Annotated in this window: 123 protein-coding genes and 4 tRNA genes (1 of these 127 only partly in view); 78 read left to right on the top strand and 49 right to left on the bottom strand. The window is 68.6% G+C overall.

The window, feature by feature from the left end; translation table 11 throughout:
* The 3 genes from ACWESM_RS26000 to ACWESM_RS25990 all read right to left on the bottom strand — a co-directional run.
* Positions 1-1,228 carry the 5' portion of a saccharopine dehydrogenase family protein gene (locus ACWESM_RS26000; RefSeq protein ID WP_397279658.1) on the bottom strand. It extends 23 nt beyond the left edge of the window, so 1,228 of the gene's 1,251 nt are visible here — the first part of the coding sequence; its start codon is at positions 1,226-1,228; its stop codon lies beyond the left edge, outside the window.
* Positions 1,229-1,264: 36 nt separating this feature from the next.
* On the bottom strand, positions 1,265-2,677 hold the full coding sequence (locus ACWESM_RS25995) for an ABC1 kinase family protein (protein WP_355071875.1): 1,413 nt from the start codon (positions 2,675-2,677) through the stop codon (positions 1,265-1,267).
* Between the two features lie 213 nt (positions 2,678-2,890).
* On the bottom strand, positions 2,891-3,559 hold the full coding sequence (locus ACWESM_RS25990) for a TetR/AcrR family transcriptional regulator (RefSeq protein ID WP_355071877.1): 669 nt from the start codon (positions 3,557-3,559) through the stop codon (positions 2,891-2,893).
* A gap of 249 nt (positions 3,560-3,808) precedes the next feature.
* Between ACWESM_RS25990 and ACWESM_RS25985 the strand changes: the two genes are divergently transcribed.
* From ACWESM_RS25985 to ACWESM_RS25965, 5 genes are all read left to right on the top strand, one after another.
* Positions 3,809-5,152 (top strand): DUF445 domain-containing protein, encoded by a 1,344-nt coding sequence (locus tag ACWESM_RS25985; protein ID WP_355071879.1) that lies wholly within the window; start codon positions 3,809-3,811, stop codon positions 5,150-5,152.
* A gap of 104 nt (positions 5,153-5,256) precedes the next feature.
* Positions 5,257-5,763 (top strand): helix-turn-helix domain-containing protein, encoded by a 507-nt coding sequence (locus ACWESM_RS25980; RefSeq protein ID WP_355071881.1) that lies wholly within the window; start codon positions 5,257-5,259, stop codon positions 5,761-5,763.
* Positions 5,760-6,434 (top strand): heparin-binding hemagglutinin, encoded by a 675-nt coding sequence (locus tag ACWESM_RS25975; RefSeq protein WP_355071883.1) that lies wholly within the window; start codon positions 5,760-5,762, stop codon positions 6,432-6,434. The genes ACWESM_RS25980 and ACWESM_RS25975 overlap by 4 nt, the downstream gene beginning before the upstream one ends.
* A gap of 82 nt (positions 6,435-6,516) precedes the next feature.
* On the top strand, positions 6,517-6,807 hold the full coding sequence (locus ACWESM_RS25970; protein ID WP_040870424.1) for a DUF2516 family protein: 291 nt from the start codon (positions 6,517-6,519) through the stop codon (positions 6,805-6,807).
* Positions 6,808-6,899: 92 nt separating this feature from the next.
* Entirely contained in the window at positions 6,900-7,943 is a 1,044-nt protein-coding gene (locus ACWESM_RS25965; RefSeq protein WP_364424353.1) for an alpha/beta fold hydrolase, read from the top strand.
* Between the two features lie 22 nt (positions 7,944-7,965).
* Here ACWESM_RS25965 and purU read toward each other — a convergent pair whose 3' ends face one another.
* Complete coding sequence (gene purU, locus ACWESM_RS25960; RefSeq protein WP_355071886.1) at positions 7,966-8,856, bottom strand: formyltetrahydrofolate deformylase; 891 nt, start codon at positions 8,854-8,856, stop codon at positions 7,966-7,968.
* Between the two features lie 149 nt (positions 8,857-9,005).
* Between purU and ACWESM_RS25955 the strand changes: the two genes are divergently transcribed.
* Positions 9,006-9,257, top strand: a complete 252-nt coding sequence (locus tag ACWESM_RS25955; RefSeq protein WP_364424350.1) for a FitA-like ribbon-helix-helix domain-containing protein — start codon at positions 9,006-9,008, stop codon at positions 9,255-9,257.
* Positions 9,254-9,670 carry a type II toxin-antitoxin system VapC family toxin gene (locus ACWESM_RS25950; RefSeq protein WP_364424348.1) on the top strand — a complete coding sequence of 139 codons (417 nt, stop codon included), beginning with the start codon at positions 9,254-9,256 and terminating at the stop codon, positions 9,668-9,670. The genes ACWESM_RS25955 and ACWESM_RS25950 overlap by 4 nt, the downstream gene beginning before the upstream one ends.
* 63 nt (positions 9,671-9,733) lie before the next feature.
* On the opposite strand, the gene ACWESM_RS25945 is transcribed toward ACWESM_RS25950, so the two are convergent.
* Positions 9,734-10,276, bottom strand: a complete 543-nt coding sequence (locus tag ACWESM_RS25945; RefSeq protein WP_364424346.1) for a GNAT family N-acetyltransferase — start codon at positions 10,274-10,276, stop codon at positions 9,734-9,736.
* 154 nt (positions 10,277-10,430) lie between these two features.
* Here ACWESM_RS25945 and deoC point away from each other — a divergent pair, with 154 nt between their 5' ends.
* On the top strand, positions 10,431-11,099 hold the full coding sequence (gene deoC / locus ACWESM_RS25940) for a deoxyribose-phosphate aldolase (RefSeq protein WP_397279664.1): 669 nt from the start codon (positions 10,431-10,433) through the stop codon (positions 11,097-11,099).
* A gap of 42 nt (positions 11,100-11,141) precedes the next feature.
* Here the strand turns inward: deoC and ACWESM_RS25935 are convergent, their stop codons facing one another.
* Positions 11,142-11,864: an LmeA family phospholipid-binding protein gene (locus tag ACWESM_RS25935; protein ID WP_355071890.1), complete on the bottom strand. Its 723-nt coding sequence runs from the start codon at positions 11,862-11,864 to the stop codon at positions 11,142-11,144.
* 99 nt (positions 11,865-11,963) lie between these two features.
* On the opposite strand from ACWESM_RS25935, the gene ACWESM_RS25930 reads away from it, so the two are divergent.
* Positions 11,964-12,572, top strand: coding sequence for a hypothetical protein (locus ACWESM_RS25930; RefSeq protein WP_355071891.1), 609 nt, complete (start codon positions 11,964-11,966; stop codon positions 12,570-12,572).
* Positions 12,573-12,582: 10 nt separating this feature from the next.
* Here the strand turns inward: ACWESM_RS25930 and ACWESM_RS25925 are convergent, their stop codons facing one another.
* From ACWESM_RS25925 to ACWESM_RS25915, 3 genes are all read right to left on the bottom strand, one after another.
* On the bottom strand, positions 12,583-13,389 hold the full coding sequence (locus tag ACWESM_RS25925; protein WP_364424343.1) for a class I SAM-dependent methyltransferase: 807 nt from the start codon (positions 13,387-13,389) through the stop codon (positions 12,583-12,585).
* Positions 13,359-13,880 (bottom strand): DUF2505 domain-containing protein, encoded by a 522-nt coding sequence (locus tag ACWESM_RS25920; protein ID WP_355071895.1) that lies wholly within the window; start codon positions 13,878-13,880, stop codon positions 13,359-13,361. The genes ACWESM_RS25925 and ACWESM_RS25920 overlap by 31 nt, the downstream gene beginning before the upstream one ends.
* A 121-nt stretch (positions 13,881-14,001) precedes the next feature.
* Positions 14,002-14,487, bottom strand: a complete 486-nt coding sequence (locus ACWESM_RS25915; protein WP_364424340.1) for a DUF2505 domain-containing protein — start codon at positions 14,485-14,487, stop codon at positions 14,002-14,004.
* Positions 14,488-14,688: 201 nt separating this feature from the next.
* Between ACWESM_RS25915 and ACWESM_RS25910 the strand changes: the two genes are divergently transcribed.
* Positions 14,689-15,783 (top strand): UDP-N-acetylmuramate dehydrogenase, encoded by a 1,095-nt coding sequence (locus tag ACWESM_RS25910; RefSeq protein ID WP_397279667.1) that lies wholly within the window; start codon positions 14,689-14,691, stop codon positions 15,781-15,783.
* An 83-nt stretch (positions 15,784-15,866) separates the two neighbouring features.
* Positions 15,867-17,090 carry a L,D-transpeptidase gene (locus ACWESM_RS25905; protein WP_452494026.1) on the top strand — a complete coding sequence of 408 codons (1,224 nt, stop codon included), beginning with the start codon at positions 15,867-15,869 and terminating at the stop codon, positions 17,088-17,090.
* A gap of 6 nt (positions 17,091-17,096) precedes the next feature.
* Here ACWESM_RS25905 and mscL read toward each other — a convergent pair whose 3' ends face one another.
* Both mscL and ACWESM_RS25895 read right to left on the bottom strand, forming a co-directional pair.
* Positions 17,097-17,585, bottom strand: a complete 489-nt coding sequence (gene mscL / locus ACWESM_RS25900; RefSeq protein ID WP_355071897.1) for a large conductance mechanosensitive channel protein MscL — start codon at positions 17,583-17,585, stop codon at positions 17,097-17,099.
* 110 nt (positions 17,586-17,695) lie between these two features.
* Positions 17,696-18,433, bottom strand: a complete 738-nt coding sequence (locus tag ACWESM_RS25895; RefSeq protein ID WP_355071899.1) for an SDR family NAD(P)-dependent oxidoreductase — start codon at positions 18,431-18,433, stop codon at positions 17,696-17,698.
* A gap of 70 nt (positions 18,434-18,503) precedes the next feature.
* Here ACWESM_RS25895 and ACWESM_RS25890 point away from each other — a divergent pair, with 70 nt between their 5' ends.
* The 6 genes from ACWESM_RS25890 to ACWESM_RS25865 all read left to right on the top strand — a co-directional run bounded on the left by ACWESM_RS25890 (position 18,504) and on the right by ACWESM_RS25865 (position 25,403).
* Positions 18,504-19,325, top strand: coding sequence for an alpha/beta fold hydrolase (locus ACWESM_RS25890; RefSeq protein WP_355071900.1), 822 nt, complete (start codon positions 18,504-18,506; stop codon positions 19,323-19,325).
* Between the two features lie 77 nt (positions 19,326-19,402).
* Positions 19,403-20,848 carry a D-inositol-3-phosphate glycosyltransferase gene (gene mshA, locus ACWESM_RS25885; RefSeq protein WP_379254021.1) on the top strand — a complete coding sequence of 482 codons (1,446 nt, stop codon included), beginning with the start codon at positions 19,403-19,405 and terminating at the stop codon, positions 20,846-20,848.
* A complete protein-coding gene (locus ACWESM_RS25880) occupies positions 20,845-21,348 on the top strand; it encodes a type III secretion system chaperone family protein (protein WP_355071902.1) in 504 nt (167 codons plus the stop codon). Before mshA ends, ACWESM_RS25880 begins: the two co-directional genes overlap by 4 nt.
* 67 nt (positions 21,349-21,415) lie before the next feature.
* Positions 21,416-22,318: an ROK family protein gene (locus tag ACWESM_RS25875; protein ID WP_355072134.1), complete on the top strand. Its 903-nt coding sequence runs from the start codon at positions 21,416-21,418 to the stop codon at positions 22,316-22,318.
* An 82-nt stretch (positions 22,319-22,400) separates the two neighbouring features.
* On the top strand, positions 22,401-23,138 hold the full coding sequence (locus ACWESM_RS25870) for a phosphoglyceromutase (RefSeq protein ID WP_379254020.1): 738 nt from the start codon (positions 22,401-22,403) through the stop codon (positions 23,136-23,138).
* 207 nt (positions 23,139-23,345) lie between these two features.
* Complete coding sequence (locus ACWESM_RS25865) at positions 23,346-25,403, top strand: CocE/NonD family hydrolase (protein WP_452493972.1); 2,058 nt, start codon at positions 23,346-23,348, stop codon at positions 25,401-25,403.
* Positions 25,404-25,490: 87 nt separating this feature from the next.
* On the opposite strand, the gene ACWESM_RS25860 is transcribed toward ACWESM_RS25865, so the two are convergent.
* Positions 25,491-26,150 carry an NADPH-dependent F420 reductase gene (locus tag ACWESM_RS25860; RefSeq protein WP_452493970.1) on the bottom strand — a complete coding sequence of 220 codons (660 nt, stop codon included), beginning with the start codon at positions 26,148-26,150 and terminating at the stop codon, positions 25,491-25,493.
* 91 nt (positions 26,151-26,241) lie between these two features.
* On the opposite strand from ACWESM_RS25860, the gene ACWESM_RS25855 reads away from it, so the two are divergent.
* The 3 genes from ACWESM_RS25855 (at position 26,242) to ACWESM_RS25845 (ending at position 28,712) form a co-directional block, all read left to right on the top strand.
* A complete protein-coding gene (locus ACWESM_RS25855; RefSeq protein ID WP_355071910.1) occupies positions 26,242-26,679 on the top strand; it encodes a winged helix-turn-helix transcriptional regulator in 438 nt (145 codons plus the stop codon).
* Positions 26,680-26,790: 111 nt separating this feature from the next.
* Positions 26,791-28,026 carry a sensor histidine kinase gene (locus ACWESM_RS25850; protein ID WP_355071911.1) on the top strand — a complete coding sequence of 412 codons (1,236 nt, stop codon included), beginning with the start codon at positions 26,791-26,793 and terminating at the stop codon, positions 28,024-28,026.
* Positions 28,023-28,712, top strand: a complete 690-nt coding sequence (locus ACWESM_RS25845) for a response regulator transcription factor (RefSeq protein WP_355071912.1) — start codon at positions 28,023-28,025, stop codon at positions 28,710-28,712. The genes ACWESM_RS25850 and ACWESM_RS25845 overlap by 4 nt, the downstream gene beginning before the upstream one ends.
* 73 nt (positions 28,713-28,785) lie before the next feature.
* Here the strand turns inward: ACWESM_RS25845 and ACWESM_RS25840 are convergent, their stop codons facing one another.
* Entirely contained in the window at positions 28,786-29,115 is a 330-nt protein-coding gene (locus tag ACWESM_RS25840) for a hypothetical protein (RefSeq protein ID WP_355071913.1), read from the bottom strand.
* A 109-nt stretch (positions 29,116-29,224) separates the two neighbouring features.
* Positions 29,225-30,097 (bottom strand): hypothetical protein, encoded by an 873-nt coding sequence (locus ACWESM_RS25835; RefSeq protein WP_452493967.1) that lies wholly within the window; start codon positions 30,095-30,097, stop codon positions 29,225-29,227.
* A 65-nt stretch (positions 30,098-30,162) separates the two neighbouring features.
* On the opposite strand from ACWESM_RS25835, the gene ACWESM_RS25830 reads away from it, so the two are divergent.
* The 9 genes from ACWESM_RS25830 to ACWESM_RS25790 all read left to right on the top strand — a co-directional run bounded on the left by ACWESM_RS25830 (position 30,163) and on the right by ACWESM_RS25790 (position 38,725).
* A complete protein-coding gene (locus tag ACWESM_RS25830) occupies positions 30,163-31,194 on the top strand; it encodes a Ppx/GppA phosphatase family protein (RefSeq protein ID WP_355071917.1) in 1,032 nt (343 codons plus the stop codon).
* Complete coding sequence (locus tag ACWESM_RS25825) at positions 31,191-32,795, top strand: ABC transporter permease (protein WP_412804829.1); 1,605 nt, start codon at positions 31,191-31,193, stop codon at positions 32,793-32,795. Before ACWESM_RS25830 ends, ACWESM_RS25825 begins: the two co-directional genes overlap by 4 nt.
* Positions 32,796-32,905: 110 nt before the next feature.
* Positions 32,906-33,784 (top strand): sugar phosphate isomerase/epimerase family protein, encoded by an 879-nt coding sequence (locus ACWESM_RS25820; RefSeq protein ID WP_355071920.1) that lies wholly within the window; start codon positions 32,906-32,908, stop codon positions 33,782-33,784.
* A gap of 139 nt (positions 33,785-33,923) precedes the next feature.
* On the top strand, positions 33,924-34,811 hold the full coding sequence (locus ACWESM_RS25815) for a thioesterase family protein (protein WP_355071921.1): 888 nt from the start codon (positions 33,924-33,926) through the stop codon (positions 34,809-34,811).
* A 32-nt stretch (positions 34,812-34,843) separates the two neighbouring features.
* On the top strand, positions 34,844-35,662 hold the full coding sequence (gene proC / locus ACWESM_RS25810) for a pyrroline-5-carboxylate reductase (protein WP_364424320.1): 819 nt from the start codon (positions 34,844-34,846) through the stop codon (positions 35,660-35,662).
* A 145-nt stretch (positions 35,663-35,807) separates the two neighbouring features.
* Positions 35,808-36,110 carry a helix-turn-helix domain-containing protein gene (locus tag ACWESM_RS25805; RefSeq protein WP_379254012.1) on the top strand — a complete coding sequence of 101 codons (303 nt, stop codon included), beginning with the start codon at positions 35,808-35,810 and terminating at the stop codon, positions 36,108-36,110.
* Between the two features lie 226 nt (positions 36,111-36,336).
* Positions 36,337-36,438 carry a 30S ribosomal protein bS22 gene (locus tag ACWESM_RS25800; protein WP_003402602.1) on the top strand — a complete coding sequence of 34 codons (102 nt, stop codon included), beginning with the start codon at positions 36,337-36,339 and terminating at the stop codon, positions 36,436-36,438.
* A gap of 209 nt (positions 36,439-36,647) precedes the next feature.
* Positions 36,648-37,721 carry an NAD-dependent epimerase/dehydratase family protein gene (locus ACWESM_RS25795; protein WP_355071925.1) on the top strand — a complete coding sequence of 358 codons (1,074 nt, stop codon included), beginning with the start codon at positions 36,648-36,650 and terminating at the stop codon, positions 37,719-37,721.
* A complete protein-coding gene (locus tag ACWESM_RS25790; RefSeq protein WP_355071927.1) occupies positions 37,718-38,725 on the top strand; it encodes a lysophospholipid acyltransferase family protein in 1,008 nt (335 codons plus the stop codon). The genes ACWESM_RS25795 and ACWESM_RS25790 overlap by 4 nt, the downstream gene beginning before the upstream one ends.
* Positions 38,726-38,733: 8 nt before the next feature.
* Here the strand turns inward: ACWESM_RS25790 and ACWESM_RS25785 are convergent, their stop codons facing one another.
* A complete protein-coding gene (locus tag ACWESM_RS25785) occupies positions 38,734-39,681 on the bottom strand; it encodes an HAD family hydrolase (RefSeq protein ID WP_355072136.1) in 948 nt (315 codons plus the stop codon).
* Between the two features lie 223 nt (positions 39,682-39,904).
* On the opposite strand from ACWESM_RS25785, the gene ACWESM_RS25780 reads away from it, so the two are divergent.
* The 5 genes from ACWESM_RS25780 (at position 39,905) to ACWESM_RS25760 (ending at position 45,422) form a co-directional block, all read left to right on the top strand.
* A complete protein-coding gene (locus tag ACWESM_RS25780; protein WP_355071929.1) occupies positions 39,905-40,165 on the top strand; it encodes a glutaredoxin family protein in 261 nt (86 codons plus the stop codon).
* Between the two features lie 240 nt (positions 40,166-40,405).
* On the top strand, positions 40,406-41,233 hold the full coding sequence (locus ACWESM_RS25775; protein ID WP_355071931.1) for a redox-sensing transcriptional repressor Rex: 828 nt from the start codon (positions 40,406-40,408) through the stop codon (positions 41,231-41,233).
* 70 nt (positions 41,234-41,303) lie between these two features.
* Complete coding sequence (locus ACWESM_RS25770; RefSeq protein ID WP_355071933.1) at positions 41,304-42,746, top strand: glutamyl-tRNA reductase; 1,443 nt, start codon at positions 41,304-41,306, stop codon at positions 42,744-42,746.
* Positions 42,743-43,798 carry a hydroxymethylbilane synthase gene (gene hemC, locus ACWESM_RS25765; RefSeq protein ID WP_452493962.1) on the top strand — a complete coding sequence of 352 codons (1,056 nt, stop codon included), beginning with the start codon at positions 42,743-42,745 and terminating at the stop codon, positions 43,796-43,798. Before ACWESM_RS25770 ends, hemC begins: the two co-directional genes overlap by 4 nt.
* A 61-nt stretch (positions 43,799-43,859) precedes the next feature.
* Positions 43,860-45,422: a bifunctional uroporphyrinogen-III C-methyltransferase/uroporphyrinogen-III synthase gene (locus tag ACWESM_RS25760; RefSeq protein WP_355071937.1), complete on the top strand. Its 1,563-nt coding sequence runs from the start codon at positions 43,860-43,862 to the stop codon at positions 45,420-45,422.
* A 169-nt stretch (positions 45,423-45,591) separates the two neighbouring features.
* On the opposite strand, the gene ACWESM_RS25755 is transcribed toward ACWESM_RS25760, so the two are convergent.
* From ACWESM_RS25755 to ACWESM_RS25745, 3 genes are all read right to left on the bottom strand, one after another.
* A complete protein-coding gene (locus ACWESM_RS25755) occupies positions 45,592-45,864 on the bottom strand; it encodes a hypothetical protein (RefSeq protein ID WP_355071939.1) in 273 nt (90 codons plus the stop codon).
* A gap of 116 nt (positions 45,865-45,980) precedes the next feature.
* Positions 45,981-46,790: a tetratricopeptide repeat protein gene (locus ACWESM_RS25750; RefSeq protein ID WP_364424311.1), complete on the bottom strand. Its 810-nt coding sequence runs from the start codon at positions 46,788-46,790 to the stop codon at positions 45,981-45,983.
* 36 nt (positions 46,791-46,826) lie between these two features.
* Positions 46,827-47,612: a hypothetical protein gene (locus ACWESM_RS25745; RefSeq protein ID WP_356962583.1), complete on the bottom strand. Its 786-nt coding sequence runs from the start codon at positions 47,610-47,612 to the stop codon at positions 46,827-46,829.
* Between the two features lie 206 nt (positions 47,613-47,818).
* On the opposite strand from ACWESM_RS25745, the gene hemB reads away from it, so the two are divergent.
* The 6 genes from hemB to ACWESM_RS25715 all read left to right on the top strand — a co-directional run bounded on the left by hemB (position 47,819) and on the right by ACWESM_RS25715 (position 51,057).
* Entirely contained in the window at positions 47,819-48,796 is a 978-nt protein-coding gene (hemB, locus tag ACWESM_RS25740) for a porphobilinogen synthase (protein WP_364424309.1), read from the top strand.
* Positions 48,797-48,801: 5 nt separating this feature from the next.
* Positions 48,802-49,317, top strand: a complete 516-nt coding sequence (locus ACWESM_RS25735; protein ID WP_355071947.1) for a hypothetical protein — start codon at positions 48,802-48,804, stop codon at positions 49,315-49,317.
* 321 nt (positions 49,318-49,638) lie between these two features.
* On the top strand, positions 49,639-50,121 hold the full coding sequence (locus ACWESM_RS25730) for a hypothetical protein (RefSeq protein WP_355071949.1): 483 nt from the start codon (positions 49,639-49,641) through the stop codon (positions 50,119-50,121).
* A complete protein-coding gene (locus tag ACWESM_RS25725) occupies positions 50,118-50,378 on the top strand; it encodes a hypothetical protein (RefSeq protein WP_355071951.1) in 261 nt (86 codons plus the stop codon). The genes ACWESM_RS25730 and ACWESM_RS25725 overlap by 4 nt, the downstream gene beginning before the upstream one ends.
* Positions 50,379-50,435: 57 nt before the next feature.
* On the top strand, positions 50,436-50,666 hold the full coding sequence (locus tag ACWESM_RS25720) for a hypothetical protein (protein WP_355071952.1): 231 nt from the start codon (positions 50,436-50,438) through the stop codon (positions 50,664-50,666).
* Between the two features lie 169 nt (positions 50,667-50,835).
* The gene (locus tag ACWESM_RS25715) at positions 50,836-51,057 is read left to right on the top strand and encodes a hypothetical protein (protein ID WP_355071954.1); all 222 of its coding nucleotides are present in this window, start codon (positions 50,836-50,838) and stop codon (positions 51,055-51,057) included.
* A gap of 21 nt (positions 51,058-51,078) precedes the next feature.
* On the opposite strand, the gene ACWESM_RS25710 is transcribed toward ACWESM_RS25715, so the two are convergent.
* On the bottom strand, positions 51,079-51,465 hold the full coding sequence (locus tag ACWESM_RS25710; RefSeq protein WP_355071956.1) for a hypothetical protein: 387 nt from the start codon (positions 51,463-51,465) through the stop codon (positions 51,079-51,081).
* 192 nt (positions 51,466-51,657) lie between these two features.
* On the opposite strand from ACWESM_RS25710, the gene hemL reads away from it, so the two are divergent.
* From hemL to ACWESM_RS25670, 8 genes are all read left to right on the top strand, one after another.
* Positions 51,658-52,977 (top strand): glutamate-1-semialdehyde 2,1-aminomutase, encoded by a 1,320-nt coding sequence (gene hemL / locus ACWESM_RS25705; protein ID WP_397282087.1) that lies wholly within the window; start codon positions 51,658-51,660, stop codon positions 52,975-52,977.
* A 359-nt stretch (positions 52,978-53,336) separates the two neighbouring features.
* Complete coding sequence (locus ACWESM_RS25700; protein ID WP_355072138.1) at positions 53,337-53,987, top strand: histidine phosphatase family protein; 651 nt, start codon at positions 53,337-53,339, stop codon at positions 53,985-53,987.
* Positions 53,984-54,625, top strand: coding sequence for a TlpA disulfide reductase family protein (locus ACWESM_RS25695; protein ID WP_452493958.1), 642 nt, complete (start codon positions 53,984-53,986; stop codon positions 54,623-54,625). Before ACWESM_RS25700 ends, ACWESM_RS25695 begins: the two co-directional genes overlap by 4 nt.
* Entirely contained in the window at positions 54,622-54,876 is a 255-nt protein-coding gene (locus ACWESM_RS25690) for a hypothetical protein (protein ID WP_364424300.1), read from the top strand. Before ACWESM_RS25695 ends, ACWESM_RS25690 begins: the two co-directional genes overlap by 4 nt.
* Positions 54,877-54,916: 40 nt before the next feature.
* Entirely contained in the window at positions 54,917-55,744 is an 828-nt protein-coding gene (locus ACWESM_RS25685) for a cytochrome c biogenesis CcdA family protein (protein ID WP_397080062.1), read from the top strand.
* Entirely contained in the window at positions 55,741-57,387 is a 1,647-nt protein-coding gene (gene resB, locus ACWESM_RS25680; RefSeq protein ID WP_452493955.1) for a cytochrome c biogenesis protein ResB, read from the top strand. The genes ACWESM_RS25685 and resB overlap by 4 nt, the downstream gene beginning before the upstream one ends.
* A gap of 2 nt (positions 57,388-57,389) precedes the next feature.
* The gene (ccsB, locus tag ACWESM_RS25675) at positions 57,390-58,355 is read left to right on the top strand and encodes a c-type cytochrome biogenesis protein CcsB (RefSeq protein WP_364424294.1); all 966 of its coding nucleotides are present in this window, start codon (positions 57,390-57,392) and stop codon (positions 58,353-58,355) included.
* A gap of 40 nt (positions 58,356-58,395) precedes the next feature.
* Complete coding sequence (locus ACWESM_RS25670; RefSeq protein ID WP_364424292.1) at positions 58,396-59,049, top strand: Uma2 family endonuclease; 654 nt, start codon at positions 58,396-58,398, stop codon at positions 59,047-59,049.
* A 231-nt stretch (positions 59,050-59,280) separates the two neighbouring features.
* On the opposite strand, the gene ACWESM_RS25665 is transcribed toward ACWESM_RS25670, so the two are convergent.
* The 7 genes from ACWESM_RS25665 to ACWESM_RS25635 form a co-directional block, all read right to left on the bottom strand.
* Complete coding sequence (locus ACWESM_RS25665) at positions 59,281-60,000, bottom strand: hypothetical protein (protein WP_364424290.1); 720 nt, start codon at positions 59,998-60,000, stop codon at positions 59,281-59,283.
* A 380-nt stretch (positions 60,001-60,380) separates the two neighbouring features.
* On the bottom strand, positions 60,381-60,734 hold the full coding sequence (locus tag ACWESM_RS25660) for a hypothetical protein (RefSeq protein WP_355071971.1): 354 nt from the start codon (positions 60,732-60,734) through the stop codon (positions 60,381-60,383).
* Positions 60,721-61,188: a hypothetical protein gene (locus tag ACWESM_RS25655; RefSeq protein WP_452493953.1), complete on the bottom strand. Its 468-nt coding sequence runs from the start codon at positions 61,186-61,188 to the stop codon at positions 60,721-60,723. The genes ACWESM_RS25660 and ACWESM_RS25655 overlap by 14 nt, the downstream gene beginning before the upstream one ends.
* Positions 61,189-61,438: 250 nt before the next feature.
* Positions 61,439-61,705, bottom strand: a complete 267-nt coding sequence (locus ACWESM_RS25650) for a hypothetical protein (RefSeq protein ID WP_364424286.1) — start codon at positions 61,703-61,705, stop codon at positions 61,439-61,441.
* Positions 61,702-62,190 (bottom strand): DNA-directed RNA polymerase subunit beta, encoded by a 489-nt coding sequence (locus ACWESM_RS25645; protein WP_452493951.1) that lies wholly within the window; start codon positions 62,188-62,190, stop codon positions 61,702-61,704. The genes ACWESM_RS25650 and ACWESM_RS25645 overlap by 4 nt, the downstream gene beginning before the upstream one ends.
* Positions 62,187-62,648 carry a hypothetical protein gene (locus ACWESM_RS25640; RefSeq protein WP_452493949.1) on the bottom strand — a complete coding sequence of 154 codons (462 nt, stop codon included), beginning with the start codon at positions 62,646-62,648 and terminating at the stop codon, positions 62,187-62,189. Before ACWESM_RS25640 ends, ACWESM_RS25645 begins: the two co-directional genes overlap by 4 nt.
* A 213-nt stretch (positions 62,649-62,861) precedes the next feature.
* Positions 62,862-64,022 carry a helix-turn-helix domain-containing protein gene (locus tag ACWESM_RS25635; protein WP_452493948.1) on the bottom strand — a complete coding sequence of 387 codons (1,161 nt, stop codon included), beginning with the start codon at positions 64,020-64,022 and terminating at the stop codon, positions 62,862-62,864.
* Positions 64,023-64,123: 101 nt separating this feature from the next.
* Between ACWESM_RS25635 and ACWESM_RS25630 the strand changes: the two genes are divergently transcribed.
* On the top strand, positions 64,124-65,221 hold the full coding sequence (locus ACWESM_RS25630) for a GNAT family N-acetyltransferase (RefSeq protein WP_452493946.1): 1,098 nt from the start codon (positions 64,124-64,126) through the stop codon (positions 65,219-65,221).
* A 292-nt stretch (positions 65,222-65,513) separates the two neighbouring features.
* Here ACWESM_RS25630 and lppU read toward each other — a convergent pair whose 3' ends face one another.
* A complete protein-coding gene (gene lppU, locus ACWESM_RS25625; protein WP_355071981.1) occupies positions 65,514-66,164 on the bottom strand; it encodes an LppU family putative lipoprotein in 651 nt (216 codons plus the stop codon).
* Positions 66,165-66,473: 309 nt separating this feature from the next.
* Here lppU and ACWESM_RS25620 point away from each other — a divergent pair, with 309 nt between their 5' ends.
* Positions 66,474-67,082 (top strand): hypothetical protein, encoded by a 609-nt coding sequence (locus tag ACWESM_RS25620; protein WP_356962556.1) that lies wholly within the window; start codon positions 66,474-66,476, stop codon positions 67,080-67,082.
* 192 nt (positions 67,083-67,274) lie between these two features.
* Here ACWESM_RS25620 and ACWESM_RS25615 read toward each other — a convergent pair whose 3' ends face one another.
* On the bottom strand, positions 67,275-67,481 hold the full coding sequence (locus tag ACWESM_RS25615) for a hypothetical protein (protein WP_355071985.1): 207 nt from the start codon (positions 67,479-67,481) through the stop codon (positions 67,275-67,277).
* A gap of 117 nt (positions 67,482-67,598) precedes the next feature.
* On the bottom strand, positions 67,599-67,811 hold the full coding sequence (locus tag ACWESM_RS25610; RefSeq protein ID WP_039802103.1) for a BldC family transcriptional regulator: 213 nt from the start codon (positions 67,809-67,811) through the stop codon (positions 67,599-67,601).
* Positions 67,812-67,996: 185 nt separating this feature from the next.
* Between ACWESM_RS25610 and ACWESM_RS25605 the strand changes: the two genes are divergently transcribed.
* From ACWESM_RS25605 to ACWESM_RS25585, 5 genes are all read left to right on the top strand, one after another.
* On the top strand, positions 67,997-68,359 hold the full coding sequence (locus tag ACWESM_RS25605; RefSeq protein WP_379253994.1) for a DUF4229 domain-containing protein: 363 nt from the start codon (positions 67,997-67,999) through the stop codon (positions 68,357-68,359).
* Positions 68,356-69,441: an L-cysteine desulfhydrase Cds1 gene (locus ACWESM_RS25600; RefSeq protein ID WP_355071987.1), complete on the top strand. Its 1,086-nt coding sequence runs from the start codon at positions 68,356-68,358 to the stop codon at positions 69,439-69,441. The genes ACWESM_RS25605 and ACWESM_RS25600 overlap by 4 nt, the downstream gene beginning before the upstream one ends.
* Before the next feature lie 116 nt (positions 69,442-69,557).
* Complete coding sequence (locus ACWESM_RS25595; protein ID WP_039802098.1) at positions 69,558-69,779, top strand: helix-turn-helix domain-containing protein; 222 nt, start codon at positions 69,558-69,560, stop codon at positions 69,777-69,779.
* Positions 69,779-70,360 carry a Clp protease N-terminal domain-containing protein gene (locus tag ACWESM_RS25590; protein ID WP_355071991.1) on the top strand — a complete coding sequence of 194 codons (582 nt, stop codon included), beginning with the start codon at positions 69,779-69,781 and terminating at the stop codon, positions 70,358-70,360. The genes ACWESM_RS25595 and ACWESM_RS25590 overlap by 1 nt, the downstream gene beginning before the upstream one ends.
* 74 nt (positions 70,361-70,434) lie before the next feature.
* Entirely contained in the window at positions 70,435-70,818 is a 384-nt protein-coding gene (locus ACWESM_RS25585; RefSeq protein ID WP_355071993.1) for a phage holin family protein, read from the top strand.
* An 89-nt stretch (positions 70,819-70,907) separates the two neighbouring features.
* On the opposite strand, the gene ACWESM_RS25580 is transcribed toward ACWESM_RS25585, so the two are convergent.
* Positions 70,908-71,777, bottom strand: a complete 870-nt coding sequence (locus tag ACWESM_RS25580; RefSeq protein WP_356962547.1) for a 1,4-dihydroxy-2-naphthoate polyprenyltransferase — start codon at positions 71,775-71,777, stop codon at positions 70,908-70,910.
* 126 nt (positions 71,778-71,903) lie between these two features.
* On the bottom strand, positions 71,904-72,368 hold the full coding sequence (locus ACWESM_RS25575; RefSeq protein ID WP_355071996.1) for an SRPBCC family protein: 465 nt from the start codon (positions 72,366-72,368) through the stop codon (positions 71,904-71,906).
* 132 nt (positions 72,369-72,500) lie between these two features.
* Here ACWESM_RS25575 and ACWESM_RS25570 point away from each other — a divergent pair, with 132 nt between their 5' ends.
* A complete protein-coding gene (locus tag ACWESM_RS25570; protein ID WP_452493942.1) occupies positions 72,501-75,839 on the top strand; it encodes an AfsR/SARP family transcriptional regulator in 3,339 nt (1,112 codons plus the stop codon).
* Positions 75,840-75,953: 114 nt separating this feature from the next.
* Here the strand turns inward: ACWESM_RS25570 and ACWESM_RS25565 are convergent, their stop codons facing one another.
* A complete protein-coding gene (locus tag ACWESM_RS25565; RefSeq protein WP_355071999.1) occupies positions 75,954-76,787 on the bottom strand; it encodes an ABC transporter permease in 834 nt (277 codons plus the stop codon).
* Between the two features lie 70 nt (positions 76,788-76,857).
* The gene (locus tag ACWESM_RS25560; protein WP_355072000.1) at positions 76,858-77,850 is read right to left on the bottom strand and encodes an ATP-binding cassette domain-containing protein; all 993 of its coding nucleotides are present in this window, start codon (positions 77,848-77,850) and stop codon (positions 76,858-76,860) included.
* 77 nt (positions 77,851-77,927) lie between these two features.
* Here ACWESM_RS25560 and ACWESM_RS25555 point away from each other — a divergent pair, with 77 nt between their 5' ends.
* Positions 77,928-78,212: a nuclear transport factor 2 family protein gene (locus ACWESM_RS25555; RefSeq protein WP_397282071.1), complete on the top strand. Its 285-nt coding sequence runs from the start codon at positions 77,928-77,930 to the stop codon at positions 78,210-78,212.
* An 80-nt stretch (positions 78,213-78,292) separates the two neighbouring features.
* Here the strand turns inward: ACWESM_RS25555 and menE are convergent, their stop codons facing one another.
* The 3 genes from menE to ACWESM_RS25540 form a co-directional block, all read right to left on the bottom strand.
* On the bottom strand, positions 78,293-79,453 hold the full coding sequence (gene menE / locus ACWESM_RS25550; RefSeq protein WP_355072003.1) for an o-succinylbenzoate--CoA ligase: 1,161 nt from the start codon (positions 79,451-79,453) through the stop codon (positions 78,293-78,295).
* Positions 79,454-79,790: 337 nt separating this feature from the next.
* Positions 79,791-80,183: a VOC family protein gene (locus ACWESM_RS25545; RefSeq protein ID WP_364424271.1), complete on the bottom strand. Its 393-nt coding sequence runs from the start codon at positions 80,181-80,183 to the stop codon at positions 79,791-79,793.
* A 1-nt stretch (position 80,184) separates the two neighbouring features.
* A complete protein-coding gene (locus ACWESM_RS25540; protein ID WP_159841692.1) occupies positions 80,185-81,078 on the bottom strand; it encodes a 1,4-dihydroxy-2-naphthoyl-CoA synthase in 894 nt (297 codons plus the stop codon).
* A 187-nt stretch (positions 81,079-81,265) separates the two neighbouring features.
* Here ACWESM_RS25540 and ACWESM_RS25535 point away from each other — a divergent pair, with 187 nt between their 5' ends.
* The 3 genes from ACWESM_RS25535 to menD all read left to right on the top strand — a co-directional run bounded on the left by ACWESM_RS25535 (position 81,266) and on the right by menD (position 84,249).
* Positions 81,266-81,922 (top strand): PaaI family thioesterase, encoded by a 657-nt coding sequence (locus tag ACWESM_RS25535; protein ID WP_355072005.1) that lies wholly within the window; start codon positions 81,266-81,268, stop codon positions 81,920-81,922.
* Between the two features lie 74 nt (positions 81,923-81,996).
* Positions 81,997-82,443: a DUF6918 family protein gene (locus tag ACWESM_RS25530; RefSeq protein WP_355072006.1), complete on the top strand. Its 447-nt coding sequence runs from the start codon at positions 81,997-81,999 to the stop codon at positions 82,441-82,443.
* Between the two features lie 162 nt (positions 82,444-82,605).
* On the top strand, positions 82,606-84,249 hold the full coding sequence (menD, locus tag ACWESM_RS25525; protein ID WP_356962537.1) for a 2-succinyl-5-enolpyruvyl-6-hydroxy-3-cyclohexene-1-carboxylic-acid synthase: 1,644 nt from the start codon (positions 82,606-82,608) through the stop codon (positions 84,247-84,249).
* Between the two features lie 5 nt (positions 84,250-84,254).
* On the opposite strand, the gene ACWESM_RS25520 is transcribed toward menD, so the two are convergent.
* Entirely contained in the window at positions 84,255-84,479 is a 225-nt protein-coding gene (locus tag ACWESM_RS25520) for a hypothetical protein (RefSeq protein ID WP_355072009.1), read from the bottom strand.
* A 129-nt stretch (positions 84,480-84,608) separates the two neighbouring features.
* Positions 84,609-84,857 carry a hypothetical protein gene (locus tag ACWESM_RS25515; RefSeq protein ID WP_356962536.1) on the bottom strand — a complete coding sequence of 83 codons (249 nt, stop codon included), beginning with the start codon at positions 84,855-84,857 and terminating at the stop codon, positions 84,609-84,611.
* A gap of 126 nt (positions 84,858-84,983) precedes the next feature.
* Here ACWESM_RS25515 and ACWESM_RS25510 point away from each other — a divergent pair, with 126 nt between their 5' ends.
* A complete protein-coding gene (locus ACWESM_RS25510) occupies positions 84,984-85,586 on the top strand; it encodes a TIGR03086 family metal-binding protein (protein WP_452493939.1) in 603 nt (200 codons plus the stop codon).
* Here the strand turns inward: ACWESM_RS25510 and ACWESM_RS25505 are convergent.
* Positions 85,583-86,197: a TetR/AcrR family transcriptional regulator gene (locus ACWESM_RS25505; protein ID WP_364424266.1), complete on the bottom strand. Its 615-nt coding sequence runs from the start codon at positions 86,195-86,197 to the stop codon at positions 85,583-85,585. The two genes, ACWESM_RS25510 and ACWESM_RS25505, sit on opposite strands and share 4 nt — an antisense overlap.
* Positions 86,198-86,316: 119 nt before the next feature.
* Between ACWESM_RS25505 and ACWESM_RS25500 the strand changes: the two genes are divergently transcribed.
* Positions 86,317-87,351 (top strand): aldo/keto reductase, encoded by a 1,035-nt coding sequence (locus tag ACWESM_RS25500; protein WP_452494023.1) that lies wholly within the window; start codon positions 86,317-86,319, stop codon positions 87,349-87,351.
* Positions 87,352-87,373: 22 nt separating this feature from the next.
* Here the strand turns inward: ACWESM_RS25500 and ACWESM_RS25495 are convergent, their stop codons facing one another.
* The 5 genes from ACWESM_RS25495 to ACWESM_RS25475 form a co-directional block, all read right to left on the bottom strand.
* Positions 87,374-87,724 (bottom strand): hypothetical protein, encoded by a 351-nt coding sequence (locus tag ACWESM_RS25495; protein ID WP_452493937.1) that lies wholly within the window; start codon positions 87,722-87,724, stop codon positions 87,374-87,376.
* A gap of 136 nt (positions 87,725-87,860) precedes the next feature.
* Positions 87,861-92,030 carry a bifunctional nitrate reductase/sulfite reductase flavoprotein subunit alpha gene (locus ACWESM_RS25490; protein WP_364424262.1) on the bottom strand — a complete coding sequence of 1,390 codons (4,170 nt, stop codon included), beginning with the start codon at positions 92,028-92,030 and terminating at the stop codon, positions 87,861-87,863.
* A 114-nt stretch (positions 92,031-92,144) separates the two neighbouring features.
* On the bottom strand, positions 92,145-92,849 hold the full coding sequence (locus ACWESM_RS25485) for a demethylmenaquinone methyltransferase (protein WP_355072019.1): 705 nt from the start codon (positions 92,847-92,849) through the stop codon (positions 92,145-92,147).
* 74 nt (positions 92,850-92,923) lie between these two features.
* Positions 92,924-94,066, bottom strand: coding sequence for a glycosyltransferase family 4 protein (locus ACWESM_RS25480; RefSeq protein ID WP_355072021.1), 1,143 nt, complete (start codon positions 94,064-94,066; stop codon positions 92,924-92,926).
* Between the two features lie 109 nt (positions 94,067-94,175).
* Positions 94,176-94,649: a DUF3592 domain-containing protein gene (locus ACWESM_RS25475; RefSeq protein WP_355072023.1), complete on the bottom strand. Its 474-nt coding sequence runs from the start codon at positions 94,647-94,649 to the stop codon at positions 94,176-94,178.
* 39 nt (positions 94,650-94,688) lie between these two features.
* Between ACWESM_RS25475 and ACWESM_RS25470 the strand changes: the two genes are divergently transcribed.
* Positions 94,689-95,195, top strand: coding sequence for a DUF2505 domain-containing protein (locus ACWESM_RS25470; protein ID WP_355072025.1), 507 nt, complete (start codon positions 94,689-94,691; stop codon positions 95,193-95,195).
* A gap of 43 nt (positions 95,196-95,238) precedes the next feature.
* Here the strand turns inward: ACWESM_RS25470 and ACWESM_RS25465 are convergent, their stop codons facing one another.
* The 3 genes from ACWESM_RS25465 to ACWESM_RS25455 are packed head-to-tail and all read right to left on the bottom strand — an operon-like array spanning position 95,239 to position 97,448.
* Positions 95,239-95,676 carry a VOC family protein gene (locus ACWESM_RS25465; RefSeq protein WP_067810448.1) on the bottom strand — a complete coding sequence of 146 codons (438 nt, stop codon included), beginning with the start codon at positions 95,674-95,676 and terminating at the stop codon, positions 95,239-95,241.
* A gap of 58 nt (positions 95,677-95,734) precedes the next feature.
* On the bottom strand, positions 95,735-96,163 hold the full coding sequence (locus ACWESM_RS25460) for an AraC family transcriptional regulator (RefSeq protein ID WP_364424258.1): 429 nt from the start codon (positions 96,161-96,163) through the stop codon (positions 95,735-95,737).
* 16 nt (positions 96,164-96,179) lie between these two features.
* Positions 96,180-97,448 (bottom strand): geranylgeranyl reductase family protein, encoded by a 1,269-nt coding sequence (locus ACWESM_RS25455; protein WP_356962520.1) that lies wholly within the window; start codon positions 97,446-97,448, stop codon positions 96,180-96,182.
* A 223-nt stretch (positions 97,449-97,671) separates the two neighbouring features.
* On the opposite strand from ACWESM_RS25455, the gene ACWESM_RS25450 reads away from it, so the two are divergent.
* Positions 97,672-98,712: a polyprenyl synthetase family protein gene (locus ACWESM_RS25450; protein ID WP_355072144.1), complete on the top strand. Its 1,041-nt coding sequence runs from the start codon at positions 97,672-97,674 to the stop codon at positions 98,710-98,712.
* A 158-nt stretch (positions 98,713-98,870) separates the two neighbouring features.
* Positions 98,871-99,752 carry a zinc metalloprotease HtpX gene (gene htpX / locus ACWESM_RS25445; RefSeq protein ID WP_355072031.1) on the top strand — a complete coding sequence of 294 codons (882 nt, stop codon included), beginning with the start codon at positions 98,871-98,873 and terminating at the stop codon, positions 99,750-99,752.
* A gap of 11 nt (positions 99,753-99,763) precedes the next feature.
* Here the strand turns inward: htpX and ACWESM_RS25440 are convergent, their stop codons facing one another.
* Both ACWESM_RS25440 and ACWESM_RS25435 read right to left on the bottom strand, forming a co-directional pair.
* On the bottom strand, positions 99,764-100,228 hold the full coding sequence (locus tag ACWESM_RS25440) for a MarR family winged helix-turn-helix transcriptional regulator (protein ID WP_364424254.1): 465 nt from the start codon (positions 100,226-100,228) through the stop codon (positions 99,764-99,766).
* Positions 100,229-100,297: 69 nt separating this feature from the next.
* On the bottom strand, positions 100,298-100,789 hold the full coding sequence (locus ACWESM_RS25435; protein ID WP_039802015.1) for a YajQ family cyclic di-GMP-binding protein: 492 nt from the start codon (positions 100,787-100,789) through the stop codon (positions 100,298-100,300).
* Positions 100,790-100,963: 174 nt separating this feature from the next.
* Here ACWESM_RS25435 and ACWESM_RS25430 point away from each other — a divergent pair.
* From ACWESM_RS25430 to rplL, 13 genes are all read left to right on the top strand, one after another.
* Positions 100,964-101,046 (top strand) — tRNA-Tyr (locus ACWESM_RS25430).
* Between the two features lie 490 nt (positions 101,047-101,536).
* A tRNA-Thr gene (locus tag ACWESM_RS25425) sits at positions 101,537-101,609 on the top strand.
* A gap of 77 nt (positions 101,610-101,686) precedes the next feature.
* Positions 101,687-101,762, top strand: a tRNA-Met gene (locus tag ACWESM_RS25420).
* Positions 101,763-101,803: 41 nt separating this feature from the next.
* The gene (gene rpmG, locus ACWESM_RS25415; protein WP_011211653.1) at positions 101,804-101,974 is read left to right on the top strand and encodes a 50S ribosomal protein L33; all 171 of its coding nucleotides are present in this window, start codon (positions 101,804-101,806) and stop codon (positions 101,972-101,974) included.
* A gap of 181 nt (positions 101,975-102,155) precedes the next feature.
* Positions 102,156-103,220 (top strand): fused (3R)-hydroxyacyl-ACP dehydratase subunits HadA/HadB, encoded by a 1,065-nt coding sequence (locus ACWESM_RS25410; protein WP_356963462.1) that lies wholly within the window; start codon positions 102,156-102,158, stop codon positions 103,218-103,220.
* A gap of 222 nt (positions 103,221-103,442) precedes the next feature.
* Positions 103,443-103,515 (top strand) — tRNA-Trp (locus ACWESM_RS25405).
* A 108-nt stretch (positions 103,516-103,623) separates the two neighbouring features.
* Entirely contained in the window at positions 103,624-104,022 is a 399-nt protein-coding gene (secE, locus tag ACWESM_RS25400) for a preprotein translocase subunit SecE (protein WP_364424251.1), read from the top strand.
* 90 nt (positions 104,023-104,112) lie between these two features.
* The gene (gene nusG, locus ACWESM_RS25395) at positions 104,113-104,928 is read left to right on the top strand and encodes a transcription termination/antitermination protein NusG (protein WP_355072038.1); all 816 of its coding nucleotides are present in this window, start codon (positions 104,113-104,115) and stop codon (positions 104,926-104,928) included.
* A 97-nt stretch (positions 104,929-105,025) separates the two neighbouring features.
* Positions 105,026-105,460 carry a 50S ribosomal protein L11 gene (gene rplK, locus ACWESM_RS25390; protein WP_063051596.1) on the top strand — a complete coding sequence of 145 codons (435 nt, stop codon included), beginning with the start codon at positions 105,026-105,028 and terminating at the stop codon, positions 105,458-105,460.
* A gap of 79 nt (positions 105,461-105,539) precedes the next feature.
* Complete coding sequence (rplA, locus tag ACWESM_RS25385; protein WP_067810457.1) at positions 105,540-106,253, top strand: 50S ribosomal protein L1; 714 nt, start codon at positions 105,540-105,542, stop codon at positions 106,251-106,253.
* 96 nt (positions 106,254-106,349) lie between these two features.
* A complete protein-coding gene (locus tag ACWESM_RS25380; RefSeq protein WP_364424247.1) occupies positions 106,350-106,889 on the top strand; it encodes an NADPH-dependent FMN reductase in 540 nt (179 codons plus the stop codon).
* 434 nt (positions 106,890-107,323) lie between these two features.
* Complete coding sequence (gene rplJ, locus ACWESM_RS25375) at positions 107,324-107,863, top strand: 50S ribosomal protein L10 (protein WP_452493931.1); 540 nt, start codon at positions 107,324-107,326, stop codon at positions 107,861-107,863.
* Between the two features lie 58 nt (positions 107,864-107,921).
* A complete protein-coding gene (rplL, locus tag ACWESM_RS25370) occupies positions 107,922-108,302 on the top strand; it encodes a 50S ribosomal protein L7/L12 (RefSeq protein ID WP_043698929.1) in 381 nt (126 codons plus the stop codon).
* Positions 108,303-108,573: the final 271 nt, after the last annotated feature.

Below are 108,573 nucleotides of genomic sequence, written 5' to 3'. Positions count from 1 at the left end.
TCATGCCCGCCGCGCGCAGTCGCTCGGTGAGGGCGTCGCCCATCGCCGCGGCCGGGGTGAGAATGCCCGCGAGTTCGGGTTGCTTCTCCGTGTCGAACGCCAGGCACAGACCGCTCTCGCCGAGCAGTACGGCGGTGGCCTGGTATCCCGGGTCGCCGGTGCCGGAGAAGGTGGCCACGTACTTCGCGCCCGAGGTGGTGTGCGCGAACGTCTTCATGCTGAACCAGCCGCTCTTGCGGGCCTGCTCGCTCGGTCCGGTGCCCGGCTTGGGCAGCACGCGATCGAGCAGCTTGCGACCCGCCGATGCCCGCGACAACAGCGCCCCCGCGGTCATGCCCGCCACGATGCCGCCCGCCATGCCCGCCGCTACCAGCGGCGCCACCCGGGACTTCCCCGCGCTCATCACTTCGCGGTAGCGGAAGTTCTTGCCGTACACCCAGCCGAGCAGGCCGTTGCTGCGGCGCACGATCTTGGTGTTGTGCGCGGCCATGACGAACGTGCTGACCCATCCGTCCAGGCTGGGGTCGATCGAGCTCGCCCGCGACAGCGCCTGATCGGACTGGCGGCCGACGTCGGGATCCATCGACCTGTCCGGGCTCAGCGAGTACGGGTGCGACATCACCTTGCCCTTGGCCGGGTCGGCGGCGATCGCCTCCATCATGGCGCGGCCGGAATCGATGGTGCCGCCGCTGACGCCGCCCTTGAGCGAAGCCACCAGCGTGACGTCGACGAGCTCACCGGTGTTGTCCTCGACCGTGCGGCGGTAGAGCTGATACACGCTCAGATCGGACGGAATCGAGTCGTAGCCGCAGGAATTCACGATCTTCGCGCCCGTGGCGACGGCCTGTTCGTGATAGTTGTCGATGGCGTCGCGGATGAACAGCGGCTCGCCGGTGAGGTCGGCGTAATGGGTTCCTGCCTTCGCGCACGCCGCCACCAGCGGCATCCCGTAGCGCAGGTACGGGCCGACGGTGGTGACCACGACTTTGGTGCGCGCCGCCAGCTCGTCGAGCGCGCTCTGGTCTGTCGAGTCGGCCACCACCAGACCCCAGTTCGCGGCCGTCGAGCCGAGGTCGTCGCGTACGGCGGTCAACTTGTCCAGCGATCGTCCCGCCAGCGCGATGCGCGCGGATTCCGGCGCGGCCTCGGTGAGATATTCCGCGGTCAGCTTGCCGACGAAACCCGTCGCGCCGAAGAGCACTAGGTCGAATTCCCGTGTGTCTGCCATGGTCTTCCGTTCTGCGGTCGTGCCGCCGTTCGGCGGCTACTTGGTGGTCTTCTTGCGCGGCCGTTGCGGCGCGGCGCGCGGGCGGTCGGCGAGCCAGGCGTGATGGGCCCGGCCGAGCTCGGTGACCGGTGGTTCGTCGTAGAGCCATTCCCTGGAGATGCGATGCCAGTTCGCGGTGCAGCCGAGGTGACCGAGCATGCCGAAGGTCAGGAAGTCGGCGCGGCGGGAGAAGAGGTGCTCCGGCGGCAGATTCTGCTGCTTCATACCGGTGAACTCGCTGGCCCTCGGATCGACCGCGAGCAGGAAGGCGCCGCTGGCGAGCTCGGGAGTGATGGTCAGTTCCTCGTCGATCAGACACCATTCCGAGGCGGCCAGTACGTATTCCAGGCACTCCTCGGCGCCGATCTCCTGCGGCGAATCGATGACGCCGCGTTGGATCATCAACTCGCGCAGGTCTTCCGCGCGATCTTCTGCCGCGGCACGCAGACAGACCAGCTCGAATTGCACGTGCTCGGCGTCCATGCGGTTGAACAATCCGAAATCCAGGAAGCCGACCCGGCCGTCGTCGGCCAGCAGCACGTTGCCCGGATGCGGGTCGCCGCAGAATTCGTTGAAGGTGAACAGCGATCCCACGTAGAACCGGTAGATGATCTCGCCGATCCGGTTGCGCTCCGCTTGGGGCAGCTGCCGGATCTCTTCGAAGCCCTTGCCCTCCACGTATTCGGTGACCAGCACCCGCGTGGTGGAGAACTCCGGCAGCGAGCGCGGGACAATGACGAACGGATGGCCGGCGTACAACTCGGCGATCTGCAACTGGGTGGCCGCTTCGGCCCGGTAGTCCAGCTCGGCCTCCATGTTCAGCCGCAGCTCGTCCAGCACCGCGGGCGTCACCCACGGCATCGCGGACTGGAGCACGCGCCGGAACATCGCGAGATTCTTCAGATCCGCGCGCACCGCGGCATCGATGCCCGGATACTGCACCTTCACCGCGACCTGGCGGCCGTCGTGTAGTCGCGCCCGGTACACCTGGCCGATCGAGGCGGCGGCGACGGGCTCGGCGTCGAACTCGGCGAAGACCGCGTCGAGCGGCTTTCCGAAATCGTCCTCGATCACCTGGCGCATGGCCGCGAAGGAGACCGTCGGGGCCGCGTTGCGCAGCACGGCCAGGCGTTTCTGGAACCGCTCCCGATGGTCCTCTGGCACCAGATCCAGATCGAGCACCGACATCATCTGGCCGAGCTTCATGGCGACGCCCTTCATGGTGCCCAGCACCGTGACCACCTGCTCGGTGGTGCGGATCATCGATTCCTCGGCCATCTTCGCCCGGACGGCCTCGGATCTGCCCCGCATGGTCAACCGCGCGCGCTGGGTGCGAAGCACCGAACTGGCTGCCACCGCGCCCAGCTTCGTGCCACGAGCAAGCCGAGAGGTCGGTACTTGCTTCGCCATCGAGGTACCTCCGTTGGTGCCGCGGTCGGAGCGACGGACGCGGGCGGCAGCGTGCGGGACACCCGCACGGACCGCCGTCGAGTACGGCGCCTGCGGTGACGCAACGCACTCGGCGCACCGCTCGGGTTCAGACTAGCCAAGGATTCGGCAAAGTCGAGAGTGCTGGTGAACTTTTGCAAGCGCTCCAGCTAGCACCAGGGCCGATGGCTCGATTCAGTCTTGCGCCGGCGTCTCGGGGGCGGGCAGCACATGCTGCTGCGCGTTGAACGCGGCGGGCGAACCGCCCGCGCGGGCCATGCCCTCGATGGCGCTCCAGGCGAGCATGGTGAGGTAATCGATCACGTCCTCGCGGGACAGCGACTTGTTGGTGGTCCACCAGTGCGTGGCCAGCTGGATGCCACCGACCAGCACGTACGACGCCAGCGCGGCGCCCTCGGTCGCCACGCCCCGGTCCTTGGCGCGATCGGTGATCACCGCGCACACCACCTCGGCGAAGAGCTTCTCGAACTCCGCGAGCGAGGACTGGTCGGCCGAGCCGTTGCCCATGATGAAGCGGTAGACCTCGGGGTCCTCGTCGACCGTGCCGACGTACTCGGCCAGGGCCGAGCGCACCAGCTGGTACTCGTCCGCGTCCAGGCTGATCGCGCCGTACACCCGCGGCATCAGCGTGGTCTCGATGAACCGCTGCATGGTCGCGTGGACGAGGTCGTTCTTGTCGGAGAAGTAGCGGTAGAGCACGGTCTTGGAGACGCCGATCTCCGCGGCGATCTCGTCCATGCCCGCGTTGCTACCGCGCGCGCGCACGGCGGCGAGAGTGCCGTCGACGAGTTCCTCCCTGCGGTCGATCTTGTGTTGCCGCCACCGGCGCTTGCGGCCGTCCATCCGGCCGCCGCGCACCGCCGACGGTCGCTCGCCGACATCGACAAGGTCTTCGGTGGACAGCGTGGGCTCCCTCGTTCGTAAGTGCTCCGGTAGCTACCAGCTTAGGTCCCCGATACCCGTGATATGCGCTTTTGAGCCCGGATGCGGTAGGAACCACAGTCCGGGCGTGTCCGGCGCCCGGCCCGTCCGGTTTGTGCGCAGGCACTCACCCCGCTCGCTCACTTCGCCGCGCACAGCAGAATGGGAGGCATGGAGAAAGCTCCCGGCAACACCGCGGTGCTGAACGCCCGGGGCGACCGCGCCGGAGACGCCGCCGCGCCCCTCGGCTTCGCCGCCGTGCTCGACGAGGCGGCCAAGCGTCGTGACCTCTGGCGGATGAAGGCGTTCGCCACCGGGCTGCTCGCCTTGGCCACCGCGATCTATCTGTTCTGCCGCTGGACCGAATCGCGCGGGGCGGGCGGCGACTGGGTCGGCTACCTGCGGGCGGCCTCGGAGGCGGGCATGGTCGGCGCGCTGGCGGACTGGTTCGCGGTGACCGCCCTGTTCCGTCATCCACTCGGCCTGCCCATCCCGCACACGGCGATCATCCGGCGGAAGAAAGACCAGCTCGGCGCCAGTCTCGGTACGTTCGTGGGCACGAACTTCCTGGCGCCCGAGGTGGTGTCGGCCAAGGTGAACTCGGCGCAGATCTCCTGGCGGGTCGGGCGCTGGATGGCCGATCCGGGTCATGCCGCGCGCGTGGCGCAGGAGAGCTCGACCATCCTGCGCGCCGTCGTCGGCGTACTGCGCGACGAGGACGTGGAGCAGGTCATCGACAACACCATCGTCAAGCGGATCGCCGAGCCGCTGTGGGGTCCGCCGATCGGACGGGTGCTGGCGGAACTGCTCGCCGACAACCGGCAGTTGGCGTTGCTGGATCTGCTCGCCGAGCGCGCGCACCAGTGGGCGCTCGGATCCCAGGAGACGATCGATCGGATCGTGTTGCGGGACGCGCCGCAGTGGGCGCCGAAATTCGTCAACATCTTGCTTTCCGAACGGATCTACCGGGAACTGGTCGAGTTCACCTGGAAAGTCCGCTCCAATCCGGAGCACGAGGTCCGTCTCGCCGCGAACCGGTTCCTGGAGGAATTCGCCGAGGACCTGCAATTCGATGACGCCATGATCAAAAAAGCGGAGCGGATCAAGGCGCAGATCATGGGCCGGGAGGAGATCACCGGACTCGCGTCGGCCACCTGGCGCGCGGCGAAGCGGCTGATCCTGGAGTCCGCCGACGATCCGAGCAGCACGCTGCGGCGCAAGGTCGCCGAGAACGTGCAGCAGCTCGGCGAGCGCTTGCGCGACGACGCGGACATGCGGGCCAAGGTCGACAACTGGATCGATCGCGGCGCGCGCTACTTGGTGGAAAACTATGCCGGTGAGATCAGCACCCTGGTCACCGACACGGTTGCCCGGTGGGATGCCGAGGAAGCCAGCAAGAAGATCGAATTGCAGGTCGGCCGGGATCTGCAATTCATCCGCATCAACGGAACCGTCGTCGGTTCGCTTGCCGGACTGACGATCTACACGATTTCCCACTTGATGTTCGGCGGTTGATCCGCGGCGTGCGGAACGTTTGCCGAAACGCTGCTAGCAGACTGCTTGCAATAGCTAGCACCCTGACCTAGAATCGAATTCGTACAACCGCCAGAAGGTGAGTGATGGCTGACCAGCCCGAGGTTTCCGCCGAGTACACCGAGAGATCGGACGAGCATTCGTCCGGCATCGGCGAACGAGGGGGTCGCGTCGTCAGTGCGGCGCACGACATCGGAGGCTTCATCAGGGCGCAGCGGGAAGCCGCGCAAGTCTCGTTGCGTCAACTCGCCCAGCTGGCGGGGGTGAGCAATCCGTATCTCAGCCAGATCGAGCGCGGACTGCGAAATCCGTCCGCCGAAGTGCTCACGCAGATCGCGAAAGCGCTGCGGGTCTCCTCGGAGGTCTTGTACGTACGGGCTGGCTATCTCGAGCAGCGGCCGCACAGTCCGGTCCGGGACGCACTGCTCGCCGACACGTTCATCAGTGAGCGGCAGAAGCAGGTGCTGCTGGACATCTATGAATCGTTTCGCCGGGAAAACGGAGGAAACGAGGTAGGGGGGGACGTATGGGACAGCGACGTTCCGCGCACGACAACCGAAACTCCGCCACGCCAGGAGAACGAAACACCATGACCGAGAAGAACGCCACCGTCACCAAGCCCCTGCTCGCCACCGTCGGCGCGGGTGACGCCCTCTACGCCGCCGTCAACGACGTTTTCGCGCAGGTGCGCGAGCGTGCGGCCGCCACCGAGGTGCAGGCCCGGGTGGAGGAGGCGCGCGAGCGCTTCGCCAACGTTCCCGCCGACGTCCAGGACCGGTTCGAGTCGCTGCGTGAGCGGCTGTCCGGCCTGCCGTCGGAGCTGCCGGACGACCTCGCCGAACTGCGCGAGCGGTTCACCGCCGAGGAGCTGCGGGCGCTGGCCGAGAAGTACTACCGGCAGGCGCTGGACATCTACGCCGACCTCGCCGTCCGCGGTGAGGAGACGATCGAGCGGCTGCGCGCCAACCAGGTCGTCGACGAGCGGATCGGCAAGGTCGAGACGCTGTACGGCGACGCGGTCAGCCGCGCCGAGGACGTGCTCGGGCGCGTCAACGGACTGATCGGCCGCCCGGCGAAGGAGGCCGAGCTCGCGGCCGACGAAGAGATCGACCCGGCGCCGGTCGTCGAGGCCGAGGTCGTCGAGGTGACCACCGAGGCCACCCCGGCTCCGGTCGTGAACGGTGAGGCCAAGAAGGCTCCGGCCAAGAAGGCCCCCGCGGCCAAGAAGGCTCCGGCCAAGAAGGCCGCTCCCAAGAAGCCCTGAACGGCCCGCGGCTGAAGCGATTCGACGCCCTCGCGCACCCCTGGTGTGCGAGGGCGTTGCTTCTATGATGGGTGAGGTGAATATGGTGCACGGATTGACCGGGATGATCCTGCTGGTGCTGTGGCTGGCGGCGCTCGGTGCGACGATTTTCGCGCTGATCCACGCCGTGCGTCAGCGTCCGGACGCGTTCACCGCGGTGGACAAACTGACCAAGCCGATCTGGCTGGCGATTCTCGGGGCGGCTGTGCTCGTGCTCCTGCTCTCCCCCGCGGGTCTGGGCCTGCTCTCCTTCGCGGCGATCATCGCCACGGGCGTCTACTTGGCCGACGTCCGGCCCAAGGTGGACGAGGTGCAGCGGGGTCCGCGCTGGTGAGGGTGGAGTTCGCCGACAGGTAAGGGTGCTTGCACTAGCAAGCGGCGCAAATCGGGGTTACTGTATCTAGCAGTAACACAAAGGAGTGTCCGATGCGTGCCATGCTGCCGACCGCGTTGACGAGCTTCCGGGGCCTGCTCCGGAGCTGGCGCGACGCGCACAGCGCCGACTTGCGGTCGCGTACCTACCAGACCGCCGCGTTCAACCCGCCGACCGCGCCTCGCGAGGTGATTCCGGTCCAGACCGGTGACGGCGTCCGGCTGCGCGTACACGCCTACGGCCCGTCGGATGCCCCCGTCATCGTGCTCGTCCACGGGTGGACCTGCTGCCTGGAATACTGGAATCCGCAGATCAACGCGTTCGCCGGTGACTATCGGGTGATCGCTTACGACCAGCGCGGTCACGGCGAGAGCGAATACGGGTCGAGCGAGCTGACCATGGAGCTGCTGGCCGACGACTTGGCCGCCGTGCTCGACGCCGCGCTCGCACCCGGGCAGCGGGCCGTGCTCGTCGGCCACAGCCTCGGCGGCATGACACTGCAGGCCTGGGCGGGACGCTATCCCGAGCGGGTCGCGCATCAGGCGCTCGCGGTGCTGCTGACCAATACCGCGGCGGACCGGTTGATCCTGGAGACGACGGTCGTGCCGCTGCTGAACCGTCCGCTGCGGCTGCTGCAGTTGAAGGTGCCGCTGCCGTTCCTGTTCGGCAGGCTCGGGCTCGGCGCCCCGATGGTCTTCCCGCCCATCGCGCCGGTGCGCTGGCTGTTCGCGCGTCAGATCCTCAGCACCGCGGCCAAAGGCGAGCTGTTGGATTTCAGCATGGCCATCGTGCGGTCGTGTCCCGCGCGGGTGCGCGCCAAGTTCGGATTCCTGCTGGCCACGATGGATGTCGGGGAGTCGGCCCGGAATCTGGTGGTCCCCACGACGGTGATCTCGGGGCAGTTCGACGACATGACGCCGCCGGTGCACTCCGAGCGGATCGTCGAAATGCTCCGGCAGACCGGCAGTCTCGCGCGCTATCAGGTGCTGCCCACGGGGCATCTCGGCAACGCCGAGGCCTACGTGCGGTTCAACGAGGAACTCGCGCGCGTCCTCGCCGCCACGCGCAAGTCCAGCCGCGCCGACCTCGCGGGCTGACGCGCCCAGGCGGTCGCGCCGGTCAGGAGAAGACGACCGTCCGGCGGCCGTGCACCAGGACGCGGCCCTCCAGATGCCAGCGCAGCCCGCGCGCCAGAACCACCCGCTCGATGTCGCGACCTTGGCGGACCATGTCGCGCACTTCGTCCGCGTGGTCGATGCGGATGACGTCCTGCTCGATGATCGGGCCCGCGTCCAGTTCCGGGGTCACGTAGTGGCAGGTTGCTCCGATCAGCTTCACGCCACGGGCGAAAGCCTGGTGGTACGGGCGAGCGCCGACGAACGAGGGCAGGAAGCTGTGATGGATGTTGATCGCCTTGCCCGCCCAGTGTTCGCACAACTCGGCCGGCAGCACCTGCATGAACCGCGCCAGCACCACCGCGTGCGGATCGTGCGCGTCCACCAGGGCGCGGACCTCTTCGAACGCGGGACCGCGCTCGGCCGGGTCCTTCGGGAACGGCACGTGATGGAACTTCACCCCGTGCGCCTCGGTCATCGCCGCCAGATCCGGGTGGTTGCCGATCACCGCCTCGATGGTGGCGGGCAGTTCACCGCTTGCGGCGCGTCCGAGCAAATCGTGCAGACAATGGCCGTCCTTGCTGACCAGCAGTACCGCGCGACGGCGCGCGCCGGAGTCCAGCAGTTGCCATTCGCTCTCCGGCCCCAGTTCCGCCGCCACTCCGGCGAACCGGTCACGCAGCTCCGCGATGCCGAACGGCACCGTCGCGGCCCTGATCGCCTGACGCGTGAAGAACCAGCCGGTATCCGCGTCGGAGTGATACCCCGCCTCCACGATCGAGCCGCCGAACTCGGCGATGAACGACGTGATCCGGGCGATGATGCCCGGCCGATCCGGGCAGCCGAGAGTCAGCACGTAGCGGCGTTCGTCCGAGACGGGTGGAGCGGAACTCATGGGGTTCATCCTCCCAGGTGCACCGCCGGGCATTTGCCGCGCCTTCGCCGAGCGCTCGACAAGGTGTCCCCAAGTGCGATCGCCGTCTATGATTGACGGCAATGAAGGCAATGACGCTATTGCCGTCGACTCGGAGTGGGTGAGTGGATATGGCCAGGCTGACCGTTCGTGATCTACCCGACGAGGTACGCGAGGCACTGCGTGTGCGCGCGGCCCAGCATGGACGCAGTACCGAGGCGGAAGTCCGCGCGATCCTCATCGAAGCCGTCACGCCTGTGGCACAGGTCGAACTCGGGTCGTTGTTGGCGGAGATCGGTCGTGAGATCGAACTCACCGATGACGAGTTCGACGCCCTGAACGCCCGTGACCGACGGCCGATCCCTCCCATGGAGTTCGAGTGATCGTTCTCGACACCAACGTCATCTCCGAACCGCTGCGCAAGGCTCCGGACTCGCGTGTAGTCGCTTGGATCAATGCTCAACCTCTGCGCACTTTGTACCTGTCAGCTGTCACTGTGGCCGAACTCCGGTTCGGAATTGCCGCGATGCCTGCGGGCAGGCGGCGAGACACACTGCGCGACAGGTTCGAAACACGCGTGTTGCCTCTGTTCGCCGAGCGAATACTCGCTTTCGACCTGACCACCTCTGCGGTGTACGCCGAACTCATGGCGGCTGCGCGCGCCACCGGTGCGGCGATCGGGACTGCCGACGGCTATATCGCCGCGACGGCCAGCGCCGCTCGAATGGCCGTCGCCACTCGCGATACCGCGCCGTTCCGAGCTGCCGGGGTGCCCGTCATCGACCCGTGGGCCTAGCGCCCGGGCCGTTCGTCTGCGGCGCAGGTCGCCTGTCCCGTATGCGTCCGAGTCGAGTGGTGCTCAGAGGTTGTAAAACGGTTCGGCGTAGTGGAATTCGCCGGCGATCTGGGAGTCGTAGGCCGAGAGGGAGCGGACCTGGAAGTGGCTGATCCACGACGGGTCGTCGGGGGTGATGCCGAGGCGGGCGGCGGGGACGAAACCGAAGCGCGGGTAGAACTCCAGGCTGCCGAGCAGGCCGATCAGTGGTTCGTCGAGGGCGTCCGCGGCGCCGAGCGCCGCGTGCATGAGGGCGGAGCCGACTCCGGCGCCCTGATGGTCGGCGAGAACGCCGATCGGGCCGAGCGCCAGCACGGGGAACGGGCCGACGGCGGCTCTGGTCAAGCACAGGTGGCCGACCACGCTGTCGTGCTCGATCGCCACCAGCGAGAGCGTCGGGATCCAACCCTCGTCACTGCGCAGCTGGGCGACCAGGTCGACCTCGGGCGGGTCGGCGCCGGGGCGGCCACCGGACGCGGCGGCGGGGGCATAGCGCGGTGCGAATGCGCTGCGATGCACCGCCGCGATGGCAGCGGCGTCGTCGACGCGTTCGCGACGGATCAGCACGGTCGTCTCCTCCCGAACGAAGTAGGGCCCATCCGCACACGTTAGTCAGCGACCGTGGCGTCACGTTGTCCGATGCGCCATCAGCTACGAGTGTGCGCGAACTGCCGCCAGGCGCGCAACGGAATTCGATTCCGGTGTGCCAGACTCTCACCCCATGGCAAGTTCCACGTCGCTGACCAGGGCCGAAGTGGCCGCCATGATCGATCACACGCTGCTCGCTCCGGAGGCGACGCCCGCGCAGGTCGGCGTGTTGATCGAAGACGCACGGGCGCTTGGCGTCCTGGCGATCTGTGTGTCGCCGTCCATGTTGCCGGTGCGCGCGCCCGGACTGGTGGTCGCGACGGTCGCCGGATTCCCTTCGGGGAAGCATCATTCGCTGGTCAAAGGCGCCGAGGCGCGGCTCGCGGTGGATCAGGGCGCCGCCGAGGTGGACATGGTCATCGATGTCGGTGCGGCTCGCGCGGGTGATTTCACGGCGGTGCTGTCCGACATCGTCACGGTCCGCGAGGCGATCGGGGATCGGGCGCTGTTGAAAGTGATCATCGAGTCCGCCGCGCTGCCGGACGAAGCGATCGTGCAGGTGTGCCGGGTCGCCGAACGCGCGGGCGCCGATTTCGTGAAGACCTCCACGGGATTTCACCCCGCGGGCGGCGCGAGCGCGCACGCGGTGCGGTTGATGGCCGAGACGGTCGGCGACAGGCTCGGCGTCAAGGCCAGTGGCGGCATCCGGACCGCCGAGGCGGCCGCGGAGCTGATCGCGGCGGGCGCGACCCGGCTCGGGCTGTCGAAATCGCGTGAAGTGCTCGATGGTTTCCCGAGCTGACCGTCAAAGCGCAAGGCCCGGAGGCCGTGCGGCGGTGCGCGTTCAGCAGCGCGTGTCGGAGCCGTTGCCCGCCTGCTCGAGCTGGGTACGCCCGCCGGAGAGGTGGACGTCGACGCCGGAGTCGGTGACCTTCAGGTCGGTCGCCGCCATGCCGAGCGGGTAGCTCTGCAGGCTCTTGGTGAACAGGTCGACGATGCTCTGCACCAGGTCGGAGGGCAGGCCGATGCCGAGCAACTCCGCCGACATCGTCTCCACCTTGACCATGCCGTTCACGATCTGCGGCTTCAACTGGAGTTCGGCGAAGCCGCCGAGCACCGACAGGGTGAGCATGCCGGTACTGGCCGAGGAACTCACCCCGCTGACCATGCCGCCGAGGGTCTCTTTGATCCCCTCGTTGCTCCAGGTGACGTCGGCCGAGGAACTGCCGATCTCGCTGCCGTTCTGGTCGGCGACGTCGACGTCGCGGAAGACGGCGTGCACCACCATCCCGACGGCGGGACCGAACTTGGTGTCGGCACTGTTCACCTTGACCGTCGGCACCTTGCCGTCGATCCAGGTGAGCAGCATCGGCTTGGGCCCGAAGCTCACGTCGATCTTCGACCCCATCTCCTTCTCGAACTGCGAGCTGATGCAGTTCGACACCGTGTGCCTGGCGTAGGCCTCGCCGCCGACCAAGACCGTGGCGAGCAGAATCGCTACCACGGTCAGGGCGATCAGCAGGGTCCGCCGGTTGATCGTCGAGGGCGAGGTTGCGTTCGTACTCATGGCCAAAATTCTTCCCGACCTTTCTGTGCCGTCTCTGAGGAGGTCGTGAGGGGTTCGAATGTGACATGAAGCACAAAAATCGAGCGTAGCCTGATGCCCATGGCCGGCGATGAGGCAAGCCGCGCGATCGGATCCGCGGAACAAGGATGGCGTGTTCTGCGCCGCTGGGCCGGTCGGCACGCCGGTTTCTTCACGACTCGCCAGGTGCTGCGCACCGGGTGCGGAGCGCGGGTGCGAGCAGCCCTTGGTGATGGTTCGGTGACGAGGGCCGGAGTCGGCATGCTCCGGTTGGCCGGGTGGCCGGACGGCCCGCTCGACGAGTACGCGATGTGGGCGGCCTGGTTCGACGGCGCCGCGGTCGTCTCCCATCAGAGTGCGGCGGAGTTGCACGGGCTCGGCAGCCTGTGCCCGCGGTTCCTGCACCTGTCGGCGCGTGCGGGACGTCCGCCGGTGACGCCGCGGCTGGTGGTCGTGCGCCGAACGCTGGCAGGCGCCGACGTGGAATCGGCGGGTGCGTTCCTGGTGACGACGCCGGTCCGCACGGTGCTCGACTTGGCCGAGGCCGATATCGGGCAGTCCGCCTTGAACGAGGTGGTGGCCGACGCGGTCGCGATCCACCGGTGCGCGGGCGAGGAGATCACCGACGCGGGTGCGCGCTTGTCGCCGCGCGCCGCGCGACGGGTATATCAGGCGCTTGCCGTAGCGTGACGAAACCGCGCTAGCTCGTACCGAGCGGCGCGACCGCCGACCACGGCACCGAGAGCACGCTGTCGCGCAGGCGGCGGCGGTAGTGGCGGATCGGGAAGCCTTCCGCGTGCAGCGCCCGCGCCGCCGCGCGCCAGCGGACCCGGGGGCCATATGGTGCCATCGGCGCGGCGTGGGCCCACGCGCGATCGGCGGCGGTCAGCAGCGCGTGAATCGGTTCACCGGGAACGTTGCGGTGGATCAACGCCTTCGGCAAGCGTTCGGCGAGGTCGGAGGGACGCTCGACGGTGAAAGGATCCCAGGCCAGCGTGAGCGAGCGCGGCCCGTCCCGGTCGAGCAGGATCCATGCGCAGCGTCTGCCCAATTCGTCGCAGGTGCCGTCGACCAGCACCCCGTCCGGCGCCAGCCCGGCCAGCACCGTCGACCATGCCTCGCCGACCGCCGCTTCCGGGTACTGCCGCAGGACGTTGAAGGCGCGCACCAGAACCGGCCGCAGCCCGGCCAATTCGAATCCGCCCCGTGCGAAGGTGACGCCGTCGCGGCCGGGCACCACGCGCTGCGGGTCGATCTCCAATCCGACCACGCGCACGTCGGCGCGGATCGTGCGCAGCCGAGCGGCCAGCTCGAACGTGGTCCACGGGCTCGCGCCGTACCCGAGATCGACGACCAGCGGATCGGGCGCACCGCGCAACCGGTCGGCGACGAATTCGTCGTTGATCAGCCAGCGGTCGCTGCGGCGGAGACGATTGACGGCGGTGGTGCCACGAGTGATATTGCCGACCGGTTTGGTCAGCGAGTGGGGTGTTGTTCTTCCAGCCACTGAACCGTGAACTCGGCCTCGCCACGGAACAGGTCGACCAGGTTCACCAGCATCAGCTGTTCCAGGCGCGGACCCACCATGGGGATGAAAACTTTCGCCTCCGACGAGAAGCGCATGGTGCAGCCGGTGTCGGTGGGGAACAGGCGGATGGTGCCGCCGAGGCTGCCGGGGCCTGCGGGAATGGACGCCGAGTACTTGCCGGTGGTCTCCTCCGCAGCGTACGGACTGTAGAACTCCTTGCGAGTGATCACCATGTCCTTGCGCATCACCGTCTGCGCGATTTCCGGCAGCATGTCGCGGGGGAGGACGTGGTGCAGCTCGACCGTGATCCCGTCGTCGCCCGCCTCCAGCCGGACCACCTCGTTGCCGGGGGTGTACTTCCGCATCTCGCCCATCCGCGCGTCCCAGTAATCGCGGTTCGACAGCGCCGCGTACAGCTCTTTTGTGGTGTGCAGCGGATAGCGGGCGGAGTAGTCCAATCGGCGTGCCATGGGCTCACACGTTACTGGGTCCGGCGGCGCCGACCTCGATGGGCGGGTGGAGTGCGGAACTGACACGAAGGCCGGGACCGCACGATGTGACGTCGAACAGTGACCGTGATCTCGAGACCGGTCAGTGCGCCGTGAGCCACTTGCCGGTGAACTCCGCCTCGTTCTTCAGCAGTTCGGTGAGGTGCTCGGCGATCGCCTTCTCGATCTTGCTGCCGAACAGCGGAATCTTCACCTCGATGGTGCCGTCGACCGTGGTGACGGCGCCGGAGCCGTCGGCGGCCAACGCGATGGCGCCGCGGACCTCGGCGGGCGCGCCTTCGACGCGGGCCTCGAAGGTGGCCTGGTCCCCGGTCCAGTGCTCGACGCGCGGGATGATCAGATCGCCGGGCCGCACCGCGGTGATCGCGGCGGGGAGCTGTTCGGCGGGGATGGCCTGCACCATCTCGACGCGCACCTCGTCACCGCTGATGGTGACCGACTCCAGCCGGGCATTGGGGCCGCCGACCTCCGCGATGCGATCCTTCCAGTACTGGTCGTTCGCAAACGCCGCGCGCACCGCGGCGGTCGGATGGGTGTAGCGGGCCGTGTACGCCAGCGGTGTAGCCATGGGTCCACACGCTACCGTGTGGCGCTCGAGTCACACGAGTCATGCTGTCGGATCTGCTCGCGGGCGGAGAATGCCAGCATGTAGCTGTCAGCGCACCCGCTGCTGTTCGGCATTCGAGCTGCCCGAGCGGTGCTATCCGATCCGCTCGCGGGCTGATACACCAGCGTGTAGTTGTCGGCGCGCACGCTACCGTTTAGCATCGTGCGAACTTCACGAGTGGTGCCGTCGGACCTCCTCGCCGATACCGGCGCGCGGCTATGCGCCGACGTGCGGTTGGCGGAGCTGACCACGCTGCGAGTGGGTGGACCCGCCCAGGTCGCCGAATGCGCGACGACCGAAGCGTTGGTCGCGACGGTCCGTGCGCTGGACGCGGCGGGTGTCCCGGTGCTGCTGCTCGCGGGTGGCTCGAATCTGCTGATCGGCGACGACGGCTTCGACGGCGTCGTGGTGCGGATCGCCACCGGCGGCGTCGAGATCGGCGACGGCGGCGTGGTCGCCGAGGCGGGCGCGGACTGGGACGCCGTGGTGCGGGCGACGGTCGAGGCGGGTCTCGGAGGATTGGAGTGTCTGTCCGGCATTCCCGGTTCGGCGGGTGCGACGCCCGTGCAGAACGTCGGCGCCTACGGCGCGGAGGTGGCGAATCTGCTGCGCCGGGTACGCCTGCTGGATCGCGCCAGCGGTGAGATCCGGTGGGTGGAGCCCGCGGAACTCGGTTTCGGTTACCGCACCAGCGTGCTCAAGCACCGTGACGACGCCGTCGTGCTCGCGGTCGATTTCGCGCTGCGCGCAGACGGTTCCAGCGTGCCACTGCGTTACGGCGAGCTGGCCTCGGCGCTTGGCGCCGCGGACGGCGAGTCCCGCCCCGCGGCCGAGGTGCGGGAAGCGGTGCTGCGGTTGCGTGCGGGCAAGGGCATGGTCCTCGATCCGGCCGACCACGACACCTGGAGCGCGGGTTCGTTTTTCACCAATCCGGTGGTCGCGCCGGAGCGGGTGGCCCAGGTGCGCGCCGCGATCGCCGCTCATCTGGGCGACGTCGCGGTCCCGACCTATCCGGCGCCGGACGGAGTCAAGTTCTCCGCGGGCTGGCTCATCGAGCGGGCCGGTTTCGCCAAGGGCTTCCCCGGCGACGGTGCGCCCGCCCGACTGTCGACGAAACACACACTGGCGCTGACCAATCGCGGCGGCGCCAGTGCGGCCGATGTGGTGGCGCTGGCCAGGACGGTCCGCGACGGGGTGGCCGAGCGTTTCGGGATCCGGCTGGAACCCGAACCGGTCACGGTGGGTCTCACCCTCTGACCCGTTGAGGCCGACACCACACGCTGCGTCGACGGGTCGGCGCGCGCGCCGCGCGTAGATTCGACGAAGTGAACCACCGCACGATGATCCGCCGATCGGTTGCCGTGGTGTCGGCCCTCCTGCTCGTGGTCGTCGCTCTGGTGGCCGGTTGCACGATAGACCGCGGCTCCGGAAAGCCGCGTCCCGCTGCCGGTCCGATCGCCAAAGCGACGTTGACCCCCGCCGCCGACGCCACGAACGTCAACCCGACAACGCCGGTCTCGGTGACGATCAGCGACGGCACGATCGATCAGGTCGCGCTGACCAACGTCGCGGGCAAGCAGGTCCGCGGCGAACTCGCGCCGGACCGGCGCGCTTACACCATCACCGAGCCGCTCGGCTACGACGCCACCTACGCCTGGTCCGGCACCGCCGTCGGCGCCGACGGCAAGCCGATCCCGATCGACGGCTCGTTCCACACCCTGAAGCCCAAGAGCACCGTCCCCGCGACCCTGAACATCGGCGACAACCAGGAGGTCGGCATCGCGGCGCCGATCATCCTGCAGTTCAAGTCGTCCGTCACGAACAAGGCGGCGGTGGAGAAGGCGCTCACGATCACCACCGACCCGCCCAACGAGGGCGCGTGGGCCTGGTTCCCGGACGACGGCGGCTCCCGCCTGCACTGGCGTCCGAAGAACTACTGGACACCGGGGACCGCCGTGCACGTCTCGGCCCGCCTCTACGGCCTCGACCTCGGTGGCGGCAACTACGGCGATTCCGATCTGACCACCGATTTCCGCATCGGCCGCAGCCAGATCGTCAAGGCGAGCGCCCCGAGTCACCGCATGCAGGTGGTCCGCGACGGACGGACGGTCTTCGATTTCGCCGTCAGTTACGGCGAGGGCAACGAGGCGCGCAACGTGACTCGTTCCGGTGTCCACGTGGTCACCGAGAAGTACGAAGACTTCATGATGTCGAACCCGCCGTTCTACACCAATGTTCGCGAACGCTGGGCGGTACGCATCTCCAACAACGGCGAATTCATCCACGCCAACCCGGAATCGCTGTCGGCGCAAGGGTCGGCGAACGTCACCAACGGCTGCATCAATCTGTCGCCCGGTGATGCCCAGGCGTATTTCCCCACGTCCCTGTACGGCGATCCGGTCGAGGTGACCGGAACCTCGATCCCGCTCTCGGCCGCCGACGGCGACCTCTACGACTGGACCATCGACTGGGACACCTGGAAAACCATGTCGGCGTTGCGGGGCGCGCCGTCCGCCGTGGTCTCCGCCACACCCCTGCCCCCGCAGCCCGCGGGGGCGCGCTGACCGGGTCTAGCGCACCTTCACGTTCTGTTCTTCGGTCGCGTCGTCGGCGTGTTCCTCTTCGACCTCTCGGTCGGCCTGGCGTTGGGCGCGGACCGCCTCGTGCCGCTCGGCGAGCAGGTCGCGAATCTCGGTCAGCAGTTCGATCTGGGTGGGCTCGGCCGCCTTCGGCGTGCCGAAGCGATTCTTGATCGTCTTCATGGGCAGGATCAGCACGAAGTACAGCACCGCGGCGACCATGAAGAAATCGATGGCGGCCGTGATGATCGGGCCGACGGCGATGAAGGTGGCGGGCTTGGAGGGGATCAGCTGCACGCCGAGGCCCAGCTGGTTGGTGCTGCCGAACACCGCGAGCAGCGGATTGACGACACCTTTCGTCACCGAGGTCACCACGGAGGTGAACGCGGTGCCCATGACGACGGCGACCGCGAGATCGATGACGTTCCCGCGCATCAGGAACTCTTTGAAGCCCTTGAACATGAGCCGAATCACTCCCATCCGATGTCCTTACGCGTGCGGCTTCTCGGATGTTAACGGCTACGGGCGAACAGCGAAGGCCCAGCGATTCGCGGCCGGGCCGGCGCTGCCGAACGAGTAATGCGCTTCAGCTATGAAGTGCGGCGGGCGAACCGGCCCGCGTCGGCCTGGTCGCGCGGCTTGATGATGATCTGGTCCAGATCGACGTGCGCCGGTCGCGACGCGACGAACCCGATGACCTCCGCGATGTCCTGGGCGACCAGCGGATCGATGCCCTCGTACACCTTGGCCGCGCGTTCGGCGTCGCCGCCGAAACGCACCAGCGAGAACTCGGTCTCCACCGCGCCGGGCGCGATCTCGGTGAGACGCACCGGCTGCCCGAGCAGCTCTCCGCGCAGCGTGCGGTGCAGCACGGCTTGCGCGTGCTTGGCGGAGGTGTACCCGGCGCCGTTGTCGTAGGCGGTGAACGCGGCCACCGACGTGACGGTGACGATCAGCCCGTCACCGGAGGCGATCAGCTTCGGCAGCAGCGCCTTGGTGACGCGCAGTGTGCCGAGCACGTTGGTCTCCCACATCCAGCGCCAGTCGTCCAGGTCGGCCTCGGCCACCGGAGCCAGGCCCTTCGCGCCGCCCGCGTTGTTGACCAGCACGTCGACGCGCTCGACCGCTTCGGTGAACGCCCGCACCGACTCGTCCGAGGTGACGTCGAGTTCCAGTGCGGTGCCGCCGATCTCGTCGGCGAGGCGGCCAAGGCGATCGAGCCTGCGCGCACCGACGTAGACGTGATAGCCCTGCTCGGCCAGCTCACGGGCGGTGGCCTCCCCGATCCCCGAGCTGGCTCCGGTCACGACGGCGGTGCGAGTGCTCATGCGAACAGATCCTAGGTGCGCGAGGTTTGCCGGGTCCTGGCGGTCCCGCGAGCACGGTTAGCCTCGGTGCATGGCTATTCGGGACGTGGTGAGCGCGGACGGAACCAACATCGTCTACCGGGTGAGCGGCCCGGCGCACGGCAGGCCGCTGGTGCTGCTGCACGGCTGGTCGGCGAATCTGCGCTGCTGGGGTGGAGCCGCCGACGACCTCGCCGCGCACATGCGGGTGGTCGCCGTCGACCTGCGTGGCCACGGTTACTCCGACGCGCCCGCGGCGGGCTACGACGATCCGAAGAACTGGGCGGCCGACGTCGCGGCGGTGCTGGCGGCCGAGGGCATCGCGTCCGGGGCGGTGCTGCTCGGCTGGTCCTACGGCGGGATCGTGCTGACCGACTACTTGACCGCCTATGGCACCGGCGCCGTGGCGGGCGTCGTCTACACCGGCTCGATGGCGAATATCGGCCCCGGTGTGCCCGGCGCGGCGACCGGCAGCATGATGCGGGAGGCGATTCCGGGCGTCTTCGAGGAGAGCGCGGGGCGGGCGGTGCGCGCCTTCGGTGTGTTCGGCAATGCGAACACCGGACCGGGCGCGGACAAGGGGCCGGACGCGCAGCGCTTGTTCGGGGCCAGTCTCGCCACCCCGCCCGCGGTGCGCAAAGCGCTGTTCTACCGGACCGTCGACAACACCGAGACCCTGCGCACACTGGACGTTCCGGTGCTCGTCCTGCACGGGACCGCCGACCGGGTCGTTCCCGTCGACAACGGCCGCTACATCGCCGAGGCCGTGCCGGACGCGCGTGTGTCGTTCTGGGAGGACGCCCAGCACGGCCTGTTCATCGAGGACCGTTCCCGGTTCGTCGCCGAGGTGCGCGCGTTCATCGAGAGTCTGTGATCGGATTCATGTCTGCTCTGTGATAGCTCTCACTTGCCGCGGATAGCGTGTCTGGGCCGGGGAACGCAACGTGCACTATGGATAGTGTGAGTCAGCGCCTGGACCTACGGCCGAACCGTATCGCCGTGTTATCGGTGCACACCTCACCACTCGCTCAGCCGGGCACCGGCGACGCGGGCGGCATGAACGTCTACGTCCTGCAAACGGCCGTCGAGCTGGCCCGGCGCGGCACCGAGGTGGAGATCTTCACCCGGGCCACCGCGTCGAACGTCCCGCCGGTGCAGGAGGCCGCGCCCGGCGTGCTGGTGCGCACCGTGGTGGCAGGCCCGTTCGAGGGGCTGGACAAGCACGATCTGCCCACCCAGCTGTGCCCCTTCACCGCGGAGGTGCTGCGTCAGGAGGCCAGGCACCTGCCCGGCCACTACGACCTGGTGCACTCGCACTACTGGTTGTCCGGCCAGGTCGGCTGGCTGACCAGGGACCGGTGGCGGGTGCCGCTGGTGCACACCGCGCACACCCTGGCGGCGGTGAAGAACGCCGCGCTGGCCGAGGGCGACTGTCCCGAACCGGCGACCCGCGAGATCGGCGAGAAGCAGGTGATCGCCGAATCCGACCGCCTGGTCGCCAACACCGCTGAGGAAGCCCGCCAGCTGGTGGAACTCTATGGCGCCGACCCCGAGCGCATCGATGTCGTCCCGCCGGGTGCCGACTTGACCTGCTATCGCCCCGGTGACAAGGCCGCCGCCCGCGCCGCGCTCGGGCTGGCCGCCGACGAGCGGATCGTCGCGTTCGTCGGCCGGATCCAGCCGCTGAAGGCGCCCGATGTGCTGGTGCGCGCCGCGGCCGAGGTCTTGCGCGCCGACCCGGAGCGCAAACTGCGCGTGCTGATCGTGGGCGGCCCGTCCGGCAGCGGGCTGGAGCGGCCGGACGCGCTGATCGATCTGGCCGCCGAACTCGGCATCGCCGAGCGGGTCAGTTTCCTGCCCCCGCAGCCGCCGCAACGGCTGGTGCTGGTCTACCGCGCCGCCGATCTGGTCGCGGTGCCGAGCTACAACGAGTCCTTCGGCCTGGTCGCGATCGAGGCGCAGGCCAGTGGCACCCCGGTGCTCGCCGCCGACGTGGGCGGTCTCGGCACGGCCGTACGGCACGAGGTGTCCGGCCTGCTCGTCCCCGGCCACCGCACCGTGGACTGGGCGAACGCGCTGCGCCACCTGCTGGACGACCCGGACCGGCTGCACCGGATGGGCGAGCAGGCCGTCGCGCACGCGGCCAACTTCTCCTGGGCGCACACGGCCGACGGGCTGCTCGCCAGCTACGCCGCGGCCATGGCCGGTTTCCGGGACGAGCGGGCGGCTTTCGGCGGACGCGGCCTGGCGCACAGCGCTGTGCGGGAGGATGCCTACGACCGGGTGTCCGACGACCACACCGGTCTCGCCGCGGAGCGGACGGCCGCCCTGCTCGGCGAGAACAGTCAGGCGAGATCGCGGGCGCTGTGGCGGCGCCGGATGGGAGTGCGCCGGTGAACGAGGTACAGACGACCGCGCGGCTCATCGATGAGACGCTGCGGGACAGGGAGATCGAATACACCCGGCCGGGGGAGGAGACCTTCGTCGTCGTCCTGCCCGGTGAGCGCAAACTGAAGACCACGGTGATGGTCACGGTGGGCAAGCACGGGGTCCGCTTCGAAGCGTTCGTCTGCCGCAAGCCCGACGAGAACTTCGAAGGCGTGTACAAGTTCCTGCTGCGCCGCAACCGCAGGCTCTACGCCGTCGCGTACACCCTCGACCGGGTCGGCGACATCTATCTGGTGGGCCGGATGTCCGCGCACGCCGTCACCGCCGACGAACTGGACCGGGTGTTCGGCCAGATTCTCGAGGCCGTCGACGCCGACTTCAACGTGCTGCTGGAACTCGGCTTCGCCGAATCCATTCGGCGGGAATGGAAGTGGCGCGTCTCGCGCGGCGAGTCGCTGCAGAACCTGCGCGCCTTCGAGCATCTGGTCGATTCCGCCGACAAGCCGTAGCCGGTCGTCGCCCCGTCCGGTTCCCGGGTGACAATCGCAGGTGGCTCGGATCGGAGAAGGGACGGCATTGGCGATTCTCGCTCTGGACATCGGCGCGACGAAGTTCGCGGCCGGGGTGGTCGGCCCCGGTGCCGAGGTGCGCGACGTGCGCCGGGTGGACGTGCCGGACGCGGGTGTGTGGGACGTCTGTCGCGAACTGCTGCGCACGGTCGCGGGGCCGGAACGCGTCAGCGCCGTAGGTATCGGTGCGGCCGGGCCGGTGGATGTGCGCACCGGCGTCACGGGTCCGTTGAACATCCCGGAGTGGAAGACGGGATTCCCGATCGTCGCCGCCGTGCGGGAACTCTTTCCCGCCGCCACGATTCGTTTCGCCATCGACGGCGCTTGTCTCGCGCTGGCCGAACATCGCCTCGGCGCGCTGCGCGGGGTGCCCGACGCGCTGGCCATGACGGTGTCGTCGGGCATCGGCGGCGGGATCGTCGCGGGCGGCAAGGTGCTGCTCGGGCGCACCGGCAACGCCGGGCACGTGGGTCACATCGTCGTGCCCGGGTGGGACACGCCCTGCGGCTGCGGCGGCCGCGGCTGCGTCGAGGCGGTCGCGAGTGGCATGTCGTCGGTGCGCTGGGCGCGCGAGCAGGGTTGGCCCGGCGCCACGGGGGTGCGGCTGGCCGCGGACGCGCACGCGGGCGACGAGATCGCCGTCGCCGCGCTGCACCGGGCGGGCACCGCGCTCGGCGCGGCGGTCGCCTCGGCCGCCGCCCTGCTCGACGTCGACCGGGTGGTGATCGGCGGCGGGTTCGCGCAATCCGGTGCGCCGCTGTGGGATCCGTTGCGGGCCGCGGTGGACGCGCACGCCGGACTGAAATTCCTGCGCGGACTGCGCGTGGAACTCTCCGAGATCACCCACGGGGCCACCCTGGCGGGCGCGGGCGTGCTCGCCGCGGAGCACACCGCCGACGAACCGGTCTGACATCGCGCTTTCGCGCCTGGACCGGGGCGGCGGAGGCGGGAACCGATGCGACCCGGCGCAGCGCGCATGGGAGGATGGCCGCATGACGTACACCCTCGTGCTGCTGCGCCACGGCGAAAGCGAATGGAACGCCCTGAACCTGTTCACCGGCTGGGTGGACGTGCACCTGACCGACAAGGGCATCGCCGAGGGCAAGCGTGCCGGGGAACTGCTGGCCGAGCACGGCATCCTGCCGGACGTCGTCTACACCTCGCTGCTGCGTCGCGCGATCTCCACCGCGAACATCGCGCTGGACGCCGCCGACCGGCACTGGATCCCCGTGATCCGGGACTGGCGGCTCAACGAGCGCCACTACGGTGAGCTGCAAGGCAAGAACAAGGCGCAGGTCAGGGAGAAGTACGGCGACGAGCAGTTCATGCTGTGGCGCCGCAGCTACGACACCCCGCCGCCGCCGATCGACCCGGCCAACGAGTACAGCCAAGAGGGCGACGCGCGCTACGCGGGCATCGATGTCCCGAAGACCGAATGCCTGCTCGACGTGGTCAACCGGATGGTGCCGTACTGGGAGTCGACCATCTCCAAGGACCTGCTGTCCGGCAAGACCGTGCTGGTCGCCGCGCACGGCAACTCGCTGCGCGCGCTGGTCAAGCACCTCGACCGGATCTCCGACGAGGACATCGCGGGCCTGAACATCCCCACCGGCATCCCGCTGCGGTACGAGCTGGACGAGAACCTGCGCCCGGTGCGCCCGCACGAGTACCTCGACCCGGAGGCGGCCGCCGCGGGCGCCGCCGCCGTCGCCGGTCAGGGCGGCAAGTAACCCGCATACCGAGCACTCTCGACGCGCTGTCACCCGCCCGGGTGGCAGCGCGTCGTCGTTTCGATGAGGTGTTGCCGTGCGACACGCCGGAGGGATGCCGGTCGATCCGCGGCGCTATGTCGGCGATTTAAGTTACCCACTATTTCTACCGGCAAGTAAGTAGGTACACTCTGGTCGTTCGACCAGCCGAGAGGTGGATCACGTCCGATGAAGAACGCGCTGCGGGCCACGGTGGCGGCGGTTGCCGTCACGATGCTCGTCCCCTTGCTCGCCGCCGGCGCCGATGCCGTCGCGCCGCCCACCGGCCCGGACGGCGGCGCTGCCGGAGCGGCTTGGACTGCCACCCAAGATGATCCGCAGCAGTACCCGAACATCAACATCCAGTGGGACGTCCCCATCACGATGAGTGACGGAACGGTCCTGAAGGGCAACGTCTACCGGCCCGCGGACGCCTCCGGCCGCCCCGTCGACACCCCTACGCCGACGATCGTCAATCTCACGCCGTACACCAAGCTGGTGTCGAATCTGGCCGATCACGCGCAGTCGATCCCCGGCCTGTCCGACGCGCTGATCGAATTCTTCCGGCAGATCGACATGAGCGGCACGCCGCTGTCCGGCGTCACCGACCTGACGAAGGCGTTCGGCGGGGGCGAACTGCGCAACTTCACCGTCGACCGGCAACTGATCAAGAGCGGCTACTCGCAGGTGGTCGTCGACGTGCGCGGCACCGGTTTCTCTCAGGGCGTCTGGGACATGCTGCGCGGACGCGAACAACAGGACACGCTCGAGGTGATCGACTGGGCGTCCCGGCAGCCGTGGTCCAACGGACGCGTCGGCATGAACGGCATCTCCTATTCCGGGATCAATCAGGTGCAGGTCGCGCAGAAGCGCCCGCCCGCCTTGCAGGCGATCTTCCCGGTCGTGCCGGGCAGCGACCTGGTCAACGACGTGCTCGCACCCGGCGGCGGCTTCGGCTTCAACTTCATCCCGCTGTGGCTCACCGCGGTCAACGGGCTCAAGCTGATTCCCGATCTCGCCTCGGTGCTCAACGGGCAACTGGACACCACGTGGCTGGCCGACCGCGCCCGCGATCCGTTGACCTTCATGGACGTCCTGCTCAACGTCTACACCACCGCGCGCATCGAGGATCTCGACCCGCGCGCCAAGGAACTGCTGACCGACGGCTCCGGCCCGCGCCAGGACTGGCTCGGTGATCCCAGCGGTATCCGGACGCCGACCTTCGTCACCGGCGGCTGGCACGACCTGTTCACCTACTCGGAATCCAAGATCTACAACGAGATTCCGCTGCCGCCGGGCCAGAAGCAGCTGCTGATGGGCAACACCTATCACCTCAACTCGGGCAACGAGTACGGCAAGCCGGGCCTGCCGCCGCGGCTGGATGTGTTGCAGCGCGCGTGGTTCGACCGGTGGCTCAAAGACATCGACAACGGCATCGAGCAGTACGGCCCGATCACCCTGCGTCAGCAGGGCGGTGGCTGGATCACCACCGACTCGTTCGCCGCGTCGACCGCCGCCGCGAATCCGGGGCAGGCGGTGCATCGCAGGATGTACCTGTCCGCCGCCGCCAGCGGCACCGCGAACAGCCGCTACGACGGTTCGCTCGATGCCACGGGCACCGGCGAGCCCGCGCGTCTGACCGTGGCGCCCGGCCTGACCAGCCTGTGTTCCAACGACGCCGCCCAGGGCAGTGCCGGTGTGCTTTCGGTCATCGACGGCTGTGCGAAGGACTCCAGGGTCGAGGAACTCAACGGGCTGACCTTCACCAGCGCCCCGGTCGGCGAGCCGACCACGATTTCGGGGCGGATCGCGATGCGGCTCAACACCGTTCAAGATGCCGCCGATGGGTACTGGGTGGTCACGGTGAACGATGTCGCGCCGGACGGGCAGTCCAGCGTGCTGTCGTCCGGTCAGCTCATGGCTTCGCTGCGGGCGATCGATGAGGCGAACAGCAGCAAGTCGGCCAACGGCGACTACACCGATCCGCGGCCGTACACCTCGCTGGAGCAGCGGCAGCCCACGGTCCCCGGCGAGGTGACCACGCTGGACATCGCGCTGCCCGCCACCGAGGCGATCCTGCAACCCGGTCACCGCCTGCGCGTCGACGTCTACGCGGGCAACTTCCCCAAGGGCTTGCCGATCCTGCCGATGCTGATCGACACCGGCTTGCGGCCTCAGCATCTGGAGCTGGACCCCGGCCGTCCGAGCTTCGTCAACATCCCGGTCAGCGGCAATCCGGGCTGGTAGATCCGGGGCGGGTCCGGGCGTGCATCCCGCGCATCGACGTCGCGGGGTATGGGCGAGGGTGCACGCTCCGGCCTCATCGTCGTGCGGTCAGTCTGCGACGGCGAACGCGGCCTCCAAGGGCGGGAACATCGCGCGGGCGTCGTGCCCGGCGAACCAGAGACCGACGGTGAACACCGACATCGCCTCCAGGTACCGGGCCCGGTGCAGCCCGCCCGCCGGGAGCGCCCGCGATCCCAGGTCTTCCGCCAGCCCCGCGACCACCCGCAGCGCGGCCTCGTCGTCACCGCACAGCGGCACCGCCAGGCGGCGCTCGTCGAAGACGCGCGCCTTCGCCTGCCACACCTCGGCGGCGCACAGGTTGAAGGCCTTCACCACGTGCGCTCCCGGCGCCAGCGCAGCGACCCGTTCCGCGACAGCGTCTTCCGCCAGGACGAAGGCGGTGGCTCCTTCCGGCGCCGTCGCATCCGGGGCGAAGGCGTTGGTGCAGTCGACCACCGTGCGTCCGGCCAGCAGCTCTCCGGTCGCGTGCAGCACCTCCGACAGCGCGGGCACGGGTAACGCGAGCAGCGCGACGTCGCCGAACGTCGCCGCGTCGGTGATGCTCCCGGCGCGCCCGCCGATCGAGGCCGCCGATTCCGCCGCGGCGGCGGCGGTGCGGGCGCCGATGAGTACTTCGTGCCCCGCCGCGCTCCAGCCGCCGCCGAGCGCCCGCGCCATCGCGCCCGCGCCGATGATTCCGATTCGCATTCGAACTCCTGACTCGAAATGTGTTCGACGACGACGCTAGGAAATCCGAAAGGCACCCGGAGGTGCGCAACGGCGCTGGCAAGCTGGAGCCGTGAACGCAGCACCGATCGACCCGGTCAGCGCCGAGCGGGTGGAATACGCGCCCTACGGCGACTTCGAATCCGACTGCCCGGCCCGGATGGGTGTGGACATCTTCGGCAACTCCTGGCTACCGGTGCTCGTCTACCTGCTGCGCGAGGGGCCGATGCGTCCGGGCGAGCTGCGCGCGGCCATCGGCGGCATCAGTCAGAAGATGCTGACGCAGACGCTGCGCCGGATGGAACAGATGACGCTGGTGCGCAGGCACCGCTACGCCGAGGCCCCGCCGCGGGTCGAATACGAGCTGACCGAGGCGGGCGTGGACCTGTTGACCCCGATCTACGCCCTGGGCGAGTGGGTGGACAAGCACGGTGCGTCGGTGAACGCGGCCCAGGCCGAGGCCGACGACGAAGAAAACCGGCCGCTCGGTGAATACGAGGCGGATACGTGACGTCGAACAGCGCGTAAACATGCGGCTAACGGGGCCGGAAGGGCCTATGACCTGCGCGAAACTTCGTGTACCCCGCGTTGGCCGACCGGTCGGCGACCGTACGATTCAAGTGTGAGTGTTCCCCAGGCCGTGCTGCTGGCCATCTTGGCGGCTGTCGTCGGCCTGGCAGTCGGCGGGCTACTGATCCCGTATGTGAATGCCAGGCAGGCCGCGCGCAGGCAGGCCGACTCCGGTCTCACCATGTCCCAGGTTCTCGACCTGATCGTGCTCGCCTCCGAGAGCGGGATCGCGGTCGTCGACGAATACCGCGACGTAGTGCTGGTCAATCCGCGCGCGGAGGAACTCGGCCTGGTCCGCAATCGCCTGCTCGACGAGCGGGCCTGGGCCGCGGTGGAGAAGGTGCTGGCCACCGGCGAATCCGCGGAGTTCGACCTCACCGCCAAGAATCCGGTCCCCGGCCGCGGCCGCATCGCGGTGCGCGGCGTCGCCAGGCAACTGTCGCGCGAGGAGACGACCTTCACCGTGCTGTTCGCCGACGACGATTCCGAACAGGCGCGCATGGAGGCCACCCGCCGCGACTTCGTGGCCAACGTCAGTCATGAACTCAAGACCCCGGTCGGCGCCATGAGCCTGCTGGCCGAAGCTTTGCTGGAATCCGCCGAAGACCCCGACGCCGTGCGACACTTCGGTCAGCGCGTGCTCGGTGAATCCCGCCGCCTCGGCAAGATGGTGACCGAGCTCATCGCGCTCTCCCGCCTGCAAGGCGCGGAGAAACTGCCCGAACTCGAGGTGGTGGACGTGGACACCGTGGTGATGCAGGCGGTCGACCGTTCCCGCACCGCCGCCGAAGCCGCCGGGATCACGGTCAGCACCGACCGCCCGAGCGGGCTCGAGGTGCTCGGCGACGAAACCCTGCTGGTCACCGCCCTGTCCAACCTGGTGGAGAACGCGATCGCCTACTCGCCGGCCGGTTCCCACGTGTCGGTGAGCCGCTCACTGCGCGGCGATCACGTGGCGATGGCGGTCACCGACCGCGGCATCGGCATCGCCAAAGAGGACCAGGAGCGGGTGTTCGAGCGATTCTTCCGGTCCGACAAGGCGCGTTCGCGCCAGACGGGCGGCACCGGTCTAGGCCTGGCTATCGTCAAACACGTGGCCGCCAACCACAACGGGGAAATCACCCTGTGGAGCAAGTTGGGCACCGGATCGACGTTCACCTTGCGCATACCCGCCCATCACGAAGCAGGCGCCGACGACGACCACGACGACGCCGTGGTTGGCACGAATGAAACAAGCCCGCGTCCTCCGGGACCGGGCCGACCGAATGGTGTGGAGGCACGCAGATGACGAGTGTTCTGATCGTCGAGGATGAGGAGTCGCTGGCCGATCCGCTCGCGTTCCTGCTGCGCAAGGAGGGTTTCGAGGTCACCGTCGTCGGTGACGGGCCGTCCGCGCTCGCCGAGTTCGACCGGTCCGGTGCGGACATCGTCCTGCTCGACCTGATGCTGCCCGGCATGAGCGGCACCGACGTGTGCAAGCAGTTGCGCACCCGCAGCGGCGTCCCGGTGATCATGGTCACCGCGCGCGACAGCGAGATCGACAAGGTGGTCGGCTTGGAGCTGGGCGCCGACGACTATGTCACCAAACCGTATTCCGCCCGCGAGCTCATCGCGCGCATCCGCGCCGTACTGCGCCGAGGCGCCGGCGACGAGCTGGAGGGCTCCAACGAGAGCGGCGTGCTGGAAGCGGGTCCGGTCCGGATGGACGTCGACCGGCACACCGTGATGGTGAACGGTAAGCCGGTCACCTTGCCGCTCAAGGAGTTCGACCTGCTCGAATACCTGCTGCGCAACTCCGGGCGGGTGCTCACCCGCGGCCAGCTGATCGACCGCGTGTGGGGCGCCGACTACGTCGGCGACACCAAGACCCTCGACGTGCACGTCAAGCGGCTGCGCTCGAAGATCGAGACGGATCCGGCCAAGCCGGAACACCTGGTCACCGTGCGCGGCTTGGGCTACAAACTGGAGGCGTGAGCGCTCCGCGCGGCGAGAACCCGAAACGGCCGAGAGCACTGCGGTGCTCTCGGCCGTTGCGTTCAGCGGTGTGTCAGGGGACGTAGATCCACGTGGTGCCGAGGGGGGTCTCGGTCTTCTGCAGGGTGATCCAGCCCAGATCGTCTTCCTGCATGCAGTCGTAGAGATCGACGGTGTTGGTACCGCGGCAGGCGATGGTGTGGGAGGTGCCGTACGGGCTCGCGATCAGGAGCTTGCCCGCGGCCTTGGCGTTGACCGCGGCCGGATCGGTGGCCGACACGAACTCCGTGGTGAAGTCGAAGAACTTGTGCGGGTCGCCGTTCGGCTCGGCGTGGGCTACTCCGGTCAGCGAGAGGGCGGCGCCCAGGGCGATGGTGGCCGCGGTGAGAACTTTCTTGGACATAACGGCACATCAAACCCGATCCGGGTAAAGCTCGCATGGCGACGGGGTGAACCGCCCGGCGAATCGGTCCGCCGACCGCGGCCGACCGAGCGCCCGACCGGCAAACTGGTCAGGCGAACGGATCCGTGGATTCGCGCATCCGCTCGGCGTGCACCGTCGCCGGGTGGACGGCGATCAGGCCGAGGCCCTCGCGGCGCTTGCAGTGCCTGGCCAGCTCCGCGTAGGCGGGCGCGCCGATCAGTTCGGTCAGCTCCGGTGCGTAGGACTGCCACACCGGCTTGCTGCCGACATGGGCGTCGGGAGAGCCGGAGCAGTACCAGTCCAGATCGGCGCCGCCCGGCCCCCAGCCGCGGCGGTCGTATTCGGTGATCACGGTGCGCAGGATCTGCACGCCGTCGGGCCGGTCCACCCAGTCCTGGGTGCGGCGGATCGGCAGCTGCCAGCACACGTCCGGCTTCACCTCCAGCGGCTCGATGCCGCGCCGCAGCGCCATGGAGTGCAGGGCGCAGCCGATGCCTCCCGCGAAGCCGGGACGGTTGAGGAAGATGCACGCGCCGTCGAACCGGCGCGTGCGCAGCGCGGGCTCGTCGTCCAGTTCGTCGAGTTCCAGGTAGCCGCTCTTGGTGACTTTGCCCTGCGCGTTGGTCGCCTCGTCCCGCAGCTGCCAGTCCTCGGGTGTGAGCATCTTCACAGCGCGGCTCAGTCGTTTGCGGTCGTCCTCGTCGGAGAGGAACGCGCCGTGCGAGCAGCAGCCGTCGTCCGGCCGGTCGGCCAGGATGCCCTGACAGGCCGGGGTGCCGAACACGCACGTCCACCGCGACAGCAACCAAGTCAGATCCGCGACGATCAGATGCTCGTCATTTGCCGGATCTACGAACTCGATCCACTCACGGGGAAAGTCCGGATCGGCTTCCGGGGCCGGGTCGATCTTCCCCGCTGGTCGGGGCCGGGTCGGGCTGCTCGGTGATGCGCCTACCGTCACGAAATAGGACGCTAACAGTTCAGTCGCCTGGGCTGAAGTGCCACACCACCCAGTACCGTGTTCATGTGCGGCTTGGGGTACTCGATGTCGGAAGCAATACCGTTCACCTGCTCGTGGTGGACGCGCATCGTGGCGGTCACCCCCTGCCGATGAGCTCGACGAAAGCCACCTTGCGGCTCGCGGAGAACATCGACGTCGCCGGTCGAATCACCGAGGCGGGCGCGCAGCGGCTGATCGACACCGTGGCCGAATTCGCCAGCATCGCCGAGACGTCCAGATGCGTCGAACTGATGCCGTTCGCCACCTCGGCGCTGCGGGAGGCGGCCAATTCCGAGGAGGTACTCGGTCGCGTGCGCGAGTCGACCGGAGTCGACCTGCGGGTGCTGTCCGGCGTCGACGAGGCGCGGCTGACCTTCCTCGCGGTGCGCCGCTGGTACGGCTGGAGCGCCGGGCGCATTCTCAACCTGGACATCGGCGGCGGATCGCTCGAGATGACCAACGGCGGCGACGAGGAACCCGACGTCGCGCTGTCCTTGCAGCTGGGTGCGGGCCGGTTGACCAGGGAGTGGCTGCGCGAGGACCCGCCGGGCAAGCGCCGGGTCGCCGTGCTGCGGGACTGGCTCGACGCCGAGCTGGTGGTACCGGCGAAGAAGCTGCTCGAGCCGGGCAAGCCCGATCTCGCCGTTGGCACCTCGAAGACCTTCCGGTCGCTGGCACGGCTCACCGGAGCGGCACCCTCCGCGGCGGGTCCGCGGGTGCGTCGTACACTCACGAGCTCGGGTCTGCGCCAACTGATTGCGTTCATCTCGCGGATGACGGCGGCGGACCGTGCAGAATTGGAAGGCGTAAGTTCCGATCGGTCACAGCAATTGGTGGCCGGCGCACTGGTCGCGGAGGCGAGTATGCGGGCACTTTCGCTCGATACTTTGGAGATTTGCCCGTGGGCGCTGCGTGAAGGGCTGATCCTGCGCAAACTGGATACCGATATGAATGGTGGACCCGAAGCAACGTACTCAGCGGGCACGGCGACCGGTGACGGTCGGCCCGCGCCCGGCGGCGCGCCTTCGCCGGGCTCGATCGGGACGGTGTCGTCATGAGCGAGGATTCCAAACAGCTGTCGGTCGCGGAACTGCTGGCGCGTAACGGCCAGCAGAGCGGAGGCTCGTCCGGCGGTGGCAGACGTCGCCGCAGTGGCCGTGGCATCTCCGTCGCCGAACTGACCGGCGACCTGCCGGTCATCCGGGACGGCGGTGGCCACTCCGCGCACGCGGCGCCGGATTCCGACGCGGAGGAGCCCGCCTACGCGCCCCCCTCGTTCGATCCGCCCGCGCCGGAACCGGTTTCCTACTCACCCGAGCCGCAGCCCGATCCGTCGTCGTATTCGCCCATGTCGGGCCCGATTTCGATGTACGACCCGCTGGCCGGTTACGCGCAGCCGGACCCGCCGCAGGCCGATCCGCCGCCCGGGCGATCCAACCGGGTCATGCCCGGCCGGGAGATGCCCTCTTCGCGGCACGGCACGTCCTTCGATCCGCTGTCGCCGGATACTCCGGTGTCCGATCTGTTCTCGGTCGCGCCCGGTCCGTACGCCCCCGACCCACTGGCGGGTGTGCCCGAGACGCCCCCGCGCTCGGGGCGCAGGCGCAGGCGGGAGGAACCCGAAGAAGAGGCCACCCAGGTACGGTCCTGGCACGAGGCCCCGCACGAGCCGTTCGGCCGGGACGCGCTGTCCGACCGCGGGGTCGGTGAACCGGGCCGCAACGGCCACGGAGAGCGGGACGCACCCGGCTTCGGCCGTTCGCCGCTGCCCGAACGCAACGGCGCCAGGGGCGGGCGCGCGGCCAGGCGCAGAGCGGCGGAGGCCGCGGAAGCCGCCGAGGATCTCGGTCCGTCCACCGCGGCCTGGTCCCCGTCCACCGGCGGTTTCGCCCCGGAATCGGAACCGCTGCCCCTTCCGCCGCCGCCCGATCCGAGACCGAAGCCGACCAGGCCCGCTCCGCCCGAGCCGCAGCAGGAGGCACATCGAAGATCAGCCCGCCGCGAGGGCGTCGGCGAGAACGGACTACCGGCCTGGTCGGCCCGCCGGCACAAGCCGCAGGCCGATTCCGCGCCGGAATCCGTCGGCATCCCGACCGCCGCGTGGTCGCTGGCCAGCCAGGATCAGCAGTTGCTCTCCGGCCAGACGGTCGCGGGCGACCTGCTGCGCGACGGCGTCGACCGGGCCGAACGCGGCGCGGCGGCGCGCAACGGCAGAGGCGGTCGCGGTAGGCGTGCCGCGGCCGAGGCCGCGGAACTGGACGGCGTCACCGACGTATACGAGCCGATCGCGCTGGACGAGGACGAAGACGACGAGGACGACATCGTCGACGAACCTCGCGTCACCAGCCGGGCCACCTCGCGTCGGTCCCGGGCCGTCAAGAAGGCGGAGGACGACGAGAACCGGCGCCAGTGGATGATCCTCGGCGGCCAGAGCACCGGCGCCGCCGTCGCGGGCATGCTGCTGTTCAAGGGCTTCGAGCGGATGTGGGAGATGCTGCCCTGGGTCGCGCTGGCCCTGGCGATGATCGTGATTCTCGGCCTGGTGGCCCTCGTGCGGATCCTGCGCAGGACCGACGACATCCTCAGCACGGTGATCGCCGTCGTCGTGGGCATCTTCGTCACCCTGGGGCCGCTGGCCTTTCTTCTCAGCACGAACTGAGCATGGAGCAAGTCGTGGCGAATATCGGGCAGGCGAACGAGACCGGGTCGCGTACGGGCGAGGGATCGCCAGGAGATACCGGGGGCGCATCCCGGCCGAGGGAGATCCGGGTGGGGCTCTCGACCGCCTCGGTGTACCCGCAGAACACGGAGGCCGCGTTCCGTTACGCCGCCGAACTCGGCTACGACGGCGTCGAGCTGATGGTCTGGGCCGAGCCCGCCAGCCAGAGCATCGCCACCGTGCAGGCGTATTCGCGCAGATACGGCGTTCCGGTGCTCGCGTTGCACGCTCCGTGCCTGCTGATCTCGCAGCGGGTATGGGGTTCGGATCCGGTGGCCAAGCTCGAGCGCAGCGTGCACACCGCCCAGGCGCTCGGCGCGGGCACTGTTGTCGTGCACCCGCCGTTCCGCTGGCAGCGCCGCTATGCGGCCGGGTTCGCGGCGCAGGTGGCCGAGCTCGAGGAGAGCAGCCCGGTGATCGTGGCAGTGGAGAACATGTTCCCGATGCGGGCGGACACGCTGTTCGGCCGACGCGAAGGCGCGGTGCGCCGACTGGAGCGCCGTGGTGGCCCGGGTCCGGCGCTCACCGCCTTCAGCCCCTCCTACGACCCGACCGACACCGGGTTCCGCCACTACACCCTGGACCTGTCCCATACCGCCACCGCGGGAGCCGACCCATTGGCGCTGGCGGCCCGCATGGGCGCGGGTCTGGTCCATCTGCACCTTGCCGACGGCCGAGGCGCCGCGCACGACGAACATCTCGTTCCGGGCGATGGCACCCAGCCGTGCGTGGAAGTGTGCGCGAGCATGGTCCGCAGCGGTTTCACCGGCCAGGTCGTCGCCGAGATCAACACGCAGAACGCGCGCACGACCAAGGAGCGGGCCGAGATGTTGCATCGCACGCTGGCCTTCGCCCGCAAGCATCTGACCGAGGCCGCCGCGCCCACTCCCGCCGGCGCGCGGCACAGCTCGCCCGAACCGCCGATGTGACGCTCGTCGCTACTCCGGTATGTGGCCATGGGGTTGGTCGCCGGTTGCGTTGTACGTTGTACGAACCCGTTGCCGACAGTGTGGTCGCGAGGCCGCGAACGACGCCATCGGGTGCGGTCGACGCAGGACAGGAGTGAGGATGACGACGGAGCTGACGGCCGAATTCGGCCCGGCGGCCACGACCGACGCACCGTTCAGCCAGGTGTGCGCGCTGGAACCGGCGCCGCCGCGGACGCCGGACACCGGCCGCTACCTGGGCTTCATCGACGACATCTGGACCATCGGCCCGAAGGTGCACGGCGGGACGATGGTCGCGGGCAGCGCGGCCGCGGCGACGAATTGGCTGCGCGCCGCCGATCCAGCGCTGGTCGGGATGGCGCCGGTCGCCGCGAGTTCCGATTTCCTCGGCGCGCCGAACCCCGGCGAGGTCGAATACGAGGTGCGCCTGCGGAAGATCGGTCGCCAGATCTGCCTGGCCGACGCCGACCTCGTCCAGAACGGCCGCGTCCTGGTGCGCACGGCGCTGACGTTCAGCCGCCTCGACGACGCGAACCCGATCTACGCGCCCGAGCACTCCGACATGCCCACGGAGCCGCCCGCCGATGCCATCGGCTACGAGCCCGGCTCCCAGATGGGCGACATCGTGCACGTCGGCCGAGGCGCCGACATCTATCTCGACCGCGACTGGGCCCGCTTCCTCGCGGGCGCGAAGGGCGAGCCGCGCCTGCGGCTGTGGATTCGTCCGCGACCGGGCGACGAGCAGGACCCGGACGTCGCGATGTACTTCGCCATGATGAGCGCCGACATGAGCCCGCCGGTCCCGATGAACCTCGGCCACTTCGGCTGGGCGCCCACCGTGCAGATGACCACCTACCTGCGTCGTAGGCCCGCGCCGGGCTGGCTGCGGATCGTCGCCACCACGCACGAGGTGGGCGAGCGCATGTTCGACGAAGATCAGCTGGTGCTGGACTCGACCGGCGCGGTCGTCGCGCAGAGTCGTCAGCTGGCGCTCGTTCCCCAGCGCTGAGCCGCCGCGCGCGCCGTCTAGCCTTGAGGCCCATGACGAGAATTGCGGTGATCGGTGGCGGGCGCATCGGGGAGGCGTTGGTCGCCGGGTTGCTGGAGTCCGGGCGGCTGACCAAGGATTTGGTCGTCGTGGAGACGCATCGGGAACGGGCCCATCAGCTCGCCGACCGCTTCGGCGTCCGGGTCACCGACGACCTCGCCGATGCAGCGGTCGGCGCGGATCTGCTGGTGATCGCGGTGAAACCGGGCGATGTGGACGCCGTGCTCGCGCCGCTGGGCAAGGCGGAGATCGGCAGCGACCGCGATCAGGTGCTGGTGTCGCTTGCGGCCGGTGTGCCGACCGCTCGACTGGAGGGCAAAATGCCCGCCGGGTTCCCCGTGGTGCGGGTGATGGCGAATACGCCGATGCTGGTGGGGCAGGGGATGAGCGTCATCGCGCCGGGGCGCTATGCGCGCGAGCGGCATCTGGAACTGGTGACCGAGATGCTCGGCGCGGTCGGCAAGGTGGTCACCGTGGCGGAGAGCCAGATGGACGCCGTCACCGCGGTGTCCGGATCCGGGCCCGCCTACTTCTTCCTGGTCGTCGAGGCCTTGGTGGACGCGGGCGTCGGCCTCGGGCTCACCAGGGATGTGGCCACCCAGCTCGTCGTGCAGACCATGGTCGGCTCGGCCGCCCTGCTGGACAGTTCGACCCAGACCGCGGCGGAGTTGCGCGCCGCGGTGACCTCGCCCGCGGGCACCACCGCGGCCGCGATCCGCGAACTCGAGCGCGGAGGACTACGCTCGGCATTCTGGGAAGCCCTCTTCGCATCGAAGGAACGGTCGGTCGAACAGGGCGCATCAGCGGAGTGACCGGTCTGTTCGAAATCGGAAAACCCGATTTCTCACACCCGTCGCAGTAACACCACTGGTCCCGCTAAGCTTCAAGGAGCACGTGCGTGTCTGTTCCGCCGGTGGGGAAGCCGGCGGCGCGGACGTGCCGGAGGTCAATGGTGCAATGATGTCTGCGAACAAGATGTCTGCGAATTCCGGAGCGTCCGGCGGCTCCGGTCCCGCAGCAGGTCGGGGGAATTCCCGCGCACAGCGTGAGGCCGCGACACAGGGGCAACCTGTACTCGGCGGCGGCACCCAGTTTCTCACCGTCGCCGAAGTGGCGAGTCTGATGCGGGTGTCCAAGATGACGGTCTACCGGCTCGTGCACTCGGGCGAGTTGCCCGCCGTGCGCGTCGGACGATCGTTCCGGGTGCACGCCAAGGCGGTGCACGACTATCTGGAAACGTCCTATTTCGACGCCGGATGAGGCGGTTTCGGTACCGCTGGGGCGTGACGGTACGATAGCTCCTCGGTTCGTGTTCGCCCGCCGGTGGCATCGTTGTTCGTTGCCCCGTGGTATCCGGCGGCGCGAACACGGGGCGTGAGGCTTGCCGAGTGACCCCGGCCCGTCGGCCGGGGCGCGGCAGACGGGCGTCCGGCAATCGCGCACGGGCAGCGTGCGCGCCGAGTAGAGAGAACGCGAGGACAACCCTATGGGTTCTGTGATCAAGAAGCGCCGCAAGCGCATGTCGAAGAAGAAGCACCGCAAGCTGCTTCGCCGCACGCGTGTTCAGCGGCGCAAACTCGGCAAGTAGGCATCGCTGCGTGGTAGCTGCGCGAGCCCGTCACCAATAGGTGACGGGCTCTTTTATTTGAAACTTGAAATTTTGGAATCACCGTTTGTATCACGTGACTGAAGTCATCGTTAGATCCTGGTTAATACTCTCGGTGCGCGGGTAGGTAACCGCTACGCTGGGCACTGGGAATAATCACAAGGGCGGCTGGCAAGGGAAAGCGGGTGCCGGTGAGTTCTGAGGGTCGGGAAGTGTACGCGCCGAAGGTCGTGCTGGTCACCGGGGCCAGCCGGTTCTTCGGCGGCACGGTCGTCGCCCGCCTCGCCCAGCAACCCGCGATCGAGCGGATCCTCGCCGTCGACACGATGACGCCGAGCCGAGAGTTGCAGCGGCGCATGGGCCGCGCGGAATTCGTCCGGGCGGACATTCGAAATCCGTTGATCCGTAAGGTGATCGATGGTGGCGAGGTGGATACCGTGGTGCACACCGCGCTGCTGACGCGCCCGCCCGCGGGCGGCGGTCGCGCGGTGATGAAGGATTACAACGTCCTCGGCGCGATGCAGCTGTTCGCGGTGTGCCAGAAGGTGGCTTCGGTGCGCCGGGTGGTGCTGCGCTCCTCGTCGGCGGTTTACGGTTGCAGCGCCAAGGATCCCGCGAAATTCACCGAGGAAATGAGCGCGCGTACACCGCCGCGCGGTGGCTTCGCGCGGGACATGATCGATATAGAGGGTTATGTTCGCGGGCTGGCCCGGCGGCGCCCCGATATCGCCACGTCAATTCTGCGATTCGCCCCCATCGTCGGCCCGCGGCTGGCCGCCCGCGGCGCGCAATATCTGCGTTCGCCGGTGACCCCGACCGTATTCGGCCGGGACGCCAGAATGCAGCTGCTGCACGAGGAGGACGCGGTGGCCGCGTTGACCCACGCGGCGCGCGGCGCGGCAGGTGGCACGTACAACATCGCGGGCGACGGCGCGCTCTCGCTGTCGCAGGCGGTCCGGCGGGCGGGCCGGATCGAGTTGCCCGTTCCCTTCACGGTGTTCCGCACCGCGGGTCGCCTGCTCATGGGCCCGGTGCTGCGGGAGTTCTCCGCCGAACAGCTCGACTATTTCCACTTCGGTTGTGGCCTGGACACCACGCGCATGCGCACCGAATTCGGGTTCGTGCCGCGCTGGACGACGGTGCAGGCATTCGACGACTTCATCGGGGGCGCAGCGTTGCGGCCCGTGGTCGATCCAGCGTGGATCGACGCCGCAGAACACAAACTGCTCGGCCTGCTCGGGGCCGGTACGGGAGCACACCAATGAACGACGTAGCGAAAGTCATCCGACTCCACGACCTCCAGACCGAGGCGCGCCAGCGGCCGGCGCCACGCAGGCTGGCCGCTCCGAGTCCGGTGACGTCGCTGGTGGAGCGGCGCGCGGCGGTCGCGCCCGCCGCGCCCCAGTCGCTGTCGGGCATGCTGCGCGGCGCGCTCGGCAAGCAGATCTCCAAGACCGCGGATTTCGCGCGCCGCAGGCTCACCGGCGACTACCAGGTCGACGAGTTCGGTTTCGACGAGCATCTGCTCGAGTCGGTCATCCTGCCCGCCCTGCGTCCGCTGTCGGACCTGTGGTTCCGGGTGGAGGTCAGCGGCATGGACAATCTCCCGGAAGCCGGCGGCGCGCTGATCGTGGCCAACCACGCGGGCACCGTGCCGATCGACGGTCTGATGCTGCAGCTGGCCGTGCACGATCGGCATCCCAAGCAGCGCGCGTTGCGCTTGCTGGCGGCCGACCTGATCTTCGAGACGCCGGTGCTCGGGGTGCTGGCTCGCCGGGCGGGCCACACGCTGGCCTGCCGGGAGGACGCCGAACGGCTGCTGCGCTCCGGCGAGCTGACCGGCGTGTTCCCCGAAGGGTTCAAGGGCGTCGGCAAGCAGTACACCGATCGCTACAAGCTGCAGCGCTTCGGTCGCGGCGGCTTCGTCGCCGCCGCGGTGCGCACCGGCGTGCCGATCATCCCGTGCTCCATCGTCGGCTCCGAGGAGATCTACCCGAAGCTGGCCGACCTCAAGCCGCTGGCCCGGCTCCTGGGTCTCCCGTATTTCCCCGTGACGCCGCTTTTCCCGCACCTCGGCCCGCTGGGGGCGGTGCCCCTGCCGTCGAAGTGGTACATCGAATTCGGCGCCCCCATCCCGACCGCGCCGTACGAGCCCGAGGCCGCCGACGACCCGATGACCATGTTCGAGGTCACCGACCAAGTGCGCGAGACCATCCAGCAGACGCTCTACAAACTGCTCACCAAACGCCGCAACGTTTTCACGGGGTAGCGGATGCGCTAGTGACCGTCGCGGCGGCGGGTTACCGCCGCCGCGACGGCACCGCCCGCTGCGCCGAGGGCCAGGGCGGTGGGTACGCCGATCTTTGCCGCCTTGCGGCCGGTTCGGAAGTCGCGGATCTCCCAGCCGCGGTTCTTGGCGACCTCGCGTAGATCCGAGTCCGGGTTGATCGCGACGGCGGTGCCGACCAGCGAGAGCATCGGCACGTCGTTGTGGCTGTCGGAGTACGCGGTGCACCGCTTGAGGTTCAGGCCCTCGCGGATCGCCAGGGTGCGCACCGCATGCGCTTTGCCGAGTCCGTGCAGGATGTCGCCAACCAGGCGGCCGGTGAACTTCCCGTCGACACTCTCGGCCACGGTGCCCAGCGCTCCGGTGAGCCCGAGCCGCTTCGCGATCACCTGCGCCAGCTCCACCGGGGTCGCGGTCACCAGCCACACCTGCTGGCCCGCGTCCAGGTGCATCTGCGCGAGCGCGCGGGTGCCGGGCCAGATCTTGTCGGCGATGATCTCGTCGTAGATCTCCTCGCCCAGCGCGGCCAGTTCGGCGGTCGAGCGACCGGCGATGAACGCCAGCGCCTTCTCCTTGCCGCTGGCCATGTCGGTGCTGCTCTCCTTGCCGGTGACCCGGAACTTCACCTGTTTCCAGGCGACATCCACCAGATCGGAGGTCTTGAAGTACTTGCGCGCCGCCAGACCGCGGGCGAAATGCACGATCGAGGCGCCCTGCACCATCGTGTTGTCGACGTCGAAGAACGCCGCCGCGGTCAGGTCCCGCGGCGCCTCGGGACCAGCGGCCTCCACCTCGCCCGCGGCGAGCTCGGCGTCGTGCAGGGTCAGCGCCGCGTCCGCGCTCGCCTCACCGGCCAGATTGGCCCGCAATTCCTCTTCAGTCGGGCCGAAGGGGCTGCGCGAGATGCGGGCGAGCTGGTCCTGCAGACCCTGGCCCATCTGGCTCAGATTCCACCGCGCCGGAAACTCACCGAATCGTCCCGCGATGAATCCGGCCCTCGCCACCTTCGATCGTTCCGGCACCAGTACCTCCGCCCGTCGCGCGAACCATGTCAACAGTAGCCGGATCGGCCGACAGTCACGGCAGAAGGCGGCGCGCGACACAATCGCGTGGCGCGCACCGAGCCCGCATGGCGTTCCGGCCGCTGATTGAATTCCGGTCATGACCAATCACACACATTCGGTGACATTGCTGACTCGCGCGGGCTGTGGACTGTGTGCGACGGCACTGGAACAGCTGCGCGTGATCTGCGCCGAATTCGGTTTCGAACCGGCGACCGTCGACGTCGACGAAGCCGCCGCTACCGACCCTGGCCTGCGCGCGGAGTACGGCGACCGGCTTCCCGTCGTCCTGCTCGACGGCCGCGAACACAGCTATTTCGATGTCGACGAGACTCGATTGCGGGCCGACCTGGAGCGCTGAGCGCGCCGTTTTCCGTCCGATTCGGCCACTGTGCTGGTCGCAGCGGAAAATGAGGCCAATTTCACCGACTTTGTGCAGGGCTTCACAAGCAGTTACGGTGGTGGCAACGCGACCCGCATGCCGAGGCTGCGGAGCCGCCCCGAAATCCGAAACTTCGACACCATGGCACCGGACCGCCCCCGGGTCAGAAGGGTCGAGCGACGAACCGGAGCCCGAGGCCCGGGACGAGGAGCCGACGACGTGACAGAGCAGCATGAGGCGCCAGGCGGCGTCTCCGGCAGGGCTCTGCAGAAGGACATCCCGCAGGCCACCGTCGCGCGGCTGGCTACCTATCTTCGGGTCCTCGCCATGTTGGCCGACGACGGTGTTGCCATCGTATCGAGTGAGGAACTGGCTGTCGCGGCGGGTGTCAATTCGGCCAAATTGCGCAAGGATCTATCCTTCCTCGGCCCCAACGGCGTTCGCGGCGTCGGCTACGACGTGGCCAAGCTCCGCTCGCGGATCGAGGATGTGCTCGGTCTGTCGCAGGGCCACCGTGTCGTGCTGGTCGGCGCGGGAAACCTCGGCCGGGCACTGGTGGGCTACGGCGGGTTTCAGCGGCGCGGTTTCACCGTGGTCGGCATTCTCGACAGCGACCCCGCGGTGATCGGCATGCCGGTCGCCGGACTGGTGGTGCGCGACGTCGCGGAGCTGGCCGCGGCGGTCGCCGAGCTGGAGCCGACCATCGCGGTGATCACCGTTCCCGACGACGCGGCCCAGGACGTGTGCGATCGGCTCGTCGCGTTCGGACTGCAGTCGATTCTGAGTTTCGCCCCCTGCGAGCTGGTCGCACCGGCCACGGTCGAGGTCCGTCGCGTCGACCTGGCCGTCGAGATGCAGATGCTGTCGTTCGAACGGGTGCGCAACGCGGAGCAGGCTCCGCTGCCGGTCGCGCACGCCGGGTCGGGTCGCATCGCGCACCGCCTGCCGACTTCGCATCCGGCACTCCAGCACTCGGCAACCCCGCATACGGCAACCTCGCATACGGCAACGGAGCCAAGCAGCAAGGGATCGGTGGTCACACCATGAGTGAGCGCAGCGAGCGAATCATGCAGTACAGCACGGCGGAGGATTCCGTTCGTGCCGGGACGGTGACGGCATGAGCGTTCTCCTCGTCGGCATCTCGCACCGCAGCGCGCCGGTTCCCGTGCTGGAGAAGGTGGCCGTCACCGACACCGACCGGCCGAAGCTGATCGACCGCCTGATCTCCTCGAGTCATGTGTCCGAGGCGATGATCGTCTCCACTTGCAACCGGGTCGAGGTCTACGCGGTGGTCGACGCCTTCCACGGCGGTCTCGCCGAGATCGGCGATCTGCTGACCAAGCACTCCGGCCTGCCGATGCCGGATCTGACCAAGCACGCCTACGTCCGCTACTCCGAGGCCGCCGCCGAGCATCTGTTCGCGGTCGCCAGTGGCCTGGACTCGATGGTGGTCGGCGAGCAGCAGGTGCTCAGCCAGATTCGCGGGGCCTACGCCTCCGCCGACGCGCAGCGCGCGGTCGGGCGGACCCTGCACGAGCTGGCGCAGCACGCGCTGCGGGTCGGCAAGCGGGTGCACGCCGAAACCGGCATCGACCGCGCGGGCGCGTCGGTGGTGTCGGTCGCGCTCGATCGCGCGCAGCAGGTGCTCGGCCCCCTGGCCGGCCGGACCGCCGCGGTGGTCGGAGCGGGGGCCATGGGCGGTCTCGCGGTCGCGCATCTCTCCCGAGCCGGGATCGGCCGGATCATCGTGGTGAACCGCACCATCGCGCGGGCGCGCAGGCTCGCCGAGACCGCGCGGACGCACGGCGTCGAGGCCGAGGCCATGGAGCTGTCGCGGCTCACCGAGGCGATGTCCGCGACCGACGTGGTGGTCACCTGTACCGGCGCGGTCGGCGCGGTCGTGACGCTCGCCGACACCCACCGCGCGCTCACCGACCGCGAGCGCGGCGAGGAATTCGCCACGGTGGACCGGCCGTTGGTGTTCTGCGATCTCGGCTTGCCGCGCGATGTGGAGCACGCCGTGGCCGGACTGCCCGGCGTCACACTCATCGACATCGAGACCTTGCAGCGCGATCCGGCCGCGGGCGCCGCCGCCGACGACACGGCGGCCGCCCGATCGATCGTCGCCGACGAGCTCGCGAAGTATCTCGCCGGACAGCGGATGGCCGAGGTCACCCCGACGGTGGCGGCGCTGCGCCAGCGTGCGGCGGAGGTGGTCGAGGCCGAACTGCTGCGTCTGGATTCGCGGCTGCCCGGCCTCGCCGACCCGGAACGCGACGAGGTCGCGCGCACGGTGCGCCGGGTGGTCGACAAGCTGCTGCACGCGCCGACGGTGCGGGTCAAGCAGCTCGCCTCCACGCCGGGCGGCGACAGCTACGCCGAGGCGCTGCGCGAATTGTTCGAACTGAAGCCGGGCGCGGCCCAGGCGGTCGCCGCGCCGATGGAGATCACCGCGCTCGCGGACGACCGCGCCGAGATCACATTGGCCGACGGGGAGATCGCGCTGGCCGACGACTTCACCGCGGGCCATCGCGGCGAGGAACAGGGGCAGACGGCATGACCATGGTTCACCGAGAAGGCAACGCCACCGCGGAAGGCACTCGTGCCCCGTGGCGGATCGGCACCCGCGGGAGCCTGCTCGCGCTGACCCAGGCGGGCACGGTGCGCGACGCGCTGATCGCGGCCGGGCAACCCGCCGAGCTGGTCGTCATCAAGACCGCCGGTGACCTGTCGTCGGACCCGGTGCAGAAGATCGGCGTCGGCGTGTTCACCTCCGCGCTACGCGACGAGCTGGCGGCGGGCGCGATCGACATCGCCGTGCACTCCTACAAGGATTTGCCGACCGCGCAGGACCCGCGCTTCACCATCGCCGCCATCCCGCCCAGGGAGGACCCGCGTGACGCGCTGGTCGCGCGCGACGGACTGGTCCTCGGCGAGCTGCCCGCGGGCGCCAAGGTCGGCACCTCCGCGCCGCGTCGCGCCGCCCAGTTGCGGGCGCTCGGGCTGGGTCTGGACATCGTCCCGCTGCGCGGCAACCTGGACACCCGGCTGCGCAAGGTCCGCGAGGGCGAGCTGGACGCCGTGGTGGTGGCGAGAGCCGGACTGGCCCGCATCGATCGGCTGGACGCGGTCACCGAGTCGCTGGAGCCGGTGCAGATGCTCTCCGCTCCCGCGCAGGGCGCGCTCGCGGTCGAATGCCGCAGCGACCACACCGCGCTGGTGGAGATCCTTTCCGGCCTCGACGACGCGGCCACCCGCGCCTCGGTCGTCGCCGAGCGGTCGCTGCTGGCCGAACTCGAGGCGGGCTGCACCGCACCGATCGGTGCGCTCGCCGAGGTGGTCGAATCGCTCGACGACGAAGGGCGGATCGTGGACGAGCTGTCGCTGCGCGCGTGCGCGGCGGCCGTCGACGGATCCGACGTGCTGCGCGCATCGGTGGTCGGCGCCCCGGACGACGCCGCCGAGCTCGGCCGCGCACTTGCCCGCGAGTTGCTCGACATGGGTGCGCGCGAGTTGCTCGCCACCGAACCGGACGACGGTCCCCCCACCCGGGCGGTGAGTTCGCCCGCCACAGACTTGCCCAACCCCAGCCCAATGGAGAACAGCCGATGAGCGGAAGCATAGGCACCGTGCCTTCGGGTATGCCGGAGCCGAGCGCAAGCGAGGTGCAGGCATGAGCCGAGCCACGAAGAAGCACCCCGGTCGCATCCTTTTCGTCGGATCGGGTCCGGGTGACCCGGCGCTGCTCACGGTGCGGGCCCGTGAGGTCATCGGGCGGGCGACGCTGGCGTTCACCGACCCGGATGTCGACAAGGGTGTGCTCGCCCTGATCGGCACCTCGGTCGAGCCGGGGCCCGACGGCGAACGTCCCGTCGACGTGCGGCCCGCGCTCGGCGAGCCGGCCGAGGTGGCCAAGACGCTCATCGCCGAAGCGCGTGCCGGGCACGACGTGGTGCGCGTGGTCGCGGGCGACCCGCTGACCACCGATTCGGTGATCGCCGAGGTCAACGCCGTCACCCGCTCGCACATGGTCTTCGAGGTGCTGCCCGGCCTGCCCAACGGCTCCGCGGTGCCCAGCTACGCCGGCATCGCGCTCGGTTCCGGGCACACCGAGGCGGACGTGCGCGGCGAGGTCGACTGGGCCGCGCTCGCGGCCGCGCCCGGCCCGCTGGTCCTGCACTCGACCTCGGGTCATCTCGCGGAGACCGCGAGCGCCCTGGTCGAGCACGGCATGGCGCCGCAGACCCCGGTCGCGGTGACGGTACGGGGCACCACCCGTCAGCAGCGCACCATCGAGGCCACTCTGGCCACGCTGAACAGCGCCGCCTCCGAACTGGTCGGCCCGCTGGTGGTGACCATCGGCAAGGTGGTCGCGCAGCGCTCGAAGATGTCCTGGTGGGAGTCGCGCGCGCTGTACGGCTGGACCGTGCTGGTGCCGCGCACCAAGGACCAGGCCGCGGAGATGAGCGAACGGCTCGTCACGCACGGCGCCATCCCGATGGAGGTGCCGACCATCGCGGTCGAGCCGCCGCGCAGCCCCGCCCAGATGGAGCGCGCGGTCAAGGGTTTGGTCGACGGTCGCTACCAGTGGGTGGTGTTCACCTCCACCAACGCGGTCCGCGCGGTGTGGGAGAAGTTCGCCGAGTTCGGTCTGGACGCGCGGGCGTTCTCCGGTGTGAAGATCGCCTGCGTGGGGGAGGCCACCGCCGACAAGGTGCGGTCGTTCGGCATCAACCCCGAGCTGGTGCCCAGCGGCGAGCAGTCCTCCGAGGGCCTGCTGGCCGACTTCCCGCCTTACGACGACGTGTTCGACCCGGTGAACCGGGTGCTGCTGCCGCGCGCCGACATCGCCACCGAGACGCTGGCCGAGGGCTTGCGCGATCGCGGCTGGGAGATCGACGACGTCACGGCCTACCGCACGGTGCGCGCTTCGCCGCCGCCCGCGGAGACCCGCGAGATGATCAAGACCGGCGGTTTCGACGCGGTCCTGTTCACCTCGTCCTCCACGGTGCGCAACCTGGTCGGCATCGCGGGCAAGCCGCACGCCCGCACCATCGTGGCCTGCATCGGCCCCAAGACCGCCGAAACCGCCATCGAATTCGGCTTGCGCGTTGACGTGCAGCCCGATGTGGCCCAGGTCGGTCCCCTGGTCGAAGCGCTGGCCGAGCACGCGGCCCGGCTGCGCGCCGAAGGACTCCTGCCGCCGCCGCGCAAGAAGAGCCGCCGCAGTAGGTAGTTTTGCTGTGTCGGTCTTTCCAGCGCCTGCGGCGCTGGGTGTTCGCGGCCCGGTCTCGCTTCGCTCGAAAGACGTGGTTGCGGTGCGCTGGGCGCGTCAGGGGTGATTCGCGGTCGCGAAGGCTCGCTTATGCGGCTTCGCGACCGCGACCCGAACCAGCGATCGGATCTCAGTACCGTCTGCGCATCAAGGTGCGGACCATGGAGCAGGTGGCGTCGGAGGGTGGGCGGATGCCGATCACCTCGGCGGTGTGCCTGATTCGCTTGTTCGTGGCGTAACTCGGTGCGTAGACGCCGGAGTCGAGCAGTGCGATCGCCAGGCGCATCGCCTTGAGCCGCCGGTTGTGCAGGACGTACCACGCCTTGGGGCGGCCCGGAGGCAGCGGGCGCTTCTGCAAAGGGGTGTAGGGGCGATCGATGAGAACGGTTTGTGGTGTGCGCATTGGCATCCCTCCCGTGGCGATCGGGGGCGGGCGAGCCCCCTCGAACGTACCTTCGATTGTACCCGGGGGGACCGACAAACTTGGCTGGCCAGAAGGGTTTTCGAGCGTCCAGTGGCTCACAGATCGTGCAACAGTCGCATCGACTGCGGATGGCCGAGCGCGGCCGCGCGTTCCAGCCACTGCCTGGCTTCCCGCTGCGCCGGCGTGCGGCCGGTCGCGATGGCGGCGGCGGTCCGCAGCACCTCGGGGTCGGCGAAATCGCCTGCGAGGTAGGGGGTGTTGGCGGCGCGCAGCAATAGCGCGAGGTGGAACATCGAGTCCGGGTCGCCCGCTTCGGCGCCCTTGCGCAACCACCGCTCACCCTCGATCGGCTCGCCGCGGTCCAGATGCAAGGCGCCGAGCACCGCCATCGCATCGGTCCTTCCCCGCCGCGCGGCCTCGGTGAGCAGGTCGATCGCGCGGTCGAATTCGCCGCGGCGCGCCAAGCGCAAGCCGAGACTGCGCATGGCCGTGGGGTTTCCGGCGCGGACAGCTCGTTCGTACCACTGCTCGGCCTCTTCGTCGCGTCCACGCCGGTTGGCGATGACGCCCATATTGCAGAGGGCTTCCGGCAACCCGCGCTCGGCGGCCGGCCGCAACCAGCGCTCCGCCTCATCGATATTCCCGCGCTCGGTGTGCAGCAGGCCCAGCTGCATCCCCGCCGCTTCGTTGCCGCGGCCGGCGGCGGTCTCCAGCCAGTGGATCCCCTCGCCGATCCGCCCGTCGGCTCCCAGCAGCGCGCCGAGCATGCCCATCGCCGGCGCGCTGCCACCCGCGGCGGCCCGGCGCAGCCAGCGTTCGGCGCCCGCCGCGTCGCCCGCGTGCCACAGCGCTTCGGCGCGCCGTTGCATGGCGACCAACTCGACCTCGCTCGGCGGCTCGGTCATCTCAACAGCCCGTCTCGCGGAACACCACGCCGTCCATCATCGCGCCTGTTCCATCGGGACGCGGTACCCGTTGGCGTGCGCGTACGCGGTCAGCTGCGCGTCGTAGTTGCGGAGGCTGTCCAGCAGCCAGGTGTGTCCGGTGTCCTTGACGACCACGATCGGCCCCCGGCTGCCCGGCGGAAGCGTGGGTACCGAGCCGTCGAGGTACCAGGATGTGGTCGACCACGGGAAGATGAAGGCCCAGCCGATGTCGGCGACCCGCTGCGGCGGCCCGAGCTGTAAGGGGTCGGCCGGGGTGGCATGCCGTGCGCTGTGCTGGGCGAGCAGATGCCGTGCGCTGTTGCGGGCCACGCGCACGTCCAGCGGCCCCGAAGTGGTGTCCGGAAACCGGAGGCTGGTCTCCGCCCCTGCGCACAGTCGTCGGCCCGCCGCCTCCGTCACCTGGCACGGCCTGCTCTGCAGGCGGAGGAAGACGCAGCGGGCGGTGTCGGAGAAGCGCAACTGGACGATGGCGTCCTCGGTGCCGCCGGCCAGGTGCGTCCCCCGGCTGCGTATCCACTCGGGCTCGTCGGGCCGGATGCCGAGCATCCGGAAGGCGACGTGCGCGCCCGGCATCACCTCGGGCGCGGCCGATTGTCGTGCGACGAACTCCACGGCGAAGTTCTGGCCGGTGGCGTCGGTGGCACGCCAGACCCGCAGCATGAACGCGGGCGGAGGCAGACCGTCGGTGAGCACGGGCCACCAGTCGGCCAGCAACACCGCCGCCCACGACTCGAAGTCGGCGGCTCTGGCCAGCGAGATGTCGATGTGCGGATCGGTCATGCTTGTCCCCCAGCGGGTCTCGCCTAGTCGGAGTATGCGCCTTCGTCAGGGGGGTAATGTGTGATTTCGCACACTGTTATCACTCGGATGGCATGAGTGATCGCCGGGTAACGCGCGGCAGCTGTCCCAGAGGGTCGGGCCCGGCGTCGCGGAGCGGGCCACGGGCGCTCGCGACAGCGGATCGCGCCGGGCGTATCGTGCGATTCATGACCGGAATGGACCGCCCACGGCGGTTGCGCCGTACTCCCGCTCTGCGCCGTCTCGTGGCCGAAACCACGCTCGAACCACGGCAATTGGTGCTGCCGATGTTCGTGGCCGACGGCTTGGCGGAGCCGCGTCCGATCGGCTCCATGCCGGGCGTGGTGCAGCATTCGCTCGACTCGCTGCGCAAGGCGGCGGTCGAGGCGGTCGCGGCGGGTGTCGGCGGCATCATGCTGTTCGGCGTGCCGCGTCCGGAGGACAAGGACGCGGTAGGCAGCGCGGCCAGCGATCCGCGCGGCATCCTCAACCGCGGCCTGCGCGCCCTCGCCGACGAGGTGGGCGACTCGACCGTGGTCATGGCCGACACCTGCCTGGACGAGTTCACCGATCACGGGCACTGCGGTGTGCTCGCGGCCGATGGCGCGGTCGACAACGACGCGACGCTGGACCGCTACGTCGAGATGGCGCTCGCCCAGGCCGAGGCGGGCGCCGACCTGCTCGGCACCAGCGGCATGATGGACGGCCAGGTAGGCGCGATCCGGCGCGGTCTGGACGCGGCCGGGCGCATCGATACCGGCATCCTGGCCTACTCCGCCAAATACGCTTCGGCGTTCTACGGACCGTTCCGGGAAGCGGTCGCTTCCTCGCTGGAAGGCGACCGGCGCACCTATCAGCAGAACCCGGCAAATCGGCGCGAGGCGATCCGCGAGCTCGAACTGGACCTGGCCGAGGGCGCGGACATCGTCATGGTCAAGCCGGCCATGTCGTATCTGGACATTCTCCGCGAGGTCGCCGATCACTCGACGGTCCCGGTCGCCGCCTACCAGATCTCCGGCGAGTACGCGATGATCACCGCCGCCGCCGAGCGCGGCTGGATCGACCGCCGCGGCGCCGTCCTCGAGTCGCTGCTGAGCATTCGCCGGGCCGGCGCGGACTTCGTGCTCACCTACTGGGCGACCGAGGCCGCGAACTGGCTGTCGTGACGAATATGGCGGGACCGTTCGCCGCGGGCTCGGCCCGGCCCCCGATGCCGGAGGATGTCGGTACCGCGCGGCAGCTGTGGTGGGGTGTCGTCGGATTCGGCGTGGTGCAGTTGATCGCCTCGATCGTCGCTGCCCTGGATCAGCGGCGCACGTTCGCCGAGCAGGTCTTCGAGCAGGCCAGGACGCAAGATCCGCAGGTCACGATGGCAAGCGCCGAGCTGATGGTGTCGCTGGTCTACGTAGTCGTGGTGCTGATCGGGCTCGGTCTGTCCGCGCTCGCTCTGGTGATCGTGCACCAGTTCGGGCGTGGCAAACCGTGGGCGCGCACCGTGCTGACGGTCCTCGGCGCCTGGTCCGTGGTGATCGGCGTCGGCGCGTTGCTGGCCATCGACGCGGTGACCGGGACGGCCTCGCTCGTCGCGGGCGGTGCTTCCATCGTGCAGGGCGTGCTCGCGGTCGGCGCCATCTATCTGTCCCACCGACCCGAAGCCACCGCTTACTTCCAGCCGGGCAGGCGTTGAGGCTCTGAATGGAACAGGTTTCCAATTTGTCCGAGACAGTCCGGCATGTATGGTGAGGGTTGTCACAGTGGACGTGGAAACCGGTAGTCGTCTGCCGTTCGTTGGCGCCTATTACGCGCGCGAACTCGGCAAATGGCTCCGGAGGATCGGAGGCATCGATGCGAGTGGTGATCCAGCAGCCGCACAGCATTCGGCGGGATCTGGCCGTCTTGAGTCTGCTGATTCTGTTCGCCGTGCTGACCGTCGCCGTGCTGTTGCTGCCCGGCTTGAGTCGCTGATTCCGCTCTCCGCCTTGGTCCACGCTGCCGCGGGGGCTCCGGCGTGACCGCCGAAGCCGTCTTGTTCACCGAGCCGGGCGCCCGCTGGCGCGCCGTAGCCTACGGGCCGATCCTGTGCCTGGCCGTTCTCGTCCTGGAACTCGTCACCGGTGGTGACGTGCACTGGTTCGCCCTGCTGTTCTGTGCCGCGCTGATCGCCGGTTTCGTCGCACTGCAAGTGGTCGCGGGCAAACGGCACGTCGGCGTCGAACTCACCGCGGAGACGCTGCGTTCGGGCACCGAGTCGCTCCCGCTGAGCTCGATCGCGGAGGTCATGCCGGAACGGGACGAGAACTCCTGGGACGACGAAGAGTGGGAGTCGGCCAGGGCGCTCGGTGAGCTGAGCGGCGTGCCGCGCCGCCGTACCGGCATCGGGCTGCGGCTGGCCGACGGCAGCCTGGTGCAGGCCTGGGCCAGAGACCACAAGGCGCTGCGCGCGGCGTTGACCGAGGCCGTTCAACGCAGTTCGGACGGAGTGGACCGATGAGGCGCTGGCTGGTCGCGGTGCTGGTGGAAGTGGATCTGTTCGTGCTCGCGCTGATCGGGGCGGCGTTGAGCGCACGCGCGGGCATGCGCACCACCGATTTCCCGCCGTCCGGCGACGCCCCGGGTTTCACCGCGATCCGCTATGCCGCGCCTTGGTGGCTATTGGCCACGCTGCTCGTCGCGGTGGCCGGTGTGCTCGCCATCGACGCCGCGGCCCGGCTCGCGCGTGGACTGCGTGGCGCCGGAGCCGTGCGCTGATCGACGCGAATTCGTCTGCGGTCGTTTCATGCCGCGCGTAGCGGGAACGCCGATCACATGAAACCAACTGTCCAGCGAACACTTTTCGGTGCGGTGGCGGCCGGTGTGATCGGCGCGGCCGCAGCCGTACCAGCCACCGCGTCCGCCGAAACCGTTCCGCAAGAGCCTGTTCCGGTGACACCCGCCTTCGCGGCCACGCCGCCGGCACCGCTGCTGCACGCGCTGCCGACGCCGTTGGCGTGCCTGGTGACGACCGGCTTCGCCGCGTTCTGTCTGGGCATCACGTAGCCACGGATTGCCTGCTAACCGCTGCGGACCGCGCGCAGGCGGGTTACCGTGCTACCGCTCCCGGTTCGGCGCCCGACGCCCGCCGACCGTGCGCTTTGGTTGGAATGGCCCTGGGGCCGTTAGTATTTCGGCCGTATCTGGTACGTGCGTCGATGAAGGAAAGTGTTCGATGAACCGGTTCGCCGTGAAGATTTGTGCCGCGTTTGCCGTGGCCGCCGCCCTCGGACTCGGGGCCGCGCCCGCAGGCGCGACCCCGGGACTGCCACTGGAGGACGCGAACCCGGTCGATGCGCCGATCCTGGTGCCGGATTCCGGATCCGCCGGCCCTTACAACGGGTTCATGTGCTTCCTGCACACGATGTCGGCGCAGGTCCCCTGCATGTACGCCTGACGGCGGCGGCCCGGCGCCCGTTCAGTTCCAGTGCTGGTAGATGTCCAGCACACGGCCGTCGCGGGTGCCGGGGGCGTTCAGGTAGACGGTCACCGTGCCGTCCGGATGGCCCGCCGCCTCCAGCACCACCTGGCGCAGTGTGGCGTGCACCGCACCGCGGTCGTCGCGGTAGATCGCGGAGTCGTTCTTCAGTCCGGCGCCGATCCGGCTGGGCGGGACGAACATGGTGACCACGGCGGGAATCGGCCCGCCGGCCAGCGCTGCGGTCGCCGTGTGGTCCAAGGGGATGGCCAGCCGCACGTCGTCGATTTGATCGAGCGGCTGCGCGGCGGCGGATCCGGCGCCGAGTGCCATTGCGGCCCCCGCGACGACGGCGAGCACACCCACGCTGACGATGGCAATCCGCATGCAGACCCTCCCGAACGATGGACGAATGTGAGCTGAGACTACGCACCGGCAACCGTTCAGCGATCGAAATCCGCGCGAACCCCACCTCGGCGTGTTGCCGGGCGGCTGCGGCCTGCATCACTGCACTACACCCTGTCGTCAAGCCGATTTTCCGGTGCTGAGAGACTGGAACTCGTGAGTTCTTCTCCGCGCGTGACCAGTGCAGCTGTGCCGGTTTCCGCTCAGCTCTTCGACCGGGCGAGTTCGGTGATTCCGGGTGGCGTCAACTCTCCGGTGCGGGCATTTCGATCCGTCGGCGGCACACCGCGATTCATCGCCTCGGCCGACGGCTGGAGGCTCGTCGACGCGGACGGCAACGAGTACGTCGACCTGGTCTGCTCCTGGGGCCCGATGATCCTCGGCCACGCGCATCCGGCGGTAGTCGAGGCGGTGCGCGGCGCGGCGAGCGGGGGTCTGTCCTTCGGCGCGCCGACCGAAGCCGAGATCGAACTCGCCGAGGAGATCGTGCGGCGGGTCACGCCGGTGGAGCGGGTACGGCTGGTGAACTCGGGCACCGAGGCGACGATGAGCGCGGTCCGGCTGGCCCGCGGCTACACCGGACGCACCAAGATCATCAAGTTCGCCGGTTGTTATCACGGCCACGTCGACGCGCTGCTCGCCGACGCGGGCTCCGGCGTCGCCACGCTCGGGCTGCCCACCTCGCCCGGCGTGACGGGCGCGCAGGCCGCCGACACCATCGTGCTGCCCTACAACGACATCGACGCCGTCGCCGCCGCGTTCGCCGCGAACCCGGGTCAGATCGCCTGCGTGATCACCGAGGCGGCGGCGGGCAACATGGGCGCGGTGGCGCCGCTGCCCGGATTCAACGCGGGACTGCGCGCGCTCACCGCCGAGCACGGGGCGCTACTCGTCATGGACGAGGTGATGACCGGATTCCGGGTCAGCGCCGCGGGTTGGTTCGGCCGGGAAGGCGTCGCGGGCGACCTCTACACCTTCGGCAAGGTGATGAGCGGCGGTCTGCCCGCGGCCGCGTTCGGCGGTCGCGCCGAGATCATGAACCACCTCGCGCCGCTCGGGCCGGTCTACCAGGCCGGGACGCTGTCCGGTAACCCGGTCGCGGTGGCCGCGGGCCTCGCCACACTGCGCGCGGCCGACGAGGCGGTGTACGCCGCGCTGGACCGCAACGCGCGGCGGCTCGGCGAGCTGTTCACCTCGGCGCTGACCGCCGCGGGGGTCGGGCACCAGGTCCAGTTCGCAGGCAATATGGTGAGCGTGTTCTTCGCCGAACGCCCGGTCACCGACTACGCCGCCGCCAAGGCGAGCGAGACCTGGCGCTATCCAGCGTTCTTCCACGCCCTGCTCGACGGTGGCGTGTACGCGCCGCCGAGCGCGTTCGAAGCGTGGTTCGTCTCCGCGGCGCTCGACGAGGACGCGTTCGACCGTATCGCTGCCGCCCTGCCCGCCGCCGCGCACGCGGCGGCGGCCGCCACCCCCGAAGGATCCCGCGCGTGACCTCCGACCTCGATCAGCCCGATGCCGACCGGCGCGAGCCGGCCAAGCCGTCCGCCGCGCCGGAGGTGACCGCGACGCACGGCGCGACCGCCGTCGCGGTCGATCCGGCCGCGGACGCGACCGTGATCGACGCTGGTGAGCAGTTCGCCGCCGCGAGCGCCGGGACGCAGACCGCCGAGCCAGGATCCGAGGAATCCAGCCTGGTCGACGCGGGCGCCCAGTTCGCGGCGGCTGCCGCGTCGTCGGACGCGCAGGTCGTCGCGGCGCGTAAAGGGGACAAGCCGGCTCCGGCCGAGACCGAGACCAATGGAACCGAGGCGGCGGAGCACGCCGACGCGCGGACCAGCGCCACCGACCGGGTGCACGACGGCGGCGCCGCCGCGATCGAGACGATCGTGCACGTCCTGCGCCACGGCGAGGTGCACAACCCGAACGGCATCCTCTACGGCCGCCTGCCCGGCTTCAGCCTTTCGGTGGCGGGCCGTGCGCAGGCCGCCGCTGTCGCGCGGACCCTGGCCGATCACGACATCGCCGTGGTCATCGCGTCGCCGCTGCAGCGTGCTCAGGAGACCGCCGAGCCGATCGCCGCGCAGCACGACGTCATCGTGCGCACCGACGAGAACCTCATCGAGGCGGGCAACACCTTCGAAGGCCTGCGCGTCTCGGTCGGCGACGGCGCGCTGCGCAAGCCGCGGCACTGGTGGAAGCTGCGCGACCCCTTCACCCCGTCCTGGGGCGAGCCGTACCTCCAGATCGCGCACCGCATGCTGGCGGCCGTGAACAAAGCCCGGGTCGAAGCGGCCGGGCGGGAGGCCGTGCTCGTCTCCCACCAGCTACCCGTTTGGACGCTTCGGCGGTTCCTCCAAGGCCAGCGCCTATGGCACGACCCCCGGCAACGGCAGTGCTCGCTCGCCTCGCTGACCTCGCTCGTCTATCACGGCGACACGCTGGTCGACATCGTCTACTCCGAGCCCGCGGGCGGCTCGGACCCCTCGGTGCACGGCGCATGACGCACCGCACCGCGTTCCCCATCCCGCCTTCGGCGCGCGCCGGGCGGGTGCTGCCGGCTCTGCTCGCGTGCGTGGCGCTGATCGCCGCGCTCGCGGGTTGTTCGACCGGTTCGGACGCGGTGGCCTCGGGCGGCACCTTCGAATTCGTCTCGCCCGGCGGCAAGACCGACATCCGCTACGACCCGCCCGCCGCGCGCGGCACCATCGGCAAACTCGCCGGTCCGGACCTGATGATCGCGGGCAAGACCACCTCGGTGGAGGACTACGCGGGCAAGGTCGTGGTACTCAACCTGTGGGGCCAGTGGTGCGGTCCGTGCCGCGCCGAGGCGCCCGCCCTGGAAAAGGTCTACGAAGCGACCAAGGACAAAGGCGTCGCCTTCCTCGGCATCAACGTCCGCGACCCGCAACAGGACAAGGCCCAAGATTTCGTGGTCGACAACAAGGTCGGCTACCCGTCCGTCTACGACCCGTCGATGCGCACGCTCTTGGCGCTCGGCGGGAATTTCCCTACCAGTGTCATCCCCACCACGCTCGTCCTCGACCGGCAACACCGGGTCGCCGCGATATTCCTGCGGTCCCTGCTGGCCGAAGATCTGCAGTCAGTGGTCGAAAGTATCGCCGCGGAGGAATCACAGTGAATCGCGACCGTCGTACCCGCCACCTGCGTGCCTGTCGGCCACGGCAGGGCGCCCGACGAATCGGCGGCGGATGGGCCGTCGACGACCGGTGGGCGGGCATCGCCACCGTGCCGCGCAGCGTCGCGGCCGAGTCGTTGCTGGACTTCCCGGCGTTCGACGCGGCCGAGGAACCCGCGGCCACCGAGCGCACGGTAGCGCCACGCCGCGGCGCCGGACGATCGTCCGAGGACACGCGGGAGGACTCGGTGTGACCCTCGCGCGCACCGCGCCGCGTACCGGGGAGGACCTGTGATGGTGCTCGCCGCAGTCGGTGATTCGTTCCAGCAGACGGCGGCCTCCGGGCCGCTGCTGCTGGCGCTCGGCGCGTGCCTGCTCGCGGGTCTGGTGTCGTTCGCCTCGCCGTGTGTGGTGCCCCTGGTGCCGGGGTACCTGTCCTATCTGGCCGGACTCGTCGGCGCGGAGGCGCCGCCTGCCACGGTGGCGGAGGCCACCGGCGGACGCGTCGCGACTGCCGCGCGGCCGCTTCGGTCGGGACGGATGCGGGTCGCGGGTGCGGCCGGTTTGTTCGTCGCCGGTTTCACCGTGGTCTTCGTGCTCGCCACCGCGACCGTGTTCGGCGTCATCCAGACCCTCAACGTGAATCGGGAACTGCTGCAACGCATCGGCGGTGTGGTGACGATCCTGATGGGCCTGGTCTTCATCGGCCTGGTGCCCGCGTTGCAGCGCGACACCCGGATGGAACCGCGCAGGCTCACCAGCCTCATGGGCGCTCCGCTGCTGGGCGGGGTGTTCGCGCTGGGATGGACGCCGTGCCTCGGCCCCACGTTGTCGGGCGTCATGGCCGTGGCCGCGGGCACCGACGGGACCACGGCGGTGCGCGGGGTCGCGCTGATCATCGCTTACTGTCTCGGCCTCGGTCTGCCGTTCGTGGTGCTGGCGTTCGGGTCCGCGAGCGCGCTGCGTGGGGTCGGGTGGCTGCGCCGCAATTCCCGCACCATTCAGATCATCGGGGGCATGTTGCTCGTCGCGGTCGGCGCCGCGCTGGTCACCGGGGCGTGGGACCAGTTCGTCGCCTGGGTGCGGGACGCGTTCGTCTCCGAGGTGACCCTGCCGATATGACCGTGACCGACCACCCCACGATCGAAAGCCCCGAGCGTCCGCCGCGTCAATCGCTGATCGGGCGGGCCTGGGCGTTCCTGCGCAACACTTGGCGCGGGCTCACCAGCATGCGCACCGCCCTGGTGCTGCTGTTCCTGCTCGCCCTCGCCGCGATTCCCGGCGCGCTGCTGCCGCAGCGGAACCTGAACGAGCAGAAGGTCGAGCAGTACATCGCGAGCCGGCCCACGCTCGGCCCGTGGATGGACCGCTTCGAGCTGTTCGACGTGTTCTCCAGTTTCTGGTTCACGGCCGTCTACGTGCTGCTGTTCATCTCACTGGTGGGTTGCATCCTGCCACGCACGCTCGACCACTACCGCGCTCTGCGCACACCGCCGGTGCGCGCGCCGCGCAATCTGACGAGGCTTCCACACCACTACGCGGCCCGGGTCGAGCGGTCGCCGCAGGAGCTGATCGACCACGCCCGCGCCCAGCTGCGCGGCTGGCGCACCGAGGTCCGCCCCGGCCCCCGCGAGGGTGAACTGGCGCTGTCCGCGGAGAAGGGCTACACCCGCGAACTCGGCAATCTGGTGTTCCACCTCGCGCTGGTCGGGCTGCTGGTCGCCATCGCGATGGGCAAGCTGTTCGGCTACGAGGGCAGCGTCATCGTGCTGGCGAACAACGGCCCCGGCTTCTGCACCACCTCGCCCGCGGTGTTCGACTCGTTCAAGGCGGGCAACGTCAACGATGGCACCGGCATGACCCCGGTCTGTGTGCGGGTGAAGGATTTCCAGGCCGACTACCTGACCAACGGGCAAGCGGAGATGTTCACCGCGGACCTCTCCTACCAGGCGGGCGACGATCTGCGGACGAACACCTGGCGCGACACCAGGGTGCAGGTCAACCATCCGCTCCGCGTCGCGGGTGACCGGCTCTACCTGCAAGGACACGGCTACGCGCCGACCTTCACGGTGACCTTCCCCAACGGCCAGACCCGCACCGAGTCCATTCAGTGGCGGCCCGACGACGCCTCGACGTTCCTGTCCAGCGGCGTGCTGCGGATCGACCCGCCCGGTGGGATGTACGCCACCGACGAGGAGCGCCGCAAGAACCAGATCGCGATCGAGGGCTTGTTCGCGCCCACGGCGATGTTCCACGGATCGTTGCTGTCCTCCGCGTACCCCGCGATGAACGATCCCGCTGTCGCGGTCGACATCTATCGCGGCGACACCGGCTTGGACACCGGTAAGCCGCAATCGTTGTTCGCCCTCGATCCCGAGCAGGTCAAGCAGGGCAGGCTCGCCAAGGAGGCCAGGGTCAATCTCCGCCCCGGCGAGTCGACAACGCTGCCGAACGGCACCAAGGTCACCTTCGACGGCGCGCAGGAGTTCGTGAATCTCCAGGTCTCGCACGACCCGGCCCAGCAGTGGGTGCTGGTGAGCGCGCTGCTGATGATGGCGGGCCTGCTGGTCTCGCTGCTGATCAAGCGCAGGCGGATCTGGGTGCGGGTCTACCCGGCCGAGGACACAGCCGGTACCGTGGACCAACGACGCACTGTAGTAGAGATGGGCGGGCTCGCCAGGACCGACCAGGCGGGCTGGGGCGGCGAGTTCGACCGGCTGCGCGCGCGCCTGCTCGATGAGCACGCCGAGACCACGGGAGAGTGACGATGCCGATCGACGAGACCATCGCCAGGTACAGCGATTTCGCCTTCAAGACGGCGATCGTGGTGTACGCGCTGGTGCTGGTGCTGCTGATCTGGCAGTACGCGACGGCGCGCAGCCGCCAGGTCTCCGAGCGCGAGCTGGTGACGGTGGGCGGCGGATCGACACCGCAGGGACCCGGCCGCGTCAGCGAGCCCGAGGGGCGGCCGCTGTCGGAGCGGCTGGGCAACATGGCGTTCTCGGTGCTCATGGTGGCTATCGCGCTGCACGTGGGCTCGATCGTGCTGCGCGGCTTCGCCACCCACCGCTTCCCGCTCGGCAACATGTACGAGTTCGTCACCATGGCGACGGCCGCCGCCGTGCTGGTCGGGATCGCGCTCCTGCGCGAGCAGCGCTACCGCGCCATGTGGGTTTTCCTGCTGGTGCCGGTGCTGATCCTGCTGTTCCTCGCAGGCACGGTGCTCTACGCCGACGCGGCACCCGTGGTGCCCGCGTTGAAGTCGTTCTGGCTGCCGGTGCACGTCACCATCGTCAGCGTGGGCAGCGGCGTCTTCCTGTTCGCGGGCGTGGCGAGCATGCTCTTCCTCTACCGCCTGCGTCAGCCGGACGGCCAGGAGTCGGCCAATGTGCTCGGCGCCATCGCCCGCCGCCTGCCCGACGCCCGCACCCTCGACCGGCTCGCCTACAAGGCCACCATCATCGGCTTCCCGCTGTTCGGCGCGGGCGTCATCCTCGGCGCCATCTGGGCCGAAGCCGCCTGGGGCCGCTTCTGGGGCTGGGACCCGAAGGAAACCTGCTCCTTCATCGCCTGGGTCCTCTACGCCGCCTACCTCCACGCCCGCGCCACCTCGGGCTGGCGCGACACCAAGGCCGCCTGGATCAACATCGCCGCCTTCGTCGCGATGCTGTTCAACCTGTTCATCATCAACATGGTGATCAGCGGGTTGCATTCGTATGCGGGGTTGAACTGAGGGGCGTTCTGACCCCTGCATAGGCCGCTACCATTGCGGCATGTCGGTGCCACACATCCAACGGCCGGACCTCCCTGAGTCGATGACCTGGGAGGAGTTGGAGCGACTCCCCGAGGAGATCGCGGAGCAGATCGAGTTGTGGGACGGTCGCGTGGTCTGGGTACGACGCGGGCCCGGCGAACACCAGGTCTTCACCCGTCGGCTGACCAACTCCCTCGAGCGCTGTGCGCGAAAGTCGATGGCGGACCGGCCGGAACACTGCTGGCGCGTCAACTTCGAAACCAACGTCTTCCTGGGACGCACCGGCAAGTCCAACTTCCTGACCCCGGACTTCCTCGTTCACCGCTGTCTCGAATCGCCCTATCAGGACGTACGGGGAGGCGATGTCCTCCTGGTCGGCGAAGTCTTGTCCCCGTCCAACACGCAGACGGACATCGAAGCCAAGAAAGGTCGGTACGCCAGCGCTGGCATCCCTTGGTACTGGGAGGTGACGTTGGCCCGTGAGGTCAGCGCGATCGCCACCGTTCGCGCTTACGGTCTCGACATCGGCCATGCGCAACTCCCGGACGGAGTCCATCCGCTCCGTGCCGCTAATTACATCCTCGCGGCCGAATGGACCCACCAGAACCGAGACGGTATCGAGTTCGACCGCCCGTTCGCGATCGCTATCCCATGGACCGAACTCGAATTCTGACGTCAGGTCGGCTCGCCCCATCACGGTGGCAGCCGCGATCATCGATCATCGATCGCCCTGGTGCAGGAGGAGGCCGGACCTGCACGTTCCACAGTGATGGCATCGCCTTCGCCGAACCCGACCTTGCGGAACGGGCGAAGGAGATCGTCCGGGACGAACTCGACCGGGGCACGGCCGAGGGCCACGCGGCCTTAGCCGTGATGCTTCGCCCATTCCGCTCACACTCAGTGGTCAGACAGTACTGGAGGCTCCGGACCCCGCCGGTCCCATCCAGGCGCGCAGGTCCACGACGCTGTCGCAGTAGTCGTCGGTGTCGTCGAGAACCGGCTGTCGAGCGAGGTCGCCGGTACGCACCAGCGGTGCCAGTTCTTGGGCGAGGTAGGCGTATCCGGTCGGGCGGCCGTCGGTGCCGCTGACGGCCAGGTCGATGCCGTAGGTGCGGTCCGTGCGGGTGACATGGATGTAGATGCGGCAGGTGTCGGCGTCGGTGTACAGGAATCCTGCGAACGTGTAGTCGTCGGCGAACCAGGGCAGGCCGCCACCGACCAAGAGGCTGAACAGACTGAACAGGCGTTGGTCACCGGAATCGGCTTCGGCGGTGTAGTCGAACCCGGTATCGGCCGCGGCGAGGACGGTGTTGCCGTGGCTGTCACGCGGTTGGTCCTCGTGGTCAGCCAGTAGCTGTGTGACAGCGGGCGCGACGGTGAACCGGGCGTGGTCGACAGCGCCAGGAACATCGAGCAGGCCTGTGCCGGAAGATAATTCGTAATCCACGGCGATTCCTGAGACAATCGTCGCGGTCGGCGACAGCACGATCCGGGCATGTCCGGAGTTGGCGCGTACCACTCCCCGCACCCGGGGGCCGACTGCAGTACCGGCCGGGGCGAGGACCAACGGAATCGTGCGGTACAGCAGCAGATCGAACCGGCCGTCGGCGTCTGGATCGGGCACCGAGTTACCTCCTTGGTCGACGAAGTGTTTCCACCCACCCATCCGGAATCACGTTCGTGCGCTCATATAGAGCCTGCTGTCGCGGTAATCCCAAGGGTTTCTTCGATCTGATCAGAGAATGAGGTGTGGGCATAGTGAGCGGAGACGGTCGACGAAGCAAGGACGGTGTTTCGCTGATGACAGTCACGATTGAACCCAGCACGGCCGCAGGACTTCGTTCGCGCCATCGAGAGGCCCTGCGGCGTCTAGGGCTGACACGAGAGGAGATCGGGGAGCTCGCCGCTCGGTATGCTTTGACGACAGAGGAACTGGCGGCATGGAACGAGTTGCGATCCATCGAGTTCCTGCTCGGTGATGCGTGAGGTAGCTCGATCCGCTGGCTACGCCGGTTCGGCCCAGAATCCAGCCCTATCGATCACGATGGCGCATGGCTGGTTGAGCACCCCCGCCTTGTAGACGGCCTCGCTGAGGTGAGTCGACATCAGAACCATCCACGTCTTCCACGGCGTGCTCTCGCCATTGGGAGTTCCAGCTTTCGCCGCGAGGCGCGAATAGTAGTCATGAAGTTCCTGGTCGGTGAAGCGGAACTCTACGGGGGGAACCACCGGTGATTCGCCTACAGCCGTGAGTAGCAGCCGACCTGCGCTGCCGCGGCCGATCTGGTATCCCCACTCGTTACCGGCACGAATCACCGAATCAGTGAGTTCAGCCAGATTCGGATCAGACTTTTCCACCACAGGCTCCTCCTGGGTAGGCGGTGATGATCTTGCCTCTCTCGTTCACGATCACGGTGGGCTGAACCGTCTTGGCTATCGCTCCCGTGGTGCGGTTGACGAGATAGATCTGCCCCGTGTAACAGTACTTGCCGCTCCCGACCGAGCCATGCCAGTCGGGTGCGTCGTGAGCTTTGGCGATAGCCATGTCGGCGACGTCCCTCCAATTGCGACCTTCGATTCCTGCAAGGCCTTCCCACTCGCTCATGTGTCTCTGCTGGATGTGTCGATAGCCTGATTCTTCGTCTCCACACAGCAGTTTCCAGTCGCCGAAGGTTGTGACGACCTTGTCCGCAGGCGAGCTGATTCCGCACGCTCCCCAGGGGAATGACGCATGAGCCAGTGGGCTTTGGACCGCCCCGCCGATCAGGCTGAACACCGCTGCTGCGGCGACGATCAATGTGCGTATCTTCATCTCAACCCCCACGTAGTCGCACCGGATCGGTGCCTATCTGAAATTTCGTTGCTTCCCCGGTGATGGCGCGTCAGCGGCCCGATACGGCTCAATCGCCTCCAGCGGGTGGTGGTAGCGCGCCGTCCTGACTGCCAACTTCATTGCTTTTCAACATGCTTTGACGCACCGGCCACGACTTTGGTTCCCTCGATCGGTTCCCTTGAGTGACTCGATCCCTTCTCCGGTGTCGACGGGCACCCGGCTGGCCTTATCAACATTCGAGGTAGAGCCGCTCGTTCGGGAGGCGGGGGAGGCCGGTGGGGTCGCCGGGTAGGACGGTTACCGCGCCGGGGCGGTGGCGGGCGTTCCAGTCCTGGACGAATACCAATGCGGCGGTGAGGCATGCGGCGAAGTCCATTCGTTGGTCGTGCAGGTAGACCGAAAGGTGTACGTCGGGTTCCTCTGGGTGCGGGGACTGGGTGCGGCCGGTCATGAGACTGCGAATCGGCGGCGTGATCGATTCGCCGTGCGAGTTCATCGGCCTGTCCTGACCGCGCGTGTTAGCAGGGATGCTTGCACTGCATCCACCACCAGCCGTCCTGAGGGCCGGTAGGTGTCGCAGGGAACCTCGAGCCATGCGCGGTATGCGGTGTTGCTGTCGGCCGGGGAAGGGAGGGCGATCAATCCGCCGTCGCGGATCACCTTCACGCGATCCCGGAACAGGCCCGCGAAGATTCGAGGTTCGTCGGGCAGATCAGGCCGCACCAGGAATGTCCAGGTCAGGGAATGCGGGTGCGTAATGATCGGGCCGAGACCGTATCCGCCGCTGCGCAACCGGTCCGTCGCTGCCCGCCCCAACGGCTCCGGCACCGAGACACCCCACACCAGCGAACCTGCTCGCACCACGATTCGGCCGAGTGCTTCGGGTTCTACCTCGGCAGGCAGTTGACAGATCATCTTGTAGTACGCGCACCGCCCGGATGGGGTTGCCAGATCGAAGCCTTCGATGCCCGGCGCGCTCATGCCTGAGCCTCCGCGTCCCCCGACGGCGCCGGGGTGGGGTACAGGGTGCGGCCGAGCATCACGTGTCCCGGCATGATCACGCTGCACACTCGCGTGAAGTCGGCCGGAACCGAGCCGCCCAGATGCGTCATCCCCGGAACTATCACCGCACTCGCGCGGGCGACGTGCACCATTTCCACCACACGCGCCGCCGCCACCGGCGATACCGTCTGCGGCGCAACCACATAGATCGCGGCCAGTGTGTAACCGTGCCGCCGTGCGAGCGCCTCGATCGTCGCTCGATCGTTCACGGCGTCTGCCCCCGCGACCGCCGCGCACCGCATCCCGATGGCCAGTGCGCCGTGCGTATCTGTCAGCGAGCCGCGCAACGGCGTCGACTCGTCTTTCAGATACGCCGCGATCCGCTCCAGCTCAGGCACTCCCGCCCGATACAACCCCTGCCGACTGCTCGCATCCATCCCCTGCGCCTCCCTGCAATCCGATTGGAAAGCACCCGACGCCGAGGGCACAGCACCCGCCAGCGGTGATAGCTGTACTGGTGCGGCCGGAATTTCGAAGCGGCCGGCTCACCCCGGCGTCGGGGGCGGAGAAAGCGTCACAGGCCGAGAACGTGGTCGACAATGGCACTCTCGGCAGACCGACCGGCGAAAGTGCCATCGAGAGCCGAAGCTTCAGTACTCCAGTCGCAGTAGATCAGCGAGATCTCGCATCTCAGGTGTCAGAGTGCGCCGTCTGGTGATGATCCGGCCGAGCAAATCCTTGGCGGACCGTTGTTCGATCAGCCACGGGCGGGCCTCGCGGGACAGCTGAACCAGAACATCGAACGCGGTGTCATAGCTTCGAAGTTCGATGTGTGCTGCGGCGACATCGAGCAGATGCCTGTTCCGGTTGTCGGAGGTCGGGCGCAGCCCTGACGGCACGTCGCGGGCCAGGCGTAACGCGAGGTCGGGACGGTCGTCCACGATGGCATTCTCGACCCGCTTCATGGCGACCGTGGCAGGTCCGAACGTCGTCCAGTACTGGTGATAATTACCCGAATCCCGTTTGACCGCTGCCGCTGCCGCGTTCGCGAGGCGCATCATTTCGTCCGCCTCGTCTGGCCGGTTGTCGCGTATCGCTGCGGCCGAGCCACGCAACAGCAACCACCCCCAGGTCGACAGCTCCCGTGTGGTGGCGACCGACAGACGCGGCTCGACACGGTCAGCCCACGACACGGCCAAGGTGCGGACCTGCTCGAACTGCCGTTCTACAAGAAGCAGCCAACACAAAGTGATCACTGCCGACGCGGAATCGAGCGCGTTCCCGGTCGATTCGGCATCCCGGAGTGACTGCTCGAGGGCGGTTCTCGCTGGCTGGAGTTGCCGAGTCTGGACCAGCACCGACCCGACCAGTTGCAGGATCCGGGACCGCATGAGCGGCGACGCGGCGCGTCCATCGAGTATCAAGCGGGGAAGTTGCCGACTCAATTCGTCGTACTCGTTGTCGTGGTAGAGCTTCACCGCTGCGACAAGCGACTCGTTCACGCTCCGCTCCGTAGGCATTTCGACCGCGTGTCCGTCTGCGCTCGACACGAGAGCTCGCCGAGTTGGAAGCCAGAGTTCGCCGCTTTCGGTCTCGGGTCCGCGGGGGGTGGGCCCGAGAAGAGTCGAGAGCGGGCAGCTCATCGCGACGGCCAGCCGTCGAAGTGTCTGTATGCGAGTGTCATCGCGCTCGCCCTGTTCGATCTTGCGAATCAGAGATAGCGATACCCCTGAACTCTGTGCGAGTTCACGTTGCGTCAGACCGCTCCGCTTGCGAACAGATCGCAAGCGTTCCCCGAGATCTGTGCTCATGGCCCGAGGCTACGGGACCTTGGGATTCTCGTCAGGCTCGTCTCGAACCAGCACGGTCGAACCCGCTAGCGCCCGGGGCCGCGGACGGTGATCATCGTCTGGTGGGGAAGAACTCGGAAACGGACCGGATGCGCCGCGTGCCGGAATTGACCGCAGCGGCAGGCGAACTGGTTCTTCGACCTTGGTCGATGTCGTCTGCGGATCTCGACCTGGTTCGGGAAGCGTCGGACGACGACACGATCCCGTTGATCACCACTGTGCCGTCGATGTACACCGAGGAAGCGGCGACGGAGTTCGTCGAGCGGCAGTGGGAACGACCCGGGAGCGGAAGCGGGTACCCCTTCGTGATCGCGCGAGCGACGGACGGTAAGCCGCTCGGCAGTATCGGAGTCTGGACCAAGGATCTCGGAGAGGGCCGGGCATCGGTCGGGTACTGGCTGGTGCGGTCCGCTCGTGGGCAGGGGGTGGCCGCACACGCGCTGCGGGCGGTCGCGGACTGGGCGTTCGAGCAACTGGCCGTTGCCCGGCTGCAGCTCCACGTGGAACCGTGGAACACCGCCTCCATCCGGACTGCCGAGCGGGCGGGATTCCGGCGTGAGGGGCTGCTGCGCGGGTGGCGGCAAGTCGGCGAAAGTCGTCGCGACATGTTCATGTACGCGCGGCTCGCCCCGAGCCGCCCGTCGGCGAGACCGCGGTCGCTGACCGGCCCCACGGCTCGTGTTGCTGAAGAAGCCGATGTCGACGGGATCGTCCAACTGCGCGTCGCGGTGGCAGCGGAGGGCAAATGGATCGGGGCCGAAGCGCCGTTAGACGTGGAAGACGCCGCACGGCAGATCCGAGCGCATCTCGGCGACGAGAAGCGCGGTGTCTTCGTGACGGAGATCGACGGAGGCATCGTGGGCACGGCGACGGTCTACTTCGGCACACCTGGCGTCACCACCTTCGGCATGATGGTCGCGGCGGATCGGCGGGGACGTGGCATCGGGCCGGTGCTGCTGGAGCAAGTCATCAGTTGGTCGCGGGATCGGGGCGCCCACAAGGTGAGTCTGCAAGTATGGCCGCACAATCAGCGCGCGATGACGCTCTACGACCGAGCGGGTTTCGAGGTCGAGGGCGTCTTGCGCGGGCATTACCGACGCCGCAGCGGCGAGCTGTGGGACGCGGTGCTCATGGGCCTGCCACTCGACGGTGTGGGCTGACGAGCGCACGCCTGGAGTATTTCGCGGAAAACTAGGGTTTTTATTGGCGCGATTGCGCGAAAATAATTGAATGCGCACGTTTCAGACTGTGCGGCCCGAATTGTGTGAGATCGCCGCTGGTTTACGACGCTTGTAACGCACGAGTGGCAGCACGCGAATTCCCCACCGGCAGAACAAATAACGTTCCGAGCCTCGCCTTAAGGGACACAAGACTTCGAATGTCTGTTAATCGGCCGCAAAGTCGCGGCTCCCTCGTGGGCGGAAAGTCCGTATCGCGGAGGTGTAACGGCACCTACAGCCGCGCCACGCAAACCACGAAATGCCTTTGCTGGTAGACGATTCCGCTGTCGGCCGACCCGCACGCGTTGACGTCGACGGTGTTCTGCTTGATGTCGATGACCCGGACCGCGCCAGGGGTGTGGGCGGCGCAGTCGAGACGCTTGGGGCTGCCGGGTGTCAGTTCCATGCAGCCGCCGACGACCCAGTCGATGTCCAGGCACAGCGCGGCCTGTGTCGCCCCGTGCAAAGTTTCGTTGTAGGTGTGGTCGGCGTCGGTGGGGCAGGTGGCGTTCGCCGGTGCCTTATCGACGACTTTGTAGACGGAGTTCTGGCTGCCACAAGCGGTTTTGTCGATCGCGCCTGCTCCGCCGAGCTGTACGCAGTCGCCGATGTTCACCTGCATGCTGGTGGCGCTCTTGTTGGACGCGCCGCGCATCGCCGACGTGGTCGGCAGCGCTTCCGTGGTGGTCGGCAGCGGCTCCTCGGTGGTCGGCGGGGGAGCCGAGGTTGTTGCCGCGGCGGCGTTCTGAGCGGCGGCCTTGGCCGGCTCATCGGCGGGGCCGGACATCGATAGCGCGGCGACGACCACGATGGTGGCCGCCAGTCCGGTCCCGACCATGAAGGCGGCCAGGGTGATACCGGCGCGGACACGTTGGCGCGACACGTACGTCCTCCAGAGCTGTGAACCCTTCGACCCACCTAGCGACCCGAAGTTGTGAATCTTGCGGATTGAAGACCACGCCATGCTTACACTACGCGGCACGTCCGCGTCGAGTTTTCCTTCCCAGGCGTAGCGATCCGCGCTGGGAATTCACGTACGTGTCGGTATCCGGGCCCGGTGTGATCACGATCGGATAACGAACTTCGCGATCAGGTGTGCCGGTCGCCAAGTCTGGAAACTAGTCACGGGCGCTGTACAGTCACACGCCATCCGGCCTCCGGAGCCGGTGTCTCGGTGAGAAGGAATTCCAGAATGAAGTTCGGCACTATTGCCGCCATTACGCTCGGCGCGGTTGCCGCAGTGGGCATCACAGCGGGGGCCGCGAACGCGAAACCCGTAGAACCGGAGCGTGAGATCACGACAACCGGGGTAGAGCAGGGGGTCGACTACCACACCACGGTCTCACGCGAGACCGGAGCCATCTCGACCGCCGTCGAGCACGGCACCTTCGCGGTGGCCGACGACGGCACCAAGATCAAGCTGACCTCCGATACCGGGGCCGTGGTGGCCGAAGTGCCGCTCACCTTCCAGGTTTCCGGCAGCAAGCTGTCGGTCGCGCACGAAATCAGCGACAGCGGACGGCGTCTCGCGCTCACCCCGGTGGCAGGCGCCAAGGAGATCGGCGAGATGCAGCCGATCAGCTCGATGAACCGTCTCATCGCCGAGTTGAACCAGAACGTGGTCGGCGTGGTCGGCGGCGCGCTGCTCGGCGGACTGCTCGGGGCTCTGATCGGCCTGGGCTTCTTCAGCATCATCACCGGCCCGATCGGCCTGGTCGTCGGCGCGATCGCGGGCGGAGCCATTCAGGGTGGACAGCCGTTCACCGACGCGCTGATGGCGGTCGTCAACGGCGAACCCTGATCGATGGTGCGGATCGGACGCGGCAGGCGCACCGCAGCGCGCCTGCCGCACCCGGACCGGGTTGTCGATCGTCGTGGCGTTCGTCGAGGGTGGAGGTTCGGCCCCCGCCGGGACGGCGCCACGGCAGAGCGATGAAATCGCGCGAACGCCGGATACCGCTGGACGCGTGCTATCGCGCGGGTACTGCGAAGATCAACGCTCGGCGGAACCGGACTCGCCGTCACGGTGCTGGCGAGATAGTCGCCAGAGGAACTCCGGGTCGTCGTCGGGTCCGATGACGCGCTTGCGCCGTGGTGAACGCGATTGCGGGGCAGTGGGTCCAGTCCGCTCGGGGCCGAACGCCTTCCAGCACAACACCGCTATTGCCACCACCGCGATGAGTGCCAACAGGTACGTCACGTCGCTCACCTCCTGATTACGAGGGTAGCCGCGGACGTGACTCCAGCACACCGCAGACGCGAAAATGGTCTGCGGGCGAGCGCGGACCCGAGCACGACAGGTCCGCGCGCCCTGCGATCAGCGTGCTGCGGTCGCTTCGGTGGTCAGCGACTTGAGCAGCTGGAGTACTTCCGATTCGCGGAACCGGCGATGTCCGCCCGGTGTGCGAAGCGACCCGAGGCGCCCGGCGTGAGCCCAGCGCGTCACGGTCTTGGGGTCGACGTGGAACAGGGCAGCAACCTGGCCCGGAGTCAGCAGGGTGTCCTGGCCGCCGACGGTGATCGCAGTCATAGCAAACCTCTCCGTTCTCGACAGTTCCCTCATCAGATGGCGCCATCGTCGCACTGAAACCCCTAGGTACTCGAACCACCTACAGTTGGTAAAGGGGAGGTAATAGACAAAACGGATGCGCGCCCCACCCCCGGCTGTTGGGCGTGCACCGGGGGCGGGCAACAGCTTCGCATAGGCTGAGGGATGTGCGTGACGCGAATCCACCAAAAGGTGCTTCCGGACAGCAAACGGCTGGCGCTGGTCGTCGTCTGGCCCGCAATCTGGCCCTTTACACCGTCGCCAGGTTGGGTCTCGTGGTAGTGCTCGCCGCGCTGATCGTGCTGGCCGCGCGACTGGTGTCGGTGGACATCCCCATCGTGGTCGCAGCCTTGTTCGCGCTCATCATCGCGATGCCGCTGTCGCTGGTGCTGTTCAAGCGGCTGCGGGCCAAGGTGAACGAGGACATCGCCCTGGTCGACGAGCGCAGGCGCCGCGACAAGGCCGAGCTACGGGCGCGGTTGCGCGGCGACGAGCCGCCCGCTCCGCCGGAGTCCGGGACTTCTTCGTGAAGTCCTGCGATCACACCGCTCCGCGCGACTGGGTCGACAACGCGGTGCGGTTGATCGACGCCGACACCCAGCGCAGCGCGGACACCCACTTGCTGCGCTACCCGCTGCCCGCCGAGTGGAACATCCAGCTTTATCTCAAGGACGAGTCCACCCACATCACCGGCAGCCTCAAGCACCGCCTGGCTCGCTCGCTGTTCCTGTACGCGATCTGCAACGGCTGGGTCGGCGAGGGGACGACCGTGGTGGAGGCGTCCTCGGGTTCGACGGCGGTCAGCGAGGCCTATTTCGCGAAACTGCTCGGCTTGGACTTCGTCGCGGTGATGCCCGCGAGCACCTCTCCGCAGAAGATCGCGCTCATCGAGGCGCAGGGCGGGCGCTGTCATTTCGTGCAACGCCCGCCGGACATGTACACCGAGGCGGCGCGGCTGGCGGCCGAGTGCGGCGGTCACTACATGGACCAGTTCACCCACGCCGAGCGCGCGACCGACTGGCGCGGCAACAACAACATCGCCGAGTCGATCTTCCAGCAGATGGCGTTGGAGACCAATCCGGTGCCGGAGTGGATCGTGGTCGGCGCGGGCACGGGCGGCACCAGCGCCACGATCGGCCGCTACATCCGGTATCGCAGGCATGCGACCAAGCTGGCCGTGGTCGATCCGGAGAATTCCGCCTTCTACGGCGGCTACGAGACGGGCGATGCGGGTTACCAGACCGGAATGCCCTCCCGGATCGAAGGCATCGGCCGCCCCCGCGTGGAACCCTCGTTCGTCGGCCAGATCGTGGACCGCATGTTCGAGGTGCCCGACGCGGCGTCTATCGCTGCGGCCCGGTTCGCGAGCGTGCGGCTCGGCCGCCGGGTCGGCGGCTCCACCGGCACCAACCTGTGGGGCGTTTTCGCCTTGATCGCCGAGATGCTCTCCGAAGGGCGCGGCGGCAGTGTCGTCACCCTGCTGTGTGACGGCGGGGATCGCTATGCCGGAACGTATTTCGACGACGCGTGGGTGGCGTCCCAGGGGCTGGAGCTCGCGGAGCCCACCGCTGTCCTGGAGAAGTTCGTGGCGACCGGAATCTGGGACGCCTGATCGGTTCGTGCCCCGGCCAGGGGTTTTGTTCGCCTGAGGCGGAACGGGGTCGAATCGCGCCCGCGGTTGTCAATTTTTGTTGACATCGCGAGCATGTGTCAATCAAAATTGACGTCATGACGGAAGCAACCACACTCGCGGCGGCCGCGGGCAGCCCCGATCCGAAGGTCGGGCTGCGCGCGGTGCTCGCGCTACGCAGGCTGCTCGAACGTCTCGAGGCGATCCAGGTGGCCAACGCCCGTGCTCAGGGCTGGTCGTGGCAAGCGATCGCGGAGGCGCTCGAGGTCAGCAGGCAAGCAGTCCACCAGAAGTACAACCGGAAAGGCAGGATCCGCTGATGTTCGAGCGGTTCAGCAGGTCTGCGCGCACGGCGATCATCGTCGCCCAGGAGGACGCGCGCGAACTCCACGCGTCGAATATCGAGGTGGAGCACGTATTGCTCGGTGTGCTCGCGCATGCCGAGCCGGAATTGGCAGCGTTGCTCGCGGACGCGGGACTCACTCGCGACGGCGTGCGCAGCGCGCTCGCCGAGCAGGGCAACGGGATACCGCTCGGCCCCGAGGACGCCGAGGCCTTGCGCTCCATCGGCATTGATCTGGACGCCGTCCGGGAGTCGCTGGACACGCATTTCGGCGAGGACGCGCTCGACCGCGCCGCGCCGGACCCGCGCCGTGGGCCGTTCCCGTGGAGCCGCGGTGGGTACTACGGGCACATTCCGTTCACGAAGGAAGCGAAGAAGGTGCTCGAGCTCTCCCTGCGTGAGGCGCTCGGTCGCAAGGACAAGACCATCGAGTCGGGGCACATGCTGCTCGGCATCCTGCGCGCCCCGAACCAGACGACGGTGCGCCTGCTCGGCGGCTCCGACGCGATCGGTGAATTGCGGCCCAAGGTGCACGCCCTGCTCGACCGTGCGGCTTGAGCAGGCGGACATGCGCTGCGGGAGTTCGTGTTTTCCAGCGGCGTGTGTCCGCCTCCGACGCCTAGCATTGGGCCATGCAGCTCGTGATTCGGTTGATCATCAACGCGGTGGCCATCTGGCTGGCCGCCGTCTGGGTCGACAAGATCGACATTCTCGCTCCGGAAGGCGGCAACGGCGCCAAGATCGGTGTGGTCCTCGCGGTGGCCGCGGTGTTCACGGCGGTGAACGCCCTGGTCAAGCCGATAGTGAAACTGCTGTCGCTACCGCTGGTGATCGTGACGCTCGGCCTGTTCCTGCTTCTGATCAACGCGCTCATGCTGTGGCTGACCGCCGAGATCACCGGAGCATTCAGCCATTACGGCCTGCGCGTCGAGGGCTTCTGGGCCGCGGTGTTCGGCGGCATCATCGTCTCGCTGGTGAACTGGGTGCTCGGCATCCTGGTTCCGGACGAGGATTAGTCCGCGCCGCCGCGAACGGACGACGCTCGATCGCGCATCGCGCCATCGAGTCCACCTGGTCGGCGCGATCCGCGACCGCGAGGGCCGCGCTAACCCAGCCCGACCGCCAGCGCGGTGACCGCCGACCAGACCAGCAGCGCCAGGCCGGAATCCCGCAGCGCGGGAATCAGTTCCAGCCCGCCCTTGCCGCCGCGCACCGGCGCGTTGGCGCGGACGGCGAGCGGTATCGCGAGCAGCCCGGCCAGTGCCCATGGCGTGCGGGCCACCAGCGCCAACGTCACGAGGAACGGGACGGTGAGCAGGGCCAGGTGCAGCGTGCGGGTGCGCGGATCGCCGAGTTTGACCGCGAGTGTGACCTTTCCGGACCCGGTGTCGGTGGGGATGTCACGCAGGTTGTTCGCGACGAGCACGGCGCTGGAGAACGCGCCCACCGCGATCGCCAGCAGCGCACCGACCCAGTCGATCCGGCCCGCCTGCACGAACTGGGTGCCGAGCACGGCGATCAGGCCGAAGAAGACGAACACCGCCACTTCACCGAATCCGCTGTAGCCGTAGGGCTTGCTGCCGCCGGTGTAGTACCAGGCGCCGGCCAGGCAGGCCGCGCCGACGAGCAGCAGCCACCAGGCGCTGGTGAGCACCAGCACCAGGCCGAAGACGGCCCCGACGACCAAGCTGACGATCGCGGCGGTCTTCACCGCGGTGGGCGAGGCCAATTTCTGCCCGACCAGGCGCAGCGGGCCGACCCGGACGTCATCGGTGCCGCGGATGCCGTCGGAGTAGTCGTTGGCGAAGTTCACGCCGATGATCAGCGCCAGCGAAACGAACAGCGCGAGAATCGCTTTCCACCACACCGCACCATCGATCGACGCGGCGGCGCCGGTCCCGGCGAGCACCGGGGCGATCGCGTTCGGCAGGGTACGGGGTCGCGCGCCCTCGATCCATTGCGCTGCAGTAGCCATGTTCGCAGCATAATCGGCAGAGTCGGACGGAGTCCGTCCTCAGCTCGCGCATGGCCGCAGCGAAGGCGGAGGTTCCGCATAATCGGCGCAGTCGGACGCAGTCCGTCCTCAGCCCGCGCGCGGCGATCAGGCCGTTTCGGCCGTCACCGCCTCCTGCATCCGCGCGAGTCCCTTCTCGAAATCCCGGCCGACGAACTTGTCCATCGGGATGAGCTTGCCGATGACGGCCATCAGCCCGGTCTGCCGGCCGGTCATCCGCCAGGTCACTTCGGTGCCGGTCTCGACCGGGTCCAGGATGAAGGTCACCATGTTGGTGGCCTTCATGGGCTTCATGAACTCCAGGCGCACGCCGATCTCGCGCTCGGCGCTGCCGACGATCTCCATGCTGCCCGCACCTGCCTTACGGTTGCCGCTCCAGGCGTAGCGCGCGCCGACGCCGGATTCCGCGCCGGAGTAACTGCGCTGGAGCTGCGGGTCGAGGTCCTCCCACGGCGACCACTCGACCCACTTGTGGAAATCGTTGATCAGCCCGTGCACGCGCGCGGGGTCGGCCGTGATCACGGCCGATCGGACCACCTCGAACTCAGCCATGGGGGTCACACTATGCGACCGACCGCTCGCAGTCGCGGCAAAGAATTCGTGTCGAGCTTCTCGGGTCTGCTCGCCTACGATGACCGCGGGATGTTTCCGGAGCACAGCGGCCCGCACGGCCACAGTCGAGCAGTGACGACGCCCGCAGGCGAATCGGTCGTGGTGGCCTTGCTGGGCGAGGTCGCGCTGCGCCGCGACGGCACGCTGACGCCGCTGCCCGGTGCGCGCTCCCGGCTGCTGCTCACCGCCCTGGCCCTGCGGCCGGGTCGCAGCCGCGGCGCGCAGGCCCTGATCGAGGAGGTCTGGGGCGAGCAGCCGCCGCGCTCGCCGATGAACGCGCTACACACCCAGGTTTCCCGGTTGCGTTCGGCGCTGCCGGAGGGCGCGCTGGAAATCGGCCCTGCGGGCTATCGGTTGACCCTCGGCGCCGATCAGGTCGACTTGTCCTCGGTGGGCGAGCGCGTGGCGCGGGCGCACGGGCTGCGCGCGGCGGGAGACCTTCCGGGGTGCCTGGCGGAAATCACCCGGGCGCGGGGGCTGTGGCGCGGGGATCCCGGTGCGGATCTGCCGCCGGGCGACCTCGCCGACGAGCTTCGCGCAGCGGCCGGGCGGCGTCTGGCCGAACTGGACGAACTCGAACTCGCCGCACGCGAGGACGGCGGCGACGTCGATGGAGCCTTGCGTCTCGCTCGGCTGCGCGCCGCCGCGGAACCGCTGGACGAGCCCGCGCAGCAGACCCTGATGCGCCTGTTGGCGGCGGCGGGGCGGCCCAACGAGGCGGTGGAATCGTTCGCCGCTTTCCGCTCCCGGCTGGCCGAGGAACTCGGCACGGACCCGGGGCCCGCGCTCACCGAGATGCATACGGCGATCCTGCGTGGGGAGCGGATAGGCCGCGTCGCGCTGCCGCGCTCGGGCAGCGCGGCGAGCGAAGACGGCGGTTCCCGAAGCGGGCTCGCGGCCGAGGCGACACCCTCGGCCGCTGACGTACCGACACCGCACCTCGCCGCGATCGGCCTGCGTGCCGCGCCCAACGCACTGCTCGGCCGGGCCGCCGATATCACCGAGCTGATCGAGCTGCTCCGCGATGCCCGGGTGGTGACCGTGCTCGGCCCCGGCGGTGCGGGCAAGACCAGGGTCGCCAACGAGATCGGTTGGCAGGCGGCGGCCACCTGTCCGGTGGCGCTGGTCGAGCTGGCGTCGGTGCGCGCCGAAGGCGACGAAGCCAGGGTCGAGATCGAGGCGGCGATCGCCGCGGTACTCGGGCTCAGCGAGGTCACCTTCGACGCGGCCACGCTGCGTTCCGGGCAGATCGTCGATCTGCGCGGGCGGCTGCACGACGCGGTGTCGGCGCGCTCGATGCTGCTGATCCTGGACAACTGCGAGCATCTGATCGACGCCGTCGCCGTGGTGGTCGCCGATCTGATCGGCGTCGCACCGAGGCTGACCGTGCTCACCACGAGCCGTTCGCCGCTGACCATCACCGCCGAGACGGTCTATCCTTTGCCGCCGCTGACCATCGATCCGGCGGGCTCGCCCGCCACCGAGCTGTTCGCCGCGCGCGCCAGGGCGGTGCGGCCCGGCGTCCGGCTGGATCCGGACGTGGTCGCCCAGTTGTGCCACACCCTCGACGGGCTGCCGCTGGCCATCGAACTGGCGGCGGCCCGCGTGCGCGTGATGAGCGTCGAGGAGATCAACGAGCGGCTGGCCGATCGGTTCGCGCTGCTGCGCCACGGCGATCGCAGTTCGCCCGAACGGCATCGCACGCTGCACGCGGTGATCGACTGGAGCTGGAACCTGCTCGACACCGAACAGCAAGCCACGTTGCGCCGGTTGTGCCGATTTCCCGCGGGTTTCACGCTGTCGGCGGCCGAGGCGGTCGCGGGCGGAGCCGACGTGGTCGATGTCGCCGCGGCCGTCGACGGCCTGGTCAACCAATCGCTGCTCACCGTCCTGGACGACGAAGTGCTCGGCACCCGCTACCGGATGTTGGAGACGGTGCGGGAATACGGTGAAGAGCAGCTGGCCGCCGCGGCGGGAGAGCCGGAATCGGTCGATACCCGGATGATGCGGTGGGCCAAGGACTACGCCGATGACGTGGCGAGCCGGTATATGACCGGCGATCAGTTCCACCTCGCGCTCTCCGTGGCGGCGGAGGTGGACAACTTGCTCGCCGCGCTGCGTTGCGCGATCGAAAGGCGGGATGCCGCGACGGCCTACACGGTGTTCCCGGTCGTCGCCACGCTGTGGATCATCCGGGGATCGCACCTGGAAGTGATCGCCTGGGCTCAGCGGGTCATCGAATTGGAGCCGGCCGACTTCGGGCCGGAAGGTCCGCGTCCGGATCTGGTGCTCGTCACCTACCAGATGACGTTCCTGCATCTCGCTTACACCAACGGCAGCGCCAGGGAGATCGCCGTGCTCCGCAGGCGCGTGCGCCGATTGCTTCATCTTCCCGTCGAACTCACCGAGAACAGCCGATTCATCGCCCGGGTCGTGCTCACCAGGGCCGACGGACGCGGCTTCAGCAGGCTCCTCGCCGAGGCGGCGCGTTCGGCAGATCCGGAGACCAGGGGTTCGGCGCTGTTGTTGCGAGCCAACATCCGGGAGAACCTCGGCGATGTGCGCGGCTCCACCATCGATGCGATCAAGGCGCTGGAGGTGCTCGGGCGCGAGAACGTCTGGAGCGTGGCCATGGTGAGCAGGCACCTCGGACAGGTCTGTGGACAGATCGCCCGCTACGACCAGTCGGTGACCTATTACCGCCGCGCGCTCGAGGTGTTGCAGCGGCTCGGCGCCTACGAGGACACGGTGGAGATCCGCAGCCTGCTGGTGGCTTCACTGGTCGGAATCGGCGAGCTGGAGCAGGCGCGGCGGGAACTCGATCTCGCGTTCGGCACGCCGGACTTGGACAACTCGTCCCTCGGACAGAACCGGCTGCTGTCCACCGTGATGCAGAGCTCGGCGGAGTTGGCGTTCGCGGAAGGTGACACCGCGGGCGGGTTCACTCGCTACGAACGCGCGCTGGAACTGTTCGGCTGGCCGGACAACGCGCTCGGCCCCGGGCCCGGCGCCCTGATGCTGGCCGCGGCGGCGCTCGCCGCGCAGGTGATAAACGGCGCTGCCGACCCGGACGCGACTCTGCACACGCAGCTTGCCGAGACGGCTCTGCCGACCATGACCCAGTACCGCGACCTGCCGCAGATCGGCGGCGTCGCCTGCGCGATCGGCTCGTATCTCATCGCCGTCGACCGCGAGGTCACGGTGGGGCTCGACTTGCTCATCCTGGCCCCGAACGTCGTCTGCCGACAGGACTTTCCCTCGATGCGGTGGCAACGGCACTTGGACGCGGCGACCGCGAAGCTCGGTCCCGGCCCGGTCGCCGAAGCCCGCCGCCGCCTCGGCCACCTGCGCCGGAACAGGTCCGCGGATCGCATCATGGAATTGCTGCAAGGACTGGTCGACGCTCGCTGATCAGTCGACGGCGGTGATCTGGTTTGCGCGAGGAATCGAACCGTCGTGCGCGGCAGCACAGCGAAAGCGGGCCGGGTGACGATGTCACCCGGCCCGCTGTGGTGCGGTGATCGGTCACGCGCGGCGCATGTACGCCTTGACCGTGAGCGGGGCGAAGATCGCGATGACGACCAGCGAGCCGATGAGCGACCAAGCCAGATCGCTGCCGAAGGCGGCGCCGTTCATCAACCCGCGGCACGTGTTCACCATGTAATACACCGGGTTCACGTGATTGAGGCCCTGCATCCAGCCCGGCATCGTGCTCACCAGCGCGAAGGCGCCGGACATGAAGGTCAGCGGGAACATGATCATCATCGAGATGCCCTGCACGCCCGCCGCGCTCTTGCCGGTGACCCCGACCAGCGCCCAGATCCAGCTGATCGCGAACGAGCAGAAGACGATGACCAGACCCGCCGCGACGACCCCGAGCACACCGCCCTCCGGGCGATAACCGATGGCGACGCCGACGACGATGGTGAGCACGGTGGCGAGGGCGTAGCGCACCATATCCGCCAGCAGAGCGCCGGCCAGCGCCGAGACGCGGGCGATCGGGAGGGATTTGAACCGGTCGAAGACGCCCTTGTCCATGTCCTCGCGCAACTGGGTGCCGGTGACGACCGAGGTGAGCACCACGGTCTGCACCAGGATGCCGGGAATCAGGACCGGCAGGTAGTCCTGCACGCTGCCGCCGATGGCGCCGCCGAAGATGTAGGCGAACAGGGCGGTGAACAGGATCGGCTGGATCGTCACGTCGAACAGCTGCTCGGGCTTGTGCTTGATCTTCAGCAGGCCGCGGTAGGCCATGGTGAACGAGTTCGCCGCCGCTTGGACGAGCGGAACGTGGTTGCTCACTTCGGGGATCTTCGTCGGCGCCGTTCGGCGCGTCTCGGTCGCGGTGATGGTGGTCATGGTCGTGTTCCTTCTCTGCGTGCGCGGGATCCGGCGTGGTCACGCAGGCTGCTGCCTGCGGTCCGGACGCTCATGCCGCGCTTTTCGCGGAATCGTCGGTGGTGTCCTCGGCCGGGTGGCCGGTGATGGTGAGGAAGACCTCGTCCAGGCTCGGCTTGGTCACGGTGATCTCATCGATGCCGATCTCCCACTCGCGCAGGCGGATCAGCAGATCGGCGGTGACTCCGGCGTCGGTCAACGGCGCGGTGAGCCGCCCGGCCTCCGGGGTGATCTGCGCTTCGACCCCGAGGAAATCGCCGACGATGCGGCGCGCCTCGTCGAGCTGGCCGCGATCGACCAGCGTCAGATGCAGCGACGAACCGCCGACGGAGGCCTTCAGTTCGTCGGCCGTGCCGTCGGCGATCACCTTGCCGCGGTCGATCACCGCGATGCGGTCGGCCAGTTGGTCGGCCTCGTCCAGGTATTGGGTGGTGAGCAGCACCGTCGCGCCTTCGCGGACGAGGCGGCGGATGGTCTCCCACATCTGGGCGCGGGTGCGCGGGTCGAGCCCGGTGGTCGGTTCGTCGAGGAACAGCAGCGGCGGCGTCGCGATGAGACTGGCCGCCAGGTCGAGGCGGCGTCGCATACCGCCGGAGAAGTGCCGCAGCGGCTTGTTCGCCGCCTCGGTGAGGTCGAATTCCTCCAGCAGCTCGGCCGCCTTGCGCCGGGCGTCGACGCGACTCAGGCCGAGCAGTCGGGAGAAGACGATCAGGTTCTCGGTGGCGCTCAGGTCCTCGTCGACCGAGGCGTACTGTCCCGTGACGCCGATGAGCGAGCGGACGGCCGTCGGCTCGGCGACCACGTCGTGGCCGAAGATGCGTCCGCTGCCGCCGTCCGGTCGCAACAGGGTCGCGAGCATCCGGATGGTCGTGGTCTTGCCTGCGCCGTTCGGTCCGAGCACGCCGTACACCGAGCCCTGCGGCACCGCCAGGCTCACGCCGTCGACGGCCCGCTGTTCCCCGAACACCTTGACCAGGCCGTCCGCCTCGACGGCGAGCGCTGAAGTTGGTGCGAAAGAAGTCATGTGGACAACTGTGGATGCCTCGACTTGCACGGCTCTTGCACGGCGCTGGCTTGGTTTCCGGCGCTACCCTCACGAATGTGAGCACAGCCGGTGATACGACTGCCGTGACGAACCTGATCATGAAGTACGCGGAACTGGTCGACGCCGGGGATTTCGCCGGTGTCGGCGCGCTGTTCGCCGACGGCGTCTTCGTCGGCAGCGGTACGACGATCAGGGGCCGGGAAGGCGTCGAGACGTCACCGTCTTCCAGGCTCTCCCGGACTTTCCCTTACAACCCGTGGCGGCAGGCCGCTACCACGACCGCTTCGAACGCGTCGACGGGCAGTGGCGATTCGTGGAGCGCCGGGTTCATATTCACCTGACGGGCGATCTGAGCCGCCACTTGCGCACCTAGCCATGGACGAGAGAGCTTCGCCGGACGCGTGCGCTGCCCGGCGATCCGCTAGCGGGTCGACTCGGCCAAGAGGTATTCGCGGAGCTTGGCGCGGTCGGGCTTGCCGGGGCCGCGGAGCGGGAATTCGTCGAGGACGGCCAGTTCGCGGGGGGCCGCGATGGAGTCCAGTTCGGCGGAGACGTATTCGCGCAGCTCGGGGAGGCTGGGGGTGGCGCCTGGGGCGGGGATCACCGCGACCGCGACGCGCTGGCCGAGCCGTTCGTCGGGCAAGCCGAGGACGACCACCTCGCTGATGGCCGGGTGGTTGATCAGCACGGCCTCGACCACCTGCGGGATCACCAGCAGGCCGCCGGTCGTGATCGCCTCGTCCAGCCGCCCGGTGATGCTCAAGACGCCGTTGTCGAAGGTGCCCGCGTCCTCGGTGCGGAACCAGCCCGGCTCGGCGAAGGCGGGATGGTCGGGCTGATTGCGGTAGCCGGAGGCGATCATCGCGCCGCCCAGCACCACCCGGCCCTCTTCGATACGGACCTTCGTGCCCTCCAGCGGCACGCCGTCGTACACGCAGCCGCCGCAGGTCTCGCTCATGCCGTAGGTGCGCACCACGGTGATGCCCGCGGCGCGTGCGCGCTCGTAGACCGGCAGCGGAGTGGCCGCGCCGCCCACCAGCACACCGTCGAGCTCGGCCAGCGCGGTGGCGGCGACCGGCGACTCCAACGCTTTGATCAGCTGGGTCGGCACCAGGGCCGTGTAGCGCCGCTCCCCGCGCATACCCGAGATGGCGCCCGCCAAGGCCTCGGGCAGGAATCCGCCGGACACGTCGAGCACGGTGGGTTCGGTCCCCGCCAGGATGCTGCGCAACAGCACCTGGATACCGGCGATGTGATGGGTCGGCAGGGCCAGCAACCAGTTGCCGGGGCCGCCGAGCCGGTCGTGGGTAGCGGTGCCGCTGGCGCGCAGGGCCGACGAGCTGAGCATCGCGCCCTTCGGTATGCCCGTGGTGCCCGAGGTGGTCACCACCAGAGCGATGTCCTCGTCGATCGGCTCGCCCGGCGACAAAGCGTCGCTCAGGCGCCTCGCCTCGCGCCGATCGCTGGTGGGAATGGGGAGCCAGGCGGCCCCGTTACCTTCCAGCGCCTCCCGTAGGTGGGGCATGACGTCGCCGAGACCGGACCCGGTCGGCATCGGCAAGGTACGCAGTTTCTTGGTCATGCCATGCCTCGCCGCTCGCCCGGCTCGGTGGTGCCCAGAGCCGCTGTGCCCATGGCTCGCTCGCTGCACTCCCTCACGGTAGGGATCGTGTCATGCCCGCGCCGCCGCGTGCGGAACGGGTCGGTATGCCGGAGTGGCGCGCCCGTAGCGCGGCCATCCGGTCGGATCGGGGCTCAAGTGGGACAGGCATCGAGACTGCGATTCACTCGTCGGACGGGACACGGACACAGCCGGCCCGGACGTCGGCGGTCGGGTGGCCATCCGAGCGTTATCGTCCTCGCCGGTCGGCGCGTTGGCAACTCGGTGCGGCCCGCCGAACTACCGAATGGAACCGTTGCTACGACGCCTGCCAGCGGGAATCCCGCCGGATCGGATGGGCAGGCGGAACCTCCACCAGAACGATCGGCACACCGTCCGGATCGCGTATCCACATCTCGTGCAGACCCCACGGCTCCTCGACCGGGGCGCGATCGATCGCGATGCCCTTCAGCGCCAGTTCGACGGCGGCGGCGGAGAGGTCGCGCACCTGGAGCCAGATCGCGCCCTCGAACGACGACGATTCTCCGGACCCGCCGTGCGCGGCCACCTCGATCAGCGACTGTCCCGCGAAGAAGACCGTGCCGCCCGGATACTCCCGCGCGATGGCCAGTTCCAGCCCGTCCCGGTAGAACGCGAGCGTGGCCTGGTAGTCGGCGGGCCGCAGGATGATCCGGCTGCTGAGGATGTCCATGTCAGAAGTACCAGGGGTACGGGGTCCAGTCCGGCTTGCGTTTCTGCAGGAACGCGTCGCGGCCCTCGACGGCTTCGTCGGTCATGTAGGCCATCCTGGTCGCCTCGCCCGCGAAAAGTTGCTGGCCCACCAGTCCGTCGTCCAGCAAATTGAACGCGTACTTCAGCATGCGCTGCGCCTGCGGGGACTTGCCGTTGATGTCGGCGGTCCACTCCAGCGCGACGTCCTCCAGCTCCGCGTGGTCGACGACCTTGTTCACCGCGCCCATCTGGTGCATCTCCTCGGCGGTGTAGGGGCGGCCCAGGAAGAAGATCTCGCGGGCGAACTTCTGGCCGACCATCTTGGCCAGGTACGCGCTACCGTAGCCGCCGTCGAAGCTGCCCACGTCGGCGTCGGTCTGCTTGAACCGGGCGTGCTCGCGGCTGGCCAAGGTCAGATCGCAGACCACGTGCAGGCTGTGACCTCCGCCCGCGGCCCAGCCGTTCACCAGCGCGATCACCACCTTCGGCATGAAACGGATCAACCGCTGCACCTCCAGGATGTGCAGGCGGCCCGCGCGGGCCTGGTCGACCGTGTCGGCCGTCTCGCCGCTGGCGTACTGGTATCCGCTGCGACCGCGGATGCGCTGGTCACCCCCGGAGCAGAAGGCCCAACCGCCGTCCTTGGGGCTGGGCCCGTTGCCGGTGAGCAGCACCGCGCCGACGTCCGGAGTCATCCGCGCGTGGTCGAGCGCCCGGTAGAGTTCGTCGACCGTGTGCGGGCGGAACGCGTTGCGCACCTCCGGCCGGTCGAACGCGACACGCACGGTGCCCTGCTCGATGTGCCGGTGATAGGTGATGTCGGTCAGGTTCTCGAATCCCGGAACGGGGCGCCACAGCTTCGGATTGAACGTCACCGGGCAATGCTAGGTCTCGCTTCGCCTGAAAGTCGTGGTCGGGCCCGGGAAGCGTCGACGACCCGGACTTGCGATCCAGCGGCGGCGGAGGCGAGCGGTGCGGTCGTGGCCCCGCGAACCCGGGCATTCGCGCGGGGTTGGCCGGACTTCGATTTGACGGTGTAAAACTACGCGTTACCGTGCAAGTATGAGCGAGCGAGTGAAACCGGTTATAGACCGGAGCGCGGTGGACGGATCCCGGTACGAGAAGCACGGCGGGTTTCCGAAGGTCACACCCGCGAAGGTCGGGCCGAACTTCGGCGGGTTCATCGAAGCCATGCGGACGTTGCAGGATCTCGCGGTGAGCGCGAACGCGCCGGACGATGTCTTCGGGGCCGCGCAGGCCAAAGCCCGCGAGCTGATCGACCTGCTCGAGCCCTACCGCGCCCCCGAGTTGCATGGGCCGGCGGGCCGCGCGGTCGAATTGCCCGGGCGGGGAAGCCTTCTGCTGTTGCCGTGGCGGGTGGTCGAGGCGGGGCCGGACGGCATCGAGATGACGGGTGTGTTCCGCCGCTTCCATCTCGGCGGCAACGGCGCCGCGCACGGCGGTGTGCTGCCGCTGCTGTTCGACGATCTGCTCGGCATGATCGTGCATTACGCCGGACGGCCGATCAGCCGCACCGCGTATCTTCACGTCAACTACCGCAAGATCACTCCGCTCGAGACGGAACTGACGGTTCGCGGACGGGTCGATCGGATCGAAGGGCGAAAAACTTTTATCACCGCCGAATTGCTCGATGAGCAGGGCGATCTCCTCGCGGACTGCGAAGGTCTGATGGTCGAGTTGCTACCGTGGCAGCCGTAGCCGGGTGAATGCTGGCGCGGGCACGTATAGTTGCCCTCGCTCGTTCATCGATACCGATCCGGAGGAACCTGAAAGTGGTTGCAGCACTGTCTGAATCCCTGCTCGACGACGCGAAGCGCCCGGCTTTCCTTGCCGATGCCGTCGAGGTTCTCGACGCCGAGGTGTCGGACAAGGGTGGTGCGTCCGGCCTGGCTGTGAAGGGTGGCTACGCGGCGGTCAAGAAGATCAGCCCGTCCATCGTGCCCGATGCGCTGGAGTCGTTGGCGCCCAAACTGGTCGCGCAGCTGGAGCCGTTCTGGCAGGAGTACACGGCGTCGGGCTCCGGCAAGTTCGCCGATCTGCTCGTCGCCAAGTCCGATGAGGTCGCCGAGGCGTTGCTCGCCGTCACCGACGCCCGGGCCGAGTCCTCCAGCCGCCCTGCCCTGCAGAAGGTCTACTCCTCGATGCGTTCCTCGGCGAAGAAGAACGTCATCGAGGCGCTGCCGCGGGTCGGCGACCTGATCCAGAAGCACGCTGGATGATTTTGTGACTCGCGTCCGAGCGACCGCCGCCGGCGACTTCGTCGCGTACGCGGCGGCACTCGGACGCGAGCCCGGCCGCGAATGGGCCCGTGTGCGACGACACAGTGTGATTGCGAGCCTCCCGGCGCGGACTTCTAGTTGACTGTCTGCCAGTCTGGAGGCGTGAACCCGTCTACAGCACAAGCGCAGGTCGTCGTCGACGAACTCGTGCGCGGGGGCGTGCGGGATGTCGTCCTGTGCCCCGGCTCCCGGAACGCTCCGCTGGCATTCGCCCTGCAAGCCGCCGATTCGGCCGGGCGACTGCGCCTGCACATGCGGATCGACGAGCGAACGGCGGGCTTCCTCGCCGTCGGGCTCGCGATCGCGAGCCGGCTCCCGGTCCCGGTCGTGATGACCTCGGGTACCGCGGTGGCCAATCTCGGGCCTGCCGTGCTGGAGGCGAACTACGCTCGGGTCCCGCTGGTGGTGCTCAGCGCGAACCGGCCATACGAGCTGCTCGGCTCCGGCGCCAACCAGACCGTCGAACAGTTCGGCCTGTTCGGCAGCCAGGTTCGCGCCACCATCTCGCTCGGTCTCGCGGAGGAGGAGCCGGGCGACGCCGAGCATCCGCCCTACGGCCGGCAGAACAGCCAGTGGCGCTCGGCGGTCTGCCGAGTGCTTGCGGCGGCGCGCGGTACCCGCTCCGGCAACGCGGGCCCGGTGCACTTCGATGTCCCGCTGCGCGAGCCCTTGGTCCCCGACTTGAAACCGGGTGAGACGGCTCCGGCGGGCCGCGCGGGGGAGTGCGCCTGGACCGACACCCAATACGCCACCTTGGACGTGCCGCTCGATCTCGACCTCACGCCCGACACGGTCGTGATCTCCGGACACGGCGCAGGCTTGCGGCCGGAGCTGGCGAATCTGCCCACCGTCGCCGAACCCACCGCCCCCATGCACGGTCCCGCGCTGCATCCCCTCGTGCTGCCGCTGTTGCGGCCGACGCAGGCGATCATCACCGGCCGCCCGACCCTGCACCGGCAGGTATCGAAGGTGCTCGCCGACCCGGACGTCCGGGTCTACGCGCTGACCACCGGTCCGCGTTGGCCCGACGTGTCCGGCAACGTGGTCGGCACCGGTACCCGCGCCGTTACTGTCGGCGCACCCAGCGCGCAATGGCTCGAGCACTGCCGCGAACTGAACGCGAAAGCCGACCAAGTGGTGCGTGGCGCACTCGCGCGGCACCCCAAGCCGACGGGGCTGCACGTCGCCGCGGTCGTGATGGACGCGCTGCGCGACGGTGACCAACTCCTGCTCGGCGCCTCGAACCCGGTGCGAGACGCGGCGCTGGTGTCGCATCCGCGTCCGGGGATCAGGGTGCTGTCGAATCGCGGCGTAGCGGGTATCGACGGCACGGTGTCCACCGCGGTCGGCGCCGCTCTGCACCACGACGGGCGCACCATCGCCCTGATCGGTGACCTGACCTTCCTGCACGACGCGTCCGGCCTGCTGATCGGGCCGGGCGAACCGCGGCCCGCCGATCTGACCATCGTCGTCGCCAACGACGACGGCGGCGGCATCTTCGAACTGCTCGAGCAGGGCGACCCGCAATACGCGGGCGTGTTCGAGCGGGTCTTCGGCACCCCGCACGGCATGGATCTCGCCGCTTTGTGCGCCGCCTATCGCATTCCGCACCGGCAGGTCGATCCGCAGCAGCTGGCCGTCGAGCTGACCGGGCACGCCCATGGCATACGGGTGCTCGAGGTGGCCACCGAGCGGTCCAGCCTGCGGGAACTGCACGCGACGGTGCGGGCCAAGATCCAGCCCTGACCGGGTCAGTAGCCGGATTCGTCCTCGGGTTCGTCATCGATCGGGACCGCGATGGACTGTTCGATCACGTCCGCCGGGTTCGCCTCGAAGGTGTCGCGCTCCGGAGTCGCCCGTCCGACGGCTTCGTCCTGCTCGGGCTCGTCGGCGAGCACTGGCTCCTCCGGATACGCCGGAACGGACTGCTCGGCGAGATCGGCCTCCGGGATCGCGTCGGCAAGGGGATCTGACATCGTGCGCTCCTCTCCGCGTAGGCCTCTCCATCGGCATACCCGTCGTGGCACGCCGCAATCGAGGCGGACGATCAACTCGGACTGCATCGAGGATGCCCGCGGTCCGGGCGTACGGCAAGCATCCGGCGCTCAGTGTTGTCGCGCTTCGCCCACCCGCGCCGCCGTCGCGTCCGCGGGGTGTTCGACCAGCGCGAGCATGCGCCCGGCCATGAACCGCGCGGTCCGCACGGCCGTCCCCGATCGCGTCACTTCGCTGACTTCGACCACGCCTCGCGCGATCCTCACCTCGACCCGCCTACCAGCTCGGGTAGCCGCGATCTCGTAACTGCGGGACCCGTCGCCGACGTCGACGACGATCTCCACCCGATCACCCTTCATCTTTCAATTATCCGCTTTTCCAGGGCTTTTCGCCGCTACGGGTTGATTGCGGAACGACTCGCCGCTCAATTTCGGCGTCTCGCTCCGTCTCTATTTCCGGAGACGTCCCACACCTGAGGAGGCCCGATGAATCCCGAGTTCGAGTTCGAGCCCGCGGCCGCCACTCTGGCGACCGTCGTCGGCGGCATCGCCGACGACCAGCTCACGGCGCCGACACCGTGCGCCGACACCACGGTCCGCGATCTGCTCGCCCACGTAGTCGATCTGACCGAGGCATTCCGTCAGTCGGCGACCAAGGAGGCCGTCGGCGGATCCGTCGCGCCCGGCGCCCCTGCCGAGCGCGCCTTGGCGGAGGACTGGCGCGAGCGCATTCCGGCTCAGCTCGATGCCTTGGTGGCGGCGTGGCGGGAGCCGGCGGCCTGGGACGGCAACACGGAGGCGGGCGGGGTGAACGAGCCCGCCCCGGTGATGGCCAGGATCGCGCTGGACGAGGTCGTCGTGCACGGCTGGGATCTCGCGAAGGCCACCGGTCAGCCGTTTTCGTGTACCGCCGAAGATCTGGCGACCTTGCTGGACATGCTGCGCGGCACACCCGCCGAAGGGGTGCCGGGTCTGTTCGGGCCGGTGGTGCCGGTCGCGCCCGATGCCACCGCCTTGGAGCGAGTCCTCGCTTTCACCGGTCGCCGCGCCGACTGGACCGCGGGTGACCGGGGAGCGGTGCTCGGCTAGTCGGCGGCGGACACGAACGTGCCCGCCCGTACGGCATCGACGGCGGCGCGGGCGGCTCGGTCCGCCACGATGTCATCGATCGGATCGCCGCTGGCGAGCAGCCGGTAGTACAGCGGTGCCGACACCGCGGACAGCACCGCGCGTGCGTCGGTGCGCTCGGGCGCTTCGCCGCGCGCGATGGCGGCCGCCACGCAGACCGACCATTCGGTGAGACGCACGTCGTAGAAGCGGCGCAGGGCGGCTGCGGTGGACTCGTCGCAGGTGGCGGCCGCGATCACGGCGCGGAAGAGCCTGCCTTGGCGAGGATCGGACAGGGTTTTCGCGACCAGGCGGGCATTGGCGGTGAGGTCGCCGAGGAGCGAGCCGGTGTCGGCGTGCGGCAGCGACTGCTCGGCCATGTCGACCAACAGGTCCGCGATCAGGCCGGTGGGTGTGCGCCAGCGGCGGTAGACGGTGGTCTTGCCGACTTCGGCGCGTGTGGCGACTTCGGCGAGGTCCAAGTTGGCGAAGCCGCGTTCGGTCAGCAGGTCGCCCGCGGCTCGCAGTACGGCCGCGCGGACCCGGGCGGTCCGTCCGCCGGGCCGGACGGAGCCGGGGGTCGCGTCATCCATGACCGTAACGGTACTCCAGTTTCATTTACGCGCGAAGGGGTGTACCGTCCGAAGCGTTAATGGAACTACAGACCCTTTAGGAGGGTGGTCCAGTGAACGTTCGGACGGTTGAGACGCAAATGGAGTACCGGCGGCTCGGCGCGTCGGGTCTGCACGTCCCGGCATTGAGCTTCGGCGCGGGCACCTTCGGCGGTCGCGGCGAGCTGTTCGGAGCATGGGGCGATACCGATGCCCAACAGGCGCGACGGCTGGTCGACATCAGTTTGGACGCAGGCGTGACCATGTTCGACACCGCCGATGTCTATTCCGACGGTGCCTCCGAAGAAGTGCTCGGCGCCGCCGTGAAGGGCAGACGCGATCGGGTGCTGCTGTCCACCAAGGCGACGCTGCCGACCGGACCGGGTCCGCGGGACGCCGGTTCCGGCCGGGCCAGGTTGATCGGTGCGGTGGAGGGATCGCTGCGCAGGCTGGGCACCGACTACATCGATCTGTTCCAGCTGCACGCCTTCGACGCGGGCACGCCGGTCGAGGAAGTCGTCGCCGCGCTGGACGATCTGGTGCGCGCGGGCAAGATCCGCTATGTCGGCGCGTCCAACTTCGCGGGGTGGCAGTTGATGAAATCCCTTGCCGCGGCGGATCGCAACGGGCTGACCAGGTACGTCGCGCACCAGGTCTACTACTCGCTGGTCGGGCGGGACTACGAATGGGAGCTCATGCCGCTCGGCCGCGACCAGGGCGTAGGCGCGGTGGTCTGGAGTCCGCTCGGCTGGGGCAGGCTCACCGGCAAGATCCGCCGCGGACAACCGCTTCCGGAAGGTAGCCGCCTGCACCGGACCGCCGAGGCAGGCCCTCCGGTGGACGACGCGAAGCTCTACGACGTGGTCGACGTCCTCGACGAGCTGGCCGTCGAAACCGGCAAGACGGTCCCGCAGATCGCGCTCAATTGGCTGCTGCGCCGCCCCACCGTCGCGACGGTCATCGTCGGCGCCCGCAACGAGGAGCAACTGCGCCAGAACCTCGGCGCGATCGGCTGGGAACTCGACGCCGACCAGATCGCCCGCCTGGACAAAGCCAGCGCCACCACCCCGCCCTACCCCTACTACCCGTACTACCGCCTCCCGGACTTCACCCGGCTCAACCCGCCCGCGGTGTGAGCAAGTATTCGACGGCGGGCGGTCAGCCCCCTCTGATCGGCGTCGCGGTGAAGCCGAACTTGCCGATCGTGATCACGGCCGGACCGTCGATACGGTCCAGGTCGTATATCGCCTCGCCGAGGTGGGTGGACATCAGGACCATCCACCAGTCCCACGAAGTTGTGGCGCTGCCTCGTGAACCGTCCTGCGCGATACGCCGGTAGTACGCGAGCAGCGTGCCGGGCGAGAACCGCATGGCGATCGGCGGAGTCAGCGCCGCCTCGTCGCGTTCGACAATGTGTGGGACGCCATGCAATACCTGGATTTTCAAGCCTTCCCACGTCCCGGCTCGAACGATGGAGTCCGTCAGTTCGTCGTGTGTCGGATCTTCCATGGCAGCCTCGTCCCCCGGCGGTCGGTGACGGTCGCTTCGAACCCGTCGTGTTTCTTGACGGAGCGGAGTGCGACCGCGTTCCATGGTGTGATGCCGATCACTGAATCGGGCGCTGTGGGCCCGGCGATACGGTCGGTCAGTACACGTCGCGGACGTAGCGCTTCTCGGCGATGAGTTGCTTCTTGAAGGCCAGTGCGCCGTCCTCGTCGAGTTTGCCGTGGATGCGGGCGATTCGCAGGAGCGCGTCGTCGACGTCCTTGGCCATGCGGCTGGCGTCGCCGCAGACGTAGAAGTGGGCGCCGTCGCGCAGCCAGGACCACAGCTCGGCGCCGTGCTCGATCATGCGGTGCTGCACGTAGATCCGTTCGCGCTGGTCTCGGGAGAAGGCCAGGTCGAGCCGGGTCAGGAAGCCGGAACGGAACATGTCCTCCAGCTCGGTGCGGTAGTAGAAATTGTGCGCCGCGTGCTGATCGCCGAAGAACAGCCAGTTGCGTCCGGTGCAGCCGAGGGCCCTGCGCTCCTGAAGAAATCCGCGGAAGGGGGCGATGCCGGTGCCGGGGCCCACCATGATCATCGGCGCGGTCGGGTCGGCCGGAGGACGGAAATGCGGTGCGCGCTGCAGGAAGATCGGCACCGCCGTGTCGGTGAGGTCGGCGCGATCGGCGAGGAAGGTCGAGCAAACGCCGCCGCGCCGCGCCGCCGAGCCGGTGGCCGCCGGGTCGCCGTAGCGCACGATGCCGACGGTCAGCTCCACTTCATCCGGGCTGACCCGCGGACTCGACGAGATCGAATACTGGCGCGGCTGCAGTTTTTTCAGGGTGCCGAGCCACTCCACCAGATCGGCCCGCACAGGGAAATCGCGCAGCACGTCGACGGCCTGCCGATCCCACAGGTAGTTCGCCAGCTCGTTGCGATTGTCTCGGCGTAGCAGTTTGGCGAGTTTGCCGCTGGCGTTGCGCTCGGCGAGGAAGCCGAGCAGATCCTGACCGACCTTGGTGATGTCGAAGTGCGTGCGCAGCGCATCGGCCAGGGGAACTTCGCGCTCGTCGACTTCCACGACGCGGCGACCGTCCAGCCCGGTGGCGGATAGCCATTCGCTGACCAGAGCGGTGCTGTTCACCGGCCAGACGCCCAGCGAATCGCCCACTTCGTACGCGGCGTCCAAGCCGCGCAGATCGAACGCGAAGCGGCGCACCTCCTTCGGTGATCCCGCGGCGGAGAGCAACTCGTTGCGCACCAGTGCGGCACGCAGCGGCGCGGCCCGGGTGAACGGTGCGGTGCGGGTGCGACCGAGTGCCGGGGCCATGCTCGGCGACTCCACCGTGGCCACCCCGCCGCCACGGGGCGTGGGTCGGCTCGGCGCGGCCGCACCGGTCACCGGCGAATCGGCGGGGTCCTCGGCCGGGCCGTCGCCCAAGGCGGCGAGCACGTCATCGAGCCAGCGCTGTGCCGCGTCTTGGTAGTCGGGTTCACTGTCGACGCGCGGGAGCAATCGGGTCGCGCCCAGTTCGGCGAATTTCTGGTCGAGTTTGCGACCGTAACCGCAGAAGTCGTCATAGGAGGAGTCGCCGAGCGCGAACACGGCGTAACGCACACCGGTCAGCCGCACGACGCTGTCGGCCAGCCGATCCCAGAAATCGGCTCCGTTGTCCGGCGGCCCTCCGTCGCCGAACGTGCTGCTGACCACCAGCACGTCGCCCTGGAGTGCACCCGGATCGCAGGAGTCCAGGTCCGATAGGCGCGGTGTGAATTCGTGCTCGGCGAGATGTGCCGCGACGGCGGCGGCGAACTCTTCGGCGTTGCCGGTCTGCGAGGCCCACAGCACGGTGACCGTGCGGGCGGCGGCGCCCGTGTCCGTCGTGGGCGCCGCACTACGTGAATACATCCCGGCCAGCAGCCCGTCGACCCACAGCCTGGTGTGCGCGGACATCGGCGCCGTCTCCGGAAGCACCGGCTGACCGGTCACCGGAAGCGCTTGCAGCGCCGCCAGATAGCCGCTGAGGTAGATCCGCTCGGTCTCGCTGAGCGTGGGGGCGGTGCCGCTGTCGAGGCCGAGCACGGCGGCCAGCGGGTGCGCCGCCTGAGCCGCGGGCAGCGCGGCGGGAGCCTGCGGCCGCGGCACGGAAGCCACCCGGCGTAGCGCCACCGCGCAGGCCTTGAACTCCGGTTGCAGCGAGGCCGGATCGACCGCGTCGTTGGTGACCGCGTTGATGGTCAGGTATTCGCCTTGCTCGTCGTTCCAGTGGAACGGCACGAAGCAGTCGCCCTGCCGCACCCGGTCGCTGACCTGCACCGGCAGCACCGCACGGCCACGGCGGGAGGCGATCTCGAGCTGGTCGCCCGTGCGCAGACCGAGCCGCTCGGCGTCGGCCGGATGCACCTCGACGAACGGCGTGCCGTTCAGCTTGGTCAGTTTGTCGATCTTGCCGGTCTTGGTCATCGTGTGCCACTGATGTTGCAGGCGACCGGTGTTCAGCAGGAACGGGTAGTCGTCGTCGGGCATCTCCTCCGGCAGCAGGTGTGGCCGGGGCCAGAACACCGCGCGGCGGCTCGGCGTGGCGAAGGCCAGCCGGGGCCGATGGCCGTTCTCGTCGATGAACAGCGTCTGGCTGACGCCGTCGTTGACGTAACGGATCGGGTTGCGCCTGCGGTCCGGCTCCGGGCACGGCCACTGCATCGGCCCTTCGCGCAGCGCCGCATAGGTCACGCCGCGCAGGTCGTAGCCGGTGGCGGGATTCGCGAACCGCTTGATCTCGTCGAACACCTCGGCGCTGGAGGCGAAGTCGAAGCCGGGGAATCCCATGGCGGTGGCGACGTCGGCGATGATCCGCCAGTCCGGCCGCGCGTCGCCGATGGGCGGGACCGACTGCTGCAGCAGGGTGAGATTGCGTTCGGAATTCACCATCACCGCGTCGGCTTCCGCCCACAGCGTGGCGGGGAGCAGCAGGTCGGCGTAGGCGTTGGTCGCGGTCTCGGTGTAGGCGTCCTGGGCGATCACCAGTTCGGCCGCCTCCAACCCCGCGATCACGGTCTTCCGGTTCGACACCGTGGCGACGGGGTTGGTGCAGATGATCCAGGCCGCTTTGATCGTTCCTTCGGCCAGTTCACGGAACATCTCCACCGTGCCGGGCCCGGCTTCGGTGCGCAGGGTGCCGGGCGCCAGTTCCCACGCGGTCTCCACGAACGTGCGGTCCTCGGCGGAGAGCAGGCTGCGCTGGCCGGGCAGGCCGGGGCCCATGTACCCCATCTCGCGCCCGCCCATCGCGTTCGGCTGCCCGGTGAGCGAGAACGGCCCGCTGCCGGGACGGCAGATCGCGCCGGTGGCCAGGTGCAGGTTGCACAGCGCGTTGGTGTTCCAGGTGCCGTGTGTGGACTGGTTGAGTCCCATCGTCCACAGCGACATCCACTCGCCCGCCGCGCCGATCCATTCGGCCGCGGTCCGGATGTCGGCCTCGGCCAGTCCGGTGATCTCCGCCACGCGCTCCGGCGGATAGTCGGCCAGGAACTCCGGCATCGCGTCCCAGCCCTCGGTGTGCTCGGCGATGAACTCCGCGTCGATGTGGCCGCCTGCGACCAGCAGGTGCAGCAACCCGTTGAGCAGCGCGAGATCCGTGCCGGGCGCGATCTGCAGGAACAGGTCGGCGCGCGCGGCGGTCTCGGTGCGGCGCGGGTCGACCACGATGAGCTTCGCGCCCGTCTTCAGGCGATCGGCCATCCGCAGAAAAAGGATGGGGTGGCAGTCGGCCATGTTCGCGCCGATGACGAAGAACAGGTCCGCGTGCTCGAAGTCGTCGTAGGAGCCGGGCGGCCCGTCCGCGCCGAGCGACTGCTTGTACCCGGTGCCCGCGCTGGCCATGCACAGCCGCGAGTTCGCCTCGATGTGCACCGTGCGCAGATAACCCTTGGCGAGTTTGGTCGCGAGGTACTGCGCCTCCAGCGACATCTGCCCGGAGACATACAGCGCGATCGCGTCCGGACCGTGTTCGTCGAGAATCGCGCGCAACCGAGTGGCCGCCTCGTGGACGGCCTCGTCGACGGGGAACGGCACCGGAACCTGGCCGCGCTCGAAGCGCCGGTAGGCGGTCTCCATCCGTCCGGGAGTGCGCATCAACTCCGCGTGGGTCGCCCCTTTGGTGCACAGCCTGCCGGCGTTCGCCGGATGCAGTTTGTCACCGCTGACCTTGGCGATCACCGGCTTGCCCGCGCCGTCGGCGGCGGTCGACACCGTTATCCCGCAGCCGACGCCGCAGTACGAGCACGCCGTTCGGGCGGTGCCGTCGCCGCGGCCGGTCACTGGATCGGTCATGTCTCCGATCATGCGGACCGCCGATTGCGCCGGATTTACCTCGCGTTATCGCCAGGTGACATTCCTCCTCACCGCTCCCGGATCGATCGGTGAGGTGTGATCCAGATCTCCGGCTCAGTCCAGCTTGTAGGCGCGGTGCAGGGCAACCACGCCCCCGGTGAGGTTGCGCCACTTCACCGACGACCACCCGTTCGCCGCGATCCGCATCGCCAGCCTGCGCTGATTGGGCCACTCCGTGATCGATTCGGCCAGGTAGACGTAGGCTTCGGGATTACTGCTGACCACGCGCGCCACCTTGGGCAGCGCTTTCATCAGGTACTCCAGGTACACCGTGCGGAACACCGGCAGCACCGGCGCGGAGAACTCGCACACCACCAGCCTGCCGCCGGGCTTGGTGACCCGCAGCATCTCGCGCAGGGCGAGGTCGGTGTCGGCCACGTTGCGCAGCCCGAAGGAGATGGTCACCGCGTCGAAGGAGTCGTCGGCGAACGGCAGCGCCATCGCGTCGGCCGCCACCATCGGCACGTCGCGGAACCGGCCCGCGCTGAGCATGCCCTTGGAGAAGTCGGCTGCGAGGCACCACGCGCCGGATTTCTGCAATTCCAGGGTGGATACACCGGTGCCCGCCGCGAGGTCGAGCAGCCGCTCGCCCGGCCGTGCCGCCAGCGCCTTGCGGGTCGCCCAGCGCCAATAGCGATCCTGTCCGGCGGAGATCACCGTGTTGGTCAGGTCGTAGCGCCGGGCGACGCCATCGAACATCGCCGCGACTTCGCGCGGCTGCTTGTCCAACGAGGCCCGGTTCGATTGCGTTTTCGGCACGGGAAGACCCTAACTCGCGGTCTGTTACGAACCGAGCGCGGCGCGTGGATACCTCCGTCACGCTTCGGCCGGGTTCATGCCGTATGCGGCAACCGAATCCGCGCGCCGGTCACTTCCGTGTAGTGGCCCATCAACTCGGTGCAGATGGCGGGCCAAGTCCGCGACAGCACCGACTTCCGCGCCGCCCCGGCGAACCGGGTCCGCAGCTCCGGATCGTGCAGCGCCCCGACAGCGCTGGGCAGCAACTCGCCGAACCGGTCCACCGGAAGCAGATAGCCGTTGCGGCAGTGGGCGATCAGGTCGCGGGGACCGCCCGCGTCGGGACCGATCACCGGGACACCGGAGGCCAGCGCCTCCTGCACGCCCTGGCAGAACGTCTCGTGTTCGCCCGCGTGCACCATGACGTCCAGACTGGCGTACGCCCGCGCCAGCTCGCCGCCGCCGAGTTCGCCGGTGAACACCGCGGTCGGCATCAGCCGGGCCAGCCGCTGACGCTCCGGCCCGTCGCCGACGATCACCAGCTGGATGTCCGGGTCGGCGGCCAGCACCGCGAGCCGCTCGACGTGCTTCTCCGGCGCGAGTCGCCCCACGAAGCCCACCAGCAGGCGGTCCCGGCCCGCGAGCCAGGCGTCCCGTAGTTCGGCGGAGCGGGCGCTCGGCGTGAACCGCGCGATGTCGACGCCGCGCCCCCACCGGTGCACGCGCGGGATGCCGTGCCTGGCCAGGTCCTCGGCGGCGGCCCGGGACGGGGCGAGCGTGCGGGTGGCGCCCTCGTGGATGCGCCGGGTCCAGCCCCAGGCGGCACGGCTCGCCAGCCCGAGCCCGTAACTCTTGGCGAAGCCGGCCACGTCGGTCTGATACACCGCGACAGTGGGCAGATCCAGCCGCAATGCCGCGCCGAGGCCGCCGGCGCCGAGCAGGAACGGAGAGGCCAGGTGAACCACCTCGGCGTCGAAGTCCTCGATGGCCGAGACGATGCCCGGCTGGGGCAGCCCGACCGGCAGCGAACTGACCTTCGGGACCATGACCGCGGGTACCCGGTGGACCGGGAAACGCTCGTAGTGGCGCGGTGCGGCGGGCTGTCCGCGGGGGGTGTCCGGCGCGATGATCAGCGCTTCGTGCCCGTTCCGGTCCAGGTGGTCGAGCACCCGCAGCACCGAGTTGACGACACCGTTCATGTTCGGCAGGAACGACTCCGCGACGATCGCTACACGCACGCTCCCAGCGTGACCGCTACACCGCGCCACGCCGCCACGCCGAAGTGAAGCGCACGGAAAGATCCGGCGAACTATCGGAACCCCGACCGCTTTCCCGGTGACGCGGATCTCAGGCCTGCGGGGCGGGCCTGACCACCGGCGCGGGACCGCGCCTACCCGCGCGGAAAAGCAACCACAGCGCGGGCAGCGCGAGCAGCCACACCACGACGATCACCGACAACGCGGGCGGAACGGCGACGCGCACGTCACGGCCCTCCACCCGCACCAGGTCCGGGTCGCTGCGGCGGTACTCCACACGAATCCGCTCGCCCGCGGTCAAGTTGGTCGGATAGAGCACGCCGACCTTCGGATTGTGTGTCTCGCCGTCCGGTGTGACGTACATGACCGCCGAGCGCAGCCGTCCCGCCGAGAGCACCTCGGCCGTGGTGCTGCCCTTGTCCGAGCTGATCAGATAATCGTTGCGCCACGCGGCCAGCACCAGCAGCCCGACGAGCACGCTCACCGCCGTCGCGGCGATCAACACGCCGATCCTGGCCCGTCGCAGGCGGATCGGCCGCCTGGTGAACTGGCTGGTTTCCGACACCGCCACAGGCTACCGATCGGCTCGGCTACGGTGGCGGCCATGTCCCGAAAATTCAGCTTCACCGTGCCGTACACAGTCCCGGTCGAAGATCTCCACCGGGCACTCATCACCGACGACGTCTGGCGGTCCCGCTTCGCCGAGGCGGAGACGGCGACAGTCGACCTGTCGCATCCCGACGGCGCGGGCACCATTCGCATCCATATGACCGAGAAGGCTCCCGAGGACAAGGTGCCAGCGCTGGTCCGCAAGGTGCTCAGGAGCGAACTCACCTTCTCCCGCACCGACAACTGGCAGCCGCTGGTCGGCGAGGTCGCCAAAGGCACCTTCGAGGTCTCCACCGGCGGCATCAACACCGCGATGTCGGGGTCCTACGAGATCCGTTCCACCGCGGAAGGTTCCGAGATCGAGGTCGTCGGCACCGTGCGGGTGAAGGTTCTCGTGGTCGGCGGCGCGATCGAGCCACTCGCCGAGCAGTTGCTCCACCGAGTGCTGAAGGGCGAGCGCAAAAGCATCGAGGACTGGCTGTCCGCCGAGTCGACCGCGTGAGCGCCCGCGTTGCCCCAGCGCGCCGGGGCAACGCCGTCGCGGCCTAGGCGAAGTCCTGCGGCGAGAACTCCTTCGGCTCCACCAGGACCAGCCAGTTTCCCGAATTGTCCCGGATGATCGCCTCGGTCCCGTAGGGCCGTTCGGCGGGCGGCTGCACGAACTCCACCCCTTTGGCGGTGAGTTCCTCGAAGGTCTTCTGGCAGTTCTCGGTCCGCAGGCCGAGCGAGCCGTGCGTGCCGTTGGCCAGCGCCCGCCGGACGGCGTCGGCGTAGTTCTCGTCCAGCGGCGGGCCGGGAAGCATCAGCGTGATCTCCAGCTCGGGGTGCGCGGGATGCGCGACGGTGACCCAGCGGAAACCGTTGTCGCCCATCGTGACATCGCTGGTCTCGACGAAGCCGAGCTTGTCGACGTACCACTCTTTCGCGGCGGTTTGGTCCGTCACGTACACCGTCACCAGGGAAACGTTCGTAATCGTCGTCATGCGGTCCACGCTATGGCGGGCGCGGGGCCACCGGCTTCTCCGAAATTGCGCCGTTCGGTCAGCATGGCGGCTCGCGGTCGGAGAGCCCGTGCATGAAAACGAAACAGCCGGGGATACGCGGAGCGCCGTCGGCGAACTTCGCCTGGTATTCCGACGGCGTGACCCCGACCAACTGCCGGAACTTGCTGCTGAACGAGCCGAGGCTGCTGTAGCCGACCAGCATGCACACCTCGGTGACCGTCAGATTGGTCGAGCGCAGCAGGTCCTGGGCGCGTTCGATGCGCCGCTCGGCCAGGTACACGGCGGGGGTGCGGCCGTAGACCGCGGCGAACGCGCGCAGGAAGTGGTATTTCGACACCCCGGCGGCCGCCGCCAGTTCCTCCAGATGCAGCGGGTCGGCGTAATGGCGGTCCGCGAGGTCCCTGGCCCGGCGCAGATGCGGGAGCAGATACAGCGCGGGCAAGCCGCGCGCTCGTTGTCCGCCCATCGCGCCGCCCTCGTCCCTAAGCGAACGGCGGACGCTCGTCGAAGCGCAGCGATGCCCGGCCCGCCATCCGCCACGCCCGCGCGGTCAGGTCGACGTCCTCGTCGGTCACCAGATTGCCCATCACCCGGACCGCGGTGCGCTGCAAGTACTTCGACCGCATCACCGGAGGACCACCCAGCGGCACCATGCGCGGGTGCGTGGCCAGGCCCGCGATCCGACGGGCGACCGAGAACGTGCGTCCGTAGCGGGCGCGCAGGGTCTGCGGCCAGATCGCGGTGAAGTCGGGCTCGTCCAGCAGGCCGGCCAGCATGTGGCCGCCCTCCAAGCCGTAATCGATGCCTTCGCCGTTCAGCGGGTTCACACACCCCGCCGCGTCGCCGATCAGCACCCAGTTGCGCCCCGCGACGTTCGAGACCGCCCCGCCCATCGGCAGCAGGGCCGAGGCGACCGCGCGCAGCGAGCCCTCGAATTGCCATTCCTCGGTGCGCAGCGCGGTGTAGTGCGCCAAGAGCGGCTTCAACGCGATGTGCGAGGGGCGACGTTCCGTGGCCAGCGACCCCACACCGATGTTCACCTCGCCATTGCCGAGCGGGAACACCCAGCCGTAGCCGGGAACCAGTTCGCCGGAGGCGTCGCGCAACTCCAGATGCGAGGTGATCCACTGGTCGTCGCTGCGGCCGGACTTGATGTAGGCCCGCGCGGCGGTGCCGTAGGCGTACTGCCGATGCCAGACGCGGCCGAGCAGCCGCCCGATCGGCGAACGCACCCCGTCGGCGACCACCAGCGTCCGGCAGGCGATGGTGCGCGTGCCGCCCGCCGTACGCACCGTCACACCCGTGACCCGGTCACCCTCCCGGGTGACATCCATTACCTTCGTCCCGTCCACCATGCGCGCGCCCGACTTCACCGCCGTCTCGCGCAACTTGTCGTCGAGTTCGGTTCGGGGAACCGCGCTTCCGTACGTGGGGAAGGAACCGCCCGGCCAGTTCAGCAGCGCTTCGCGGCCGAAGCCGGTCATCCGGAGGCCGTGGTTGACGACGTGCGCGCGCACCCACTCGCCGAGCCCCAGCTGCTCCAATTCGGCGGTCGCACGCGGGGTGAGCCCGTCACCGCAGGTCTTGTCCCTGGGAAAAACGGCGGAATCGACGAGCACTACGTCGCGTCCGGCCCGCGCCGCCCAGGCCGCCGACGCCGATCCGGCCGGGCCCGCGCCGACGACCAGCACCTCGGCCCGGCTGGGCAACGCGTCCTCGTCGGGCGCGGGACTCGCTTCCGGTGAACCCATGCGGTCCATACTCGCAGGGCCGTCTCGCCGATGTCGACGGCGGTCGCGCTCGCGTCGTGGACGGTCACCATCGAGGCGGTGCGGCAGTGGACGATCCGCCACAGAGTGACGGTGTTCATGGGCCATCCGGCGGGGACACGCTAGGTTCTCTACCGTGGGGTCGGACGCATCGCTGGGAGAAGGAATGAGCACATCGGCCATGAGCGAGCGCAGCGAGCGAATCATGGACACGGCGCACGGCGGGCACAGCGAAGCCGGGAGCGACGCGGGCACGGTCGTGGCCGGGGTCGATCTCGGTGACGTCGGGCTGGCCGACACCGTGCGCAACGGCTTGGCGGACGTGGAGAGACTCCTCGTCGACGAGCTGTCCGACGGCGCGGAATTCCTCCAGGAGGCGGCGCTGCACCTGGCCAAGGCCGGCGGCAAGCGATTCCGTCCGCTCTTCACCATCCTCACCGGACAGCTCGGCCCGCGCCCCGCCGATCCCGCTCTGGTCACCGCGGGCACCGTCGTCGAACTCGTGCACCTGGCGACGCTGTACCACGACGACGTGATGGACGAGGCCCCGATGCGCCGCGGCGCGCCGAGCGTCAACTCGCGGTGGGGGAACAACATCGCGATCCTCGCGGGCGACTACTTGTTCGCGCACGCGTCCCGGCTCACCTCCACCCTCGGTCCCGACGCGGTGCGCATCATCGCCGAGACCTTCGCCGAACTCGTCACCGGTCAGATGCGCGAGACCATGGGCGCCCGCGAATCCCAGGACCCCGTCGAGCACTATCTGCGCGTGGTGTGGGAGAAGACCGGTTCGCTCATCGCCGCCGCAGGCCGCTTCGGCGGCACCTTCTCGGGTGCGGATGCCGAGCACGTCGAGCGACTGGCCCGCCTCGGCGACGCGGTCGGCACCGCCTTCCAGATCTCCGACGACATCATCGACATCTCCTCCGCCTCCGAGCAGTCCGGCAAGACCCCTGGCACCGACCTGCGTGAAGGTGTGCACACGCTGCCGGTGCTGTACGCGCTGCGCGAGGAGGGCGTCGACGGCGACCGGCTGCGCAAGCTGCTCGCGCGTCCGCTGGAGACCGACGACGAGGTGAAAGAGGCGCTCGACCTGCTCGCCGACTCCCGCGGCATGGCGCTGGCCAAGGAGAAGCTCCAGGGCTACGCCGACCTCGCCTACGCCGAGCTGTCCGCCCTGCCCGGCGGCCCCGCGAACGACGCGCTCGAGCGGCTGGTCCGCTACACCATCGAACGCGTGGGTTGAGTGGTCCGCCGCTCATGAGCCGGGGCGCATGTCGGCGAGGATTGATTTCCGCCGGCTGATTTCGGCTGGGCGCGGATTCATCGGAACTTTGCCTGGAGCTTCTATCGTTTATCTGCTGTAAGGCGACTCGGTGAACGGGGGAGCGGCAAGGGAGACGTATGCACGGGCACGGGTTTGCGAACGGGCTGAAGACCTTCGGGCTGATGGTGGGCCTGTCGGCCCTGATCGTGTTCATCGGCGCGCTGTTCCGCAACCCGACGATCCTCGTCGTCGCGATCCTGCTCGCGGTGGGCATGAACGCCTACGCGTACTTCAACAGCGACAAGATCGCGTTGCGGGCCATGCACGCGCAGCCGGTCAGCGAGCTGGAGGCGCCGGTCATGTACCGGATCGTGCGCGAACTGGCCACCATCGCGCGCCAGCCGATGCCGCGGCTGTACATCAGCCCCACGAACGCGCCCAACGCCTTCGCCACCGGACGCAATCCGCGCCATGCCGCGGTGTGCTGCACCAGCGGCATCCTGCAACTTCTCGACGAGCGGGAATTGCGGGCCGTGCTCGGCCACGAACTGTCGCACGTCTACAACCGCGACATCCTCATCTCCTCGATCGCGGGTGCGCTCGCCGCCGTCATCTCCGGCCTGGCCAACCTGGCCGTCTACGCGTCCATGTTCGGCGGCAACCGCAACGGCGAGGGGCCGAACGTGCTGGCCGTGCTGCTGGTGTCGTTGCTCGGCCCGATCGCGGCTACGCTGATCAAGCTGGCCGTCTCCCGCTCGCGCGAATTCCAGGCCGACCAATCCGGCGCCGAACTGACCGGCGACCCGCTGGCCCTCGCCTCCGCACTGCGGAAGATCGAACGCGGCGTCCACACCGCCCCACTACCGCCCGAACCGAGGCTGGCGTCGCAGTCGCATCTGATGATCGCCAACCCGTTCCGTCCGGGTGAGCGGGTCGCCCGCTGGTTCACCACGCACCCGCCGATGAACGAGCGCATCGCCCGGCTGGAGGAGATGGCGGGCGGTCCCCGCCGGTACTGAGCCCGGCGGCCTCAGTCGTCCGAGGCCAGTTGGTCTTCGTAAGCGCGGAACGTATCGACGAACAACTTCCGCTGGTCCGCCGTGAGCGGCTCGAGCACCGTACGCCAGGCGCGAGCGCTGCGTCCCAGCCATTTGTGCACGGATCGCTCGTGCGCCGATGCGATGGCGACGATGGTGCGTCTGCGGTCGTCCGGGTCGGTGCCGCGTTCGAGCACACCCTGCTTGCTGAGTTCGCCGACCATGAGACTCACCGTCGTCGGCGCCACCTCCAGCCGGGCGGCCAGATCCGTCACCGTGGTCGGGCCGTCGAACACCAGGTTGGCCAGCAACGACAGGTGCCGCGGCGCCAGCGAGAAGGATTCCAGCTCCGGGGGAACGCCCAACTTCTTGGCCCGTCCGACCACGCGCGGCATGAGCAGCAACAACGTGCGGATGCCCTCGTCCACGCCGAGTCCGGCCCGCTCCTCGGTCGACATGCAGTCCCCTCTAGCACCCTCGTGGACACGCTGAACGCGACCGACCCGGCCGCGCTGCGGACCCGGCGCTCAGCGGTAGTTGACGAACTGCAGCGCGATCCCGAAATCCTCGCCCTTCAGCAGGGCGATGACGGCCTGCAGATCGTCGCGCTTCTTGCTGCTCACGCGCAGCTCGTCGCCCTGGATCTGCGCCTTCACGCCCTTGGGGCCCTCGTCCCTGATCTTCTTGGAGATCTTCTTCGCGTGCTCGGAGTCGATGCCCTGCACCAGCGAACCGGTGATCTTGTAGACCTTGCCGGAGGAGACCGGCTCACCCGCGTCGAACGCCTTCAGCGAGATGTCGCGGCGGATCAGCTTCTCCTTGAACACCTCCAGCGCGGCCTTGACGCGCTCCTCCGCCTCCGCGGTGAGGACGATCTTGTCCTCGCCGGACCATTCGATCGACGCGCCGGTGCCGCGGAAGTCGTAGCGGGTGTTGAGCTCCTTCTCCGCCTGATGCAGGGCGTTGTCGACCTCCTGCCGGTCGACCTTGCTCACAACATCGAAAGACGAATCAGCCACGCTGCGCTCCTGTTCTGATGGTCCGACGGGTGAGTTGAACCGGACGCTTCCAGCCCCCGTCAGTTCTACCCGGAGACCCGAGGGTAGTCGCGTCGCACGGCCGATAGCCAGCCGGTTTGCATTCAGGGTGCGGGTTCGATGTATTCTGCTCAGCGCGCGAAACAATGCGCGAAAGGCAGGTTGCCCGAGCGGCCAATGGGAGCAGACTGTAAATCTGTCGGTGAAAGCCTACGTAGGTTCGAATCCTACACCTGCCACTCCGCTCACTAGGCGAGCCCTGTACGCAGAAAGCGCGTACAGGGCTCGCTTCGTAATGTCTTGTGGGGGTGCAACCCCCACGCCCCGCCCGGCGGGGCTTCGCCCCCCGGGACCCCCCTTCCAGTGGTTGCGTTGGTCACACGCGTTTCGTTTGATTCTGGGATTGCCGGATTGGCGTCGGTCACGGGTGTTCGGGTGCCCGTGTGTGCCGATCGGCCGATCTCATACGCCGGTGCATTTCGAGGCCGCGCACTCCGAGGTCTGCGTGAACCCGACAGCCCTGCGAGGTCGGTTTGTGCGCTCAACGCGGTCGCGAGCGGCGCCGGCGTGGGTGCGAGCCCTGGCGACGCGTGGAATTCCGTGTCCCCGCGGGTGAAAAATACGTCTCTGACCACACGGTTTGGTGGTGGGAGCGGTGAGTGTGTAACCTCGTTCAAGACTTCACCGCGCTGAGGTCGAGTGTTTGGGGCTCGGTGCGGAAGTAGTCATGCCCCCTTAGCTCAGTCGGCAGAGCGTTTCCATGGTAAGGAAAAGGTCAACGGTTCGATTCCGTTAGGGGGCTCGCCGGATTGCCGGTGGTGACCGACTCGGCATCGCTCCCGATAGTGCGGGCTCGGCACCATGGCAATGCGACGCCGTGGCGGTGTAGCTCAGTCGGTAGAGCAAACGACTCATAATCGTTGTGTCGCCGGTTCAAGTCCGGCCATCGCTACCACAACCGATCAAGCCCATCAGGTACCGGAAAGAAGGCATATCGTGGCCGCGAAGTCCACCGATGTCCGGCCAAAGATCACCTTGGCCTGCGAGCAGTGCAAGCACCGCAACTACATCACCAAGAAGAACCGGCGCAACGATCCGGACCGCCTGGAGCTGAAGAAGTTCTGCCCGAACTGCGGCACGCACCGGGCGCACCGCGAATCCCGCTAGTCATCCACGCGTGAACTACCGCGTGGTGTAGCGCCGGGAGTCGCTCCCGGTATCTCGGGCCGTGGCACCGCGAGGGCCGGACAATTGTCCGGCCCTGACGCATTTCACGGTGTGGGTGCGGTGGTGAGCGCTCCACAGACTCCGGGTGACGGGGTCAGATAGGTACAGTCCTCCCGTGACAATCAACACCGGTACAGACGAAGCGGTCCAGACGAGCGAGGCGCTCGACCCCGCGGCGAACGCCGCGGCGATGGTCGGTCACCACTACCGCGTCGACGACTACTACGAGGTCGGCCGCGAGAAGGTGCGTGAATACGCCCGCGCCGTGCAGGACTACCACCCGGTGCACTGGGACGAGGACGCGGCGCAGGAGTACGGGTACGACAACCTGCTCGCTCCGGTTACCTTCATCTCCCTGGTCGGAATTCTCGCCCAGCGCAAACTGTTCGAAGAGGTCGTCACCGGCTACGACCTCAGCCAGATCATGCAGACCGACCAGATCCTCGAGTTCCATCGCCCGATCAAGGTCGGCGACCAGCTCACCTGCGATGTCCACCTGCACTCGTTCCGGCAGGCATTCGGCGGCGACATCATCGTGACCAAAAACATCGTCACCGCGCAGAACGACGAACTGGTGCTCACCACTTACACCACCCTCGTCGGCCGCAGCGGCGGCGATATCGACCCGAACCTCAACGCCGCCGTCCGGAACGTGCTCATGCACGGCATCGGCGAGGACGCGCCGGGGCATCGTCCGCGCTCGCTCGCGGTGACCCAGGCGCCCGCGCCGGTCGTGCCGCCCGTGGACGGTGTGCGCACCAAGCACGCCATCGGGTTCGAGGACGTCTCGGTGGGTGACGAGCTGCCCACCCGCGTCGTCCGGCTCACCCGCGGCGATCTGGTGAACTACGCGGGCGTCTCCGGTGACGCCAACCCGATCCACTGGAGCGACGAGGTCGTGAAGCTGGTCGGCCTGGAGAACGTGGTCGCGCACGGCATGCTGACCATGGGCCTCGGTGGCGGTTTCGTCACCTCGTGGCTGGGCGACCCGGGCGCGATCAAGGAGTACAACGTCCGCTTCACCAGCCCGGTCTACGTCGGGTCCGACGAGGCCGCCGAAGTCGAGTACACCGGTAAGGTGAAGTCGGTCGATCCGGAGACAAAGACCGCGGTCGTGGCCATCGTCGCGAAGGCGGCGGGGAAGAAGATCTTCGGCCGCGCGACCGCGACGGTGCAGCTGGCCTGACCAGGGACAGCGACCCGGATTGGCTAATGGCGCGGACGGTAACGTACACTCAGGTTTCTGGGGTCGCCAGCCGCTGCGCGCTGCTCTGAGGGGCTGGTTCCAGGCGATCCGCGAGGATTCGCCGACGGGGCCGGCAACCGCCGGAGCGGCGCGCGTGTTGTGTGACACCAGGGCACAACTGAATATCGAACAGTGGTTGGACAGTAAACATCGTCCGACCAAAGGGGCGTAGCTCAACTGGCAGAGCAGCGGTCTCCAAAACCGCAGGTTGCAGGTTCAAGTCCTGTCGCCCCTGCCCTGGATGCCAGCGACGAGAGAGGATCGACGTGAGCGAGCGTAGCGAGCGAGCCATTGGCACAGCGCGCATCGCGCACGACGGCACCGAGCTCAGCGAGGAGAAGGCGTGAGCGACGAGCGGGACACTCGCCGCGGCGCACATGCCGCCCACGAAGGCGACGACACCGCCGCAGCGACACGGCCGAGCGGAAAGCGGTCCGCGCGGCGGGCCCGTGCCGGGTCTTCGGAGGTCGACACGGGCGCTATCGCCACGCTCGACCGTCCGTCGCGGAAGGCAACCAAGGCGACCGATCGGGCCGAACGCAAGAAGTCGGGTAATCCGTTCAAGCGTTTGCTCAAGTTCCTGCGTGAGGTCATCGCGGAACTGCGCAAGGTGATCTGGCCCAACCGGAAGCAGATGGTCACCTATACGAGCGTTGTTCTGGTGTTCGTGATTTTCATGGTCGCGTTCATCAGCGGGTTGGATCTGGCGTTCATCAAGGGTGTCAACTGGCTGTTCGGCTAGCTGAACGACGCCGACGCCGGTAGCCGATCCCGGGCGGAGACGGGTGGAGTGATTTCGCCGCGCGCCCGGCCCGGCACGCAGAGGATGTACGTGACGACACAGGAAGCGAGTGCCCCAGTGAGCACCCCGGAGAACGACACACACGACAAGTTCCCGGCCGACGACACGGTGGCCGAGTCCACCGACTCCGTCGAGGAGTTCGCGACCGACGAGCCCGCGGTCGAGGAATCGGAGCCCGCTGAGTCCGCCCCTGCCGCCGCCGTCGATGCCGAGCCCGCCGACCCGGTCGCCGAGATGAAGGCGGCGCTGCGGCGCGCTCCCGGCGAGTGGTACGTCATCCACTCCTACGCCGGTTACGAGAACAAGGTGAAGGCCAACCTCGAGACCCGCGTGCAGAACCTGGACCTGGAGGACTACATCTTCCAGGTGGAGGTGCCCACCGAAGAGGTCACCGAGATCAAGAACGGGCAGCGCAAGCACGTCAACCGCAAGGTGCTGCCCGGTTACATCCTGGTCCGCATGGAGCTGAACGACGAGTCGTGGGGCGCGGTGCGCAACACCCCCGGCGTCACGGGTTTCGTCGGCGCCACTTCGCGCCCGTCGCCGCTGTCCATCGATGACGTGGTGAAGTTCCTCGTTCCGGCCGCACAGCAGCAGAAGAAGCCCGCCGCGGCAGCCGCTGCGGCGACTCCCGAGACCGCGGGCGGCGAGATCGCGCCGAAGCCGGTCATCGAGGTCGACTTCGAGGTCGGCGAGTCGGTGACCGTCATGGACGGCCCGTTCGCGACGCTGCCCGCCAGCATCTCCGAGGTGAACGCCGAGCAGCAGAAGCTGAAGGTGCTCGTGTCGATCTTCGGCCGCGAGACCCCGGTCGAGCTGGCGTTCACCCAGGTCGCGAAGATCTAGACCAGCTCTGTCGGCGGCCGGGTGAATCCGGCCCCGGGCGAGGATCGCAACACCAGACTTGCAAAGAGCAAGGGACACCAACACCTAGGAAAGAAAGATGCCCCCCAAGAAGAAGAAGCTCGCCGGGATCATCAAGCTTCAGATCCAGGCCGGCCAGGCGAACCCGGCCCCTCCGGTCGGCCCCGCGCTCGGTCAGCACGGCGTCAACATCATGGAGTTCTGCAAGGCGTACAACGCCGCGACCGAGTCGCAGCGTGGCAACGTCATCCCGGTCGAGATCTCGGTGTACGAGGACCGGTCGTTCGACTTCAAGCTGAAGACCCCGCCCGCCGCCAAGCTGCTGCTCAAGGCCGCCGGCGTGCAGAAGGGCTCGGCGGAGCCGCACCGCAACAAGGTCGCCAAGGTGACCATGGACCAGGTGCGCGAGATCGCCAAGACCAAGCAGGAAGATCTGAACGCCAACGACATCGAGCAGGCGGCCAAGATCATCGCGGGTACCGCGCGTTCGATGGGCATCACCGTCGAGGGCTGAGCGGAACCGCTCCCCGGTGGGAGGGCCGGCCAGGCCCGATAACCACGTCTGAACTATCGATCGAACAGGACAGAGAATCATGGCAAAACGAAGCAAGGCGTACCTCGCCGCGGCCGAGAAGGTCGATCGCACCAAGCTCTACTCCCCGCTGGCCGCCGCGCGCCTGGCGAAGGAGACCGCCACCACCAAGACCGACGCGACCGTCGAGGTCGCCGTGCGTCTCGGTGTGGATCCCCGCAAGGCGGACCAGATGGTCCGCGGCACGGTCAACCTGCCGCACGGCACCGGTAAGACCGCCCGCGTCATCGTGTTCGCCGCGGGCGAGAAGGCCGCCGAGGCCGAGGCCGCGGGCGCTGATGCCGTCGGCGCCGAGGACCTGATCGAGCGGATCCAGGGCGGCTGGCTGGACTTCGACGCCGCGATCGCCACCCCGGACCAGATGGCCAAGGTCGGCCGGATCGCGCGTGTCCTCGGCCCGCGCGGCCTGATGCCGAACCCGAAGACGGGCACGGTCACCACCGATGTGACCAAGGCCGTCAACGACATCAAGGGCGGCAAGATCAACTTCCGTGTCGACAAGCAGGCCAACCTGCACTTCGTCATCGGCAAGGCGTCCTTCGACGACAGCAAGCTGGTGGAGAACTACGGCGCCGCGCTGGACGAGATCCTGCGGGCCAAGCCGTCAACCGCCAAGGGCCGCTACGTCAAGAAGGTGACGGTCTCGACGAACACCGGACCGGGCATCCCGGTGGACCCGAACCGCACCCGCAACCTCTTGGAAGAGGACGCGTAAGCAGCAGCGAGCCGCGGCAACGGCGGGAACGCATTGTGCGTTCCCGCCGTTGCGCGTTCGAGGACTAATCCGCCCGACGGCGTGGTTGGGGTGGATGTGACCGTCGTTCTGTTGATCTCCGGTAGTACTCGCGCCGCCTCCACCAATTCCGCCGCACTACGAACCGTCTCGGCGATCGCCCCGGACGGTGTCGAAACCGTCTGGTACGACGGGCTCGCGGATCTGCCCGCTTTCGCTCCGGACGACGACGGCACCGCTCATCCCGCGGTAGTCGCGCTCCGCGAACAACTTTCGCGCGCCGACGCCGTGCTGTTCTCCACGCCCGAATACGCGGGCACTTTGCCGGGCAGTTTGAAGAACCTGCTGGACTGGACGGTTGGCGCCGGTGATCTCTACGGCAAGCCGGTCGCTTGGATCACGGTCGCGCCGGAGGGTCGCGGTGACGGCGCGACCGCCACACTGCGCAGCGTGCTGGGTTATGTCGGAGCCGACATCGATCCGGATGCCTGCCGACGACTCCCTGTGCCGCGCGAGGGCGTCGGCCCGGACGGACTGGTCGCCGACCCTGAATTCCGGTCCGGCGCCACGGCCGTGTTGCGCGGTCTCGCGCGGCATGCCGCGACCGCGACTTCGTGAGAAACACCACTCGCCGACGCGGACCGCGGCATCGCATTCCAGGCGGCGCACGGGTGTGCACCGCGGAAAAGTGAGTCGCGGCACAACGATTCGACGGCCGAGTGGTTGCGAGCAGACGTCTGCCGGGGCCCGTTTTGGCAGATGGGAACCCATGCAGGTACATTGGAAGTCAGTTATCGACGAGTTCGATCGCTACCCAATCCGTTCTACCGAAGACCGTTGGTCGCCGATCCCGTATGGGTTCGGTCGAAGGTCCGGCGACATTGCCGGCGGCCCACGCAGGGAGAGCCGAGGCTGGGAATTGATCCGGATACGCACCGGATCGGTTTTCTGTTGCGCCCCGGAACGCTCTGCGTTCGGGGCGTTTGTTTTGTCGCCGGCCCCTGATCGGTAGTTCGCGTATACGAACCGACCAATCAGAGAGGAGGCGAAGTATGGCAAAACCCGAGAAGGTCACCGCGGTCGAGGAGATCGCGGAGCAGTTCAAGAGCTCGACGGCCACCGTCGTCACGGAATACCGTGGCCTGTCGGTCGGCAAGCTCACCGAGCTGCGGCGCGCGCTCGGCGCCGACGCCACGTACTCCGTCGCCAAGAACACCCTGGTCAAGCGTGCCGCCGCCGAGGCGGGCGTGGAAGGTCTCGACGAACTGTTCGTCGGGCCGACCGCGATCACCTTCATCACGGGTGAGCCGGTCAACGCGGCCAAGGCCCTGAAGACCTTCGCGAAGGACAACAGGGCGCTCATCATCAAGGGCGGCTACATGGACGGCGCTCCGCTGTCCGTGTCCGAGGTCGAGCGGATCGCCGACCTGGAAACCCGCGAGGTGCTGCTGGCCAAGCTGGCGGGCGCGCTCAAGGGCAACCTCACCAAGGCCGCCGGTCTGTTCAACGCTCCCGCCTCGCAGGTGGCCCGCCTGGCCGCCGCGCTGCAGGAGAAGAAGCAGGCCGAAGAAGGCGCACCGGCCGCCGAGTAAGACCCGTGCGGCACGACTCGCCCGCATATAGACATCAACTACCGAAAGGAACACAACAATGGCCAACGTTGACGAACTGCTCGAGACCTTCGGCAACATGACCCTGCTCGAGCTGTCGGACTTCGTGAAGAAGTTCGAGGAGAAGTTCGAGGTCACCGCGGCTGCTCCGGTCGCCGTCGCCGCCGTCGGCGGTGCCGCCGCTCCGGCCGAGGCCGCCGAGGAGCAGGACGAGTTCGACGTCGTCCTCGAGGGTGCGGGCGACAAGAAGATCCAGGTCATCAAGGTGGTCCGCGAGATCGTCTCCGGCCTGGGCCTGAAGGAAGCCAAGGACCTGGTCGAGAGCGCCCCGAAGCCGATCCTGGAGAAGGTCGCCAAGGATGCCGCCGAGGCCGCCAAGGCGAAGCTGGAAGAGGCCGGCGCCAAGGTCTCGGTCAAGTAATTCACGACCGAACACGCCGAACGGGCGGTCCCCTTTGGGGATCGCCCGTTCGCGTTTTTGGCAATCCCGCCGCTATCGCCGATACCGAAAGGATTGCGGAGTTACTACGCAGTCAGGTTGGGGTGTGCCCGATCTGTCCCATGAGTTACAGTGACCGAACCCACACGTGACGGACCGCGATGACCGAGCGCGCGGTTCGCCGGTGGGCAGCTCGCTGAGAATTTGTGGAGGTTGGCGTGGGCGTCGAGGTCAGGACCGAGAGTGTGACCAA

This window comes from Nocardia sp. NPDC003999, from assembly GCF_053604885.1.
Note: the sequence above shows the minus strand (reverse complement) of the source record. Positions and strands in the feature narration are given on the sequence as shown.

Coding starts and splice junctions, on each gene's coding strand:
- ACWESM_RS25610 (WP_039802103.1), bottom strand. CDS start 67,811: ATGACTGCGATCACCGTCGGCGGCCAGGACACCCTGCTGACTCCGGGC.
- ACWESM_RS25870 (WP_379254020.1), top strand. CDS start 22,401: ATGACGTACACCCTCGTGCTGCTGCGCCACGGCGAAAGCGAATGGAAC.
- ACWESM_RS25905 (WP_452494026.1), top strand. CDS start 15,867: ATGATCCGCCGATCGGTTGCCGTGGTGTCGGCCCTCCTGCTCGTGGTC.
- ACWESM_RS25980 (WP_355071881.1), top strand. CDS start 5,257: ATGGCTGACCAGCCCGAGGTTTCCGCCGAGTACACCGAGAGATCGGAC.
- mscL (WP_355071897.1), bottom strand. CDS start 17,585: ATGGGAGTGATTCGGCTCATGTTCAAGGGCTTCAAAGAGTTCCTGATG.
- ACWESM_RS25575 (WP_355071996.1), bottom strand. CDS start 72,368: ATGGCTGAGTTCGAGGTGGTCCGATCGGCCGTGATCACGGCCGACCCC.
- rplK (WP_063051596.1), top strand. CDS start 105,026: ATGCCCCCCAAGAAGAAGAAGCTCGCCGGGATCATCAAGCTTCAGATC.
- ACWESM_RS25580 (WP_356962547.1), bottom strand. CDS start 71,777: ATGGCTACTGCAGCGCAATGGATCGAGGGCGCGCGACCCCGTACCCTG.
- ACWESM_RS25510 (WP_452493939.1), top strand. CDS start 84,984: ATGAATCCCGAGTTCGAGTTCGAGCCCGCGGCCGCCACTCTGGCGACC.
- ACWESM_RS25895 (WP_355071899.1), bottom strand. CDS start 18,433: ATGAGCACTCGCACCGCCGTCGTGACCGGAGCCAGCTCGGGGATCGGG.
- ACWESM_RS25735 (WP_355071947.1), top strand. CDS start 48,802: ATGGCGGGACCGTTCGCCGCGGGCTCGGCCCGGCCCCCGATGCCGGAG.
- ACWESM_RS25995 (WP_355071875.1), bottom strand. CDS start 2,677: ATGGCGAAGCAAGTACCGACCTCTCGGCTTGCTCGTGGCACGAAGCTG.
- proC (WP_364424320.1), top strand. CDS start 34,844: ATGACGAGAATTGCGGTGATCGGTGGCGGGCGCATCGGGGAGGCGTTG.
- ACWESM_RS25920 (WP_355071895.1), bottom strand. CDS start 13,880: ATGGCACGCCGATTGGACTACTCCGCCCGCTATCCGCTGCACACCACA.
- ACWESM_RS25640 (WP_452493949.1), bottom strand. CDS start 62,648: ATGGATGCGAGCAGTCGGCAGGGGTTGTATCGGGCGGGAGTGCCTGAG.
- rplL (WP_043698929.1), top strand. CDS start 107,922: ATGGCCAACGTTGACGAACTGCTCGAGACCTTCGGCAACATGACCCTG.
- ACWESM_RS25695 (WP_452493958.1), top strand. CDS start 53,984: ATGACGCACCGCACCGCGTTCCCCATCCCGCCTTCGGCGCGCGCCGGG.
- menE (WP_355072003.1), bottom strand. CDS start 79,453: ATGACCAAGAAACTGCGTACCTTGCCGATGCCGACCGGGTCCGGTCTC.
- ACWESM_RS25840 (WP_355071913.1), bottom strand. CDS start 29,115: ATGTCCAAGAAAGTTCTCACCGCGGCCACCATCGCCCTGGGCGCCGCC.
- ACWESM_RS25685 (WP_397080062.1), top strand. CDS start 54,917: ATGGTGCTCGCCGCAGTCGGTGATTCGTTCCAGCAGACGGCGGCCTCC.
- ACWESM_RS25785 (WP_355072136.1), bottom strand. CDS start 39,681: ATGGGCCAGGGTCTGCAGGACCAGCTCGCCCGCATCTCGCGCAGCCCC.
- ACWESM_RS25470 (WP_355072025.1), top strand. CDS start 94,689: ATGTCCCGAAAATTCAGCTTCACCGTGCCGTACACAGTCCCGGTCGAA.
- ACWESM_RS25450 (WP_355072144.1), top strand. CDS start 97,672: ATGGACACGGCGCACGGCGGGCACAGCGAAGCCGGGAGCGACGCGGGC.
- ACWESM_RS25935 (WP_355071890.1), bottom strand. CDS start 11,864: ATGAGTACGAACGCAACCTCGCCCTCGACGATCAACCGGCGGACCCTG.
- ACWESM_RS25495 (WP_452493937.1), bottom strand. CDS start 87,724: ATGGAAGATCCGACACACGACGAACTGACGGACTCCATCGTTCGAGCC.
- ACWESM_RS25455 (WP_356962520.1), bottom strand. CDS start 97,448: ATGGGTTCACCGGAAGCGAGTCCCGCGCCCGACGAGGACGCGTTGCCC.
- ACWESM_RS25635 (WP_452493948.1), bottom strand. CDS start 64,022: ATGAGCACAGATCTCGGGGAACGCTTGCGATCTGTTCGCAAGCGGAGC.
- deoC (WP_397279664.1), top strand. CDS start 10,431: ATGGCAAGTTCCACGTCGCTGACCAGGGCCGAAGTGGCCGCCATGATC.
- ACWESM_RS25790 (WP_355071927.1), top strand. CDS start 37,718: ATGAACGACGTAGCGAAAGTCATCCGACTCCACGACCTCCAGACCGAG.
- ACWESM_RS25720 (WP_355071952.1), top strand. CDS start 50,436: ATGAAACCAACTGTCCAGCGAACACTTTTCGGTGCGGTGGCGGCCGGT.
- ACWESM_RS25465 (WP_067810448.1), bottom strand. CDS start 95,676: ATGACGACGATTACGAACGTTTCCCTGGTGACGGTGTACGTGACGGAC.
- ACWESM_RS25915 (WP_364424340.1), bottom strand. CDS start 14,487: ATGGCTACACCGCTGGCGTACACGGCCCGCTACACCCATCCGACCGCC.
- ACWESM_RS25520 (WP_355072009.1), bottom strand. CDS start 84,479: ATGTCAGATCCCCTTGCCGACGCGATCCCGGAGGCCGATCTCGCCGAG.
- ACWESM_RS25755 (WP_355071939.1), bottom strand. CDS start 45,864: ATGCGCACACCACAAACCGTTCTCATCGATCGCCCCTACACCCCTTTG.
- ACWESM_RS25620 (WP_356962556.1), top strand. CDS start 66,474: ATGAAGTTCGGCACTATTGCCGCCATTACGCTCGGCGCGGTTGCCGCA.
- ACWESM_RS25815 (WP_355071921.1), top strand. CDS start 33,924: ATGACGACGGAGCTGACGGCCGAATTCGGCCCGGCGGCCACGACCGAC.
- ACWESM_RS25845 (WP_355071912.1), top strand. CDS start 28,023: ATGACGAGTGTTCTGATCGTCGAGGATGAGGAGTCGCTGGCCGATCCG.
- ACWESM_RS25860 (WP_452493970.1), bottom strand. CDS start 26,150: ATGCGAATCGGAATCATCGGCGCGGGCGCGATGGCGCGGGCGCTCGGC.
- ACWESM_RS25745 (WP_356962583.1), bottom strand. CDS start 47,612: ATGACCGATCCGCACATCGACATCTCGCTGGCCAGAGCCGCCGACTTC.
- ACWESM_RS25650 (WP_364424286.1), bottom strand. CDS start 61,705: ATGAACTCGCACGGCGAATCGATCACGCCGCCGATTCGCAGTCTCATG.
- ACWESM_RS25590 (WP_355071991.1), top strand. CDS start 69,779: ATGTTCGAGCGGTTCAGCAGGTCTGCGCGCACGGCGATCATCGTCGCC.
- ACWESM_RS25440 (WP_364424254.1), bottom strand. CDS start 100,228: ATGTCGACCGAGGAGCGGGCCGGACTCGGCGTGGACGAGGGCATCCGC.
- ACWESM_RS25710 (WP_355071956.1), bottom strand. CDS start 51,465: ATGCGGATTGCCATCGTCAGCGTGGGTGTGCTCGCCGTCGTCGCGGGG.
- ACWESM_RS25645 (WP_452493951.1), bottom strand. CDS start 62,190: ATGAGCGCGCCGGGCATCGAAGGCTTCGATCTGGCAACCCCATCCGGG.
- hemC (WP_452493962.1), top strand. CDS start 42,743: ATGACCATGGTTCACCGAGAAGGCAACGCCACCGCGGAAGGCACTCGT.
- ACWESM_RS25490 (WP_364424262.1), bottom strand. CDS start 92,030: ATGACCGATCCAGTGACCGGCCGCGGCGACGGCACCGCCCGAACGGCG.
- ACWESM_RS25805 (WP_379254012.1), top strand. CDS start 35,808: ATGATGTCTGCGAACAAGATGTCTGCGAATTCCGGAGCGTCCGGCGGC.
- ACWESM_RS25800 (WP_003402602.1), top strand. CDS start 36,337: ATGGGTTCTGTGATCAAGAAGCGCCGCAAGCGCATGTCGAAGAAGAAG.
- ACWESM_RS25825 (WP_412804829.1), top strand. CDS start 31,191: ATGAGCGAGGATTCCAAACAGCTGTCGGTCGCGGAACTGCTGGCGCGT.
- ACWESM_RS25560 (WP_355072000.1), bottom strand. CDS start 77,850: ATGACTTCTTTCGCACCAACTTCAGCGCTCGCCGTCGAGGCGGACGGC.
- ACWESM_RS25595 (WP_039802098.1), top strand. CDS start 69,558: ATGACGGAAGCAACCACACTCGCGGCGGCCGCGGGCAGCCCCGATCCG.
- ACWESM_RS25865 (WP_452493972.1), top strand. CDS start 23,346: ATGAAGAACGCGCTGCGGGCCACGGTGGCGGCGGTTGCCGTCACGATG.
- ACWESM_RS25990 (WP_355071877.1), bottom strand. CDS start 3,559: ATGGACGGCCGCAAGCGCCGGTGGCGGCAACACAAGATCGACCGCAGG.
- ACWESM_RS25975 (WP_355071883.1), top strand. CDS start 5,760: ATGACCGAGAAGAACGCCACCGTCACCAAGCCCCTGCTCGCCACCGTC.
- rplA (WP_067810457.1), top strand. CDS start 105,540: ATGGCAAAACGAAGCAAGGCGTACCTCGCCGCGGCCGAGAAGGTCGAT.
- hemB (WP_364424309.1), top strand. CDS start 47,819: ATGACCGGAATGGACCGCCCACGGCGGTTGCGCCGTACTCCCGCTCTG.
- ACWESM_RS25655 (WP_452493953.1), bottom strand. CDS start 61,188: ATGAAGATACGCACATTGATCGTCGCCGCAGCAGCGGTGTTCAGCCTG.
- ACWESM_RS25565 (WP_355071999.1), bottom strand. CDS start 76,787: ATGACCACCATCACCGCGACCGAGACGCGCCGAACGGCGCCGACGAAG.
- ACWESM_RS25750 (WP_364424311.1), bottom strand. CDS start 46,790: ATGACCGAGCCGCCGAGCGAGGTCGAGTTGGTCGCCATGCAACGGCGC.
- purU (WP_355071886.1), bottom strand. CDS start 8,856: ATGAGTTCCGCTCCACCCGTCTCGGACGAACGCCGCTACGTGCTGACT.
- ACWESM_RS25460 (WP_364424258.1), bottom strand. CDS start 96,163: ATGGGCGGACAACGAGCGCGCGGCTTGCCCGCGCTGTATCTGCTCCCG.
- ACWESM_RS25715 (WP_355071954.1), top strand. CDS start 50,836: ATGAACCGGTTCGCCGTGAAGATTTGTGCCGCGTTTGCCGTGGCCGCC.
- ACWESM_RS25955 (WP_364424350.1), top strand. CDS start 9,006: ATGGCCAGGCTGACCGTTCGTGATCTACCCGACGAGGTACGCGAGGCA.
- ACWESM_RS25515 (WP_356962536.1), bottom strand. CDS start 84,857: ATGAAGGGTGATCGGGTGGAGATCGTCGTCGACGTCGGCGACGGGTCC.
- ACWESM_RS25760 (WP_355071937.1), top strand. CDS start 43,860: ATGAGCCGAGCCACGAAGAAGCACCCCGGTCGCATCCTTTTCGTCGGA.
- ACWESM_RS25770 (WP_355071933.1), top strand. CDS start 41,304: ATGAGCGTTCTCCTCGTCGGCATCTCGCACCGCAGCGCGCCGGTTCCC.
- ACWESM_RS25930 (WP_355071891.1), top strand. CDS start 11,964: ATGGCCGGCGATGAGGCAAGCCGCGCGATCGGATCCGCGGAACAAGGA.
- resB (WP_452493955.1), top strand. CDS start 55,741: ATGACCGTGACCGACCACCCCACGATCGAAAGCCCCGAGCGTCCGCCG.
- ACWESM_RS25725 (WP_355071951.1), top strand. CDS start 50,118: ATGAGGCGCTGGCTGGTCGCGGTGCTGGTGGAAGTGGATCTGTTCGTG.
- ACWESM_RS25670 (WP_364424292.1), top strand. CDS start 58,396: ATGTCGGTGCCACACATCCAACGGCCGGACCTCCCTGAGTCGATGACC.
- mshA (WP_379254021.1), top strand. CDS start 19,403: ATGGATAGTGTGAGTCAGCGCCTGGACCTACGGCCGAACCGTATCGCC.
- rplJ (WP_452493931.1), top strand. CDS start 107,324: ATGGCAAAACCCGAGAAGGTCACCGCGGTCGAGGAGATCGCGGAGCAG.
- ACWESM_RS25780 (WP_355071929.1), top strand. CDS start 39,905: ATGACCAATCACACACATTCGGTGACATTGCTGACTCGCGCGGGCTGT.
- ACWESM_RS25535 (WP_355072005.1), top strand. CDS start 81,266: ATGAGCGAGCGAGTGAAACCGGTTATAGACCGGAGCGCGGTGGACGGA.
- ACWESM_RS25585 (WP_355071993.1), top strand. CDS start 70,435: ATGCAGCTCGTGATTCGGTTGATCATCAACGCGGTGGCCATCTGGCTG.
- ACWESM_RS25500 (WP_452494023.1), top strand. CDS start 86,317: ATGGAGTACCGGCGGCTCGGCGCGTCGGGTCTGCACGTCCCGGCATTG.
- ACWESM_RS25965 (WP_364424353.1), top strand. CDS start 6,900: ATGCGTGCCATGCTGCCGACCGCGTTGACGAGCTTCCGGGGCCTGCTC.
- ACWESM_RS25970 (WP_040870424.1), top strand. CDS start 6,517: ATGGTGCACGGATTGACCGGGATGATCCTGCTGGTGCTGTGGCTGGCG.
- ACWESM_RS25505 (WP_364424266.1), bottom strand. CDS start 86,197: ATGGATGACGCGACCCCCGGCTCCGTCCGGCCCGGCGGACGGACCGCC.
- htpX (WP_355072031.1), top strand. CDS start 98,871: ATGCACGGGCACGGGTTTGCGAACGGGCTGAAGACCTTCGGGCTGATG.
- ACWESM_RS25545 (WP_364424271.1), bottom strand. CDS start 80,183: ATGGACATCCTCAGCAGCCGGATCATCCTGCGGCCCGCCGACTACCAG.
- ACWESM_RS25890 (WP_355071900.1), top strand. CDS start 18,504: ATGGCTATTCGGGACGTGGTGAGCGCGGACGGAACCAACATCGTCTAC.
- ACWESM_RS25985 (WP_355071879.1), top strand. CDS start 3,809: ATGGAGAAAGCTCCCGGCAACACCGCGGTGCTGAACGCCCGGGGCGAC.
- ccsB (WP_364424294.1), top strand. CDS start 57,390: ATGCCGATCGACGAGACCATCGCCAGGTACAGCGATTTCGCCTTCAAG.